The organism is Bradyrhizobium sp. AUGA SZCCT0160, assembly GCF_018130105.1.
Taxonomy (GTDB): domain Bacteria; phylum Pseudomonadota; class Alphaproteobacteria; order Rhizobiales; family Xanthobacteraceae; genus Bradyrhizobium.
In genome coordinates this window covers 168,931-282,518 of sequence record NZ_JAFCMD010000001.1, presented here as the reverse complement: position 1 = coordinate 282,518, position 113,588 = coordinate 168,931, and the positions used below count along the sequence as shown (strand labels likewise).

108 protein-coding genes, 1 tRNA gene and 10 pseudogenes (2 of these 119 only partly in view) are annotated in these 113,588 nt (G+C 60.9%); 63 read left to right on the top strand and 56 right to left on the bottom strand.

Annotated elements, in window-relative coordinates:
* Positions 1–1,075, top strand: the 3' portion of a protein-coding gene (locus tag JQ558_RS01400) for a sulfatase-like hydrolase/transferase (protein WP_312014938.1). It extends 596 nt beyond the left edge of the window; the window shows 1,075 of its 1,671 coding nt (coding positions 597–1,671); the start codon falls outside the window, past its left edge; the stop codon is at positions 1,073–1,075.
* Positions 1,076–1,259: 184 nt separating this feature from the next.
* Here JQ558_RS01400 and JQ558_RS01395 read toward each other — a convergent pair.
* The 5 genes and pseudogenes from JQ558_RS01395 to JQ558_RS01375 all read right to left on the bottom strand — a co-directional run bounded on the left by JQ558_RS01395 (position 1,260) and on the right by JQ558_RS01375 (position 6,776).
* A pseudogene (locus JQ558_RS01395) lies at positions 1,260–2,191 on the bottom strand (DUF1932 domain-containing protein).
* A gap of 17 nt (positions 2,192–2,208) precedes the next feature.
* Positions 2,209–3,096 (bottom strand): dienelactone hydrolase family protein, encoded by an 888-nt coding sequence (locus JQ558_RS01390; RefSeq protein ID WP_212271885.1) that lies wholly within the window; start codon positions 3,094–3,096, stop codon positions 2,209–2,211.
* 42 nt (positions 3,097–3,138) lie between these two features.
* Positions 3,139–4,698, bottom strand: a complete 1,560-nt coding sequence (locus tag JQ558_RS01385; protein WP_212292634.1) for an ABC transporter permease/substrate-binding protein — start codon at positions 4,696–4,698, stop codon at positions 3,139–3,141.
* Positions 4,695–5,495, bottom strand: coding sequence for an ATP-binding cassette domain-containing protein (locus JQ558_RS01380; RefSeq protein WP_212292633.1), 801 nt, complete (start codon positions 5,493–5,495; stop codon positions 4,695–4,697). The genes JQ558_RS01385 and JQ558_RS01380 overlap by 4 nt, the downstream gene beginning before the upstream one ends.
* Positions 5,496–5,636: 141 nt before the next feature.
* Positions 5,637–6,776, bottom strand: a complete 1,140-nt coding sequence (locus JQ558_RS01375) for a hypothetical protein (protein WP_212292632.1) — start codon at positions 6,774–6,776, stop codon at positions 5,637–5,639.
* Between the two features lie 239 nt (positions 6,777–7,015).
* Here JQ558_RS01375 and JQ558_RS01370 point away from each other — a divergent pair, with 239 nt between their 5' ends.
* The 3 genes from JQ558_RS01370 (at position 7,016) to JQ558_RS01360 (ending at position 10,005) form a co-directional block, all read left to right on the top strand.
* Positions 7,016–7,840 (top strand): ABC transporter ATP-binding protein, encoded by an 825-nt coding sequence (locus JQ558_RS01370; protein ID WP_212207006.1) that lies wholly within the window; start codon positions 7,016–7,018, stop codon positions 7,838–7,840.
* On the top strand, positions 7,840–8,625 hold the full coding sequence (locus JQ558_RS01365) for an ABC transporter permease (protein ID WP_212292631.1): 786 nt from the start codon (positions 7,840–7,842) through the stop codon (positions 8,623–8,625). The genes JQ558_RS01370 and JQ558_RS01365 overlap by 1 nt, the downstream gene beginning before the upstream one ends.
* A gap of 78 nt (positions 8,626–8,703) precedes the next feature.
* Positions 8,704–10,005, top strand: coding sequence for an MFS transporter (locus tag JQ558_RS01360; RefSeq protein WP_249142272.1), 1,302 nt, complete (start codon positions 8,704–8,706; stop codon positions 10,003–10,005).
* 160 nt (positions 10,006–10,165) lie between these two features.
* Here the strand turns inward: JQ558_RS01360 and JQ558_RS01355 are convergent, their stop codons facing one another.
* The gene (locus JQ558_RS01355; protein ID WP_192737955.1) at positions 10,166–10,615 is read right to left on the bottom strand and encodes a cupin domain-containing protein; all 450 of its coding nucleotides are present in this window, start codon (positions 10,613–10,615) and stop codon (positions 10,166–10,168) included.
* Positions 10,616–10,825: 210 nt separating this feature from the next.
* Here JQ558_RS01355 and JQ558_RS01350 point away from each other — a divergent pair, with 210 nt between their 5' ends.
* The gene (locus JQ558_RS01350) at positions 10,826–11,854 is read left to right on the top strand and encodes an ABC transporter substrate-binding protein (protein WP_212207012.1); all 1,029 of its coding nucleotides are present in this window, start codon (positions 10,826–10,828) and stop codon (positions 11,852–11,854) included.
* A gap of 43 nt (positions 11,855–11,897) precedes the next feature.
* A complete protein-coding gene (locus tag JQ558_RS01345; RefSeq protein ID WP_212292630.1) occupies positions 11,898–12,608 on the top strand; it encodes an NUDIX hydrolase in 711 nt (236 codons plus the stop codon).
* A gap of 26 nt (positions 12,609–12,634) precedes the next feature.
* Here the strand turns inward: JQ558_RS01345 and JQ558_RS01340 are convergent, their stop codons facing one another.
* Entirely contained in the window at positions 12,635–13,462 is an 828-nt protein-coding gene (locus JQ558_RS01340; RefSeq protein ID WP_212292629.1) for a FadR/GntR family transcriptional regulator, read from the bottom strand.
* Between the two features lie 256 nt (positions 13,463–13,718).
* Here JQ558_RS01340 and JQ558_RS01335 point away from each other — a divergent pair, with 256 nt between their 5' ends.
* Genes JQ558_RS01335 through JQ558_RS01310 form a run of 6 tightly spaced genes read left to right on the top strand, consistent with a single transcriptional unit; the run spans position 13,719 to position 19,344 of the window.
* Positions 13,719–15,029 carry an ABC transporter substrate-binding protein gene (locus JQ558_RS01335; RefSeq protein ID WP_212271879.1) on the top strand — a complete coding sequence of 437 codons (1,311 nt, stop codon included), beginning with the start codon at positions 13,719–13,721 and terminating at the stop codon, positions 15,027–15,029.
* Positions 15,030–15,047: 18 nt separating this feature from the next.
* Entirely contained in the window at positions 15,048–15,815 is a 768-nt protein-coding gene (locus JQ558_RS01330; RefSeq protein WP_212207016.1) for an ABC transporter ATP-binding protein, read from the top strand.
* Positions 15,816–15,817: 2 nt separating this feature from the next.
* Positions 15,818–16,522 carry an ABC transporter ATP-binding protein gene (locus JQ558_RS01325; RefSeq protein WP_212000239.1) on the top strand — a complete coding sequence of 235 codons (705 nt, stop codon included), beginning with the start codon at positions 15,818–15,820 and terminating at the stop codon, positions 16,520–16,522.
* A gap of 13 nt (positions 16,523–16,535) precedes the next feature.
* A complete protein-coding gene (locus JQ558_RS01320) occupies positions 16,536–17,417 on the top strand; it encodes a branched-chain amino acid ABC transporter permease (protein ID WP_192737948.1) in 882 nt (293 codons plus the stop codon).
* On the top strand, positions 17,414–18,415 hold the full coding sequence (locus JQ558_RS01315) for a branched-chain amino acid ABC transporter permease (RefSeq protein WP_312014937.1): 1,002 nt from the start codon (positions 17,414–17,416) through the stop codon (positions 18,413–18,415). The genes JQ558_RS01320 and JQ558_RS01315 overlap by 4 nt, the downstream gene beginning before the upstream one ends.
* A complete protein-coding gene (locus tag JQ558_RS01310) occupies positions 18,412–19,344 on the top strand; it encodes a polyphosphate kinase 2 family protein (protein WP_212292627.1) in 933 nt (310 codons plus the stop codon). The genes JQ558_RS01315 and JQ558_RS01310 overlap by 4 nt, the downstream gene beginning before the upstream one ends.
* A gap of 37 nt (positions 19,345–19,381) precedes the next feature.
* Here JQ558_RS01310 and JQ558_RS01305 read toward each other — a convergent pair whose 3' ends face one another.
* Both JQ558_RS01305 and JQ558_RS01300 read right to left on the bottom strand, forming a co-directional pair.
* Complete coding sequence (locus JQ558_RS01305) at positions 19,382–19,639, bottom strand: hypothetical protein (RefSeq protein WP_192737945.1); 258 nt, start codon at positions 19,637–19,639, stop codon at positions 19,382–19,384.
* Between the two features lie 102 nt (positions 19,640–19,741).
* Positions 19,742–20,191, bottom strand: a complete 450-nt coding sequence (locus JQ558_RS01300) for an MgtC/SapB family protein (RefSeq protein WP_212207021.1) — start codon at positions 20,189–20,191, stop codon at positions 19,742–19,744.
* A gap of 785 nt (positions 20,192–20,976) precedes the next feature.
* Here JQ558_RS01300 and JQ558_RS01295 point away from each other — a divergent pair.
* Together JQ558_RS01295 and JQ558_RS01290 are read left to right on the top strand one after the other, a co-directional pair.
* Entirely contained in the window at positions 20,977–22,539 is a 1,563-nt protein-coding gene (locus tag JQ558_RS01295; protein WP_192737943.1) for a 2-isopropylmalate synthase, read from the top strand.
* Positions 22,540–22,755: 216 nt separating this feature from the next.
* Positions 22,756–22,959 carry a hypothetical protein gene (locus JQ558_RS01290; RefSeq protein WP_212271878.1) on the top strand — a complete coding sequence of 68 codons (204 nt, stop codon included), beginning with the start codon at positions 22,756–22,758 and terminating at the stop codon, positions 22,957–22,959.
* Between the two features lie 96 nt (positions 22,960–23,055).
* On the opposite strand, the gene JQ558_RS01285 is transcribed toward JQ558_RS01290, so the two are convergent.
* Complete coding sequence (locus tag JQ558_RS01285) at positions 23,056–23,199, bottom strand: hypothetical protein (protein ID WP_212292626.1); 144 nt, start codon at positions 23,197–23,199, stop codon at positions 23,056–23,058.
* 232 nt (positions 23,200–23,431) lie between these two features.
* Positions 23,432–24,988, bottom strand: a complete 1,557-nt coding sequence (locus tag JQ558_RS01280; protein WP_212292625.1) for a DHA2 family efflux MFS transporter permease subunit — start codon at positions 24,986–24,988, stop codon at positions 23,432–23,434.
* A 44-nt stretch (positions 24,989–25,032) separates the two neighbouring features.
* On the opposite strand from JQ558_RS01280, the gene JQ558_RS01275 reads away from it, so the two are divergent.
* Together JQ558_RS01275 and JQ558_RS01270 are read left to right on the top strand one after the other, a co-directional pair.
* Complete coding sequence (locus tag JQ558_RS01275) at positions 25,033–25,557, top strand: MarR family winged helix-turn-helix transcriptional regulator (protein WP_212292624.1); 525 nt, start codon at positions 25,033–25,035, stop codon at positions 25,555–25,557.
* A complete protein-coding gene (locus JQ558_RS01270) occupies positions 25,554–26,630 on the top strand; it encodes an HlyD family secretion protein (RefSeq protein WP_212271874.1) in 1,077 nt (358 codons plus the stop codon). The genes JQ558_RS01275 and JQ558_RS01270 overlap by 4 nt, the downstream gene beginning before the upstream one ends.
* Positions 26,631–26,661: 31 nt before the next feature.
* Here JQ558_RS01270 and JQ558_RS01265 read toward each other — a convergent pair whose 3' ends face one another.
* Complete coding sequence (locus JQ558_RS01265; RefSeq protein WP_212207029.1) at positions 26,662–27,648, bottom strand: DUF808 domain-containing protein; 987 nt, start codon at positions 27,646–27,648, stop codon at positions 26,662–26,664.
* Positions 27,649–27,958: 310 nt separating this feature from the next.
* Here JQ558_RS01265 and JQ558_RS01260 point away from each other — a divergent pair, with 310 nt between their 5' ends.
* From JQ558_RS01260 to JQ558_RS01240, 5 genes and pseudogenes are all read left to right on the top strand, one after another.
* Positions 27,959–29,263: a sorbosone dehydrogenase family protein gene (locus tag JQ558_RS01260; protein ID WP_212292623.1), complete on the top strand. Its 1,305-nt coding sequence runs from the start codon at positions 27,959–27,961 to the stop codon at positions 29,261–29,263.
* A 161-nt stretch (positions 29,264–29,424) separates the two neighbouring features.
* Complete coding sequence (locus tag JQ558_RS01255; protein WP_212292622.1) at positions 29,425–30,189, top strand: hypothetical protein; 765 nt, start codon at positions 29,425–29,427, stop codon at positions 30,187–30,189.
* A gap of 122 nt (positions 30,190–30,311) precedes the next feature.
* Positions 30,312–30,500 carry a hypothetical protein gene (locus JQ558_RS01250; RefSeq protein ID WP_212271871.1) on the top strand — a complete coding sequence of 63 codons (189 nt, stop codon included), beginning with the start codon at positions 30,312–30,314 and terminating at the stop codon, positions 30,498–30,500.
* Between the two features lie 246 nt (positions 30,501–30,746).
* A complete protein-coding gene (locus tag JQ558_RS01245; RefSeq protein WP_212271870.1) occupies positions 30,747–32,030 on the top strand; it encodes a cystathionine gamma-synthase family protein in 1,284 nt (427 codons plus the stop codon).
* A 231-nt stretch (positions 32,031–32,261) separates the two neighbouring features.
* Positions 32,262–34,174: pseudogene (locus JQ558_RS01240) on the top strand (diguanylate cyclase).
* A gap of 34 nt (positions 34,175–34,208) precedes the next feature.
* Here the strand turns inward: JQ558_RS01240 and JQ558_RS01235 are convergent.
* Positions 34,209–35,024 (bottom strand): bifunctional 2-polyprenyl-6-hydroxyphenol methylase/3-demethylubiquinol 3-O-methyltransferase UbiG, encoded by an 816-nt coding sequence (locus tag JQ558_RS01235; protein ID WP_212292621.1) that lies wholly within the window; start codon positions 35,022–35,024, stop codon positions 34,209–34,211.
* Positions 35,025–35,072: 48 nt separating this feature from the next.
* On the opposite strand from JQ558_RS01235, the gene JQ558_RS01230 reads away from it, so the two are divergent.
* Positions 35,073–36,791 carry a sulfatase-like hydrolase/transferase gene (locus JQ558_RS01230; protein ID WP_212292620.1) on the top strand — a complete coding sequence of 573 codons (1,719 nt, stop codon included), beginning with the start codon at positions 35,073–35,075 and terminating at the stop codon, positions 36,789–36,791.
* A 58-nt stretch (positions 36,792–36,849) separates the two neighbouring features.
* Here JQ558_RS01230 and JQ558_RS01225 read toward each other — a convergent pair whose 3' ends face one another.
* Positions 36,850–37,116 carry a hypothetical protein gene (locus JQ558_RS01225; protein ID WP_212207040.1) on the bottom strand — a complete coding sequence of 89 codons (267 nt, stop codon included), beginning with the start codon at positions 37,114–37,116 and terminating at the stop codon, positions 36,850–36,852.
* Positions 37,117–37,436: 320 nt separating this feature from the next.
* Between JQ558_RS01225 and JQ558_RS01215 the strand changes: the two genes are divergently transcribed.
* Both JQ558_RS01215 and JQ558_RS01210 read left to right on the top strand, forming a co-directional pair.
* Positions 37,437–38,528: a hypothetical protein gene (locus JQ558_RS01215; RefSeq protein WP_409410487.1), complete on the top strand. Its 1,092-nt coding sequence runs from the start codon at positions 37,437–37,439 to the stop codon at positions 38,526–38,528.
* Positions 38,498–38,731: a hypothetical protein gene (locus tag JQ558_RS01210; protein WP_212207043.1), complete on the top strand. Its 234-nt coding sequence runs from the start codon at positions 38,498–38,500 to the stop codon at positions 38,729–38,731. Before JQ558_RS01215 ends, JQ558_RS01210 begins: the two co-directional genes overlap by 31 nt.
* Positions 38,732–38,958: 227 nt before the next feature.
* Here JQ558_RS01210 and JQ558_RS01205 read toward each other — a convergent pair whose 3' ends face one another.
* Entirely contained in the window at positions 38,959–39,237 is a 279-nt protein-coding gene (locus JQ558_RS01205) for a hypothetical protein (RefSeq protein ID WP_212292617.1), read from the bottom strand.
* Between the two features lie 133 nt (positions 39,238–39,370).
* Positions 39,371–42,724, bottom strand: coding sequence for an AAA family ATPase (locus tag JQ558_RS01200; RefSeq protein WP_212292616.1), 3,354 nt, complete (start codon positions 42,722–42,724; stop codon positions 39,371–39,373).
* Positions 42,725–42,927: 203 nt separating this feature from the next.
* Between JQ558_RS01200 and JQ558_RS01195 the strand changes: the two genes are divergently transcribed.
* From JQ558_RS01195 to glgA, 4 genes are all read left to right on the top strand, one after another.
* Entirely contained in the window at positions 42,928–43,836 is a 909-nt protein-coding gene (locus JQ558_RS01195) for an NAD(P)-dependent oxidoreductase (RefSeq protein ID WP_283814143.1), read from the top strand.
* Positions 43,837–44,347: 511 nt separating this feature from the next.
* Entirely contained in the window at positions 44,348–45,325 is a 978-nt protein-coding gene (locus JQ558_RS01190) for an ABC transporter substrate-binding protein (RefSeq protein ID WP_212292614.1), read from the top strand.
* 265 nt (positions 45,326–45,590) lie between these two features.
* Positions 45,591–46,850, top strand: a complete 1,260-nt coding sequence (glgC, locus tag JQ558_RS01185) for a glucose-1-phosphate adenylyltransferase (RefSeq protein ID WP_212207048.1) — start codon at positions 45,591–45,593, stop codon at positions 46,848–46,850.
* A complete protein-coding gene (glgA, locus tag JQ558_RS01180) occupies positions 46,847–48,298 on the top strand; it encodes a glycogen synthase GlgA (protein ID WP_212292613.1) in 1,452 nt (483 codons plus the stop codon). Before glgC ends, glgA begins: the two co-directional genes overlap by 4 nt.
* Positions 48,299–48,410: 112 nt before the next feature.
* Here the strand turns inward: glgA and JQ558_RS01175 are convergent, their stop codons facing one another.
* Together JQ558_RS01175 and JQ558_RS01170 are read right to left on the bottom strand one after the other, a co-directional pair.
* Complete coding sequence (locus JQ558_RS01175; RefSeq protein ID WP_212292612.1) at positions 48,411–49,388, bottom strand: alpha/beta hydrolase; 978 nt, start codon at positions 49,386–49,388, stop codon at positions 48,411–48,413.
* Positions 49,389–49,514: 126 nt separating this feature from the next.
* Positions 49,515–49,964, bottom strand: coding sequence for an ester cyclase (locus tag JQ558_RS01170; protein ID WP_212292611.1), 450 nt, complete (start codon positions 49,962–49,964; stop codon positions 49,515–49,517).
* Between the two features lie 375 nt (positions 49,965–50,339).
* Between JQ558_RS01170 and JQ558_RS01165 the strand changes: the two genes are divergently transcribed.
* Positions 50,340–51,332, top strand: a complete 993-nt coding sequence (locus tag JQ558_RS01165; protein WP_212292610.1) for an LLM class flavin-dependent oxidoreductase — start codon at positions 50,340–50,342, stop codon at positions 51,330–51,332.
* Between the two features lies 1 nt (position 51,333).
* On the opposite strand, the gene JQ558_RS01160 is transcribed toward JQ558_RS01165, so the two are convergent.
* Together JQ558_RS01160 and JQ558_RS01155 are read right to left on the bottom strand one after the other, a co-directional pair.
* Entirely contained in the window at positions 51,334–51,837 is a 504-nt protein-coding gene (locus JQ558_RS01160) for a hypothetical protein (protein ID WP_212292609.1), read from the bottom strand.
* 160 nt (positions 51,838–51,997) lie between these two features.
* Positions 51,998–52,261 (bottom strand): cyclase, encoded by a 264-nt coding sequence (locus JQ558_RS01155; RefSeq protein WP_212207054.1) that lies wholly within the window; start codon positions 52,259–52,261, stop codon positions 51,998–52,000.
* A 316-nt stretch (positions 52,262–52,577) separates the two neighbouring features.
* Here JQ558_RS01155 and JQ558_RS01150 point away from each other — a divergent pair, with 316 nt between their 5' ends.
* From JQ558_RS01150 to JQ558_RS01140, 3 genes are all read left to right on the top strand, one after another.
* On the top strand, positions 52,578–53,681 hold the full coding sequence (locus tag JQ558_RS01150; protein ID WP_212292608.1) for an alpha/beta fold hydrolase: 1,104 nt from the start codon (positions 52,578–52,580) through the stop codon (positions 53,679–53,681).
* Between the two features lie 261 nt (positions 53,682–53,942).
* A complete protein-coding gene (locus tag JQ558_RS01145) occupies positions 53,943–54,515 on the top strand; it encodes a phasin family protein (protein ID WP_212292607.1) in 573 nt (190 codons plus the stop codon).
* A gap of 112 nt (positions 54,516–54,627) precedes the next feature.
* Positions 54,628–55,716, top strand: a complete 1,089-nt coding sequence (locus tag JQ558_RS01140; RefSeq protein ID WP_212292606.1) for a mandelate racemase/muconate lactonizing enzyme family protein — start codon at positions 54,628–54,630, stop codon at positions 55,714–55,716.
* 182 nt (positions 55,717–55,898) lie between these two features.
* On the opposite strand, the gene JQ558_RS01135 is transcribed toward JQ558_RS01140, so the two are convergent.
* Both JQ558_RS01135 and JQ558_RS01130 read right to left on the bottom strand, forming a co-directional pair.
* Complete coding sequence (locus JQ558_RS01135) at positions 55,899–56,345, bottom strand: hypothetical protein (RefSeq protein WP_212207058.1); 447 nt, start codon at positions 56,343–56,345, stop codon at positions 55,899–55,901.
* Between the two features lie 215 nt (positions 56,346–56,560).
* Positions 56,561–56,752, bottom strand: coding sequence for a hypothetical protein (locus JQ558_RS01130; protein WP_212292605.1), 192 nt, complete (start codon positions 56,750–56,752; stop codon positions 56,561–56,563).
* Between the two features lie 337 nt (positions 56,753–57,089).
* Here JQ558_RS01130 and JQ558_RS01125 point away from each other — a divergent pair, with 337 nt between their 5' ends.
* Both JQ558_RS01125 and JQ558_RS01120 read left to right on the top strand, forming a co-directional pair.
* On the top strand, positions 57,090–57,452 hold the full coding sequence (locus tag JQ558_RS01125; protein ID WP_212207060.1) for a nuclear transport factor 2 family protein: 363 nt from the start codon (positions 57,090–57,092) through the stop codon (positions 57,450–57,452).
* Between the two features lie 181 nt (positions 57,453–57,633).
* The gene (locus tag JQ558_RS01120) at positions 57,634–58,338 is read left to right on the top strand and encodes a hypothetical protein (RefSeq protein ID WP_212292604.1); all 705 of its coding nucleotides are present in this window, start codon (positions 57,634–57,636) and stop codon (positions 58,336–58,338) included.
* Between the two features lie 47 nt (positions 58,339–58,385).
* On the opposite strand, the gene JQ558_RS01115 is transcribed toward JQ558_RS01120, so the two are convergent.
* The 6 genes and pseudogenes from JQ558_RS01115 to JQ558_RS01090 all read right to left on the bottom strand — a co-directional run bounded on the left by JQ558_RS01115 (position 58,386) and on the right by JQ558_RS01090 (position 63,661).
* Positions 58,386–58,724 (bottom strand): hypothetical protein, encoded by a 339-nt coding sequence (locus tag JQ558_RS01115; protein WP_212292603.1) that lies wholly within the window; start codon positions 58,722–58,724, stop codon positions 58,386–58,388.
* A 251-nt stretch (positions 58,725–58,975) separates the two neighbouring features.
* A complete protein-coding gene (locus tag JQ558_RS01110; protein ID WP_212292602.1) occupies positions 58,976–59,380 on the bottom strand; it encodes a host attachment protein in 405 nt (134 codons plus the stop codon).
* Between the two features lie 140 nt (positions 59,381–59,520).
* Positions 59,521–60,203 (bottom strand): annotated as a pseudogene (locus JQ558_RS37045) (sulfite exporter TauE/SafE family protein).
* A gap of 260 nt (positions 60,204–60,463) precedes the next feature.
* On the bottom strand, positions 60,464–61,093 hold the full coding sequence (locus JQ558_RS01100; protein WP_212292601.1) for an FMN-binding negative transcriptional regulator: 630 nt from the start codon (positions 61,091–61,093) through the stop codon (positions 60,464–60,466).
* 84 nt (positions 61,094–61,177) lie between these two features.
* Positions 61,178–62,671: a PLP-dependent aminotransferase family protein gene (locus tag JQ558_RS01095; protein ID WP_212292874.1), complete on the bottom strand. Its 1,494-nt coding sequence runs from the start codon at positions 62,669–62,671 to the stop codon at positions 61,178–61,180.
* 369 nt (positions 62,672–63,040) lie between these two features.
* Complete coding sequence (locus tag JQ558_RS01090; RefSeq protein WP_212292600.1) at positions 63,041–63,661, bottom strand: hypothetical protein; 621 nt, start codon at positions 63,659–63,661, stop codon at positions 63,041–63,043.
* Between the two features lie 996 nt (positions 63,662–64,657).
* Here JQ558_RS01090 and JQ558_RS01085 point away from each other — a divergent pair.
* The 5 genes from JQ558_RS01085 to JQ558_RS01065 all read left to right on the top strand — a co-directional run bounded on the left by JQ558_RS01085 (position 64,658) and on the right by JQ558_RS01065 (position 68,782).
* Positions 64,658–65,659, top strand: a complete 1,002-nt coding sequence (locus JQ558_RS01085; RefSeq protein WP_212292599.1) for a TRAP transporter substrate-binding protein — start codon at positions 64,658–64,660, stop codon at positions 65,657–65,659.
* A gap of 158 nt (positions 65,660–65,817) precedes the next feature.
* Positions 65,818–66,393 carry a TRAP transporter small permease gene (locus JQ558_RS01080; RefSeq protein WP_212271848.1) on the top strand — a complete coding sequence of 192 codons (576 nt, stop codon included), beginning with the start codon at positions 65,818–65,820 and terminating at the stop codon, positions 66,391–66,393.
* Complete coding sequence (locus JQ558_RS01075; RefSeq protein ID WP_212215062.1) at positions 66,390–67,715, top strand: TRAP transporter large permease; 1,326 nt, start codon at positions 66,390–66,392, stop codon at positions 67,713–67,715. The genes JQ558_RS01080 and JQ558_RS01075 overlap by 4 nt, the downstream gene beginning before the upstream one ends.
* A gap of 121 nt (positions 67,716–67,836) precedes the next feature.
* A complete protein-coding gene (locus JQ558_RS01070) occupies positions 67,837–68,430 on the top strand; it encodes a Spy/CpxP family protein refolding chaperone (protein ID WP_212215071.1) in 594 nt (197 codons plus the stop codon).
* 276 nt (positions 68,431–68,706) lie between these two features.
* Positions 68,707–68,782 (top strand) — tRNA-Lys (locus JQ558_RS01065).
* Positions 68,783–69,245: 463 nt separating this feature from the next.
* Here the strand turns inward: JQ558_RS01065 and JQ558_RS37035 are convergent.
* From JQ558_RS37035 to JQ558_RS01050, 4 genes are all read right to left on the bottom strand, one after another.
* Positions 69,246–69,935, bottom strand: coding sequence for a tyrosine-type recombinase/integrase (locus JQ558_RS37035; protein ID WP_312014936.1), 690 nt, complete (start codon positions 69,933–69,935; stop codon positions 69,246–69,248).
* Positions 69,878–70,303, bottom strand: coding sequence for a hypothetical protein (locus tag JQ558_RS37030; RefSeq protein ID WP_249142270.1), 426 nt, complete (start codon positions 70,301–70,303; stop codon positions 69,878–69,880). Before JQ558_RS37030 ends, JQ558_RS37035 begins: the two co-directional genes overlap by 58 nt.
* Positions 70,294–70,539 (bottom strand): AlpA family transcriptional regulator, encoded by a 246-nt coding sequence (locus JQ558_RS01055; protein ID WP_212292598.1) that lies wholly within the window; start codon positions 70,537–70,539, stop codon positions 70,294–70,296. Before JQ558_RS01055 ends, JQ558_RS37030 begins: the two co-directional genes overlap by 10 nt.
* A 128-nt stretch (positions 70,540–70,667) precedes the next feature.
* Positions 70,668–71,327, bottom strand: a complete 660-nt coding sequence (locus JQ558_RS01050) for a hypothetical protein (protein WP_212292597.1) — start codon at positions 71,325–71,327, stop codon at positions 70,668–70,670.
* Between the two features lie 698 nt (positions 71,328–72,025).
* Between JQ558_RS01050 and JQ558_RS01045 the strand changes: the two genes are divergently transcribed.
* Positions 72,026–72,976, top strand: coding sequence for an AAA family ATPase (locus tag JQ558_RS01045; protein WP_212292596.1), 951 nt, complete (start codon positions 72,026–72,028; stop codon positions 72,974–72,976).
* A gap of 306 nt (positions 72,977–73,282) precedes the next feature.
* On the opposite strand, the gene JQ558_RS01040 is transcribed toward JQ558_RS01045, so the two are convergent.
* Positions 73,283–73,903, bottom strand: a complete 621-nt coding sequence (locus JQ558_RS01040; protein WP_212292595.1) for a hypothetical protein — start codon at positions 73,901–73,903, stop codon at positions 73,283–73,285.
* Positions 73,904–73,914: 11 nt separating this feature from the next.
* Positions 73,915–74,232: a hypothetical protein gene (locus JQ558_RS01035; RefSeq protein ID WP_212292594.1), complete on the bottom strand. Its 318-nt coding sequence runs from the start codon at positions 74,230–74,232 to the stop codon at positions 73,915–73,917.
* A 703-nt stretch (positions 74,233–74,935) separates the two neighbouring features.
* Between JQ558_RS01035 and JQ558_RS38280 the strand changes: the two genes are divergently transcribed.
* Positions 74,936–75,250: a DUF2934 domain-containing protein gene (locus JQ558_RS38280; RefSeq protein ID WP_409410478.1), complete on the top strand. Its 315-nt coding sequence runs from the start codon at positions 74,936–74,938 to the stop codon at positions 75,248–75,250.
* Here JQ558_RS38280 and JQ558_RS01025 read toward each other — a convergent pair.
* Positions 75,191–76,075 (bottom strand): NAD(P)H-hydrate dehydratase, encoded by an 885-nt coding sequence (locus JQ558_RS01025; RefSeq protein ID WP_212292593.1) that lies wholly within the window; start codon positions 76,073–76,075, stop codon positions 75,191–75,193. The genes JQ558_RS38280 and JQ558_RS01025 overlap by 60 nt on opposite strands.
* Entirely contained in the window at positions 76,072–76,833 is a 762-nt protein-coding gene (locus JQ558_RS01020) for a histidine phosphatase family protein (protein ID WP_212292592.1), read from the bottom strand. Before JQ558_RS01020 ends, JQ558_RS01025 begins: the two co-directional genes overlap by 4 nt.
* A 564-nt stretch (positions 76,834–77,397) precedes the next feature.
* On the opposite strand from JQ558_RS01020, the gene JQ558_RS01015 reads away from it, so the two are divergent.
* From JQ558_RS01015 to JQ558_RS01005, 3 genes are all read left to right on the top strand, one after another.
* The gene (locus tag JQ558_RS01015) at positions 77,398–79,080 is read left to right on the top strand and encodes a DNA polymerase/3'-5' exonuclease PolX (protein WP_212292591.1); all 1,683 of its coding nucleotides are present in this window, start codon (positions 77,398–77,400) and stop codon (positions 79,078–79,080) included.
* A gap of 38 nt (positions 79,081–79,118) precedes the next feature.
* Positions 79,119–79,511: an MOSC domain-containing protein gene (locus JQ558_RS01010; protein ID WP_249142268.1), complete on the top strand. Its 393-nt coding sequence runs from the start codon at positions 79,119–79,121 to the stop codon at positions 79,509–79,511.
* A 76-nt stretch (positions 79,512–79,587) separates the two neighbouring features.
* Complete coding sequence (locus JQ558_RS01005) at positions 79,588–79,776, top strand: hypothetical protein (protein WP_212292590.1); 189 nt, start codon at positions 79,588–79,590, stop codon at positions 79,774–79,776.
* Positions 79,777–80,044: 268 nt separating this feature from the next.
* Here the strand turns inward: JQ558_RS01005 and JQ558_RS01000 are convergent, their stop codons facing one another.
* Together JQ558_RS01000 and JQ558_RS00995 are read right to left on the bottom strand one after the other, a co-directional pair.
* Positions 80,045–81,088 carry an ATP-dependent DNA ligase gene (locus JQ558_RS01000; RefSeq protein ID WP_283814142.1) on the bottom strand — a complete coding sequence of 348 codons (1,044 nt, stop codon included), beginning with the start codon at positions 81,086–81,088 and terminating at the stop codon, positions 80,045–80,047.
* Positions 81,085–81,926 (bottom strand): annotated as a pseudogene (locus tag JQ558_RS00995) (Ku protein). Before JQ558_RS00995 ends, JQ558_RS01000 begins: the two are co-directional and overlap by 4 nt.
* 70 nt (positions 81,927–81,996) lie before the next feature.
* Here JQ558_RS00995 and ligD (JQ558_RS00990) point away from each other — a divergent pair.
* Positions 81,997–84,681 (top strand): DNA ligase D, encoded by a 2,685-nt coding sequence (ligD, locus tag JQ558_RS00990; RefSeq protein ID WP_212292589.1) that lies wholly within the window; start codon positions 81,997–81,999, stop codon positions 84,679–84,681.
* 99 nt (positions 84,682–84,780) lie between these two features.
* Here the strand turns inward: ligD (JQ558_RS00990) and JQ558_RS00985 are convergent, their stop codons facing one another.
* The 8 genes and pseudogenes from JQ558_RS00985 to JQ558_RS38275 all read right to left on the bottom strand — a co-directional run.
* Positions 84,781–85,602 (bottom strand): ribonuclease HII, encoded by an 822-nt coding sequence (locus JQ558_RS00985; protein ID WP_212292588.1) that lies wholly within the window; start codon positions 85,600–85,602, stop codon positions 84,781–84,783.
* Positions 85,603–86,423: 821 nt separating this feature from the next.
* Positions 86,424–86,657, bottom strand: a complete 234-nt coding sequence (locus JQ558_RS00980; RefSeq protein WP_212292587.1) for a hypothetical protein — start codon at positions 86,655–86,657, stop codon at positions 86,424–86,426.
* A 470-nt stretch (positions 86,658–87,127) separates the two neighbouring features.
* Entirely contained in the window at positions 87,128–87,517 is a 390-nt protein-coding gene (locus JQ558_RS00975; protein ID WP_249142267.1) for a response regulator, read from the bottom strand.
* Positions 87,518–88,581: 1,064 nt separating this feature from the next.
* Positions 88,582–89,184, bottom strand: coding sequence for a cupin (locus tag JQ558_RS00970; protein WP_212292586.1), 603 nt, complete (start codon positions 89,182–89,184; stop codon positions 88,582–88,584).
* Between the two features lie 475 nt (positions 89,185–89,659).
* On the bottom strand, positions 89,660–90,682 hold the full coding sequence (locus JQ558_RS00965) for a HupE/UreJ family protein (protein WP_212292585.1): 1,023 nt from the start codon (positions 90,680–90,682) through the stop codon (positions 89,660–89,662).
* Positions 90,679–91,536 (bottom strand): peptidyl-prolyl cis-trans isomerase, encoded by an 858-nt coding sequence (locus JQ558_RS00960; protein WP_249142266.1) that lies wholly within the window; start codon positions 91,534–91,536, stop codon positions 90,679–90,681. Before JQ558_RS00960 ends, JQ558_RS00965 begins: the two co-directional genes overlap by 4 nt.
* Positions 91,533–93,479, bottom strand: coding sequence for a DUF3604 domain-containing protein (locus JQ558_RS00955; RefSeq protein ID WP_409410486.1), 1,947 nt, complete (start codon positions 93,477–93,479; stop codon positions 91,533–91,535). Before JQ558_RS00955 ends, JQ558_RS00960 begins: the two co-directional genes overlap by 4 nt.
* A 165-nt stretch (positions 93,480–93,644) precedes the next feature.
* A pseudogene (locus tag JQ558_RS38275) lies at positions 93,645–93,749 on the bottom strand (phenol degradation protein meta); the annotation flags it as partial.
* Between the two features lie 221 nt (positions 93,750–93,970).
* On the opposite strand from JQ558_RS38275, the gene JQ558_RS37015 reads away from it, so the two are divergent.
* From JQ558_RS37015 to JQ558_RS00910, 9 genes are all read left to right on the top strand, one after another.
* Entirely contained in the window at positions 93,971–94,228 is a 258-nt protein-coding gene (locus tag JQ558_RS37015; protein WP_249142264.1) for a hypothetical protein, read from the top strand.
* Between the two features lie 167 nt (positions 94,229–94,395).
* A complete protein-coding gene (locus tag JQ558_RS00945) occupies positions 94,396–95,001 on the top strand; it encodes a DUF1254 domain-containing protein (RefSeq protein ID WP_212292584.1) in 606 nt (201 codons plus the stop codon).
* A gap of 89 nt (positions 95,002–95,090) precedes the next feature.
* Positions 95,091–95,870: a DUF1214 domain-containing protein gene (locus tag JQ558_RS00940; protein ID WP_212292583.1), complete on the top strand. Its 780-nt coding sequence runs from the start codon at positions 95,091–95,093 to the stop codon at positions 95,868–95,870.
* A 90-nt stretch (positions 95,871–95,960) separates the two neighbouring features.
* The gene (gene gntH / locus JQ558_RS00935) at positions 95,961–97,385 is read left to right on the top strand and encodes a guanitoxin biosynthesis MBL fold metallo-hydrolase GntH (protein WP_212292582.1); all 1,425 of its coding nucleotides are present in this window, start codon (positions 95,961–95,963) and stop codon (positions 97,383–97,385) included.
* A 453-nt stretch (positions 97,386–97,838) separates the two neighbouring features.
* Entirely contained in the window at positions 97,839–98,201 is a 363-nt protein-coding gene (locus tag JQ558_RS38270) for a YhjD/YihY/BrkB family envelope integrity protein (protein WP_212292581.1), read from the top strand.
* On the top strand, positions 98,095–98,904 hold the full coding sequence (locus JQ558_RS00925; protein ID WP_212292905.1) for a hypothetical protein: 810 nt from the start codon (positions 98,095–98,097) through the stop codon (positions 98,902–98,904). The genes JQ558_RS38270 and JQ558_RS00925 overlap by 107 nt, the downstream gene beginning before the upstream one ends.
* Before the next feature lie 83 nt (positions 98,905–98,987).
* Positions 98,988–99,377, top strand: coding sequence for a response regulator (locus JQ558_RS00920; RefSeq protein WP_312014935.1), 390 nt, complete (start codon positions 98,988–98,990; stop codon positions 99,375–99,377).
* A gap of 550 nt (positions 99,378–99,927) precedes the next feature.
* Positions 99,928–100,329: a hypothetical protein gene (locus JQ558_RS00915; RefSeq protein WP_409410476.1), complete on the top strand. Its 402-nt coding sequence runs from the start codon at positions 99,928–99,930 to the stop codon at positions 100,327–100,329.
* Between the two features lie 102 nt (positions 100,330–100,431).
* Positions 100,432–101,421, top strand: a complete 990-nt coding sequence (locus JQ558_RS00910) for a sensor histidine kinase (protein ID WP_212292578.1) — start codon at positions 100,432–100,434, stop codon at positions 101,419–101,421.
* A gap of 658 nt (positions 101,422–102,079) precedes the next feature.
* On the opposite strand, the gene JQ558_RS00905 is transcribed toward JQ558_RS00910, so the two are convergent.
* Positions 102,080–102,313: a hypothetical protein gene (locus tag JQ558_RS00905; RefSeq protein ID WP_212292577.1), complete on the bottom strand. Its 234-nt coding sequence runs from the start codon at positions 102,311–102,313 to the stop codon at positions 102,080–102,082.
* A gap of 177 nt (positions 102,314–102,490) precedes the next feature.
* Positions 102,491–102,686, bottom strand: a pseudogene (locus JQ558_RS37010) (hypothetical protein).
* Positions 102,687–102,700: 14 nt separating this feature from the next.
* On the opposite strand from JQ558_RS37010, the pseudogene JQ558_RS00900 reads away from it, so the two are divergent.
* Positions 102,701–102,951, top strand: a pseudogene (locus JQ558_RS00900) (Ku protein); the annotation flags it as partial.
* A 239-nt stretch (positions 102,952–103,190) separates the two neighbouring features.
* On the opposite strand, the pseudogene JQ558_RS37005 reads toward JQ558_RS00900, so the two are convergent.
* Positions 103,191–103,459: pseudogene (locus tag JQ558_RS37005) on the bottom strand (hypothetical protein).
* A gap of 811 nt (positions 103,460–104,270) precedes the next feature.
* On the opposite strand from JQ558_RS37005, the gene JQ558_RS00895 reads away from it, so the two are divergent.
* Positions 104,271–104,603 carry a DUF421 domain-containing protein gene (locus JQ558_RS00895; protein WP_212292576.1) on the top strand — a complete coding sequence of 111 codons (333 nt, stop codon included), beginning with the start codon at positions 104,271–104,273 and terminating at the stop codon, positions 104,601–104,603.
* Complete coding sequence (locus JQ558_RS38265; protein WP_409410475.1) at positions 104,581–104,709, top strand: YetF domain-containing protein; 129 nt, start codon at positions 104,581–104,583, stop codon at positions 104,707–104,709. Before JQ558_RS00895 ends, JQ558_RS38265 begins: the two co-directional genes overlap by 23 nt.
* A gap of 319 nt (positions 104,710–105,028) precedes the next feature.
* Here the strand turns inward: JQ558_RS38265 and JQ558_RS37800 are convergent, their stop codons facing one another.
* Positions 105,029–105,160 carry a hypothetical protein gene (locus tag JQ558_RS37800; RefSeq protein WP_283814141.1) on the bottom strand — a complete coding sequence of 44 codons (132 nt, stop codon included), beginning with the start codon at positions 105,158–105,160 and terminating at the stop codon, positions 105,029–105,031.
* 118 nt (positions 105,161–105,278) lie between these two features.
* Here JQ558_RS37800 and JQ558_RS00890 point away from each other — a divergent pair, with 118 nt between their 5' ends.
* Positions 105,279–106,421: an AI-2E family transporter gene (locus tag JQ558_RS00890; protein WP_212292575.1), complete on the top strand. Its 1,143-nt coding sequence runs from the start codon at positions 105,279–105,281 to the stop codon at positions 106,419–106,421.
* 339 nt (positions 106,422–106,760) lie between these two features.
* On the opposite strand, the gene JQ558_RS00885 is transcribed toward JQ558_RS00890, so the two are convergent.
* The 5 genes and pseudogenes from JQ558_RS00885 to JQ558_RS00865 form a co-directional block, all read right to left on the bottom strand.
* On the bottom strand, positions 106,761–107,015 hold the full coding sequence (locus JQ558_RS00885; RefSeq protein WP_212292574.1) for a hypothetical protein: 255 nt from the start codon (positions 107,013–107,015) through the stop codon (positions 106,761–106,763).
* An 832-nt stretch (positions 107,016–107,847) separates the two neighbouring features.
* Complete coding sequence (locus JQ558_RS00880; protein WP_212292573.1) at positions 107,848–108,273, bottom strand: thermonuclease family protein; 426 nt, start codon at positions 108,271–108,273, stop codon at positions 107,848–107,850.
* Between the two features lie 15 nt (positions 108,274–108,288).
* Positions 108,289–109,389, bottom strand: a pseudogene (locus JQ558_RS00875) (ATP-dependent helicase); the annotation flags it as partial.
* A 179-nt stretch (positions 109,390–109,568) separates the two neighbouring features.
* The gene (locus tag JQ558_RS00870) at positions 109,569–110,018 is read right to left on the bottom strand and encodes a hypothetical protein (protein WP_212292572.1); all 450 of its coding nucleotides are present in this window, start codon (positions 110,016–110,018) and stop codon (positions 109,569–109,571) included.
* Between the two features lie 37 nt (positions 110,019–110,055).
* Positions 110,056–110,424: a hypothetical protein gene (locus JQ558_RS00865; protein ID WP_212292571.1), complete on the bottom strand. Its 369-nt coding sequence runs from the start codon at positions 110,422–110,424 to the stop codon at positions 110,056–110,058.
* Positions 110,425–110,592: 168 nt separating this feature from the next.
* On the opposite strand from JQ558_RS00865, the gene JQ558_RS00860 reads away from it, so the two are divergent.
* The 5 genes from JQ558_RS00860 to JQ558_RS00840 all read left to right on the top strand — a co-directional run bounded on the left by JQ558_RS00860 (position 110,593) and on the right by JQ558_RS00840 (position 113,548).
* Positions 110,593–111,516, top strand: a complete 924-nt coding sequence (locus JQ558_RS00860) for a Ku protein (RefSeq protein WP_212292570.1) — start codon at positions 110,593–110,595, stop codon at positions 111,514–111,516.
* 66 nt (positions 111,517–111,582) lie between these two features.
* Positions 111,583–111,858 carry a hypothetical protein gene (locus tag JQ558_RS00855; RefSeq protein WP_249142263.1) on the top strand — a complete coding sequence of 92 codons (276 nt, stop codon included), beginning with the start codon at positions 111,583–111,585 and terminating at the stop codon, positions 111,856–111,858.
* 1 nt (position 111,859) lies between these two features.
* Positions 111,860–112,522 carry an HAD family hydrolase gene (locus JQ558_RS00850; protein WP_249142262.1) on the top strand — a complete coding sequence of 221 codons (663 nt, stop codon included), beginning with the start codon at positions 111,860–111,862 and terminating at the stop codon, positions 112,520–112,522.
* A gap of 61 nt (positions 112,523–112,583) precedes the next feature.
* Entirely contained in the window at positions 112,584–113,087 is a 504-nt protein-coding gene (locus JQ558_RS00845) for an NUDIX domain-containing protein (protein WP_212292567.1), read from the top strand.
* A complete protein-coding gene (locus JQ558_RS00840) occupies positions 113,084–113,548 on the top strand; it encodes a metallophosphoesterase family protein (protein ID WP_212292566.1) in 465 nt (154 codons plus the stop codon). The genes JQ558_RS00845 and JQ558_RS00840 overlap by 4 nt, the downstream gene beginning before the upstream one ends.
* Positions 113,549–113,570: 22 nt before the next feature.
* Here JQ558_RS00840 and ligD (JQ558_RS00835) read toward each other — a convergent pair.
* Positions 113,571–113,588 (bottom strand): annotated as a pseudogene (ligD, locus tag JQ558_RS00835) (non-homologous end-joining DNA ligase); it runs 931 nt beyond the window's last position.

The following is a 113,588-nucleotide window of genomic DNA, read 5'->3' as shown; positions in this document are numbered from 1 at the left end:
CCGGCCGGCGCTGCCGCCAGACGAAAAATGCGATACCACTGCCAAGCGCCCGCACATCATCATGCTGCTCGACGAGTCGAGTTTCGACATCACCGCAGCACCCGGCGTCAAGGTTCCGCCAGGCTATTCCGACTACTTCAAGTCCGCTGACGGCAAGCGACGGACCATGATCGCGGAGGCGACGGGCGGCCCGACCTGGTACACCGAGTTCAATGTGCTGACCGGCATGTCGGCGAAATCGTTCGGCGATCTGAAGTTCTACGTCACGAGGATCACCGCGAACCGCATCGAGCGTGGCCTGCCGCAAGCGCTGCAGCGCTGCGGCTACAGGACCGTCTCGCTCTATCCGACCTATGGCGACTTCCTCAGCGCGCGGGCGTTCCAGAAGGGTGTCGGCGTCGAGCGCTTTATCGACATGGCCGACATGGGCGTCGATGAGGACATGCAGCCCGACAAGTTCTACTTCGATCAGGCCTTGAAGGCGTTTGCTGACGAGCAAGCGTCGCAGTCGCCGGTCTTCATGTTCGTGTATCTCACGGCCAATCATTTTCCCTGGACCAGCGTCTACCGGCCCGATCTGACGCCGGACTGGAAGCCGCCGGGAAATACGCCGGAGATCGACGAGTATATTCGCCGCCAGAGCATGACGGCAAAGGACTACCGCGATTTCACCGAACGGCTGGCGCGCGACTATCCGGACCAGTCGTTCCTGGTGCTGCGCTTCGGCGATCATCAACCGGCAATCTCGCAGAAACTGCTCGAGCCCGGCATCGACCGGAAACTGCTGGGGCAACGTCTGATGAGCGCGGATCCGCGCTACTTCTCGACCTACTATGCGCTGGATGGAATCAACTTCCAGCCGCCGGATCTGTCGTCGGCCCTCGCAACCCTCGATGCCGCCTACATTCCGCTCGTCATCCAGGACGCGGCCGGCGTTCCGCTCGATCCGTCGTTCAGGGAGCAGAAGAGCATCATGGTGCGCTGCAAGGGCGTGTTCTATGCCTGCAAGGACGGCGCCGAAGCCAGGCGGTTCAACCGCCTGCTGATCGACGCCGGGCTGGTGCGGGGGCTGTAATCTGAACGCTCCGTGTCCCGGACGCGGTGCAGCGTTCTTTACGCTGCTCCGCAGAGCCGGGACCCATGGCGATAAGCGCGATTAGAGTCGTGGGCCCCGGCTCTGCAGCGCACCGCAAGCGCTCTGCGCTGCGTCCGGGGCGCGGAGACCCTGGCGAAACTTCTCACGTTCGTGGCAGCGCTGTTCATTTCTTCTTCACGGCGGCAAGTATCCGGTCGGCTTCCACGCGCCAGTCGGGGCTCCGGGCAAACGCGTCCGTACCTTTCGAGCCGAACAGGCCTTCGTCGGCGAGATCGGCGATAAAGGCCTGGCGTTCGGCGGTGCCTTCCGCCGACCATGGCGTGAGCCCGGCCTCGCGCACGGTTTCAGCCACCTCGCGACCTCCTCGCTTCGGCGGCGGCCATGCTCGATCACGCGCTGGAAGAAATAGGCGCCCTGTTTTTCCCAGTCGATGCCGGGAAAGGTCTCTGTGAGCGACGTCAGCACCGCGTCCTCGACGCCATAGGCGCGCGCGGTGGTAAAACTCTCGATCACCATCGCTTCCAGGCCCTTGATCATCACGCTGCGGCACATCTTGACCGCCGACGCGACGCCCAATTCCCGGCTTGCCACCTTGGCGTCGAAGCCGAGTTGCTCCAGCAACGGCGCGAGCGCCTCGGCACCGGAGCCGCCGAGCAGCAAGGGCACCTTGATGCGGTACGGCGGGATCGAGGTCATCACGGCGCCTTCGACATAGCGGCCGCCCTTGCCGTCGATCAGGCCGGCGGCGCGCTGCTTGGCGCCCGGCGATGCCGAATTGAAATCGAGGAACCAGACGTCCCGCCTCACGGCCGGCGCGCAAGCCTGTGCGACCGGGACAGCCTGGCTCGCGGTGACGGCGGAAACGATGAAATCGGCACTCGCGGCGAGATCGGCATGGGACGCCGCAAGCGCGACGCCATGCGCGAAAGCATGATCGCGCAAGGCGGAGCCTGTCTGATCGCTGCGCAGCTTGATATCGTAGGCCGCGACCTTCACGTCCTGTTTGTGCAGGTCCTCGGCGAGAATGCGACCCACCTCGCCATAGCCGACGAGGCCTACGTTCCACTGTCTTGGGTCGGTCGATACAACGGTCATTTGAGACATTCTCCTGACTAAGGCTTCAATACGGCTGCAAAGAACGCAATCGCGCGCGCGATCGCGTCGCGGGTCGCGGACGCATTGGCGGCGTCGCTCTGGCGCGAGGGACTGGGATCGTCGAAACCATGCGCCGCATCGGGATAGAGCTGGAACTGGATGTCGCCGCCGATCGCGCGGCTCTTGGCGACGAAATCGGCGCAGCGCCGCGGCGAGACTTCCTCGTCGGCCGATCCATGCAACACGCGCACCGGCGCGTAGGGTTTGATGCCGTCGGCGAACTGCCCTTTCAGGCCGCAGCCGGGGTAGAATGCCAGGGCGGCCCGGAAGCCGGTTGCGGGCGTCGGCGCTGTGATACCCGGCGCGGATGCTGACATCGTGGCGAGTGTGGCGCTGCCGCCGTTGGACCAGCCCTGCAGCGCGACCCGATCGGCGATCACGTCGTTGCGTGTCCGCAGGTAAGCCAGTGCGCCATAGGCGTCGAGCGGGCGAATGGTGATTTCATTCAATTCATCCGGCCGGGAATCGTAGCTGAAACGGGGAAAACCGGTTGGATAGCCGCGAGGACCAAAACCATCGACCAGGACGGAGAGATAGCCTTGCCGGGCCCAGATGTGTCCCCATTGCTGGTTGCGTTTGGAAAGCGTCGAGGCGTCGTATTTGCCGTTGGCGGCCGAGGAATAGACGCCGGCGCGGCCATGCATCATCACCACCGCCGGCATGCGCGCCGCATGCGACCCTTCCGGCCTGAACACATAACCAACCAGCGTCGTCCGTCCGTCGGCGCTAGCAAAGGTGACGCGCGCGGGTAGGGATGCTGCGGTGGCAACGGTCGTTCCGGATATCAGTACCGACATCGCAGCGATACCCACGGCAGGCAGTACGAGCGAGCGCGAAAAATTCACGGCGCGGTTCCATGTGAGCCGGAACACCTTAGCGCAGGTCACCTATTTCGTCCCGATCTTCTCCCACAGCCACTTCGCCACCGCATCGGGCGATGAAGTCGCGTCGTTGCCCGAGGCGCGCAGATTGGCCTCGCGCATCACGGCGATATCGATCTTGCCGAGCAGCGGCTGCAGCGCTGCCCGCAACGCCGCATCGCCGACGCGCTTGGGGGCGAGCAGCACCATCGCATCATAAGGCGGGATCGCGTGCCTGGGATCGGCGAGCACCACCAGATCGTATTTCGCGATCAGTCCGTCGCTGGTGTAACCCGCGATTACATCGACTTCGCCGGAAGCTGCCGCCGCATACATGAAGTCTGGCTGCATCTGCCGCTGCGCGCGGAACGACAGCCCATAGGCCTTTTTCAGCCCGGCCCATTCCGGCCTTGAAAAGAACTCGTAGTCCGCGGCCATCGACATTCCGGCCGCGTGCGGCGCCAGATCGGCGATGCTGCGGATGCCGAGTTGCTCGGCCCGTTTGCGCGGCATCACCAGCGCATAGGCGTTCTCAAAACCGAGTTCGCCGAGCAGCGTGATGTTCTGCTTGGCGAGCATGGTCTTTAGTTCGTCGAGCACCTCCTGGCGCGGCCTGATATCGCTGCGCTGGAACTGATTGGCCCACAGCGTGCCGGAATAATCGACATAGAGGTCGATATCGTTGGCGGCCAGCGCCCCGAAGATCACGTTCGAGCCGAGGCCTTCGCGCGAACTGGCGGAGAGACCGGCGGCCCTCAGCCGCTGCGCCATCAGCGCCGACAGAACATACTGTTCGGCAAAGGTCTTGGCGCCGATGACATAGTTGGTTTGCGAGCGCGTCATGGTGGGCACCAGCGTCGCCGCGACCAGCACCGCGATGCCGGCGCCGCCAAGCATGGCGCGCACGCGGCTGCGGTTGCGCAAGCCGTTCTCGATCAGCGCCAGCAATTGATCGACGGTCAGCGCGAGCACTGCGGCCGACAGGCAGCCGAACAGCACGAACACCCAGTTCTGGGTCTGCAACCCCGCGAAGATGTAGTTGCCGAGGCTGGTCTGGCCGATCGGCGTCGACAGCGTCGCGGTGCCGATCACCCAGACCGCCGCGGTGCGGATGCCCGCCATCATGACCGGCAATGCCAGCGGCAGTTCCACCGTGAACAGCGACTGCCGCGGCGTCATGCCGACGCCCTGTGCGGCTTCGAGGATCGCGGCATCGACGCCCTGCAGGCCGGTGATGGTGTTGCGCAGCACCGGCAGCATCGAATACAGCGCCAGCGCCAGCACGGCGGGGAGGAAGCCGAAGGCGGAAAATCCAAATCCGAACCACGACAGCGACACCGCCGCGAGCGCCAGCAGCAACGGATAGAACAGCGCCAGCAGCGCCAGCCCCGGTACGGTCTGCACGATGCTGGCAAGCCCGAGCAGCGCGCCGCGCAGTGCTCGACGATTGCGTGCCGCAATCGCGAGGGGCAGGCTGACCGCGAGCCCCAACGCCAGCGCGGTCAAGCTGACGCGGACATGGTTGCCGAGATAATCGGGCAGATGCCCGAGCGCCTCGCTCCAGCGCGGATCGGCGAACAGGTTCATGCCGCGCCATCCCGCGGCAGCAGCGCGCCGAGCCGTTCCGCCTGCCGCCGCGGCGTGCGCAGCAACTCGCCGACGTAAGCGTCGCCGCTATCAGAGAGATCGGCGGGCGTGCCTTGGGCCAGAAGCCGTCCGCCGCGCATGATAGCGATGCGGTCGGCGAGCAGAATGGCCTCGGTCATGTCATGGGTGATCATGACCGTGGTCAGCCCGAGCCTGCGGTGCAATTCGCGATAATCGTCGCCGAGCGCGTCGCGGGTGAGGGGATCGAGCGCGCCGAACGGTTCGTCCATCAGCACGATGCGCGGTTTCGCCGCAAGGGCCCGCGCCACGCCGACGCGCTGGCGCTGGCCGCCGGACAATTCATGCGGCAGCCGGTCGCGATGCTGCGCGCGGTCGAGCCGCACCAGATCGAGCAGTTCATCGACCCGCGCCGCGATTTCGTCCGCAGGCCAGCCGAGCAGCTTTGGTGTGATGCCGATATTGCCGGCTACGGAAAGATGCGGAAACAGCCCTCCGCTCTGGAACACGTAGCCGATCCGCCGCCGCAGCAGAATCGGATCGGCATTGCAGACGTCTTCGCCTTCTACAGTAATGGTGCCGCTGTCGGCCTCGATCAGCCGGTTGGCCAGCCGCAGCAGCGTGGTCTTGCCTGACCCGGAGCCGCCGACAACGGCGAGGAACTCACCCTCGGCGACATCGAGCGAGACGTCGTCGACCGCCACCACGCGGCCCGCGCCCCGGCCACCGTCGAAGGTCTTGCCGACATGGGCGTAGGAGATGAGGGACGCGGCGGGCATTCGGCGTGGGTTCTCTGCAAGGGAAACGGCGCTAGCCGAACAATCGGCCAATCGTGAGCCGGGTGCCAACCTTTTTCTGCCGCCCGCACGCGTAATGCCATTCGATGGCCCGTCGGCCGGCAGGCCCGTGAGGTGACGCGGTCAGTCCTTCGGGATCATCGCCGAGGCCATAAACGCTGCGACGGCAGCGGAATATTCCGCCAGTCCCTCATGACTGAAATGCATATCGTTACCTCCCCAATAGAAGCGCTCGGGGCGCGATCCGGACCGCTTCTTCAGTGCGTCGGTGGCATTGAAGAAAAGAAAGCTGTTGGCGACGCAAATCTTTTGTACCGAAGAGCTGACGAGATTGTTCCACAGGCGGCCCTTGGCGTCGGGTTTGAGGTGCTGGAGATGCGGATGAGAGATGAACAGCACGCGGCTGCCGTCGCTGGTGTAATCCTTCAGCACCTCGGCCAGCTCCTGCAGATTGTTCCTGAAACTTGCAAGCGGCTCTGCATATTTCCGTTCGAGATCGGCGCCCTGGTCCTGGGAATAAGAAAAGAGGGTGAAGTCCGATCGGTTCTTCTCGACCACCGCCGGCATATGGACAAAGGAATGCCAAAGCCTTGCCGCAAAGCGCATCAGGTACAAGGGATGCTTGCGGGCCTCCATCAGGCCGACACTGCATTCGCGTCCAATGGGTGAAGCCTTGACGCCGACATTTTGTCCGCGTTCGTTGCGGACAATCAGTCCGCGGTACCGGGCGAAGTCGTCGTACAGATCGGTTTCGTCCACGTCGACCACGATATAATCGGGACGCAGCACCGGCAGCAGCTTCTTGGCCTGCGGCACGAAGATGGCCGGGGAATACGAGGTATATCCGGCATTGTAGGTCTTCAGGCAGGTACCGCGCTCTGTCTTGAAGTATTTTGCAACGTGATACGGCAGCGTGTTCTTGTCGTCGTAGCCTTCCATAAAGGAATCGCCGAGGAACAGGACCGAAACCGGGTTTTCGCACTCGGCCTGCTGTGCCGTATCGTCGGTGATCCGGATGCCGTTCGCGTCAAACGATCGCTTGTAGCTGAAGCCGGTCGAGTCGCCGTAGATGCACAGATTCTGGTCTTGCGGTGTGGGCTGATGGTTCACCACGTCGGATTGCCAGTTCAAATTGACGCTGGCCATTTCGAGATCGTACAGGGGACCGAAATATTGCTGCAGCCGAAACCCAATCTCAAAGATCACGGCCCACGTGATGACCAGCAGTAGCGCCGATCCGACGAGGTGAAACCCCCGCTTCATTGAACGTCTCCGGTATGAATTCCGAACAGATCAGTAGATACCCAAATTCGTTGCATGGCGATGGGTCTGTCGATTGGTGCTCACCAAAGCAGACCGGTCAAGCCGGCAAAACGGGTCGTGATCGGGGTGGCGGCCCGGCCTCCAGCAATGGCAATAAGCTCCATTACCACGTTGCGGTACCGCGTTGAACTTATCGTTCGTAACCGCTAAGGCATGACCCAAATTGGGGAGGGGACGGAGTGGATACGGTACAGCCTACGGCGGTCGCGCTTGATGAGGCGACGGTGGCATTCCGCCTGGCCGACGCACGGGTCTATACGGCCGTGGAAAAGGCCCGGCTTTCGGTCGCGCATGGCGAGTTCGTCGCCATCGTAGGTCCCACCGGATGTGGGAAATCGACGCTGCTCAACGTCGCTGCCGGCCTGTTGAAGCCGGCCGCGGGCGCGGTGCGGATTTTCGACCAGCCGCTCACCGGGCTCAATCGGGACGCCGGCTATCTGTTTCAGGCCGATGCGCTGTTTCCCTGGAAGACCGCGATCGACAATGTCGCCATTGGCCTCGAGATCAAGGGCGCGCCGCGGGCGATGGCGCTGGAGCGCGCCCAGGGCTGGTTGACGTCGGTCGGGCTCGGCGCGTTCGGCAACCGCTATCCTCATATGCTGTCCGGCGGGCAGCGCAAGCGCGTCGGGCTCGCGCAGGTGCTGATCCGGGATCCCAAGATCCTGCTGATGGACGAGCCGTTCGGGCCGCTCGATGCCCAAACCCGCCAGATCATGGGCAATCTCTTGCTGGAACTATGGACCGCCGACCGCAAGGCGGTGTTGTTCGTGACCCACGATCTCGAAGAGGCGATCGCGCTGGCCGACCGCGTGGTGATCATGTCGGCGGGACCCGGCGCGCGCATCATCGGCGACTGGAAGGTGACCCTGCCGCGCCCGCGCGACATCTCGGAAGTGCGGATGGAGAAACAGTTCCACGAGTTGCACCGGGAAATCTGGAGCGTGCTGAAGGATGAAGTGATGAAGGGTTACGCGCAGTCTTCGCAAGCGGCGGAGGCCTCCTGATGTCCCGCCTGACGCTGCTGTTCTGGCAATTGATGGTCGCCGTGGTCGCGCTCTCGCTGTGGCAGTTCTTTGCCACCGTGCCGGTGTTCGGCCGCATGTTGCTGCCGCCGTTTTTCTTCTCGACCCCGGTCGATGTCGCCAGCCAGATATACAAATGGTTCGCGACCGGCGTGATCTGGAAGCATCTGATGATCACGCTGTGGGAGTCGGTCCTGGCCTTCGTGATCGGTTCGGTCGGCGGCGTGCTGGTCGGATTCTGGTTCGCACGCCAGCCCCGCGTCGCCGCGGTGTTCGATCCCTATGTCAAGATGATGAACGCGTTGCCGCGCGTGGTGCTGGCGCCGATCTTCGCGCTGTGGCTCGGGCTCGGCATCTGGTCCAAGGTCGCGCTCGGCGTGACGCTGGTGTTCTTTATCGTGTTCTTCAACGTCTATCAGGGCGTCAAGGAGGTCAGCACCACCGTGCTCGATAACGGCCGCATGCTCGGCATGAGCGAACGGCAGTTGACGCGGCATGTGTACTGGCCCTCGGCGCTGTCGTGGATGTTTTCCTCGCTGCATACCGCGGTCGGTTTCGCGGTGGTCGGCGCCGTTGTCGGCGAGTATCTGGGATCGGCGGCCGGCCTCGGCTATCTGATCCAGCAGGCCGAGGGCGTGTTCGACGTCGGCGCTGTCTTCGCCGGCATGTTCGTGCTGTCGGCCTTCGTGATCGTGATCGATTTCGGCGTGACGCTGGTCGAGCGACGGCTCCTGGTATGGCGGCCGGCGCCCGTGGTGCGGGATTGATCGACGCCGTTGGAGGCCGCGACCTTGTTACAGACGTCTGCTTAAATTGTTACTCGCCTTCGGCGAGCAAACTGACGCATGATCAAGCCGCGCCGCCCCATGCGCGGCTTGATCGGCGCGACCGCCCGAAAGCAAATGATCCCCGCACAGGACGCAGGCCAATCCGATGAGACCTTGCTGCGCTATGCCGGTTGGCGTGTCGTGCTCGCCTGTTTCCTCATGGCGCTGTTTCTGTTCGGCTTTGGCCTTTACGGTCATGGCGTCCATCTGGCCGAACTGCAGCGTCTGAACGGCTGGCCGGCGGCCCTGATCTCGGGCGCGAGCACGCTGTCGCTCCTGCTTGCCAACATATTCGCGACCTTTACCAACGAACTCGTGTCCCGGCTGGGTGCCAGGCGGCTGGTCTTGCTCGGAATTGCCGCGCTGGCGACGTCGACGACGCTGCTCGCGTTCGCGACCGCGCCGTGGCAGCTCTATATCGCTTTCGCCCTGATGTCGCTTGGATGGATCGGGATGGGGACGATCGTGAGCGCGACCATCGTAAGCCTCTGGTTCGTCCGCCGCCGCGGTCTCGCCATCAGCCTGGCCTTCACGGGCGCCAGTTTTAGCGGCGTCATCGTGACGCCCTCACTGGTATATTTGATCGAACGGTTCGGCTTTGCCGCCGCGATGCTGACCGGAACAGCGGTCATGGTCGCCGTTCTGGTACCTGTCACGCTCGCCTTTATAGGCCCGCCATCGGCCGGAGGTCCGGCTGATCCGCTGCGTGCCGAAATGCCTTCTGTCCCGAGTGATATTTCGCGCGCAACGCTTGTCCGCCGCGTCGCGTTCTGGACCATCTCGATCCCGTTTGCACTGGCGCTCGTGGCCCAGATCGGATTTATCGTGCACCAGATCGCCATGCTCGAGCCGAAGATCGGCCGCGCCAATGCCGGTCTGGCGGTTTCGGTGATGACATTCACGGCGATCGCCGGCCGCTTTGGCCTCGGCATGGTCGTCGACCGGTTCGATCCGCGGCGCGTCACCGCTATCTCGATCGTCAGTCAGGCGGCGGCACTCCTGAGCATCCTGCATTTCGATGCGATTCCGATCGTACTGGCTGCCTGCGCAGTATTCGGCTTTTCGGTCGGCAATCTCATCACACTGCCGCCGCTCATCATGCACCGCGAGTTCAGTGCGGCGAGCTTTGTCGTCGTCATGGGGCTGTCGAATGCGATCAGCGGAACCGTTGGCTCATTGGGGCCCGCCTTTCTCGGCGCCGTTCAGAGCTGGAGCGGTGGGTACGAGACGCCGACTGCGCTCTGCATCGCGCTACAGCTGATCGCGGCGGTGATCGTGCTCCAGCGCGGGTCGAGCAGGTCGGTTGAGGCGCCGGGGTAGGGTCTCTCTCGTCGTCCCGGCCTTGGGCTCAGATGCGCAATTGCGCATCGGGGCCCCATACCGCGTGATCTCTCGATTGAAGGACATCTGGCTGACGCCTTCCGCCAAACGAAAGTCGGTGGCTATGGGTCCGGCGTTCGCCGGGACGACGGTGATACCGTCAGTTCAGAATCTTCGTATCGTCGGGCGCCTGCGGCGGGGTCTTGATCGCGATCGCCTTGATGGTGCGGCCGACAGGCTTGGTGCCGCCATGCGGGGTGCCTTTGGGGATGACGACGAGGTCGCCAGGCTTCACCGTTACTTCCTTGTCGCCAAGCCAGATCGTTCCGGTGCCTTCGAGGATGAACTGAATCTCGTTGGCGTTGGCATGCAGATGCTTCGGCGGGCTGCCATCCTGGATCGCGATGGTCACGCCATCCGCGGAGACCAGCATTTTGTTGCGCATGCCGCCGGCGTTGAGAGGAGACAGCTTGTCCCCTTCGAGATCGCCGGTCGAGATGACCTGCGCAGTGATGTTTTCGGCGGCAAGGGCAGGGCGCAGCAGATGCGTGACGCCGCAGCCGGCGGCAAAGGCGGTGGCGATCGACAAGGTGATGGCGATGCGATTCATGGGTAGTCCTCCCCGGTTGTATTTTCTTGTCAGGCGATGCTACGCCGCGACGGCGGTATTCACCAGCGCGACGAAAAACCACGCATCTGCGATGGAATAAATCGCAGCGAGCGGAACAGCATTGCAATAATGGCCTCGCATTGTTGCCAAAGCCGCCTTCTCAAGGCCTGTGCACTGCATTATCCTGTCGGCAACCCATCGGAGGAAACCATGAAGAAAATTGTTGGCCGGCTGGCCGGGGCGCTGCTGGCGCTGGTCCTGACCTCAGGCTTTGCCGCAGCGCAAAGCAAGGTCACCATCGCGATCGGCGGCGGCTCCTGCCTGTGCTATCTGCCGACGGTGCTGGCCAGGCAGCTCGGTGAATACGAGAAGGCCGGCCTTGCCGTCGAGCTGGTCGATCTCAAGGGCGGCTCGGATGCACTCAAGGCCGTGCTCGGCGGCAGCGCCGACGTGGTGTCCGGCTATTTCGACCATTGCGTCAATCTTGCGGCCAAGAAGCAGGAGCTGGTGTCGTTCGTGGTCTATGACCGCTATCCGGGGCTGGTGCTTGTCGTGTCGCCCTCGCACAACAAGGAGATCAACTCGATCAAGGATCTCGCCGGCAAGAAGGTCGGCGTCAGCGCGCCGGGGTCCTCGACCGACTTCTTCCTGAAATATCTGCTCAAGAAGAACGGCCTCGATCCGACCAGCGCCTCTGTCATCGGCGTCGGCCTTGGTGCCACCGCCGTCGCGGCGATGCAGCAGGGTCAGATCGACGCGGCCGTGATGCTGGATCCGTCGGTCACGGTGCTGCAGGGCAGCTATCCCGACCTCAAGATCCTCAGCGACACCCGTACGCAAAAGGATACGCTCGCAGTGTTCGGCGGCGAATATCCGGGCGGCTCGCTCTACACGACGGCGGCATGGATCAAATCCCACGAGAAGGAAGTGCAGGCTTTGACCACGGCGATCGTCAACACGCTGGCCTGGATTCACTCCCATTCGCCGGAAGAGATCATGGCGAAAATGCCGGAAGAAATCGTCGGCAAGAACAAGGAGCTGTATCTGGCGGCGCTGAAGAACACGATCCCGATGTATTCGTTGAATGGCAAGATGGACCCGAAGGGCGCGGATGCGGTGCTGGCGGTGTTCAGCGAGGGCTCGCCCGAGGTGGCAAAAGCCAACATCGACGTCACCAAGACCTACACCAACAAATATGTCGATCAGGTCAAGAAGACGACGGGATCGAGCACCAAATAACACGTGAAGTCGTGCGTGACGCAATGCTGGAAGTGATCTGGCGATGAATGGCACGACGGCACCGGTCATTCATCGCGTTACCTCGCTCGATCTGCCGGTCGAATCCTGGTCTTGGCCGTTCGCCGCCGCGCGGCGGGCGGAGATCGATGCGCATTTTGCAGAGGCGCAGCGCGACACTCCGCAACTGTGGAACGGGCGTGTGCTGCTCGGGCGCCATCCGGTCCTTGCCGGCAGTCACCTCACGGCCGGCTATTTCGAGACTGATTTCGCGAGCTTCCTGGCCTGGCGTGACTGGGGCTTTCCGGACCGGGACGTGTTCAACGGTTTTGGGATGGGCGCGCTGCGCTGCGCCGACGGCGCGTTCGTGCTCGGCGAGATGGGCCAGCACACCTCCAACGCCGGACGAATCTATTTTCCGTCAGGCACGCCCGACCTCGACGACGTCAGGGATGGCGCGCTCGACATATCCGGCAGCGTGGCGCGCGAGCTCGAGGAAGAAACCGGCCTTGGGCCGGGGGAATACAGGAGCGATCCGGATTGGCATTGCGTCTACACCGGCCCGGCGCTGGCAATGATCCGGCTGTTGCACGTCGATATGTCGGGCGAGGCATTGCGCAGCCGGATCGAGGCCAATCTCGCCTTGCAGCAATCGCCTGAATTGTCGGCCATTCATCTGGTGCGCGGAACGCGCGATCTCACCGACGCGATGCCACGCTTCGTGACGGAGTTCATCGAGGCGCAGTTTACGGCGTAACTGGGATAGGGGTCGAGCGCTTCGTGTTACGACACATGGCGCTTTCGCTTTTTGTTGGCGCCCGCCTTTTTGACGATCGCTGTTTTCGTCGGCGTGCTTGCGCCCGTGCCGGCCAATCGTCGCTCGGCGGCGGTCGCCGCCTTCCGGTTCGACAGTTTGAATTTGGTGTAGCCAAGCACCCGCTCCATCGCGATCCGCGCCTTCTCGGCATCGCCGCTCTCGATCGCGTGGGCGGCGGCGGCATGGTTGGGCAAATTGTCCCGGAACCAGCCGGCGCTGCCCACCGCGACAATGAAAACCGTGCTCAGGATGGTGTCGATGGCGCCGCGGAAGCCTTGCAGCACCGGGTTGTGGGTGGCGTCGAGGATCGCGAGATGAAACGCCTTGTCCGCGGCGATGGTGCTCGCCTGGTCCTGCGCGGTTTCCATCGCGGCCAAGGCCGCATTGATCCGCCAGCGGTCGTTCTTGGTGGCGCGCTCGGCGGCGAGCGCGGCGGCCGCCGGCTCGATGATCGAGCGGACTTCCTGGATTGCCAGCAGAAGATCGCGGCCCGGCTCGTCCTTGCCGACCAGCCAGCTCAAGACGTCGCGGTCGAGCAGGCTCCATTCACTGCGCGGCAGCACGTGGGTGCCATGCCGGGGGCGGACGCTGACCAGTCCTTTTGCGGCGAGCGTCTTGATGGCCTCCCGCACCACGCCGCGCCCGACGCCGAAGCGGGTTTCGAGATCCGGCTCCGGCGGCAGGGCCGCTCCGACCGGAATGCGATCCTGCGCAATTTCGCGGCCGAGTGTCGTCAACACGTTGCGAATGCGCCCCGGCTTGACACGCTTGTCGGCGATCCCCCGCTTGGTCACCTCCTTCTCCTTTTGACTTAGAGGATTTGCGATTTGCTAGCATGGGTGATGTATGCTAGCAATCATCCGATGTTTAACATCCGATGATTGTGGGGTTGCGCGCATCGGTTGCGTTGCAGTTGGTATGAGTGCCGAGGTGCCGCGACAGTGTAACCTCGGTTATTGCCTTGACATCACGCGGCGCTACCCGTGTGATGGCGAAAAAGACAAGACAAAAAACAAAAAGGTGCATCGCACCATATATAGGGAGGATTTGATGCCGGGGCATAAGGTTGCGCGCCTGTTTGTCGGGCTGTCCGCCGCAATCGCGGTGCTGGGAATGGCGGTTGGCGCCGAGGCCCAGGAAAAGAAGATCAAGATCGGCGTGATCTACGACCTGACCGGCCCGCTCGCCGGCGGCGGTTCCGAGCTGCAATACACCGGCGCCAAGATCATGCTGGACCATTTCAGCAAGACCGGCGTCGAAGGCTACAAGATCGAGGCGGTTTACGCCGACGCGCAGAGCAAGCCCGATGTCGCCATCAACGAGGCGATCCGCCTCGTCGAGCAGGAAAAGGTCGACATGCTGCTCGGCTTCTTCTCGTCGGCGCAGTGCGTGCCGGTGGCCGCCCGTGTCGAGCAGCTGAAGAAGTTCATGTGGATCACCACCTGCATTTCCTCGGCGGTGCTTGCCGACAAGAACTTCAAATACGTCTTCCGTCCGCAGGCCAGCGGCGATCAGTTCGGCCTGATGACGATGGATTTCATCGCCCAGAACTCCAAGGAGAAATTCGGCAAGGAGCCGAAAGACCTGCGGGTTGCGATCATCCATGAGGACGGCGCCTATGGCGTCGATGTGTCGAAGGGCAACGAGGCGGGCGCCAAAAAGGCCGGCTTCAACGTCGTCCTGAAGGAGGGCTATGCTGCCACCGCGCCGGATCTTTCCGCGCTCGTCACCAAGCTGAAGCGCGGCCGGCCCGACGTGATCTTCCACACCGGCTACAACCCGGACATCACGCTGCTGCTGCGCCAGGCGCGCGAGCAGGGCCTGAAGTTCGGCGCGCTGGTCGGTCATGGCGCGGGCTATGGCGTCTACGAGAAGCTGAAGGAAGGGCTCGGCGGCGACGTCAATTACGTCTTTAACACCGACCCGATCTCGATCTGGCTTGCCAACCAGAAGTCGATGGATCCGAAGCTGCCGCCGATCATCAAGATGGTGGGCGAGGAGTTCGACAAGGCCAAGCCCGGTGTCGCCATCCGTTCCGCCCATGTCGGCATGGCCGCGTCCAACACCTACGTCTTCATGACCGAGGTGCTGCCGCGCGCGATCAAGAAATATGGCGGCGTCGATCCCGAGGCGTTGCGTAAGGCCTCGCTCGAAGTCGATTTGCCGGAAGGCGGCACCATGCTCGGCTTCGGCGTCAAGTTCTACGGCGAGGGCCAGCAGATGGCGGGCCAGAACGAGCGCTCGTTCCCGGTGGTGATCCAGTATGTCGACGACAAGTCGTATGTGGTGTGGCCGAAGAGCCAGGCGCAACGCGAGGCCGTGTTGCCCCTGCCGAAGGGCACCACGTTCAGCAGCCAGTAGGTTAGCGGAGTATCTGGGGTGCTGACGGTGAATGGGTTGGTGAAGCGCTTCGGCGGCTTCACCGCGGTCAACAACGTGTCGTTCCGGGTCGAGCAGGGCGAGATTCTCGGCCTGATCGGGCCGAACGGTTCCGGCAAGAGCACGATCTTCAACATGCTGTCGGGCACGCTGGTCCCGACCGCCGGCTCGATTCTGTTCGACGGCGCGGAGATCGCGGGCGTCGCGCCGCATCGCATCATCAACCGTGGCATCGGCCGCACCTTCCAGATCCCGCGGCCGTTTCACCGGCTCAGCATCTTCGAAAACGTGGCGCTGGCCGGTTACTACGGCCAGGGCCGCCACAGCCGCGCCAAGGCCAATGAGGCTGCCGAAAAGGCGCTTCATATGGTCGGCCTGACCACCGATCGCCATGCCACTGTCGACGGCCTCGGGGCCGCCGGCCTGAAGAAGCTCGAGCTTGCGAAAGCGCTGGCGACCGGACCGAAACTTCTGCTCGCCGACGAAAGCCTCGGCGGCCTCGACGAGAAAGAGATGGATGCTGCGGCGGACATGCTGCGCAAGATCCGCGACGAACTCGGCATCACCATCATATGGGTCGAGCACATCATGGGCGTGTTGATGCGGGTGGTGGATCGCGTCATGGTGCTCGATCATGGCGAGAAGATTTCCGAAGGCTTGCCGAGTGCGGTGTCGAGCGATCCCCGCGTGATCGAGGTCTATCTCGGCACCGATGCGGATTCGACTCTGGCCGCGGCCGGGGAAGCGCGCCGGCGGGCAGGGGACTAGGCATGCTCGAATTGAAATCGGTCGATGCGGGTTACGGCACTTTCCAGGCGTTGTTCGGCGTCAGCCTCGACGTCAAGGCGGGCGAGGCGGTCGGCGTGATCGGCCCTAACGGCGCCGGCAAGACCACGCTGATGCGGGTGATCTCCGGCCTGATCCGGCCCACCAGAGGTTCGATCTCGATGGAAGGCACCGACGTGCTGGCGACGCCGGCGCATCGCATCGTCAGCCTCGGCATCGCCCATGTGCCGGAAAACCGCCGGCTGTTTCCGCGGCTCACGGTCGACGACAATCTGAAGATGGGCGCCTACATGGAAGGCGCCCGCGCCAAATATGCCGAGCGGCTGGAATTCGTGTTCGACCTGTTTCCGCGCATGAAGGAACGCCGCAGCCAGATGGCGGGTACCATGTCGGGCGGCGAACAGCAGATGTGCGCGATCGGCCGCGCGCTGATGTCGAACCCGAAACTGCTGCTGCTCGACGAGCCGTCGGCGGGTCTGGCGCCGGTCGTGGTTCAGCAGGTGTTCGAACTGGTGAAGCGGATCCGCGCCAGCGGGTTGACGGTGTTGATCGTCGAGCAGAACGTGCAGCAGGTGCTAAAGGTGGTCGACCGCGCCTATCTGCTCGAGGCCGGTAGCATCCGCGCATCCGGCACCTCGGCGGAGATGATGAACAACGACACCATCAAGCAGGCATATCTCGGCGTTTAGGACGGGCAAAGCGATGCAGGGATTTCTTGATATCTTCGACATCTATCTGCTGGAGGCCGTGGTCAACGGCATCCTGCTCGGCGGGGTGCTGGCGCTATTGGCGCTCGGGCTCAATCTGATCTTCGGCGTCATCGACGTGACCTGGATCTGCTATGCCGAGCTGGTCATGATCGGCATGTACGGCATGTACTACCTGGTCCAGTTCTACGGCCTGCCGTACTGGGCGGCGGCGCCGCTGACCATCCTGCTGGTGGCGCTGCTCGGAGCAGCATTGCACTACATCGTGATCGCGCCGCTGCTCACCGCGCCGCCGATCAACCAGCTGCTCGCCACCGGCGGCGTGCTGTTCATCCTGCAGAGCTTTGCCACCGTCGCCTTCGGCATCGACTTCCGCAATCTCGGCATCCGCCTGCCGGTGCTGGCGCTCGGCGAGATGCACTTCAGCTATTCGCGGCTGTTGTCGTTTGCGGCAGCCCTGATCGGCATGGTCAGCGTCTATTTCTTCATGACCCGCACCTATACCGGCACCGCGATCCGCGCCATCTCGCAGGACCGCCAGATCATGTCGCTGATGGGCGTCGACACCAAGCGCATCTACCTCGTCACCTCGGCGCTGGGCGGCGCGCTCGCGGGGCTGGCTGCCTGCCTGTTGGTGCTGCAATACGACGTGCATCCCTTTGTCGGCCTGTCGTTCGGGCCGATCACCTTCCTGATCTGCGTGCTCGGCGGGCTCGGCAACTTTGTGGGCGGCTTCATCGCCGCGTTCGTGTTCGCCGAGATCATTTCGCTCGGCGGCCTGTTCTCCGACCTCGAATGGGGCTATGTGCTCGCCTTCGCCTTCTTCATCGTCATGATGTTCATCCGGCCCGCTGGGCTTTTCGCGAGGCGCTCGTGAACACACGAACCATCACCTGGGCCGTTGGGCTGGCGGCGCTGATCGCGCTGCCCTTCGTCTATCGCGACCCCTATCATCTGCACATCCTGGTGCTGATCCTGATCTGGTCGTTCGCCTACACCTCGTGGTCGATCATGGGCCGCTTCGGCCTGGTGTCGCTCGGCCATGGCGGCTTCATGGGCGTCGGCGCCTATGTCACGGCGCTGCTCTGGAACCATCTCGGCGTCTCGCCGTGGATCGGCATCCCGCTCAGCATGGTCGCGGCTGGCGTGCTCGCGGTCATCGTCGCCTATCCCTGCTTCCGCTTCCGCATCACCGGGCATTATTTCGTGCTGGTGACGCTGGCGCTGTCCGGCATCGTGCTGCAGGTCATCACCGCGACGCGCGACTACACCGGCGGCTCGCTCGGCTACACGCCGAACCGCACCAAGGGCAGCCAGTTGCTGGCGCTGCAGTTTGACGACAAGACGACGTGGTATCTGATCGCGCTGTTCGTCTGGGTGGTCGGACTTTTGATCTGGCAATGGGTCGACCGCAGCATGAGCCGCTACGCCATGGAGGCGATCTCGGACGACGAGGACGCGGCGGCCGCCGCCGGCGTCAACGTCACCTTCGAAAAGCTCAAGATCACCATCATCAGCGCGCTGATGACGGCGCTGGCGGGCGCGCTGTACTGCCAGTACCAGATGTTCGTCTCGCCCGACACGGTCAGCGGCATTGCGGTGTCGCTGCAGATGGTGTTCGCCGTCATCGTCGGCGGCGTCTACGTGTCGTTCGGGCCGACGGTCGGCGCCATCATCACGATCCTGCTTGCCGAATTTCTGCGCATCTGGTTCGGGACCAAGGCGGTGGGCTGGGACAATCTGGTCTACGGCGTGCTGCTGGTGCTGTTCATCATATTCCTTCCCAAGGGCATTCTTGGTAGCGTCATCGATCGTTTCAGGACGCAACCCAGGAAAGTCGTGACGAAACCCGTGGCGAAGCCCGCAGCCTCATGAGCACGAAACCCCAGCAGCCGCTGAGCGATGCCTTAAGGCCTTTCGTTGCCCCGTTCCGCATTGAAGGAACAAACGAGTTTCACCTGAAGTCGCACAAGACCAGAGAGAAGGGCGGTCTCGACAAGGAAAAGGGCGAGAGCATCATCGAAGCCAATCGCAAGCGGCTGAGCGAGTTTCAGGAAAAGCTTTACGCGCAGGACAATTGGTCGCTCCTGCTGGTGTTTCAGGGCATGGACGCCGCCGGCAAGGACTCGGCGATCAAGAGCGTGTTCGACGGCATCAACCCGCAGGGCTGCGAGGTCACGTCGTTCAAGCAGCCATCGACCAAGGAGCTCGACCACGATTTTCTCTGGCGCAGCATGATCGCGCTGCCCGAGCGTGGCCGGATCGGCATCTTCAACCGCTCCTATTACGAGGAATGCCTGGTGGTGCGCGTGCACACCGAGATTCTCGGCAAGCAGAAGATTCCGAAGAAGCTGGTGACCAAGAACATCTGGCGCGAACGGTTCGAGGATATCTCGGCCATGGAGCGTTACCTCGCGCGCAACGGCACGGTGATTCTGAAGTTCTTCCTCAACATCTCCAAGGAAGAGCAGCGCGAGCGCTTTCTCGCCCGGCTCGAGGAGCCTGCCAAGAACTGGAAGTTCTCGGTGGCCGATATTGCCGAGCGCAAGCTATGGGCAAAGTACCAGGCCGCCTACCAGGACATGATCCGTCACACGTCGGCGCGCCACGCGCCATGGCATGTGGTGCCGGCCGACCACAAATGGTTCGCCCGCGTCGTGATCGGCTCGACCATCGTGAGCGCGCTCGACAGGCTGGATTTGCGTTTCCCCGAGGTCGACAAGGCCGACCGCAGCGAGTTCAAGCAGGTGCGTGAGGCGCTGCTGGCGGAAGGCAATGGCGGGGCGAAGGTTGCGAAGAAGTAGGATGGGTTTCGCGCGGCTCTACCCATCCTACTGACCCTCAATCCCGACCGCCCTCCAGGCCATACTCCCGGTAGATCGTCTCCGGGTCGGTTTGTGGGAACAACCGGCACTTCGCCTGCGCCAGATGCAGACCCTCGCTACCGGGGGCGCAGCCGGCAATCAGGAGTTTGCGAAGATCCTCCATATGGGGTCGCGGCTGAATCTTCTCCGGAAGCTGTTCGAGCGCGACCAAGGCCGTGGCGAGTGCCTGGGTCACCACCCACTCGTCATGGCCCGTAACCCCCTTCTTTGGCATGAGACAGCCTCCCGTCGGATCGGTACCCGGCAGCTTACGTCCATAATCCGGCTTTACGCAAAAGTTGAGGCAGCGGCTAACGCAACAAAGCACTGTTAGCTGTTAGGTCCGATCGGGCTTGCCGCCTTCGCCTTCATCGCTCTCGTCCTTGACGAGCGTCAGGAGGCGCAACGTCAGGAAGGTAAAAATGGCAACCGTGACGGCGACGTCATAACTGCCGAGCCCGACGGAAACGCCGATCGCGCCGGTCGCCCACAGGCTTGCCGCGGTCGCGGTGCCGTGAACGGAACTGCCCTGTTTGAGAATCGCGCCGCCACCGATGAAGCCGATGCCGGTAATCAGCCCTTCGATGACTTTCGCCATGCCGTCGGGGGAGTGCACGAGCAGGTTTTCGCTGGCCTGCACGAAGCCGCAACTGGCCAAAGCGACGAGCGGAAAGGTCCTTAAGCCGGCGCTGCGCGCGCGCTTCTCGCGATCCCAGCCGATCGGCGCCGCGAGCGCGAAGGCGGCGGCCAGCGCAAGAAAGTGACTCCCGATCTGAAACCTGTCCAAATGCGCGCCTCTCCATGAACCGATCACCGGTCATACAGTCGGCATCCACGCATCACCATGCGGCTTTAAGCGCTCAGGGATGGTGGAACAAATGTGACATCAGCGTAACGCGTATCCGCTCCGCTCAACCCCGGTGCTGCGCTTGCGTGATCGCGGACGTTTGGATGTGCAGCTGCCGGACCGTTGTGAGCGTTGCAAACAGAACCGCCAGGCCAAAGGCCGCCAACAAGGTCAGCAGGAGAAACCGAGGGCTCATGCGCCGCTCCATTTTACAAATCTCCACCCTGGCAAGAGATGGTTCGCGCGGCCTGGCTTTCAACCCGGCGCGACGACGGGGAAGGGGGGAGCCTACACCTCACGGCTGCGTGTCCGGGGAGGCTGACGGCAGGACGCCGTTTACCCTGCGGTGCTTTTGCCCCGTTAGGTCACCCATCCTGACCATCTTTTGGCATTGCGGCCGGCCATATTTCTCGTCTAGAACGGCCATGGAACGTGGTCCCGGCAACGAACTGTCAATGGTTTTGGCCAAGGATTTCGTCTCCTCAAGGGTCTGGCAATGCTGATTCGCAGCGAAAATGTTGGAGTTCAGGGTGGAGCGGCCTCGGCCGTTCGTGCTCCCGCGATTCCGGCTGCGTCCTTGCCCACCCTCCTTATTGGCGGGCTTCTGCTTCTTATCGGCCCCTGAGGGCCGTCTGGGCGGTTGCGCCTGGGCACTCAGGGGTTGCGTGAGACCAAGGAACCCTTCGGCGCCCAAAAAACGGCGCACCACCCAAAGGAAGTTGCAGATGACCACAGCCAATAAGTCCGAGAAGGACCGCGTAATCGTATTCGACACCACCTTGCGCGACGGCGAGCAGTGCCCCGGCGCCACCATGACATTCGAGGAAAAGATCGAGATCGCCGAGATGCTCGATGACATGGGCGTCGACGTCATCGAGGCCGGTTTTCCGATCACCTCCGAAGGCGATTTCCAGGCCGTCAGCGAGATCGCCCGCCGCTCCAAGAACTCGGTCATCGCCGGTCTGTCGCGCGCCAATCCAAAGGACATCGACCGCTGCGCCGAAGCGGTGAAATTCGCTCGCCGCGGCCGCGTCCATACCGTGATCGCGACCTCGCCGCTGCACATGCGCGTCAAGCTGAACATGACGCCCGAGCAGGTGATGGAGCTCTCGATCGCCAACGTCACCCGCGCCCGCAACCAGATCGACGACGTCGAATGGTCGGCCGAGGACGCCACCCGCAGCGAGATGGACTATCTCTGCCGCATCGTCGAGGCCGTGATCAAGGCCGGCGCCACCACGGTCAATATTCCGGACACCGTCGGCTACACCACGCCTGAGGAATACACCCGCTTCATGCGCACGCTGATCGAGCGAGTGCCGAATTCCGACAAGGCGGTGTTCTCGGTGCACTGCCACAACGACCTCGGCATGGCCGTGGCGAATTCGCTGGCCGGCATCGCCGGCGGCGCGCGCCAGATCGAATGCACCGTCAACGGCATCGGCGAGCGGGCCGGCAACGCCGCGCTGGAAGAAGTCGTGATGGCGATGAACGTCCGCAACGACGTGTTTCCGTGGTGGAACAAGATCGATACCACAATGCTGACGCGGGCCTCGAAACTGGTGTCGGCGGCGACCTCGTTCCCGGTGCAGTACAACAAGGCGATCGTCGGCCGTAACGCGTTCGCCCATGAAAGCGGCATCCATCAGGACGGCGTGCTGAAGGACGCCTCGACCTACGAGATCATGCGCCCCGAGATGATCGGTCTGAAGAAGTCGTCGCTGGTGCTCGGCAAGCATTCCGGACGTCATGCCTTCGTGCACAAGCTGGAAGAGATGGGCTACAAGCTCGGCGCCAACCAGCTGGAAGACGCGTTCGTGCGCATGAAGGCGCTGGCCGACCGCAAGAAGGACATCTACGACGAGGACATCGAGGCGCTGGTCGACCAGGAAATCGCCAACTCGCATGACCGCATCAAGCTGACGTCGCTGACGGTCATCGCGGGCACCCATGGGCCGCAGCGCGCCACCATGAAGCTCGACATCGGCGGCCAGATCAAGATCGAGGAAGCCGAAGGCAACGGTCCGGTCGATGCGGTGTTCAACTGCATTAAGGCGCTGGTGCCGCACGAGGCCAAGCTCGAGCTGTACCAGGTCCACGCCGTCACCGAGGGCACCGACGCGCAAGCCGAGGTTTCCGTTCGGCTCGCCCATGAAGGCCGCTCGATGACCTCGAAGGGGTCAGATCCGGATACGCTGGTGGCTTCGGCAAAAGCCTATCTCGGCGCGCTCAACAAGATCGTCATGAAGCGCGAGCGCGACATGCCGTCGTCGGCCGTGGCGAGTTGATCGCCACGTACCTAACGAACAGGCAATAGCGAAACGCGGCGCCTGTGGTGCCGCGTTTTTGCGTTGGGTGCTCGGGTTGAGCGCAGTGGCGCGTGGCACCGTGATTCCAGTCACAGCGCAAAAATCCGGTTTTGGCCAGCCTCGTCGCCAACCCTCGACGATCTCTCGCCCTTGGATGGGCGTCGGGGGATGGACGGCCTATTGAAGGAGACAATGATGGCCAACACGCAAGCAAGTCTGAACGCCGACGGCCTTGCGCCGTTGTCGGATGCCAAGCTGGACCAGGTCAGCGGCGGCTGGTTTCCCTTCATCGCCTTGGGCGTTGCATTGGGAATCGGCTACTGCATCGTGGATGGAACGCTCGACCCGAAGCCGGGCCCGAAGGGTGACTTCCCGATCGGTCCGAAGAACGTGGGTTGATTGGTTCGTCCGGTTGCCGCGAAGCGACGTCGTACCCAACAGGGTGCGGCGTCGTGCATTTGGGCGTCACGAAAGCGCGACTTGTTGAAGCCCGCTCTACTTCCGGTTGGCGGCAGGCAGCTGGACCGGGACGTGCGGCGAGGTGCTGATCACCCTTGTGCTGCCGTCCGAATAGGTCGGGCTCCGCTCGGCCTCGCTCCGGAGGGTTTCCAACAGGAGAAAGAATTTTTCTGAAAGCATGGCGTGCTCCACTTCATTGAGGATGCCACCGCTAGTCTGGTGAAATTCGCTTCTTCAGTAACGGGCCAGTATACCTGACAATTATTTCAGGAAGTGTTCGTCAGATCACTAAAATGGCTTCATTGATGAGGAGAATTATTTCATCAGGGCCGGTCCGCGAAACACATATCACGGAAACGCGACTGCCGGCGTCCGTAAGAACCCGGTGATGTCGCATCGCATCAGCCGCCTCTCAAACCGTCTTGCGGCCCCGCACCATCAGGACGAACAAAACCGCGAGGCCCGACGTCACCGTGTACATCGTGAACGCGTTCAGATAGCCGATCATCATCGACTGGCGGCCGATCTCTTTTGCCACCCTGGCAAGGCCCGGCACGGTGTCGAAGTTCCAGCCTCCGGTCAGGCCCGGTGTCGTCAACGCCCGGTTATAGGGTGAGATCATCTCGGTCATCCGGCTGTAGTTGGCCCCTGACGTGCGCACGATTTCGGCGATCGACAGCGAGATGAAGAAGCTCGATCCGATATTGCGCAGCAAATGGAAGATGGCGGACGCTTCCGCGTAATGCCTGGCGTCCAGCGTGCCGAACGCCACCGCCGTGATCGGCACCCAGACGACGCCGACGGCAAATCCCTGGATCATGCTGTTGATGACCAGGATCTCCATCGTGACGTTGAGGTCGAAGGTCAGCATCCACAGCCCCGCCACGGTCTGCAGGCCAAAGCCGAAGGCCATCGTGAGACGCGGATCGAGCCGGTTCATCAAGCCGGCCATCATGAAGCCGACCAGCATTCCGAGGCCGCGCGATCCGATCACCTGTCCGACCAGGGCGTCGGGATAACCGGCCTGCTGCTGCAGCAGCGGCGGCAGCAACACCATCGGCGTGAAGTTCAGCATGCCGTAGATCGTCACCAGCGCCAGCCCGATCGCATAATTGCGGTCGGTCAGGAGTTTCAGGTTCACGAACGGATTGCGGGCGCCAAGGCTGTGAATGAGGAAAACATAGAACGCGATGCCCGCAATCAGGCATTCGACCACGATCTCGGTCGAGTCGAACCAGTCCAGCCGTGCGCCGCGCGCGAGCACCAGCTGAATGGCCGCCAGCGCCGTTGCCAGTGCGATGAAACCGGTCCAGTCGAAGCGGACCTTGGTCAACTGGTTGTCTGAAGGCAGCGTCCAGGCCATGCCGACCGTGGCCGCAATCCCGATCGGCACCAGCATGTAGAACGACCAGCGCCAGCTATGGGCCTCGGCGAGATAGCCGCCATACACCGGGCCGAACACCGGCGCGACCGCGACCGCCATGCCGAAGATCGACATCACCATGGAGTGCTGGTGGCGCGGGAAGGTCGCGAACAGGATCGACTGCGACAGCGGTACCAGCGGCGCCCCGGCGCCGCCCTGCAGGATGCGCCACAGCACCAGCCCCTCTAGCGATTGCGCCATGCCGCAGAGCAACGTCGCCAGCGTGAACCATCCGACCGACCACACCATCACGCGCCTGCTGCCGAAGCGGGACACCAGCCAGCCGGTCATCGGCGTCACGACAGCGGTCGCCAGGATGTTGAAGGTCATCACCCAGGCGACCTCGTCCTGGGTCGCCGACAGCGCGCCCTGCATCTGCGGCAGGATGGTCGACGTCGTCAGCAACGCCGTGCCGTACAGCGAAGAGCCGAGCACGACCGTCATCAACGTCAAATATCGCTGCGCCGTGGACAGGGTCCCGGCGGGGTCCTCGGCTTCCATGCTGGTGGAACTCAGGGTGATGTCCCTTGCGGCAGCTGATGTCAAATACTAACCTAGCTTACTAATTTCAGGGCGACTACAACAGCGCCATGCCGAATACCGACGAATATATTGGGGTTGTGATTTCGGACGTTGCCCGCCTGTTGCGGACCGAGTTCGATCGCCGCGTGCGTCGCCTCGGCATCACGCGGGCGCAATGGCTGGTGTTGACCCGCCTGCACCGGCGCCCCGGCGCCTCGCATTCCGAACTGGCCGAGATGATGGAGGTCGAGAAGGCCACCGCCGGCCGCATGATCGACCGGCTGGTGGCCAATGGGTGGGTAGAGCGCCGCACGCAAGCGGACGACCGCCGCGTCAAGCGCGTGTATCTGACCAAGGAGGCCGAGCGGGTCCACAAGCGGATCTGGCGCATCGCCGAGGATACGGTCGATGCCGGGCTCGCCGATCTCGCCGGGCCCGAACGCAAACAGCTGATGGCTTTGTTGCAGCGCATCAAGAAAACCCTGGTGTCGGCGGACAACGGCGAGGGTGAGGGTGAGGGTGAGTTGGCGACCGCCCCGCGAAAGCGAGTTTCATTGACGACCGGCCGGCTCAACGGCAGGGCCGCGCCATGACCAAGCGGATGAAGCGATTGGCACTGGTCGGCGTGCCCCTGTTGGTCCTGGTGGGCGCGTTGGCCTTCTGGCTTCAGGGCGGCCGCCACATCTCGACCGAGAACGCGTTCGTCAAGGCTGACATCGCCCAGATTGCCAGCGAGGTCCAGGGGCGCATAACCGAGTTGCGGATCCGCGATCATTCGGCCGTCGCCGCCGGCGACGTGCTGCTTCGCCTCGATCCGACGCCCTACCAATTGGCGCTCGCCAAGGCCGAAGCGGAAATTGATTCCGCGCGCGCCGCCGTCGAGCAGCTCAAGGCCAGCCTGCGCGAGATCCGGGCCGAGACAAAGGAGGCGGAGAACAAGCTGTCGTATCTCCAGACGCTGGCCAGGCGCCAGCGTGAGCTGTCCGGACGCGGCGTCGCCTCGACCGCGAAGGTCGAGCAGACCAACAGCGAAGAGCAGGAAGGCGAGGACCGCGTCGCGGTGCTGCACCAGCGCATCGCGCGCGTCGAAGCTGCCCTCGGCGGCAAGCCCGACCGGCCGACCGATGCGTTCGCCGCCGTGCGTGAAAAACTGGCGGTGCGCGACCGCGCCGCGCTCGACCTTGCCTATACCGAGATCAAGGCGCCGAAGGCGGGTGTGGTCGTCAATTTCAAGCTGCAGCTCGGCGAGCAGGTCAAGGCGCAGACGCCGCTGTTCGCGCTGGTCACCGACCGCAGGCCGTGGCTGGAGGCCAATTTCAAGGAGACCGATCTGACCTATGTGACAGTGGGGCAGAAGGCCAAGGTCGTGCTGGATATGCACCCTGATGTCACCTGGGACGCGGTAGTGGAAAGCATCAGCCCGGCGACCGGCGCGGAGTTCGCGATCTTGCCGGCGCAGAATGCCTCGGGCAATTGGGTCAAGGTCGTGCAGCGCCTGCCGGTGCGGCTGCAGCTGGTTGCACGATCAGGCGAGCCGCCGCTGCGCGCCGGCATGACCGCCTATGTCAGCATCGACACAAGGCGCGCCCGCAGCCTCGCAAGGCTGCTCGGCGGTGGACCGGCGGTTGCCGCAAACCCCGCGCAGGAGACGGTCAAGACCGATTAGTTTTCGGCCACCAGACCCGAAGCGCGTGCTGTCAGCCCGGCAGAAGCCGCTTCACTTGTTTCCACGCGGGCGCCACGGCATATCCGATGACCGGGATTGACGCCGCGCCGACCACCAGTCCGATCACGCCTGAGATGGCCGCCTCGACGATCCATTTGAGCAAACCGGCGACCGCCGGCAGGGCGTGGGCCGCAGCGTCGGTGGCGGCGTGGACGGCATGACCGATCGAAGGCGGTCCGTACGCCTCGATACCGTGCAAGATGATGCCGCCGCCGACCCAGATCATGGCTGCGGTGCCGACCGCACTGAGAAATATCAGGAAGACGGGCATGCCCCGGACGAGGGCATGTCCCAGACCGCGGCTGATACTGCCAATGGCCGAGGCATTGTCGTTCTGCGCCAGCGCCACACCGGCGTCGTCGGCCTTCACGATCAGCGCTACCACGCCATACACCGCGACGGTGATCCCGATTGCGACAACCGCCAGCACGATGGCCTGCTTCAGGATGCTGCCAGCGGGCAGGGCCGCCAGTGTAATCGCCATGATCTCCGCCGAAAGGATGAAGTCGGTCTTGATGGCGCTCGCGACTTTCTGGTCCTCGAGCGTCTGCGCCTGCAACGCCACCGTGCCGAGCTCGGCCTCATGCTGGTGCGCATGATGGGGCATGACGGCTTCGTACAGTTTTTCAACGCCTTCGTAGCAGAGATAGGCGCCGCCAAACATCAGCAGCGGCGTGATCGCCGAAGGCAGGAAGTAGCTGAGCGCCAGCGCAGCGGGGAGCAGGATCAGGAGCTTGTTGCGAAGCGATCCCGCCGCGATCTTGCCCACGATCGGCAGTTCGCGCTTGGCTGCGAATCCGATAACGTAACCTGGCGTCACCGCGGTATCGTCGATGACGACACCGGCCGCCTTTACCCCCGCCCTGGCGGCCTGGCTGACCACATCGTCGAGGGAAGCCGCTGCCACCTTTGCGATCGCCGCGATATCGTCGAGAAGGGCGATCAGTCCGACGCTCATCGATAAATCCCGTTCATGATTCGCGGGTTCCTCGCCGAGCGTGACCCTCCGCAGATTGAGCTTTGACAGCGGATCGGCTTTTACAGCATCAAGCTGACTTTCACGATCTGCTTTTTCGACGCAATCCAGACTTGCAGTTCAGCGCACGAGGTTTCAACGCGCGGAGACGTCGGCTATAGCGTTTTCGAGCGAGGTGGATACCGGTTCGCGTCGAGAAAACGCGTCAAAACAGGAATTTAGAGCAAGATCGGTTCTGATTTGATCAGAACCGATCTTGTTCTAGTGTGCGCGCGATCCAAAGGGGAATAGCATGAGTTTTTCTGCAATTTTTGCGCGCATCGTCGCGCTGATCGGCGGGGCTGCCTTGTTTTGGCGCAAATTGCAGGGCGACGCACCGAAGCCTGCCTGGGGCAGCGCGCCCGTGGTGCCGGAGGCGAAGCCGCAGGGCGCCATTCCAACGCTCAAGATGCCGTCGGCGAGGGGCTGGGATGACGGGCAGAAGCCGACGGCAGCACCGGGGCTCAAGGTCAATGCATTTGCGACCGGCCTGAAACATCCGCGCTGGATCAACGTGATGCCCAACGGCGACGTCCTGATTGCGGAATCTAACCAGGTCGCAGGTCCGGTCAGAAACGTGTTCGGCTATGCGATGCAGGCGACGATGCGGCGGGCCGCGGCGCTTGGCGAAAGCGCGAACCGCATCACGCTGCTCCGCGACGCGGATGGCGATGGCGTCGCCGAGAAGCGCGGGGTTTTCATGGAAGGGCTGAACCAGCCGTTCGGCATGGCGCTGGTCGGCGACACCTTTTATGTCGGCAACACTGACGGCGTCGTGGCGTTCCCCTATGTGGCGAACGCCGATCGCATTACGGCAACAGGGCGCAAACTCGTCACCTTCAAGCCGGGCGGGCATTGGACGCGGAGCCTGCTGCCGAGCCCGGATGGCAAGAAGCTCTATGCCGGTGTCGGATCACTTACCAACATTGCCGACAACGGCATGGAAGTGGAAGAAGACCGTGCCGCGATCCATGAGCTCGATCTTGCCGGCGGCACCAGCCGCATCTTTGCCGGCGGCCTGCGCAATGCGGTCGGCATGGCCTGGGAACCGCAGACCGGCGTGCTCTGGACTGTCGTCAACGAGCGCGACGGTCTCGGCGACGAGACCCCTCCGGATTATCTGACCTCGGTGCGCGATGGCGGGTTCTACGGCTGGCCCTATTGCTACTGGGGCCAGACGGTGGACGATCGCGTGCCGCAGGATCCGGCCATGGTCGCCAAGGCGATCACGCCGGACTATGCGCTCGGCGGGCACACCGCGTCGCTTGGTCTTTGCTGGGTGCCCGCTGGCACGCTGCCGGGTTTTCCCGATGGCATGGCGATCGGCCAGCACGGCTCCTGGAACCGCAGCACGCTGAGCGGTTACAAGCTCGTTTTTGTGCCGTTCGAGAACGGGCGTCCGTCAGGGCCGGCGCGGGATATTCTCTCCGGCTTCCTCGCACCCGACGAGAAGGAATCCTATGGACGACCGGTCGGGGTGGTGGTCGGTCCCGACGGCCGGTCGCTCCTGATGGCGGACGATGTCGGCGACGTGATCTGGCGCGTCACCGGCGCGTAGCAGAACTGAGCGTGCCCGCGACGGCTGGATCGGCGAACGAAAGCGCCCGGCCGTCACGGATGTGGCGGTAATCTTGTGTTGCGCAGCTTGCCGGAAGTGTTGAGAATTAGCGCTCGTGTTTAGCAATTGAATTTGGCCCTTGTCGCGGAGAAGGCCTGTTAGTGCGCGTTGCCGGGTGGATATTGCTGATTGCCGGGGCTCTGCTTTGCGTCACGCTGGTATGGGCGACGGTTGGGTTCCTGCTGATGGGCGTCGGCCTGCTGTCACTCCTGGTGGCAGAGAACAAGCGACGGCGGGTGAGTGTCGCAACGTTAAGCCGCGCGCCAGCCGATGAGCGAATGGCGCAGCCACCGGTTCCTGAACCGGTCGTCTCTCACGAACCCCCGAAGCCGATAAGCCCACCGGCGGTTTCCTATGACAGGCAGGCATGGCGCCAGCTAGTTGAAAGCGATGCCGATCTCGCGCGGATAACCTCCGTGTTGGCCGACTACGGCCAGCAATATGTGGACGAGTTAGCCAGCGAATACATGGCTGACGTCGACAAGCAGCGCCTTCCCGCCATCGTTGAGGGCATCATCGGAAGAGCGAGCAAGAGTGCTGCGCCGCGTGGCAATGGCAGGCTGGCTGTCGACGACAGGCAGCCCAATCCGGTTGGTGCCTCAACGGCGGCCCGTCGGCCGGATCGGCCGCCGAAGTTATTGCCGGAGGCGACATTAAAGCTTTCCGAAAAATTGCCCGATTCCGCGGCCTCGCCGGTCGAACCGGCCAAACAGGAAGCTATTGGCGTACCCGCCGAGCCGCCAACTGCAGTGGATCCTGCACCGGGCGAGGGAGACCGCAACAAGACGATCATCAGCGCTGATGACGAACTCACCGCCATGCTCGGCAAATTGTCTGCGGATGCGGCCACGCCAACCAAGAGCTGAGCGCTGCCGCGGTTCAGCCATCACATTGCCGCGATAGGCCGGCCAATCTTGCATTAGCCATACTTCGACCACGAGCCGCTGGCTTGATTTGCGCACACCCGAAAACAAAACGGGAGATCGCAATGAAGCGAGACATCGGGGTGATAAGCGGCGCGACGCTCGCAATTGGCGTGATCATGTGGGCGTTCGCAGGCAATCCGGCCAGCACGAAGCGAACCAATGTAGCGCAGCACGTGACTCAGGCGATCGACGCTGCGCCGGAACTCAAGCATGTGACTGAGCGCAGCCCGTATATGCGGTCTGAGCGCTGACCAGGCTGAGATGAACGATACTCCTTGCCTTGCGCCGGTTTTGCCGGCCCAGCTGCGACAGTAGCTCGCACGGGCGCAGTGATCGCCTTGCCTGCGAACGCAGTGAATTCAGCTCCGGATGTTGCTAGGCTGCTCCTCGGATCGGTGACCCGAGTCGTTGGATGCCGTCATATCCAATACTACCGGCGCTTGCCGACGACCCCCCACAAAGGGGAACGTTTCTGAATGCAGCCAGCGAGGCAGGCCATGGTGAAACCGTTTCCATCCAAGACCCACATCGGCAACCACATGCTGCATCCGGAAACCTTGATGCTGAACTACGGCTACGATCCGCAATTGTCGGAAGGCGCCGTCAAGCCGCCGGTGTTCCTGACCTCGACCTTCGTGTTTCGGACCGCCGAAGACGGTCAGGATTTCTTCGATTTCGTGTCGGGCCGGCGCGAGCCGCCCGAGGGGATGGGCGCCGGCCTGGTCTATTCGCGGTTCAATCATCCCAACAGCGAGATCGTCGAGGACAGGCTTGCGGTCTATGAGCGCACCGAGAAATGCGCGCTGTTCTCGTCCGGCATGTCGGCGATCTCGACGGCGATCCTCGCCTTCGTCCGTCCCGGTGACGTCATTTTGCACTCGCAACCGCTCTATGGCGGCACGGAAACCCTGTTCACGAAAACGCTTGCGGGCCTCTCGATCGGCTCGGTGGGGTTTGCCGACGGCATCGACGAAGCCGCGGTGCAGTTGGCGGCGGAGGACGCCATGCGTAAGGGACGGGTTTCTATGATCTTCATCGAGACCCCGGCCAATCCCACCAACGGCCTGGTCGATATCGCGATGGTCCGCCGCGTCGCCGAGAATATCGGCGAGGCGCAGGATCACACGCCGATCGTCGCGTGCGACAATACGCTGCTCGGGCCGGTGTTTCAGCGGCCGATCGAACACGGCGCGGATCTGTCATTGTACTCGCTGACCAAATATATCGGCGGCCATTCCGACCTGATCGCGGGTGCTGCGCTCGGCTCGAAAGCCCTGATGAAGGACATCAAGGCGCTGCGCGGCGCGATCGGCACCCAGCTCGACCCGCATTCCTGCTGGATGCTTTCCAGGTCGCTCGAGACCTTGAGCATCCGCATGGAAAAAGCCGACGCAAACGCACGGCTGGTGGCGGATTTTCTGCGCGACCACGCCAAGGTGGCGCATGTCCATTACCTCGGCCATCACGATGCGAACTCGCCGGCTGGGCGACTATTCGCGGGGCAATGCACCGGCGCGGGCTCGACGTTTTCGTTCGACATCGTCGGCGGCCAGGCCGCCGCCTTCAAATTCCTCAACGCGCTGCAGATCTTCAAGCTGGCGGTCAGTCTCGGCGGCACCGAGTCGCTGGCCAGCCTGCCGGCGAGCATGACCCATTCCGGCGTTCCCGCCGACATCCGCCAGAAAATCGGCGTGCTCGACTCCACGATCCGGTTGTCGATCGGCATTGAGCACCCATCCGATCTGATCGCCGATATCGCGCAGGCCTTGAACGCGGCGTAGCTGTGCGCCTCGCATGATGCCCGCTTGGCGCCGGGGCGGACGCTCCCGCTGGGGCAGCTTTGCTGCGGGCCGTGCCCAAAGCAACCTCCATGGTTAATGAAGTACGATCGCATTTCTTAACATCCGATACAGCACGAGGGCAAAACACTCACCCATTCCGCCGTTGCTGTTGTAGAGGCAACGCGGCGTTAAGCCCTCCATGGAAGTTTGCTCGGATCGGAGCAGTCTCAGATGACCAGCAGCCGCCGGGAACTTGGCAAAACACATCTCCCGTTGTGGGCGGCGGGATTTGTGGCGTTGGCTTGCGTAGCAATTCTTGCGTTAAGCGGCTGGCGCGAATGGGAATCCCGCCAGGTCGACCTGAAGAACGCCGAAGTGGACATGGCCAATCTTGCCCGCTCGCTGACGCAGCATGCCGAAGATAGTTTTGATCTGGCTGACACCATCCTCGCCGGAATGACCGACCGCATGGAGACCGGCGGAACCAGCCCCGCAGCGGTCGAAAAGATCCGGACGTTTCTTCAATCGCGCAAGTACAACCGGCAGCGTATCCGCGGCATCTTCGTCTATGACGAAACCGGTCGCTGGCTCGCAACCACCGAAGACGTCAATCTCGCCGGTCTCAACAACGGCGATCGCGACTATTTCCAACAACATCGTGCCTCCACCGACCGCGGGACGCTGGTTGGCCGGCCGGTCAAGAGCCGTTCGGGAGGGCAGTGGATCATCACCCTGTCCCGCCGCTTTAATCACCCCGATGGCAGTTTTGCCGGCGTGGTGTTGACCAGCATCGACGTGGCCTATTTCACGCAATTCTACCGGCGATTTGACATCGGGCCGAACGGCTCGGTGTCGCTGTTGAATGCCGATGGCATCATGCTGGCGCGCAGCCGTGACGAAGACGGCAGCAATGTCGGACGCGATATGTCCAAGGCGCCGTTGTTCCGGACTCTGAAAGACCGCCCAGTGCCAGCGTCTATTACTTTAAATCGCCGCTGGACGGCCTTGAGCGCTTGAGCTTCTACCAGCTGAGCAGCCGATATCCCATCATGGTTCTGGCGACCAAGGCGCGAGACGATGTGCTGGCGCCATGGCGCGAGCAATCGTTCATACGTCTGGCTGTCGTCGCAGGCCTTACTTTGGTGATCGCGCTGACCGGCTTTGCCTTTGTGCGTTACCTGCTGCAGCGGCAACGCATGGCGGCAGCCCTTGTGGCCAAGGAGGCGGATTTTCGCCTGCTCGCCGAACAGTGCAGCGATGTGGTGATGCGTGTCGGGCTGGATGAGCGGATTCTCTACGTTTCGCCGTCATGCGCCCGCGTTTTCGGCCACGACCCCGCCAAGTTGCTGGGAGCGCCGGCCCTTGCGGCGATCAACGCCGAGGACCGGCCGCGGGTTGAGCAGGCCATCGCGGCATTGAAAAACGGCGAGGCCGAAGAGGCGCGGCTCATCTACCGCGTCCGTCACCGCGAAAAGAATGAGATCTGGGTCGAGACCGCCCTGCGCGTCACTCGCGCGACCGAGACCGACAAGATCGACGGCGTGGTCGCAATCTCGCGCGACATGACCGAGCAACAGGATTTGCAGCACAAGCTAGAGGCGCTTGCCACCTCCGATGGATTGACAGGACTGGCCAATCGCCGCCATTTCGACGAACGCCTGTCGGAGGAATGGGCGCGCGCCAAGCGCGATGGCACGCCGTTATCGCTATTGTTGATCGACGTCGACCATTTCAAGAAATTCAATGATCACTATGGTCACCAGGCCGGAGACGCCTGCCTGCGCGCGCTGGCGCGGATCCTGGACGCACAAATTCGCAGGCCGGCAGATCTGGCAGCCCGCTACGGCGGCGAAGAGTTCGTGCTGCTCCTGCCCAACACCGATTCGGAAGGCTGCATGCAGGTCGGCGAAAGGGTGCGTGAAGCGCTTCTCGAACTCGGCATGCTGCACGCGCTCAACCCGCCTTCCAAACTCATTACGGTCAGTCTCGGCGGTGCGACGAATGTCCCGGCCCAGAGCATGACCGAGCACGCGGCCCTGATTGCCGCAGCGGATCGGGCGCTCTATTCAGCCAAGAATGGAGGGCGCGATCGGCTGGTAATGTCAGGACAAGTCGTCGCCTGGCCTGATGCCAGAAGCGCCTGATACAAGAGCGCCTGAGGCCGCGCGGCCCTAATCTTCACGAACCCTTTTTAGCCCTGACCGAATACGACAACGGCATCCGCGGCACGCCATCGGCAAGCCGCCACAGTCTTTCCGATGCCGGTACCAGGCTTGGCAGACCGCGCCAGGGCAACACTTCGTGCTCCCTGAACATCGTAATCGTCAGTCCGGCATCGATCAGGCCGCCGAGCACGGCCGAGAGCGAGTGGATCCACTCGCGGGTCGATCGATGCGACATGATCGTGGGATCGCCGGTGTAGGTGGTCTCGTTTGCGAACTGCAGCGGCCGGTCGGCAGGCGTTTGAAAATCGTAGGTGGGAACAAGCCTGCCGTCGAATTCTTCCATCACCGTGAAGGTGGGATGCGCGTCCGCGAAATAGAGCTCGCCACCCGGCGCCAGCACGGACGCAATGGTCTCTGCCCATTTCTTCATATCGGGCAGCCAGCAAATGGTGCCCCAGGTGGTGAAGACAAGATCGAATGGGCCCGGCGTCAGGGCAGGGGCCTGATCGACGGTCCCCTCGACGAAGTCCGCCTTCAGCCCGGTCTCATCGGAGAGGCGCCGCGCCACATCCAGTGCGGCTGGAGAAAAATCCAGCCCGGTTACCGTCGCGCCGCGCCGCACCAGGCACAGCGTGTCGCGACCGATATGGCACTGCAGATGCAGGACGCGCTTTCCCCTGATGTCACCGAGTTCCGCCACTTCAATCGCACTCAGCGCGTCCGCGCCCGCCCGAAACCGGTCGAGCATGTATTCACCGTTGGTATCGCGTGCATGAATGGCGGTGCGCTCATCCCAGTTCCGGCGATTGATGGCGAAGGGGTCGGTCATGTCTGCTCCATCTTGATGACCCCTAGCAGATTTCAAGGTCCTTCGCGAATGCACGCTTTCGCCATCGTGGACGTCGATTCATTCCTCTGGCATCTTGTCGAGATGTCGTTGGCCCTGATCATCCTGATCGCTCTCGCCGTTCTTTGGTTTGCGGAACGCAGCCTTGAGCACCTTCCACTGGCTGCGGCCGGGCTGTGTTTGTGCACCGCAATGCTGCTGTTTGTCGTTAGCGATCTGGAACGCGCGATCCTGTTGTCATCCATCGCGGCGGCGGCAATTTTCGGAGCGTCGAGAGTCAAACATGATCACAGCGGGATCAAACTCATTGCAACCGATCTGCCGCTGGCTTTTGCGGGAACAGTTCCATTTTTATTGGTGCAGTATCCACTCGCACTGTCGGCTGCGCTGGCCGGAAGCATCACGCTCATGCTGGCCGCGGTCGCGACCCTGATCTATGTGCGCGGACCGCCAGTAGCGTTTGAACTCCAAATCCTGTTTTTCGGCATGGCTTGTATTGGCCTGGTGGCAGCCTACCAAGCAAGCGGCGGGCCGGTACCTTTCCAGCGCAATGCGGCGCTCCGCCGCTGTTTTCTTTCCAGCTTCATCGCTTCGCTGCTCAACCCGCTTTCCTGGCGGCCGCCCGGCGGGCTCGCGCTGAGCGATATCGCCAAAGACCCGCTGCCGCTGATGGCGGCCGTACCGGCGCGCAGCCTCGACTATCCCGACATCATCGTGATCCAGCACGAGTCGATCTTCGATCCGCGCCTGTTTGGTCTCCCGGTTGAGCCGATTGTCGAATCGTTTCTGTCACCGAAAGACGGACTCCATGGCAGCCTCAACGTGGATATTTTCGGCGGAGGATCGTGGCAATCGGAATTCAGCCTGCTGACGGGCCTTTCAAGCGCGAGCTTCGGTTCGAACGCCTATTTTCTCTTCAAGCGCGGGGCCGGCCGCTTCCACAGCAGTCTTCCAGGGACGCTCTCGGCGCTCGGATACAGAACAATGCTGACTTCGAGCTGCCGCCGCAGCTTTCTCAGCTATGACAGGTTCTACCGTTCAATAGGGATCAACGAGCGTCTCTTCACGGATGATTTTGAACCGCCCTTCGACGTCGATCGTTTCGAAACCACGAATTCCGATGGGCTGTTTCTGGACGCCGCGCTCAATGCGCATATGAACGGCATTGCCGACGATGCCTCACCTCGCTTTCTATACGCGCTGACCAACTTCAATCACGGCCCGCACAACCGAAACCTGGTTGCCCCCGGGCGCTATGAAGGCGAGCGGGCGTTTGCCGCCGCGAGCCTTCCCGATGCACATTATGCCGAGTATTACGCGCGGCTGGTCGAGACCGCCGTGACCTGGAATAAACTCAAGTCCGAGCTTTCCTCCCGTTTTCCCAGGCGTCCGACACTCATTGTGCACTATGGCGATCATCAGCCCGTCATGACCCGACGGATCGAGAAAAAACTCAAGCTCGGCCCGGACGCGAGGCGGCAGTTCCGCACGTTCTACGCGATGGAAACCTTGAATGACTTCCCTGACCGAATTCCGCGTGGACGCGGCCCGGACCTGGATATCGCCTTTCTCGGCACCGTGGCCTTGCAGCATGCCGGTCTGCCGCTGGATGAGATCTTCGCGACGCGCGCGAGCCTGCTTGAACAGTGCGGCGGCGCCTACTTCGCATCATCGTCGGAACGGAAACGACGGTTTCACCGGACCCTGGTGGATCTGGGCGTGATCGACGTGGCACCAGCCGTGCGATAACAGCGCTAGATATTCCCCGCAGGGCAGGGGCGCCACCGTGTAGACTGCAGTCTCGATATCAGTCGTCGCGGTAGCGGTACGGCGGTCGGACACGGATCGAGCGGCTCCGCCGCTCCTCCCAGGCCTCGGTACGCTGCCATCCGCGGCTACGGCCGCGGCCGTCCTCAATCACCAGCGTGTCGACGCGGCTGCAGCGGCCGTTTGAGCAGTTGGATGAGGAATTCGATGACTGACTTCCGGCCATCACCGGAGAGACGGCGAGGCTCGCAGCGGAGGCGAGGCCGAAGAGAACAATACGGAGTTCGCGCTTGCTTCGGTAGGACATGAGAGGTTCTCCCGCACGTTTGATTGACAACTTCGGTTCCCTCCAATGCGTTCCATCAGGCGGTCCAACAATGATGCCTCCTGTGCGGTTTCACAGGCTTGACCACCGTGCCGCATTGCGAGCTTCGCGAATGCCTGTCGCTGTGGGATACGGCCCATGCCTGGTTGCTTCAGCAGGGTTTGTTGCATACCCTCGTGAGGTTCATCGTTAGCTTCCTTTCAGGCGAAATCATAATTTAGGCGATACGGGAGAAGTTGGTGGCTGCGCGATTGCTGTTTACGAGCGCGGGTAACGGTTCGAGCAATAATTTGGTCCGCAGCATGCGGGCCGGCGCCGGCCCTTCCTTTATCGTTGGCTGCAACGACGACCAGTTCGCCCTGAAGAAATCCGACGCCGACAGGAATTACCTCGTCCCGCCCGCCGATCACCCGGAATGGAGCGAGGTGCTGCGCTGGATCATGAAGACCGAACGCCTGCATCTCATTATTCCAACCGTTGATTCCGATGTTGAGAGCCTGTCGCGCGCCCGGAAGACGCTGGGCGAATATCTGTTTCTGCCAAGCGAAGCCGTTTTGGGTGTTTCCCGCGACAAGTACCGTCTCGTTTCACTGTTGCGCCGCAACGGCATCGACGCTCCCGAAACCTATCCGGTGCGGGACCTGAACAACGTCAGCAAAATCTTCCAGCAGCTCAAGGGCGGCAGACCATTATGGTGCCGGGTCCGGAGCGGGGCCGGTGCACTCGGCGCACTGCCGGTCCAGACCGCCGAGCAGGCACGGAGCTGGATCAGGTACTGGAAGGAGATGCGCGGCGTGCCGGTCGCAGCGTTCTTGCTGTCGGAGTTTTTGCCGGGGCGGGATTTCGGCTGCCAAAGCGTCTGGAGGGACGGCGAGCTGGTGCTCATCAAGACCTACGAACGGCTTTCCTATCTTGGCATGGGCAGTCAGCCGTCGCGGGTCTCCTCGGTGGCGGGGCTGGCAAAGACGGTCTTCGAACCGAAAGTCGTGGACACCTGCGTGCGGGCCATCAAGCTGCTTGATGCAAGGGCGTCCGGCGTTTTCAGCGTGGATCTCAAGGAAGATGTGCGCGGCATTCCCTGCATCACGGAAATCGGCGTCGGCCGGTTTACGTCTTCGACCAACATTTTCGATATGGTCGGAAAGCACAACATGGCGAGGACCTTCGTTCAGCTGGCGCGAGGCCTGAAGGTCAAAATCGAAGACAGCTACGAGGCCTCGCCGGACTGGTACATGATGCGAGACCTCGATAGCGCGCCGCGCATCTTCCACGCCTCCCAATTCGCTGATAACGTTCGAAGTACTTGGCAAGGGGCCGCCTCGGATCGGGGCCGCCTGAAAACAACGGGAAGGGGCAAGAGCGGATGGCGTACATTCAAGTCAACAAGAAGATAAGCACCACAGGCCGTACCTATATTCGGGTGGCGGTCACGCCGAAGAGCGCCGAAGGGAAGGCGATGCTTCGTCAGTTCGTCGCGGGAGTGAAGGATTTTGAGAAAAAGTGGAAAGCGACCGCGGCCGCAAAAAAGGACCGTCTTGCAAGGGAAGCAAGAGCCAAGAAGAGAGCTGCCAAGAAAAAGAAAGCCTCCAGGAAGTAAGTCTCCCGAGATCCGGGATCCGGTCGTCACCGCGCTCGCAATCGATCGAGGCCTCGACAGCCATGAGCTCGAGGCCCTTCAACTCGAGCTGCGAGCGCTGGCCAGCGCTTGCGGACTGGAGGTCACCGCCCTGGAAGTTGCAGCCCCGGAAGCCAAGGCTGCGAAGCGCCGGATCGCTACGATGCGGCGCAGGTCAAAATCAGTTTGAACGATGTCAGAGGGCGCCTTTAAGCCACCAGCGCTTGAAGCTTTACCGCCTGTTCCCGGCTATGCACGGCAATAGCGGTGTGACTATAGAGGGCATTTGACTGAAGGGTGGCGAGGCGGTCGAGCAAACTGCTGCCCTTGACGACGTGCAGGCCCATTCCCTCTTCCGAGGGGAAGATACCCAAAACAACATCATAGGCCGCGACCACATCCCTCAATGCGGCGGCTGGGTCTTTTGAGCTTTCAATGAATGTGCGAACGTCCGCTGCGAGATCGCGCAGTTCGTCAAAATTTTCCAAGGCGGCACTCCAACGCAACTAACTGCCCGAATCTTGAATGCAGAAGATTACCGAACCATCAACAAATCCCCCGCAAGGGGGTTTTGCGCTGGATATGGCGTCTGCCTTTTCCGGCTCTTCTGTTCGACCTGGATTAGGACAATGAAGCAAGCTGCGACTGCGTCTGCTCCAGCCAGAATTGCATGCCAAGTTGCTGGAACAGGGCTGCGGCCGCATTGAGGTGCTGCTCGGCGCTTCCGCTCTGGCCGGCCGATCGGTAGCGTTTTCCGAGCCCGAGGTGACATTGAGCCGCCAGGGGTCGCAGATCGAACGCCTCGGCCTTGCGGAGGGCGTCGTGAAAATTGGTTTCGCTCTCGTCGAGGGGGGAGGGGTCACTCAGTCCAAGCTCGGCAAGCAGCCGAAGCGCGTAGGCTTCATAACCGTACTCTCCCTGTTTGCGCGCAATCAGGAGCGCTCGCCGGGCGGTTCGCTCTGCGTCGGCCGTGCGGGCGCCCTGTAGATAGGCTTCGCCCAGGCGAACCAGAATCATGGCGTGGCCGCCGAGGCGATGCATGGTGTTTCCGTCGCGTTCGGTTTCCTCCAGCAGCGCGATCGCCTCGTCCGCGCGATCCGCCAGGCAATAAGCGTGCCCGAGCGCTAGGCCGATGAGCGGTAGCACCAGGGGAAGCGTCCACGAGCGGCCGAGATTGAGGGCCTGCTCGAGCACCGCGATGCTTTGCGCCACGTTGCCCTGCAGCGCCAGAACGGTGCCCTTGCAGTAATAGGAAAAGGCAAGGCTGTAGACCTGGTTCGCGCTTTCGGCGATTTCGACGGCCTCCCTGGCGAAAAACGCCGCGCGCTCAAACTCGCCGAGTTCGGCGAGCGAGCACGCAAGATATCCGCGCATGAATACGCCAAGAACTCCCGTGGTGCCCATCATCTCGGTGGCAATGTCACCGCGAAGGCGCTCAACGGCCGCGTCCAGTATCTCTGCTGCGCGACGGTGATTTCCCCTGGCGGCACACAGGGCCGCAAAATGTCCGCTCACCACCATCCGCAGCGGCAGTTCGTCGAGCTCTTCCGCGATCGCCATGGCGCGTTCGCCGGCCTCGGTGGCGGGATCGAGCTCCCCCATCAGGCGGTAATACTGACACAGGAACGATGAGGCCTGACCAAGCCTTCGCTTGTCGCCGAGCTGTGTGGCCTGCACCTGCACCTTCTGAAGGTGATCCAGGCATCGCTCGAGGTGGCCCAGCGGGTGAAGCGAGTTGCGCAGATCAAACCGGATATCGATGGAAAGTTCGATATTCTCCCTGGTTTCGGGCACTTTCTCGAGGATGGAGAGGGCCTGTTCGAACCAGACCCGTCCGTTCTCGAGCGCCGAACGCGACAGCGCCTTCTGTCCGGCCTGCCGGAGGTATCGAACAGCTTTCTCCAGCAACTCACCACGAACGGCATGCTGCGCCAGACGCTCGATGTGTTCGCCGAGCCGATCCCGATACAAGGTCTCTATCGCATTGACCAGTCGCGCGTGGAGCGAGCTCCGCCGCGCCCGCAGCAATCCATTGTAGGTCACTTCGTGCGTGAGCGCATGGGTGAATGAGTATTCAACGTCTGGGTAGAGTCCGGTCTCAAAGAGAAACTCGGCCGTCTGCAAATGTTCGAGCGCATGCTCGAGTGCTTCTTCGGTAAAATCGGCCATGGGTCGAAGCACCGCCAGCGGAATCTCCCGGCCCACCACGGAAGCGATCTGCAGCAGATTTTTATCGCCGGGGAGAAGCCGATCGATGCGCGCCGCCAGGATGGCCTGTACCGTGGGTGGCACCTGGATATTTCCGATCGGGCGCATCAGCCGATAATGCCCGCGTTCTCCCGACAAGGCCTGTGTTTCCACCAGGGCACGGACAGTCTCCTCGAGAAAAAACGGATTGCCGCCGCGCCCCATGAGAAGCTGCTTGAGCGGATCGAGTTCGGGATCCCGGCCAAGCAGCACCTCCAGCAGATCATGGGTGTCATGGGTCGGCAGCGCGCTTAACCTGACCTGGCGGTAGTTCGGCCTCGAGCCCCAGACATCCTGGTAGCCGGGACGATAGGTGACCAGCAGCAGCAGCCGGGCCGAGCCGAGAGCGCCCGCCAGGGCGTCGAGCAATGCTTGCGTCTCGTTGTCCACCCAATGAAGGTCTTCGAAGATCAGCAGAACCGGCTGCTTGCGGGCTGCCTGCAGTATCAAGCCTCTTACGGCATCAAGATAGCGACGCCGGCGCTGAGCCGGATCGAGCGTGAGCCAGCCGGCGTCATCGACGGGTATGTCGAGCAGCGCCAATAGCGCCGGAAGCGCCGGTTCAAGCCCTTCGTCGAGCGCGATTGTCTTCTCGACCACCTTGCGGCGTATTTCGTGCTGCTCGTCCCGGTCCTGGATCGCAAAATAGCTCTTGAGAAGCGCGACCACGGGCAGGTAGCTCGTTCCCCGTCCGAGCGAGATCGCTGTGGTCTCAAGCACCAGCCAGCCAAGCAGCCGATGCGAGTGAGTGAACTCATGAAGGAGACGCGATTTGCCGACGCCGGCCTCGCCGATAACAGCGACCAATTGGCCCGCCCCGGTGGCCACTGGCTGCTGGGCACGGCGGAGCTGATCCAGTTCGGTCTCGCGGCCAACGAACTGGGTTAGGCCCCGAATGGTTGCCGCCTGCAAACGGGTGCGCGCGGGGCCGGCGCCAACGAGTTCATAGACCTCCTCGGGCTCGGCAAGTCCTTTGATCGGCATCGGACCGAGAGACCGCGCGGTGATGTATCCTTCCGCCAAGCGGATAGTTTGCGTTGTCGTCAGGATCGAGCCGGGCCGGGCCATCTGCTCCATGCGAGCCGCCAGATGCGCGGTCTCGCCAACGACGGTGTATTCCATATCGAGATCTTTACTGATGGCACAGACGACAATTTCCCCCGAGTTGATCCCGACGCGAATTTTGAGCGGCCGTTCGGCACGGTCCGCCAGTTCGGCGGCAGATTCCTGTATCATCAGCGCGGCGTAGCAAGCGCGCACGGCATGATCCTCGTGCGCCAATGGCGCGCCGAAGATCGCCATGATCCCGTCACCCAAGAGCCTGTTGACCGTCCCCTCATAGTAATGGACGGCTTCAATCATCTGCTCGAGCACGGGATTGAGGATCGCCTGCGCACTCTCGGGATCGCGGCCGTATATCAGCTCCAATGACCCCGTGATGTCAGCGAACAGCACGCTGACCTGCTTGCGCTCGCCCTCGACTTCGGCTCTGGCCGTGAGGATTCTTTCGGCGAGGTGGCGCGGGGTCGGCGGTCTCAGTGCCAGGGAGCGCGAAGACAAAAACGTCGGCACGCTCCGGCCCGTGGGGTGACCGCAATGCGAGCAGAACTTGGCCGTGGGCGAAAGCTGGTTGCCGCAGCTCGTACAGACAGGAGCCAGGGCCAAAGCGCATTCCTCGCAGAACTTCGCTTGCGCGCTGTTTTCGTGCTGGCAACCCGGGCAGATCATGTGAGCTTCCAGGATAAAATAGGATAATCGAAAAAATCGAGCAATCGAAGGTAGCGTCCAGCACCAATGGCAACAAGTCAGTATTTCGGGCATCGCTCAACTGGCGAAATCGGCCGTCCGAGGGGAAGTCCGGATTTGCGCCGGACCGCGAAGCAACGCCACTGATATGATTTGCCGCGGTTGGCCGGGAATCGTCGGGCGAGTTGGTTATTCTCAGGAGTCAACAGGCTGGAGGTCACGTGACAGATCGGACAGTGGGTATCATTGGACTTGGCATCATGGGGGGCGCCATCGCCCGCAACCTCGTCGCGCGCGGCTGGGCTGTCGCCGGATTCGACACCGAGCCGGCGCGCAGGAGCGAGCTTGCGCTTGCCGGCGTTGATATCGTCGATGGCACCAGCGCCGTCGCCGCCCGCGCCTCGACGATCATGACGAGCCTGCCCAACGCCGGGGCTGCCCATGCGGTTGCTGCGGAAATCGCCGCGTGTGCGATAGGTGAGCGCATCGTTGTAGAACTCAGTACGTTCACCATCGCCGACAAGGTGCGCTTCAAGCAAATTCTCGAGCCTGCAGGTCATATCGCGCTCGACTGTCCGCTCAGCGGCACCGGCGCCCAGGCCGCGGTCCGGGACCTCGTCGTCTATGCGAGCGGCGATAAAGCCGCGATCGCGCGCTGTGGCGGCCTGTTTGCCGACTTTGCCAAGCAAAGTGCCGATCTCGGGGAATATGGCAATGGCAGCCGGATGAAGTTCGTCGCCAATCATCTGGTCGCCATTCACAACGTCGCCTCGGCGGAAGCGATGCTGCTCGCAGAACGGGCCGGCCTCGATTTGAATCAGGTGATCGAGATGATCGCCCCCGGCGCGGGCGGTTCGCGGATGTTTCAGATGCGGGCCCCGATGATGGCAAGCCGCCTCTATGAACCGGCAACGATGCGAATCTCGACCTGGAAAAAGGACATGGCCATCATCGCGGAGTTCGCCAGCGAGGTCGGCTGCGAAACGCCGCTCTTTGCAATGACGCAACCGGTTTACACACAGGCCATGGCGATGGGATTGAGCGATCAGGATACGGCCGCGGTGTTCGAAGTGTTGAAGGCGGGCGGCCCGTAACGGGTCAGCGCCGGACGGCCGCTCGACGCCGGGAGCGGTTATTCCAGAACCAGCGGCGAGGCGACCCCGCCGGAAATGACGATGTCAGTCCGGTCGCACGATATGTGCCCTAAACCAAGGGATAGCCGGCTCCATCCCAATTGCGTAGCGGCAGGCTACCTCGGGACGGCCGAACCATACCCGTGTGCAATGGTGCCTGCCGACGCGTCGCGCTACCAATCCAGCACGACGGAATGCAAGCAACGGAACCGGACCCCCGAGCCGGCAGTTGCAAGACAAGGTCGGCGGCGTAATGCCCGCCGGCCTTTTTCTTTTTATCGCGCGGCGCCCCGAGCTTCTTAATGGGTTCGAATGCCCGCTGGGCGCGCCAGCAGCTGACGTTCCTCTGGGGCGGTTTTTGACCCACAACGGACGTCGGCTTCCACGAACATTGTTGTTCCGGGTATCTGTCCGTCCGCTCGCGACGTGTTAAGGTCCGCGCATCGGATCGTGCGTGTCCCTCGGAGGCGCCATGCGACGCCGGGAGTTCGTCACCTTGGTTGTGCGTGCGGCTGCTTTGTGGCCGGGCATAGCGCTTGCGCAGCAACCGGCTGGCAAGGTGTGGCGTATCGCATACCTTCATCCGGAAACTTTGGATCATCCCGCTGCCCGTGCGCTATTTGACGCTTTCCGCGCGGAGATGCGGGCGCTTGGCTACATTGAGGACAAGAACCTTGTCATCGATAGTAGGAATGGAGAGGGGAAAGCTGAACGCTTGCCTTCATTGGTAACCGAGCTGGTTACGCGCCGGCCGGATGTTATTGTTGCTGTCGCAACCCCAACCATAGCTGCTGCCCAGCGCGCCACCTCGACCATTCCCATTGTAATGGCCCCTGCCACTGATCCGGTTCGCTCAGGCTTCATCAAGAGCTTGGCTCATCCTGGAGGAAACATTACCGGTATGGCCAACATGTTTGGCGACGCCGTCGGCAAGTCGGTTGAACTCCTCCACAGCATACTGCCGTCCGCCAAGCGTATTGCGGTGCTAATGTCTACCAATCCGACCCACCCGCAGCAATACGAGTTGGTGGAAGCTGCTGCGAAAACGTTTGACCTTACCGTCGTTCGAGTGATGGCACCCACGCCTGACGATCTCGAACAGGCGTTTGACGGGATGCGGCAGGAAAACTGCGACGCTCTGTTTGTCCTTGCCGATCCAACCCGGCCGAAGATTGTTTCGTTAGCCGCCAAAGCAAGACTACCGGCATTTTATCAACTCAGCACTTTTGTTGATTTGGGTGGACTAGCGAGCTACGGCCCCGATTTAAAGCCGGTTTATCGCAAGGTGGCGCATTACGTCGACAAGATCTTCAAAGGAGCCAACCCGGCAGAACTTCCCGTAGAACAGCCTGTTGTCTTTGAATTTGCTCTAAATGTAAAAACGGCCGCGGCGCTTGGCCTAACCATTCCCGACACCATTCTAGCCCGAACGGACAAGGTCATCGAATGAATTGGACAATTTCCATTATCGGCACTTAGCCGACGCCGCCCAATCGTCGAATGCCCGCTTTGCGCCAGCAGCAACCGTTCGGCCCGGTGGAACGGCGAACCTCCGACTGCCGTCGAAGGAACAAACTTCAGAACTCGGCCGTTTTACATACCACTTTCCGATCAACCAATCGTCCCGCTACTATCAGTCCCATGGCCCTCGACCCTGCCTTCCGGACAAGAGAAGGTGTCGGGGGCATGCGTTGTGGTTCACAGGGAGGACAAAAATGGCCATCGTCAACGAACCGCTTTCACGCCATGCGCTCGCCTTCGTTCTTGCGGGCGGTCGTGGAAGCCGGCTCCTGGAGCTGACCGACAAGCGCGCCAAACCCGCGGTCTATTTCGGCGGAAAATCGCGCATCATCGATTTTGCCCTCTCCAACGCGGTGAACTCCGGAATTCGCCGGATCGCGGTTGCAACCCAATACAAGGCCCACAGCCTGATCCGGCACCTGCAGATGGGTTGGAACTTCTTTCGTCCGGAGCGCAACGAGAGTTTCGATATCCTACCGGCGAGCCAGCGCGTCTCGGAGACCAACTGGTACCTCGGAACGGCGGACGCGGTTTATCAGAACATCGACATCATCGAGTCGCACGATGCCAAATTCATCGTGCTGCTCGCCGGAGATCACATCTACAAGATGGACTATGAGCGCATGCTGAAGCAGCATGTCGAGCAACGTGCCGACGTCACCATCGGTTGTCTCGAGATGCCGCGCGCGGAGTCGAGCGGCTTCGGGATCATACACGTGGACGACGAGGGCATCGTGAAATCCTTTCTCGAGAAGCCGGCCGATCCGCCGGCGATGCCCGGCAAGCCTGACACGTCATTGGCCAGCATGGGGATCTATGTATTCGATTCGAAATTCCTGTTCGACGAGTTGCGGCGTGACGCCAACGACCCGAATTCGAGCCACGATTTCGGCAAGGACGTGATTCCCTACCTCGTCAAGCACGGCCGGGCGGTGGCGCACCAATTCTCTACCTCCTGCGTCAGGTCCGGCGATGATCCGCGCGCTTATTGGCGGGATGTCGGGACCGTCGACGCTTACTGGGCCGCCAACATCGATCTCACCGACGTCGTCCCGGAGCTGGATCTTTTCGACCGCGCATGGCCGATCTGGACCCATGCCGAGATCACGCCTCCCGCCAAATTCGTTCACGATGAGGACGACCGGCGCGGACAGGCGGTGACTTCGCTGGTCTCAGGAGGATGCATCATCTCCGGCGCCGCATTGCGCCGCTCGCTGCTGTTCACCGGCGTGCACGTCAATTCCTATGCAAACATGGAAAATGCCGTCGTCATGCCTTACGTGAACGTCGGCCGGCATGCGCGATTGAAGAATGTCGTGATCGATCGAGGCGTTCGCATCCCGGAAGGTCTCGTGGTCGGCGAAGATCCCGAATTCGATGCGAAACGGTTTCGAACCACGGCGCAGGGTATCACGCTGATCACGCAGCCGATGATCGACAGGCTCGATGCATGAGCGAGCTTCGCGTCCTCGCGGTCGCCTCTGAAATCTATCCGATCGTCAAGACAGGAGGTCTTGCCGACGTCGTCGGCGCGCTCCCGGCTGCGCTCCAAGCGCATGGCATCGAAACGCGGACCCTGGTGCCGGGATATCCCGATGTCATCAAGGGGCTGACGGTCGCGGAGGAGTTCCTCCATGTGCCGGAATTTTTTGGCGGACCGGCCCGCCTGCTAGGTCGCGTGCATGGCAACCTCAATTTGCTCGTGCTCGACGCGCCGCATCTCTTTGCACGGCCCGGCAACCCCTACGTCACCCCTGATGGCAAGGACTGGCCTGATAACGGCGTGCGTTTTGCCGCGCTTTCGAAGATGGCCGCCGAAATCGGCCAGGGCGCCATTCCGTCGTTCGTGCCTGATGTGGTGCATGCCCATGACTGGCAGGCCGGCCTCGCGCCTGCCTATTTGCACCTTACCCATCAGCGCCGGCCCGCCACCGTGATGACGGTCCACAATCTGGCCTACCAGGGCAAGTTTCCGCATCACATGCTCGGTGCGTTCGGCTTGCCGCCGGAATCGTTCTCGATGCACGGCGTCGAATATTATGGTGAGATCAGCTTCCTGAAGGCGGGCGTGCAATTCTCCGATCGCATCACGACGGTTTCGCCGACCTATGCGCGCGAGATTCAGACAAATGAGGGAGGTATGGGGCTCGGTGGGTTGCTGCGCGAACGGTCACAGGTTCTGAGCGGCATCCTCAACGGCATCGATATGTCGGTCTGGAATCCGGAAACCGACCCCGACATCGCCGCGCGTTTCAGCGCGACCGAGCTGGATTCCCGTGCGGCGAACAAACTGGCCCTGCAGCGCCGGTTTGCTCTTGATCCATCGCCAAACGCCCTGCTGCTCGGCGTGGTGAGCCGGCTGTCCTGGCAAAAGGGACTGGATATCCTCCTCGAGAACCTGCCGACCATCCTCGGTGAAGGAATGCAACTCGTCCTGCTCGGGAGCGGAGAGGCGGGTCTCCAGCATGCTTATCAGACCGCCGCAACGGCGCACCCGGGCCGGATCGCGGTTCTGATCGGCTACGACGAAGCGCTCGCCCATCTCGTTCAAGCCGGCGCCGACGCCCTCGTCGTGCCGTCACGCTTCGAACCATGCGGCCTGACCCAGCTTTGCGCCTTGCGATATGGCGCTGTCCCGATCGTATCGCAGGTCGGCGGCCTTGCGGATACCGTCATTGACGTAAGTGAGGCCGGTGGCGCTGCAACCGGCTTGAAGTTTGGGCCCGTCACGGCCGAAGCCCTCGCTGGCGCGCTGCAACGAGCCAGTCTCCTCTGGCACGACCAGCAAGCCTGGCGAAGGTTGCAATACAATGGCTTGTCGACGGATGTATCATGGCGCAAGCGGGCGAGCCGCTACGCCGCCCTGTATCGCGATGTCGTCGCGTCCCGCCGGAATCAATAGCACCGCATTTGCTGGGCGGCTGCTTTGCGCCAGCAGCGCGCCGTTCCGGGATGATTGCATCTCAAGAGCCGCCCAAAGGAAGCCTGGTTCGCGGCCATGCAGTTTGCCGACGCTACTTTCGTGCTGTCGCAATATCTTCGCCAACTCGATTGTCACCCGAGGCCAACGTGGGTAGATGGACCCGCGCCAGTTCCGAAGCTGCTTTGGTTGTTCCGCAGAGGCTTCGGCCTAGAAGGTGGCGGTGAAGAAACTCGATCTCGTCCGCGACCACTGCCTCGTGAGCCGGCCCGTCGTAGATGTCGAAGTGATCGACACCTGGATAGATGCGGAGCTCACCCTTCGGGGCTTGGCGCGCGGCCTCAACTGCAGGTCCCGGCTTGGCAACCTGATCGTCCGCAGCGACGCAAACCAGCCAGGGACAGTGCAGCGTGGCGGCATGTCGGATGGGACTATATGGTGGACCGAGCAGCCAGGCCGCGGAGACGCGGTTACGCCATCGCGATTCCTCGCCGATTGCGACAACGCGGCGCCAACCGACCTCAGATCCGGGCGCGCTGATGACTGCCGCCTCATGGGCCTGACCAACGGCAGCCAAATAACGACCTTCGGCCGCTGCAGCCTTCATTGCCTCTACGGCGTGCGGAGGTTTGGTGTAAGTCTGAGAATCCCTGTCGAGATATGGGACCTGGCTGATAACCGCGGCCACCCTGCGGTCCTCCGCTGCCGCGGCGAGCGCGTTGCCGCCGCCCAGCGAGGAGCCAAACGTCGCCACGCGTCCGGCATCGATATCGGGCAGCGAACGAGAAAACGCAATGGCAGCGCGCCAGTCTTCCAACTGAAGGGACGGCTCGAACAGGTCCGGCTCACCCGTGCTGTCGCCAAAGCCTCGATGATCGAAAACGAGTGCCGCGATACCGGCGGCGGCAAACCTTTCGGCGAACGCACCAAGCCGATCTCGGCGTGTGCCGGTCAATCCGTGGGCCATGACGATAACAGGTCTCAACCCTTCATCCGCCGCCGCGGGGTAAAACCACGCAGCGCATGTGTCATGACCGGAGGCGAACGTTAATTCCTTGCGACTCATGCTCATGGAACTTGTCCTGCTTGTTTTTGATCTCACAGCTTCCCAGCAGCGAGCCGAACCGGGGACTGACCCGGTCCAACTCGTTTCCGGATGGCTGCTGCCGACATTGTCGGAGACGGCCATCACGATTGATCAGGCCGCGCGCAAGATATTGAGCTGCTGCAGCGCGGTCACGCCATCGTCCAAGCCGACCTCTTCTGCGATCTTGCCATTCTCGACGCGGAGCACCGTTATTCCGCTGAAGCGCATTTTCCGGCCGGAAGCCGCCGGCAGTGATCCGATGATGAAATCGTCGAAAGTGGACCCCGTGTGTGTTCCGCCGCCTTCCCAACGACCGACGACGTAATCACCTTCCGCGATCAAGTCCGCAGTGCCCCCAAAGCCGAGATCTGGAAACGCATCGCGGAATCCAGTCATGAATTCCTTCACGTCCTTGCGACCCCGACGCGGTTCATGCAGCGAATACTGCAACAGCATGTCAGGCGCAGCGAGTTCGTCGACGATGTCGGGATTCCAGGGGTTGCCCCAGAACTCCTTGAACCAGCGGCCAACAATAGCTTTATTTTCCTCTTCCTTCGACATTCGTAATTCCTTCTCCATTGTGTGCTCACAGGTCGTAAGTGAAACGTACGCCGCGGCCTTCAGAGTCAGAGTCGCGTTCAAACTCTTGCCGCGTGTCATCGTCCTCTGACCTATTGCACGACCGATGTTCCAACCACCCGTTTCCCGACACGGAAGAATTTCGCTGCCACGGCATTTGCGCCATAGCGGTCGTCGGCGCAGCGACGCGCCCGGCGCTATCGGTTGGTCGCCATTCGATTTCAGCAATTGACCCACACGGCGACAGTATCCATATGGGAGCTAAGAATCGGATGAAGCCTGCCGTTTCGGACTAGCAAGCATGCGGCCTCGTAGCTCGGGCGGCGTCATTTCAAGTGGTTTCGTTCGGGAGTTTTCATGACCGCACTGTCTATCCTCGATCTCGTCCGCGTCACCGAAGAGACCGATGCGAGCGGCGCGCTCTACAACGCCCGCGATGTCGCGGTTCATGCCGAGGCCTGGGGCTATCGCCGCATCTGGGTCGCGGAGCACCACAACATGGCCGGCATCGCGAGCGCCGCGACTTCGGTCGTGATCGGTCATATCGCAGCGGGAACGAAGACCATCCGGGTCGGCGCGGGTGGCATCATGCTCCCGAACCATGCGCCTTATGTCATCGCCGAGCAGTTCGGCACGCTGGCGCGGCTGTTTCCCGGCCGCATCGACCTTGGGCTGGGCCGCGCTCCCGGCACCGACCAGCTCACGCTGCGCGCCTTGCGCCGCACGCCTGAAGCCGCCGAAAACTTCCCGCAGGACGTTCTGGAGGTCCAGGCCTTCCTGGCGCCCGCGGGTCCCAATCAACGCATCCGGGCGGTGCCGGCGGCTGGCACGGAAGTGCCGCTGTGGATTCTGGGATCGAGCAATTTCGGCGCGATGCTGGCGGGTGAACTCGGGCTTCCCTATGCCTTCGCCTCGCACTTTGCACCCGAGCTCCTGATCCCGGCGCTGCAGATCTACCGCAGCCGCTTCAAACCGTCCGAGCAACTCGACCGTCCCTACGCGATGGTCGGCGTCAACATCATCGCCGCCGACAGCGATGACGAAGCGCGCCGGCTGGCGACGACGCAGCAGATGTCGTTCACCAACATCTTCCGCGGCGCGCGCGGCCTCAGCCAACCTCCGATCGACGACATCGAGAGCTATTGGTCGCCGGCGGAAAAGAAGCAGGCGATGGGCATGCTCGCACGCTCCATCATCGGCTCGCCCGAGACGGTTCGCGCCGGCATCGATGCGCTGGTTGCGGAAACCGGCGCCGACGAACTCATGATCGTGTCCGATGTCTACGATCACGCCAAGCGGCTGCGATCCTTCGAACTGATCGCCGCCGCCGCGGGGATCGCGGTTCGCTGAACTAGATTTCGCAGCCGGCTGTATTCAAGGCCTTGCGCAAGCCACCAAATGCGCTCAGCCGACAGTGCAGGGGCTCGCTGGCGGCGGCTTTGGAACGCTCGGAATTGGCAGTTCGCCTGATATCGGTAGTTCGCCTGATATCGATGCTCTTTGGCTTCGGCTTGGGAAGGGCAGCGGTAGTGACCTTCTTTGCTTTGGGATCGTGCCGGTGGCGGTTAATCTTCGGGGCCTCCGAAGGCCGTACAATGGTGGCTTCCGCGGGCGGCGAAGGAGGAATGGGTTCGTTGACCAGAGCAGGCTGCGCTGGCATCTCGGTTTTCGCATAGTTAACTTCAAGCTTGTCGGCCTTCGCCAACGCACCATGTGAATCGGAAATGCCGACGGTTGTTTCGGCGGGGGGCTGAACGACCGCTGTTGCAGTGCGCGGCGGAGTTCTGAGTTCCATCGCCGCTAGTGCTCCTATGCCCAATGGGATGAGGAGGCCCAACAACACCATTCTCAACATGATGCTTCTCCGGCCATTATGGTGCCGGTGCAAATTCTCCGATCTAATGGGGCAATCTGGCGGCGGTCCGCGCAGGAACCTCACCCACGCGCACGATGTTTGTCGACAGGGTTAACCGCCCGCCGATGTCGCCTTATCGAGAGTATCAGCCGATCAAGGATCAGTCGATGAAATGAATTGTCGGCGCACCCTCCACACCGGCCTTTTGCATCGCAGCCTTCAAATCATCACTTGCCGTCCAGGCGCGCGCCTTGGCCAGGTCCGATACGTTGCCTACGATGACAAGGTCGTTAGCGTCTTCCGTGTTGCGGTAGACGCGGCAGTTAGTGACTCCAGCCGCGGTTCGGCTCGATTCGTGGGCGTCATAGCCCGGACGCCATGCTGCGTAGTCACGGACTCTGTGATGGATAATCATCGAAGCCATCGGTCCCTCCCGCATGTTGTTTTGCAGCGAACGGCAGCGCCGATCGCCGGTCAAGACCGTAAGCTTTTTTGTACCTGGCGTCTAATGAATGGCCTGCTGCACCGCAATTGCGGGCGTACGATCGCAAGGCAATTTCGGCGTAATGCCCACCGGTCTTTTTCTTTGTTCAAGCGGTGAGATGAACTCCTCGCGATCGTGGCATTCGTGACGCGTTCTTGATGGCTTGCAACGTGAGCCCGGTCGCGCCATTTCCCGGCTCGATGGCCCAGCGAAAAGTGCTAGGTTGTCGCGTGGGGGCGCACGGGACATCTGTCAAATGGATCGGTATCTAGGCGATCAATTCCCTTATGCGGCGTTCTTCTGGCCTGCGATTGTCGCTGCATCGGCCGCTGAAACCGCCTCGTCCGTCGCGGCGCAGCTTCTTGGATTCTCCGCCGATGCTGGCGGCGCCGGTCCTGCGCAGGAGCCGGAAGGAGCCACGCCAAGCACCATCGCGCTGGATCTGCACAGCGTCCGGCTGCGTGACTTTACTGTGGGGGGAAGCGGCGTTCCCGCCCTGCTGTGCCCACCGCTCGCGCTGCATGGAGCCGCGATCGCCGACCTCGCAGCCGGCCACAGTCTCGTTGATGCCCTTCATGGCGCCGGAATTGAACGTCTGTTCATGGCCGATTGGCGCTCTGCCAGCGCTGACATGCGATTTCTCGGGACCGACGAATATCTTGCCGATCTCAATGTCCTTGTCGATCATCTCGGCGGTCTGGTCGATCTCGTGGGGCTTTGCCAGGGCGGCTGGTTATCCCTGGTCTATGCGGGGCGCTTCCCGGCCAAGGTACGCAAGCTTGTGATGGCCGGCGCGCCGATTGATATTGCCGCGCAGCAATCCGGTTTGTCTGTTATCGCCGAGGCGACCCCGCGGTTCGTGTTTGATAGCCTGGTCAAGTCAGGCGATGGTCTCGTTATCGGCCGCAAGGTCGCGCCGTTCTGGGGGAACGAGACTGACCCGAACGATATCAGAAACGCTCTGCAGAGTGTGCACCCGATCGGCTCGCCGGAATTCACCCGATTAGAAGCCATCTTCAAGAACTGGAATTCCTGGACGATCGACGTTCCCGGAAAATACTATCTCGAAGTTGTCGAGAAACTGTACAAATGCAACGCGCTCGCCAGCGGAAACTTCGTCGCCCTGGGAAAGGAGATCGACCTCTCGCGGCTGCTGCTTCCGATGTATCTTCTGGCCGGAAGCGCCGACGACGTGGTCGCCCCGGAACAATTGCTTGCAGTGCAACGACTGGTCGGAACGCCGGCGCAATCTCTGCGCCATGCGATCGCTCCGTGCGGCCATCTAAGTCTGTTCATGGGGAGGCGCACGCTTGAGGAGTATTGGCCCGGGATTGTGCGCTGGATGAAGGAAGCGGAATGAGCCCGGTGACGTCCGCTGATAGAAGCTGCCGGACGTCGAGCTTCCAGCATGCCCGTTTGCGCCAAGAGCGGCCGTCCTCCTCGATGCCTGACAAGGAACCTTGCTCCGCGCAAGCGTCCCGCGTTCCGCGTTCCGTTCAAATTTTCCGCTACCACACCAAAGCCGCCCAAGGGACAAGCCAGAACCGCGATTCCATCGCAAACATGGCGAAGTCTTGATGTCTGGTCTGATTTCGACAGCGGAATTTAGTGGAGTTCAACAATGTCGACGACGCACCAGGGCAAATCCGGCGGTAAGCCCCGCCAGCGCAGCCGGAAGACGGACCAGCAGAGCCGGAAGTCAGGACAACAGCCAAGTCCGAATCTTGATCCGCAGAATGAAGCTCAGATCGGCCCAATGGTGGCGTCACCTGAGGTTTCCATGGCGATGGCGTTACCTGAGGTTTCCACGGAAATGGTGTCACCTGAGGTTTCCACGGACGACACAGCCGCGCCTGCGGCCGTCATCGGCGAAGTTGAACAGGCGGATGTGCCCTCGATTATCGCAGTTCTTCCTGCGAACGAGGACCCAGTCAGTATTCAAGAGAACCCAGTCAGTATTCAAACCATCGCGAATGCGTACCGGGACTACACCAGGATGTCGCTTCAGGAGAGCGGGTTGCTCGTCGAGAAGCTCATCGGCGCGCGGTCGTTCGACAAGGCAATTGAGATTCAGACCGAATTTGCAAGGCAGGCCTATTTGACGTTTGTTGCCGAGACGCAAAAGATTTGCGAGCTCTACCGCGAACTTGCCAGGCAGACATTCACACCTTGGGGGAGCATGCGACCAAGGTGAACCAGGCTGCCGATCACGACCGTTCCTTCCGGAGAGCACCCATCCGATGTAAATTGTTGAAGCAATTGCCCTGCTAACGGCGTCAGCCTAGGATACCCAAAAAGGGCGGACCATGGCGCTTATCAGGACGATCGACACCGGGCTCTATCGGATCCCGCTGACCGTTAGCCTCTCCGACAGCACGCACGGCCAAATCAACGCCTTCGAATTGATCACGTGCCGTGTCCGCGATTCCGACGGGGCCGAAGGTGTCGGCTATACCTACACGGTCGGCCGCAATGGCGGCGCGATTGCCGATACGCTCCGGCGGGAAATTCCCGGACTGATCGAGGGCCGCGAAGCGGACGACACGGAAGCGATCTGGCATCATGTCTGGTGGGCATTGCACTATGGCGGCCGCGGCGGGCCGCCCGTGCTCGCGCTCTCCGCGCTCGATATCGCGCTGTGGGACCTCAAGGCGCGCCGCGCTAACGTGCCGCTGTTTCGTCTGCTCGGCGGCTTCGACGCGCGCGTACCCTGTTACGCCGGCGGCATCGACCTCGATCTTTCCGTGGAGGCGCTGCTGCGGCAAACGGACGACAATCTCGCCAAGGGCTTTCGCGCCATCAAGATGAAGGTCGGCCGGCCCGATCTCGCCTCCGATGTCACGCGCGTGCAGGCGATGCGCAAGCATCTTGGAGACGGCTTTCCGCTGATGGCGGATGCCAACATGAAATGGACGGTCGAGGAGGCGATCCGCGCCGCGCGCGCCCTGCAATCCTGCGACCTGACCTGGCTTGAGGAGCCGATCATTCCCGATGATGTTGCCGGTCACGCCCGCATCATGGCCGCCGGCGGCGTGCCGATCGCGGCGGGCGAAAACCTGCGCTCGCTGTGGGAGTTCAAGAACTATATCGCGGCCGGTGCGGTGTCGTATCCCGAGCCCGATGTCACCAATTGCGGCGGCGTCACAGTCTTTATGAAGATCGCGCGGCTCGCCGAAGCGTTCAATCTTCCGGTGACCAGCCACGGCGCACACGACATTACCGTCCACCTGCTCGCAGCCTGCTCAAACCGCTCCTATCTCGAGGCCCACGGCTTCGGGCTCGACCGCTACATCGAGCAACCGCTCGTCCTCGAACAGGGCATGGCACTGGCGCCGGCGCGGCCAGGCCATGGCATCACCTTCGACTGGAGCGGACTGGCGCACGTCGCGTCATAGGCCAACGACGCTTGCACCAGAGAAAAGACATTTCGCGGCCCAGTTCGCCGGTCCACGCCCAGCAAACGGATGTCCGTTCTGGCCGCCGGAAAGCTGGACTGGCGCCGCAGCGAGCACCTCACGGCAAACGAAGAAGGCCCCGTGGGGACGGGGCCTTCAGACGCACAAAAACCGCTCTGGTTCTACTTCTTCCCTTTGGCCGCGGGCGCGGACGCGATCGGCGCACTGGCGCCTGCGTTGGGCGGAGCGGCGCCTGCTTTGTGCTGGTAATCAGGGCCTGACATGGGAACCGGCTTCTTGGCTTTTGGATCAACCGCGACGGACGCACTGGCGCCCGCGTTGGGCGGAGCGGCGCCTGCTTTGTGCTGGTAATCAGGGCCTGACATAGGAGTCGGTTTCTTGGCTTTTGGATCAACCGCAATGGACGCACTGGCGCCTGCATTGGGCGGAGTCGCGCCGGTCTTGCTGGAGTCTTTTGCGATCATTGGCGGCGCGGTCTGAGCCAACGCCAATGACGATCCAAGGGCAAAGAACGAAATGGCTGCCGCCGTAACGAGTTTCTTCAAGTCCGCCTCCCATTTAAAAGTGACCAAGACGCACAGTCTGTTCCACGGCGGCGCGGCGGTCAAACTTGATTTCGCGGACCAACGGTCGCAGCACGACGTCATTGCGACCGGCACTGACCTAGGCCAGGGCGATGGCAGAATTGACCGTGGCCTGGCCGTTGCCGGACTGTCAGCCCGCCATGCTGCAGCAGCGAAGCCGGGCTCAGGCCGCGGCGAAGACCTCGCCTCCCTGGTCAGGGGAGGCGAGATCAGGCAACTCAGCGCTCGGCTTGCCGAAATCAGCTGCGGGGGATCGGGGGGCTGAAGCCGCCGTTGAACGAAAGCAGCTTCGCGATCTGCTGCGGCGTCAGCAGGTCGTGATTCCGGGGAATGTGCGGATGCGCAATGGTGCTGGTGCCAATCAGGGAAGTGATGCCACCTGAAGCGGTCGCAAGCTCGGCGTCGTTCAGAAGTCCGGTATTGCTGGTCATCGGTTTGCTCCGTCGTGCCCGACCGGGGCGATCATCGCTCCGTTTCATCGGTGAGCCGGACCATGCCCCCGTCTGCCGCCCCGCGCTGTTCCCTGGGGAACAAGCCTTGCGTTGGGCGCAGTCCGCCTTTGGCCGAGCGGCATTGGCCAGTCATCGCTTCTCCTGCATGCGCGCACGCACAAACACGACGACCTTCGCAGCCTGGTGAAGCCTTCGCATGAGGAGTGGGGCGCCACCGTATTTTTACGGGGTGCGAGGCTTGGGCCGTTCAAGGTGCATTCATAATGAACTGCCTATTCAGCGCCGGGGGCGGCAGACTGTTTATGATGGGACCGTTATGTCGCGTGCCCCTGATGATTTCGATCCGCTGGCCGTTGTTATTGACTGGCTCGACGCATGTCGATCACGTGACCTCAACGCGTTGCTCGATCTTTACGAGGAGTGCGCCATTCTTGAATGCGATTGCGAGGGTGTGCGCCTGACCGGGCGAGAGCCGTTGTCGGCTTACTGGTCCGGCAAACTGCAAAACCAGCTCCCGACTGCCTTTACCCTCGACGATCTCACGGTGACGGAAGACGGCATTTGGGTTGATTATCGGAACAACAAAGCCAGTCTGGTGCGGGCGCACTTTCGTTTCAGCCCGTCAGGCAAGATTGAGCGCACCCACTGCGGGCCGTTGGACCGACGGCTGTCGGCATAGCCTACATTCGCGAACCATCGATGATCGCTATCAGGTTCAAAGGCGGACGGCGACTAAGGCGACACTTGAGTATCTTGCCGGGAACAAGTGGTAATCCGGGACGTTAGTGCCGACGGTAACACGCTCGCAGACCTTCGATGGGCCACCAAGGTCCCCGCTTGCCGTCCGTCGACTTCTCTGCGTGAGCCCTGCCGAGCACCCGCTCGGCAGGGCTTTTTATGAATCTCGGCAGCGCCGCCAATCATCGCGACGAAGTTTTCTCGGACACTGCATCAGCATTCTCAAACGAGGCGCAAACCTCAAGCGCGCGCGAGTAGGGATTGCGGCGGCCAGGCAAACGCCGGCTGCCTATTTTTCCCGCCCCGGAACATATCTCGCGATCACGGTGTTGACGTGCATTCTTGGAGACACGGTCATGGCATCGAGCGCGCGCATTTTTTTCGCAGGGGTGGGAACTACTTTTGTCATCCTGGGAGTTGGCTTTGGCAGCGGACTCCTGATGGCTAACTCGGCGCTCAAGGACCACTCCGGCTACCAGGCACGGACGACCGCGGAACTGCCGTCCCCCGTCAGGGTCATTCTGCCTACAACGGCAGAGGCGGCCCAGCCGCCGCAACCGCCGCAACAGACATCGCGACAGGCTGCAGTGGTGGACTCGGCACCCGAGCCGGTGCAGGCAGCGCAACCGGAAAAACGCGTTGAGAAGCCGGACGCGAAGAAGGCCGAAGCCGACGCGCGGGAACGCCGCAAGCGCTACGCCGAACGCAAATTAAAGCGCGAGGCCGCCCGCGCCAAACAGCGGCTGGAGCCGCGAGAGCACGAAGAAGGCCGGGTCATGGCCTTTGGTGGTGACGACACGTCGCGCGTGGCGCTGTTCGGCAACTAGACGGCGCGAACACTTGAACGCGTGAGCGGCCCCTCAAGCTCGTCCGCCTATTTGTCCGTAAAAAACGTCAGTAAGACTTTTCCCTTTTCGCCGATCAGGCAGAGAAAGGTTCGGCGCGTGTCCTGCTTGCCTTTTTCGAGATAGGCGTCTCCAATAACAATTGTTTTGATGGGCGTGTCCTCGACCTTCGTATTGGCCTTTGCAACCGTCATTCCGTCAACGTCGAGAGTCACGTCCTTGATGCCGGGATTGCGCTCTCTCAGTGCAATCAAACCCGTCGACCGGCACGCCTCCAGTTCGGGGTTCGCAACTTGAGCTGATGCATTTCCGACAGAAATGCCGATAAACAATGTCGCGAGAGCGATTGCAGTTTTTCCAACGCGCATTTTGGTCTCCAACATGAAGTTTCAGTACGAACAAGTGCCGGGATGTCGCCGCTGCTGGCCAAGTGAAAGTTGCGGCCGCCAACGCTGTCGCGTTTTCGAGCGAAGCATGCCCTCGGACTTGATCCGGGGTGGATATCGCTTCGCAGAGCAATCAAGTTTACGCAGATTGCGTAAACTTATCTGCGGTAGAAAACGCGTCCGGGATAACGGCCTGGAGCTTCGGTTCTGATTCAATCAGAACCGATAAGACTCTAGGCTGCAGCGATCGTCTTTTCGATATCATGCACCGCATGACCGGTAAGGTCCTTCGAGATCTCGCCGCGAAGAACCTCCGACAGCTTTTTATGATAGCTCTTGCGAAGCTCGCCCAGGGTGCGCGGGGCGGCGATGATGATGAGATCCGAAATTTCGCCTTCCAGAACCCGTTTGTTGAGTAAACCCGCTATTCCGCCGGCGAAGCCGTCTTCTGCGGCCTGGCTTTCGTCAGGATTGGCAGAACTGCTCTGATGGCCCGAGCCGGACCCCTTGTTTACGTTTTCGATCTCCGATTCAGGCATCGCCGTCAGCGTTGGGCTAGCCTCATCGCCGGTATTGCTAAAAAGGTTGAACTTTTCTCCGTCGGCGACGGCCACGATTGTTCCCTTGGGGAGCAACATGAAATCTCCAGAGTGTGAGGAATGCACTGAGATGCAGGCTGTACGTCAATCGATCAGGGCGCGCTTGGTTCCGGAACCGGAATGCGGCGCCCCAAGTAACCTGCTATGTCCACGGGAGATTGAGAGCGCCAGAATCTCCCTCAGTTTTGACTTTGGGAGACAGGCATCAGCCCCGACGCCGAAGCGATCAGTGACACGCCCGCCAGGAGAACCAGTATCAACACCGCCTTGCGAAACGTCTCGTCGTTGATGGTCCCGTAGAGTTTGAAGCCGATCCATATGCCGGCAACCATGAAAGGAAGCCCGATGCCGTACAGTTTGACGGTTTCGACCGTGTACGACCCTGCGACGAGTTGCGCGATCGAGATGATCACAAATGCCGCAAACAGCACCGGTTGAAACACGGAGCGTTGCTTGTCCCTGGACCAGCCGCGCCACTGGCAGGAGAGGGTGGAGATGATGCCGCCGAGACCGGTGAGACCTCCGAGCAAGCCGTTGGAAATGCCGATCGCAACATCGGCCGGCGCCCCGATCTTCATTGGCTTTATGGGTGGCCGTGCAAGGCTGTATGTTGCGTAAAGGACCAGCAACACTCCGACGCCGAAGCGCAAGTAAGTTGGATTGATGTGGTCAACAGCATCACGCCGATCGGGATGCCGATTGCCGTACCGAGCGTCAGCGGCCAAATGTCTTGCCAGCGCAACTCATGACGCAGCTTCGCGATGCCGTATCCTTGCGTGAGTAGCCCATAGCCGGCAATCAGCGCGGCCGTCTGAATCGGCGTGATGATGTGCAGCCATATACCGGATACGACGAGGCCCATCGCGAATCCGGAAAACCCGCTGACGAAGCCGCCAAGAAATGTTGCAAGAATAAAAGGAAGTATGAGGTTTCCATCCATGTTGCTCGCTCCATAGGAAAGCGAGCAGCGCTTGCATGGGGTCACCCACTTCACGGGGAGGCTGCGACGTCCCCAGGCAATATTCTATAGGCTTGGACTTCGGGTTGGCAATGATCTCGACATCAGATGGTCGTCCGACGCATGAGAGGCCGACCGCGGCATTGAAGTCAGGACAAGCGCACTCACGCCGGAACCGGGATCAGAGGCGCAACCTCCCGGTCCTGCGGGTCGTCGCTCGCCGCTAGCCCCGCCGCGACGCCGACGCGATCGGCCTCCGGACGGTTCTGGCTCATCTTGCGCTTGCCCTCGAACCGCACGACCGGAATGCGCACGCCGACGATCCCCCGCAACTGCGCGGCGATGAAATCGGCGGGAGCATCGGCGACGGCCCAGGGTTGTGCGCGCGATCCTTCCTGCTTGTTCGTCAGGCGCGTCACTGCATCGAGCAGACGCTCGGGCTCGTCGAAGAACTCGACCGGACCGTAAGCGTGCACGGCGACGTAATTCCAGGTCGGCACCACCTTTCCGGTCTCCTGTTTGGTCGCGTACCAGGACGGCGTCACGTAGGCCTCCGGACCCGAGAAGATGGCCAGAGCTTCCCCGATCGGGGGCAGACGCCAGTGCGGGTTGGCCCTTGCCAGATGCCCGTAGAGCGTTCCGTGCTCGCCCTCGGTCTCGTCGAGGAAGAACGGCAGGGGCGTCGCCACCGGGCCTTCGGCGGTGGCCGTCACCAGAGTGGCCAGCCGGGCGCCGCGGATGGTCGCCCGAATGCTCTCGAAATCGTCGTCCTTGAAGGCGGGGGGTACATACATCGCGTTTCTCCGTTTCCCGGCCCGGAGATAGTTCGAATCTGGCACACACGAAACTGCCAGTTATCGACATTCTTACTGGTCCAGCTATCGAGGCCTCCCGGCGGCGACTTCGTCGACGGCCTGGGCGAGAAGTGTGCAGCCCCGCTCGATTTGCCGCACTTCCAGCGCTGCGAAGCCCATGACGAGACCGACCACCTCCGGACGGGAGCGGCGCCCCTGCCGGCGCCGGTCGAACAGCGCCGAGACAGGGTAGACGCCGACGCCTTTCGACCGGGTGGCCTCGATCAACGCTGCTTCGAAATCCTGCGCCAGATCGCGGAACCACACCACGACGTGCAGGCCGGCATCCGTGCCGTCGATCTGGATTCTGTCGCCAAACCTGCGGCGCAAGGCGTTGAGGAGAGCCTGCTGGCGTTCAGCGCTGCGCCGGCGAACACGTCTGACGTGACTGTCGTACGCACCGCTCTCCAGCATCGTCGCAAGCGCCTCCTGCTCGATCTGGGGCGTGTGCCGGTCCATGATCTGCTTGGCCGCGCCAAACAGGGAGCGCAAGTCGGCGGGCACGACCAGGTAACCGAGCCTCAACGTCGGCGATAGCGTCTTGGACACGGTGCCGAGATAGACGACGTTCCCGCTGCCTTCCAGCGAATGAAGCGGCGGGACCGGTTTGGTGCCGTATCGATACTCGCTGTCGTAGTCGTCTTCGATCAAATAGGCATCCAGCCGTCGCGACCATGCGAGCAACTGGTGCCGACGTCCTATCGGCAAAACACCACCCAGCGGGTATTGATGCGACGGCGTCACGTAGGCGAGCCGCGCTTCGACCGTCGCAAGCCGCTCCGTCTCCAGGCCGTCGCGATCGACCGGAATTGGTATCGCGACGGCGCCGGTGACCGAGAAGGCGTGTCGCGCCATCAGGTAGCCCGGGTCCTCCATGACGAACTGGTCGCCGGCGTTGAGCAGCAGCCGCGCGCAGATGTCGAGCCCTTGCTGTGATCCGTTCACGACGACGATCTGGTCGACGTCGCAGCGCACGCTCCTCGAACGCCAGAGATAGCCCTGCAGCGCCGTTCGGAGCCGCAGCGATCCGCAGGGATCGTCGTAGGCCAGTCTCTCAGGCCGCCGGTTCAGCGCCGAGACCATGGCCTTCTTCCACGCGAGCGTCGGGAAGTCTGACGGCGAGAGGTCGCCATACCTGAAGTTTGCGACGAGGCCGCGCGGCGGCAAGGTCCAGCCGGGCGGGTCGTGTCGCAATCGCTCGCCGAATTTCGAAAGCCGGACGTTGCGCACCGAGGGCTTTGATGCAGTGCGGGCGCGTCCTTTCTCGACGACGGCGCGGGCAACGCGCGGCCGAGCCCCGTGGCGAACTTCGATAAAACCTTCCGCGGCGAGCTGCTCGTAGGCGACCGTTACGGTCGTGCGCGAGACGCCCAGCTCGCTGGAAAGGGCGCGGGACGATGGCAGCAGGCCGTCAACGCCGTACACCTGCTCCATGATCTGATCCCTGAGCGTTTGGTAGATTTGGCGGGCTCCCATCCGCCCCGCGCGACGCGCCGGAACCGTCTTCATCTGGACCATTCGATATCCGCAAGAAGCGTTAATCTCGTGTGCCAGTGTGCTGCGAAACGGGTCGAAAACCAACCGGCTTTTGCGGAGCGTGGCGACCGCTGGCGTCCGCCAATGCCCTGGCGAACTACGGAATGATGGTGAGTGATTACGGTGACGGTGCTGGACTGCGCCCTTTTGGCCGCTTCTTATGACGGTGAGAGTGCACTCAATTGCTCCGCCGCATTGGGTGAACGAAGTACGACTGATTAAGTGCACGGTCGATTAAGTACACTGTGGAGCAGGTGTTTGTTCTTGGCACTTTAGTTTATTACGGTGACAGTCCAGCACTGTCACCGTAATTGCAGGGGTGAATTACCGTTTATCCAGCGTGACTCGCTCTTATTTTTTAAGCAGAGAACGCCGATGGTTAGAGATTTCTTCCTGCCACTTCATAAATTGCGCAAGGCTAATGGAGACTCCCAACAGGCGACGCTTAGCATCTAGCGAGTCTCGGTAGATGATCGAAACGTAGTCACGGGTGAGTTGCTCCGGCGAAAGAGGATAAGCAAATTCGCGACCAGGCTCGCCGAAATAGATAGCGTATTCCTCTCCAACGGCCGCGTTACCGCGGAGAACCTCCATGACTTTGATCCGAATAAAGAGCCTATCGCGAGGAAGCTTCGCAGGCGCTCCAGATTGATCACGCCCACTGAGCGAACTCGGCGACATTATTGCGCGCACTCTGGCAACCACGACGTCCTTTGCTTCGGCTGGAAGCCCGGCCAAGTTCAAATCTGACGGCAGTTGATCGAGAAAATATGCTACCGGCGCCCGGTCATTGGCCACCATTTGAATCACGTTTCCGCGGCCGTCAAAGTTCTGAGTAACCGCGACGCCTTGAGCACGAAGATGCTCCGGGGGAGGCAATTGAATTGCATAGCGAGGCAAGCCGCTGTCGACTGATGCTCCACTAGCAATCGACATGAGTATCGTTGTGCCGATAGCCGCAACCCAGCCCATAACGAAGCACCCCATTGCAGCAAAGAACCACTTTCGGTCGACCGCGACACATCATTACGCCTCGCTTAACGGTTGCAAATGAAACTTGGCATTACGATGACAGTCCACAGGACTGCCACCGTAATTGTCGTCATTCCGGGGCGCGCGAAGCGCGAACCCGGAATCCATCATGCCGCATGCGCTGTCGCTCGATGGATTCCGGGCTCGATGCTGCGCATCGCCCCGGAATGACGGCGGGGAGAGCTGCGACAAAACAACACGACGGGCAAATCACTTCGATTTTACCGAAATCGTGTCAAGTCAAAAGATTCCGAAAATCGAAAATATTCTTGTTGCCGTCCCACCCAAATCAGTGCGCATCTATCGCCATCCCGTCCCACTCAGAGGGGCGTCGGCCGTCGTCATGACGAGGGGCGGGTTGCGGTGGACGTGACAGTTGCGATTGACGGTCGCGGCTGAAGCGTACGGCGAAAGCGTGTGGTCCTGGCGCCCGTAACGGCGTCAAGCTCCGAAGAAGCTAACGCTTCCGAGGGGTGACGGTGGCAATAGAGGCCGTCTCACCGGGGAGAGCGCGTCATAAGCCGTAAAGCCACTGCGCAGGGAATGTCGGATGTTCTCCGCTGCCCTGTATGCTCATGTGCAGCATTCTTATGCACAATCGCACATGAGACCGCGGGTGCAGCGCGCATCCGGCATTCCCTGCGCCCTCTGATTTCCAGAGGGCATCTCGGTTGCACAACTCGGGCGCTTCGCGCGGCGAGGGTGCGGAGCCATGTCCTGCATTGTGAATTGTGAAACGGCAAACCGCCTCTTTGGTGAACATCGTCGCTGGACAGGATGTCGCATTTTGCGATGCAGCAAACCTTTCAAGATTTGAAAGCCCGGCCCCTGCTAACGGGCAATGGCGTTTTGCCCGGCTTCTCTGTATTGGTTCGGTGGCATACAAGCTTCGGAGCCGGGTGTTCGCGCTCCGCAAAAAATTACGTGGGAGGAAACATGCGCAAATTGATTTTGGCTGCGGCATCGATTGCAGCTTTGGCCCTGGCGGGCCCGGCGTCGGCGCAGTCGCCGATCGTCATCAAGCTCAGCCATGTCGTGGCGCCGAACACGCCGAAGGGGCTGGCGTCGGAGAAATTCAAGGAACTGGCCGAGAAGTACACGGGCGGCAAAGTCAAGGTCGAGGTCTACCCGAATTCGCAGCTCTACAAGGACAAGGAAGAGCTGGAGGCGCTGCAGCTCGGCGCGGTGCAGATGCTGGCGCCGTCAAGCGCCAAGTTCGGGCCGATCGGCGTCAAGGAATTCGAGGTGTTCGATCTGCCGTACATCCTCCCCGACCTGAAGACGCTGCGCAAAGTCACCGACGGTCCGCTCGGCGCAAAGCTGCTGAAGCTGCTCGATGCCAAGGGAATGACCGGTCTCGCTTACTGGGACAACGGCTTCAAGCAGATGAGCGCCAACAAGAAGCTGATCACGCCGGCCGACTACAAGGGCCTGAAATTCCGCATCCAGTCGTCGAAAGTGATCGAGGCGCAGATGCGTGCGCTGGGCGTGATCCCGCAGGTGATGGCGTTCTCCGAAGTGTATCAGGCGCTGCAGACCGGCGTCGTCGACGGCCAGGAAAACTCCTGGTCGAACATCTACACCCAGAAGATGCACGAGGTGCAGAAGCATATCACCGTCACCAATCACGGCTACATCGGCTATATCGTGGTGGTGAACAAGAAGTTCTGGGACGGCCTGCCGGATGATGTTCGTGGCCAGCTCGACAAGGCCATGAAGGAAGCCACCGCTTACGGCAACGGCCAGTCGCAGAAGGAAAACGACGAAGCGCTCGCCGACATCAAGAAGAGCGGCAAGGCGGAGATCGTCACGCTGACGCCGGAGCAGGACGCTGCGATGCGCAAGGCGATGGAGTCGATCTACAAGGATGTCGCCGGCCGCGTCGGCCAAGGGCTGATCGACGAGTTCCTGAAGGAGACCAGGGGCGCGACCAACTAAGACGACGATTTGAGATGCCGGGAGCTTCCAGGCTCCTGGCAGGGGCGAATGGATCGTTCTCCGTCATGGCCGGGCTTGTCCCGGCCATCCACGTCTTTCCTTGCTGACGCGCGCTAGCAAGACGTGGATGCCCGGGGTTCGATAATTGGGGGATATAGATGCTTCTACGCATCCTCGACCGGCTCGAGGAACTGCTGATCACATTCCTGATCGCGGCCGCTACGGTGATCATCTTCATCGCGGTGATGCATCGCTATCTGGTCGGCATTCCTCTTCTCTACCCGTACCTGTTTCCCATCAACCTCGCATGGGCGCAGGAGCTCTGCATCATCATGTTCGTGTGGATGGCGAAGTTCGGTGCCGCCTATGGCGTGCGCACCGGCATCCATGTCGGCGTCGACGTGCTGGTCAACAAGCTCGGTCCGAATAAGCGCAAAGTCACCGTCATATTCAGTCTGCTGTGCGGTGCGCTGTTTACGTTCGTCGTTGGCTCCATGGGTGCGAAATTTGTCTGGGGGCTCTACCACACCGACCAGGTGACGGCCGACATGGAGATTCCGAGCTGGATCACCTATCTCTGCGTTCCGCTCGGCTCCTATTTGATGTGCTTCCGCTTCCTGCAGGTGGCCAATAATTTCTGGCATACCGGGCATCTGCCGCATCACGACGAAACCCAGGTCGAGGGCGTGGAGATCGATGCGCCCGGTGTCGGCGCTGGGGGGATCGCCCGATGATCACGCTGATGATCTTCGGGCTGCTCGTCGCCCTGATGCTGACGGGTATGCCGATCTCGATCGCGCTCGGCCTGACCGTGCTGACGTTCCTGTTCTTCATGACCTCGGTGCCGATCGAGTCCGTGGCGCTGAAGCTTTTCACCGGCATCGAGAAGTTCGAGATCATGGCGATCCCGTTCTTCATCCTGGCCGGCAACTTTCTGACCCATGGCGGCGTCGCCAGACGCATGATCGCTTTTGCCAGAACGATGATCGGCCATTGGCCCGGAGGGCTCGGCATCGCCGCCACCATGGCAGCCGCGCTGTTCTCGGCGGTGTCGGGGTCTTCGCCCGCAACCGTCGTCGCCATCGGCTCGATCATGCTGCCGGCGATGCTGTCGGTCGGCTATCCCAAGCGCTTTGCCGCCGGCGTCATCGTCACCGGCGGCGCGCTCGGCAATCTGATTCCGCCGTCGATCATCATGGTGATCTATGCGGTGGCGACGAGCGGGGCGGTTTACTTTGGCCCGAATGGCGAGAAAGTCGCCTCTGCCTCGGTCGGGCAGTTGTTCATGGCCGGCATGGTGCCGGGCGTGATCCTGGCGATCATGCTGTCGGGGACCACGTGGTATCGCGCGTGGAAGAACAACATTCCGCGGGTCGAGAAGGCTTCGTGGGGCGAGGCGTTCAAGGCGTTCGTGGACTCGTTCTGGGGCGTCTCCCTGATAGTCGTGGTTCTCGGCGGCATCTATCTCGGCTGGTTCACGCCGACCGAAGCCGCGGCGATGAGCGCGGTTTATGCCTTCCTGATCGAGATGTTCATCTACAAGGACCTGAGGTGGAAGGACGTGCCAAAAGTCCTGCTCGTCTCCGCCAACATGAGCGCGATGATCCTCTACATCGTCACCAACGCGGTGCTGTTCTCGTTCCTGATGACGAGCGAGCAGATCCCGCAGGCGATGTCGAACTGGATCACGAACAGTGGCATCACCTGGATCACCTTCCTGCTGGTGGTGAACCTGCTGCTGCTTTTGGCCGGCAACGTGATGGAGCCGTCTTCGATCGTGTTGATCATGGCGCCGATCCTCTATCCGATCGCGGTCAAGCTCGGCATCCATCCGGTGCATTTCGGCATCATGATCGTGGTCAACATGGAAATCGGCATGTGCCATCCGCCGGTGGGTCTCAATCTCTACGTGGCCTCCGGCATCGCCAAGATGGGCATTACCGAATTGTCGATCGCGGTGCTGCCATGGCTGGTCACGCTCCTGGTTTTCCTCGGCCTCATCACCTACATCCCGGAATTGTCGCTCTGGCTGCCGCGGACGCTCGGGATGCTTTAGTTCAGGAAGGTTTGGCGGCGCGACATTACATCTTGGTAAGGGAAGGCACTCTTGCCTATCGTTAAGTTGATTGCCGGCAGTGGCCGGCTCATCTTCATGCAACCTTTCAACGGAGGTCAGCATGAGGAAGTTCACCATCGCCGCGGTCGCGGTGCTCGCCATCGCCGGTTCGACGGCGGTCTATGCCCAGCACCGTCATTGGGGCTACGGGCATATGCGGATGAACCCGGAAGACCGGGCGGCGTTTGCCGACGCGCGGATCGCCGCCGTGCATGCCGGGCTCAAGCTGACCGCCGACCAGGAAAAGCTGTGGCCAGCGGTGGAAACCGCGGTGCGGGAATTCGCCAAACTGCGGATCGACCGCGCCAATGCGCGAATGGATGCGCGGCGGGACGATTCGAGCCCGCAGAAGCCGGATGATCCGGTGGCGCGCCTGCGCGAGCGCGCCGACAACATGGCGACTTCGGCGGCCGCCATGAAGAAAATCGCTGATGCGGCCGATCCACTGTACAAGACGCTGGATGACGGCCAGAAGCGCCGCCTGGCCGTGCTGACCGGAATGGACCGGTTTCATGGCCGTGGCGAGGGCTGGCGGGAACGCCGCATGGAGCGTTTTGAGCGGGATCGCGACGATGGCGGCCGGGATCGCGGCTACAACCGCAACCGCTACGACCGGGATGACGGGCCGGACCGAGGGGGCCCGGAGCGGCTCTGAGCACAGGTTTGCCGAGTTCGGCCCGGCTAGAGCGTTTTCCAGCGAAGTGGACACCGGTTCGCGTCAAGAAAACGCGTCAAAACAAGAATCTAGAGCCCTGTTCCGATTCCATCGGAACGGAAAAGGCTCTAGGGGCGGAAGCCGCTGAAATCCAGCGGCTTTTTGCCTTTCCGGGCCCGCGCCAAAGGCCGGGAAAACTCGCTCCAGTTTGCTGGACATCGGGGAATCGCTTTGCTAAACGACGCCCTCTTGCATGGGCTTTTCCGGACCAAGTCCGGGCGCATAGCTCAGTTGGTAGAGCAGATGACTCTTAATCATCGGGTCCCAGGTTCGAGCCCTGGTGCGCCCACCAAGCCCTTCAAGAACTTAGCCGGCTTCACCGTTTGAAACGCGCCGACTAAAACGGTTTTTCAAACGGTATTTTGCGCGCTGGTGGAACCGTCCGCTCTCTACAATGTGATCGGCGCTGGGGCACAGGGGCTGCCCGCGATCGATCGTTCAGGGAGGCGGGCGGCAAAGTGAAAGTGTCTGCCATCGCCGAACTCGCTTTGCGAGATCATCAAATGGATCGACTTGGCCCTCTCAAGGCTGAAACAGGGGTTCGATTCCCCTAGGGAGCGCCATGTGTTCAAGCCGCAATTGATATTCTTGATCTTTTCGACTTGATTGTCCCACTCCATTCTACCGTGGGACAGTCTTTGTTCTTCATCCGATCTCGTATCGCTCAGATCGCTGTGCTTGTGGAACAGATGCAATGCCCAGGCGCCGAAGCTGCCTGGTCATCCCCGACAAACTAAATCCACCGGCGGCAAGGCTCAGATGATCAGCTTGCGCATGGCGGCATCTGCCGTTTTCTTCCGGCTTGCCGCCCTGGTATAGCGCTCAACCTCTTCCAACGTCTGATGCCCCGTGATCGCCATAATCTCGTGCGGCGTTGCGCTCGCTTCGGCGAGCGCGGTCGAGGTGGCCTTGCGGACACCATGTGCCGAGCAATGTGGAAGGTCGGCTTGACGGCACCAGTCCTTAAATTTGTTGCCAAAACCATTCGCTGTGAAGGGTTTGCCGAATTCGGTTAGCAGGAAGATCATTCTATTGCTGACCTCAGCCGCCGCGATGCTCTCGGCGAGAGCCGGGTGCACCAGTATATCTATGTCGATCGGATTTCGATGTTCGTTCTTCGCTTGGCGGAAACGGACCCGGCCTTCTCGAATGTGCTGGCGGCCGAGCCTGGGCGCATCCTCGCGGCGGCCGGCCGTATAACGAAGTAAGTCCAGAGCAAGCCGAGCTTGCGTGCCGAGGGGATGGCGGTCGTAATATCGCTGGATCTCCTCGTCCGTCCATGTGTGGTGTCCATCCGACCGGTACTTGAGTTTCTTGACACCGATCGTCGGGTTGACCCCCGTTTCGCCGGCCTCGTTGGCCCAGGAAAACATGGCACGAAGCGCTTTTATACGCTGATTGGCTGCGGCCGGTGTTTCAATTTTGGCGTCGCGAATTCGGCGCACGTTGCGCGCCTGCATCGTGGCGACAGGCTTAGCCCCGTGCTCAGCGCAATCTCGTCCAGCGCGCGGCGTTGCCAGTTTTGCGTGCTGCCGTCCAACGCCCTGTAAGCGGCACTCGCATAGTAGCGAATGCAGAGATAACGCAATGAACCTTTTTTTGACTCGTTAGCCTGCCGCATCGGCGCGATAGCTGCCGCGGCGATGGCTGCTTGATATTCCTCTAGGAACTCGGGCGTACCGGGAAGGGCGTGAATGCGTACTTTGCGTTTTCCCGGCAAGCGAACGTAACAACGCACGTTGTCGTGACGATCGACATCCTCGCTAAAATACTTGAGACGCACGCGCATTTGTTTGCCGAGTTTCAATCCCATGAATTTTCTCCGCCATCGTCGAATGCATCAAAAGCGCAGTCAAGCTTCTTGAGGTCAAAAACAACCCGCCCCCTAAGTCTTTCCGGCCCGGGCATCTCGCCGGCTGCGACCATTTTATCGAATGTCGATGGGCTAATACCGACATATTCAGCGGCCTGAGAACGAGATAGGCCGCGCGGCGGCAATGACGGCGGCAACGCGCTACTGCGGCGCGCGGGTGACTTACGGTCGGGCATGATCAAACCTGAAGGATACAGACAGTTTCGTGGCGCCCGGTGCATGCCGTGCTCAATCACTGGGACTGGCTTTCGGTCTTAGTCCGGGACAGGAAGAGCGAGTGGCGAGGGCGGTATATAAGCGACGTTTAGCGGCGTGGTTGGACTGCCGTGTTCCATGGCGAAGCGCGTGAAATCGGCGGCACTGCCACGATATTTTTGAGCTTCCCGCTAAGGCAGCCTGCTAGACGCGTTAGAGCCGAGTGCCAGACCGCGTATCGTGCACGTGCGAGCGCGACTCCTTCGATTGTAGGCTGCGCCCACTCCAACGGACAATGCGCTCCGGTGCTGTAGCGATTTTTCCCGTATCTGGTCCCTGTGACAGCGGGCTTGCCGTTGCCGAGAATAGACGGTCGGACTTTCGGCAATCCGACATTCCAAATCGGAGAAATGCCGGTGCAGGCTTGCTCGATAACTAGCGCAATCTCGTCGAAGACAAGAAACTGCTCACGTGATGCAAGGCCCACCAGGTTGCCGAGAAGAAGTTTTTTCGACTCGCGCCAATCAACAACAGCATTAGAACTAAGCTTTCCGACTTCGCGTGCAACAATGAGCGCGTCACTGTCGGGGAACGCAGAAACGTCACCCAAGCAGTCTCTGCGCGGGCTGGAATCAATACTGCAGCCTAAACGCAAATGCCGCTCGAGCATTGCCCACGAATTTTGATATCCGTATCCCGGCACGGAGCGTCGGGATTTTTGGTCGCAAAACGTCCATTGCAGAAGTCGTTCAATCTCGACCTGCTTCATTGCTCTTCCAACGATGTTTACAATTTGGCGCTTACTCGCCGGTTCGTATCACCATAGAAAAATCCAACCGAGCAGCAAGGGCACCCTGTCAAAAGTAGGGGTAAAAGTGACTTCAAGCAGCTGATTTCATTTAGGTAATTCAATTCTTGAATTTGACCCAAAAAAGCGCAGTTGGGGCTCAAACAGTTGCGCTTTAGGGTCAAGCCCTTGAACAGAATATCATTTCAGGCACGCTCTTTAACGAGTGATTCTGCGCTAGCTTCTTTTGGAATACCGAATGACGCTTACCGGGCCGATACGTCTTTGCCGCGCCCGGATTGGCGATCTGACATCGCCGCTGGCGTGGAAACCCAATTGTCATGCACTGCGGCGTCCGGTTCACACCGTAAGATGGAGAGAAGGATCATGCGTGACTGCATGTAGCTGTGGTTCTCCGACCCTGACGACTCCAGTATGCCGATTGCCTTTGCTATCAACGTATCAAGCGCTGTTTGGGCCTCGGCCAACAGGCCTTGTTGCTCGGCTCGCGCCGCCTGAAGCACAGCCGCTTCTGACGCCACGGGAGCCGGCGCCGATTGAACGAGGCTAGACGCGACCGTCGCGCGCAGAGTCCTTGGCGCCAATGGGCCGCCTCCCTGGCCGCCTTCAAGGGAGACTACAATGCTGCGGTCGCCCGCTCCTCGACGCATGCCGAGAGGATGACGCAGCTGCAGCAGATAGAGGAGCAATTGACGCGCCACATCCGCGAGACCGCTCGCCTTCGCGAGGAACTGCGTGCGCTTGAAAGCGCCGACGCCGTTTATGAAACCGAGCGGCGAGCATGGCGGGCCTTGCGGCGAGAGCGTGATGAATTCATGCGAGCCCAATGCGCATCCCTCACGGCTAGTTCAGATGGGATGATACGTGCGCATGTTAAGCCGTATGCGGATCCCTCTGAATTCGTGAACAGCCTGCGTCAGTTCTTGAGCGGATCACGTGTTTCTGGCGGCAAGATCGAAGCTTTGGGGGAGAGCATTGCATCTGCCGCCGATGGCGCGATCCAATGGGACGCAGTGATGACCGATCTTGAAAAACTCGCCGAAGTCGACCCAGAGAACGAGGGCAACGCACTACGTCCAGAAGCGCCATCGCTTTCTGCGGCTGGTCTGACCGCAGGCGAAATCGATAGGCTGGCACGCAGCCTCAAACCCGACCAGTGGTTGGCGCTGACGCTTATTCCGATTCCGAGCGTACCTGTGTTCGAGTACAGGGCGCGCGAAAACGAATACATCCCGTTTGTAAACGCGTCCGCCGGACAACAGGCAACCGCGCTGCTGAAGACGCTGCTCAATCAAGCGGGCCCGCCCCTGATCATCGATCAGCCTGAAGAGGATCTCGACAATCCCGTGATGCTGGAGATCGTGGAGCAGCTTTGGAAGGCCAAGCAGAAACGGCAGATCATCTTCGCGAGCCACAACGCCAACCTTGTCGTCAATGGGGACGCTGAGCTTGTCGCCTGGTGCGACTACAGGACGTCCGGCGATCAATCGCGCGGCGTCGTTGCCGGCGAAGGCGCTATCGATGTTGCCAACGTACGGGAAGCCATTGAACGGATCATGGAAGGCGGCAAAGCGGCCTTCAATCTTCGCCGAGAAAAGTATGGCTTCTAGTCTGCACGTGGATGGCTGGGCGGTGAGCCGGCGGTGTCAAAATAATCGCCAAGCTGCATACATGGCCAAACCGGTCGCAGGTTAGCGATAAGCTCTGCCCGGCGGGCGCGATCCGCGGGCAATACGCACCGCTTTGAGATTCCGTAATGGAGGAGCGAGTGGTAGGAAGTCTCCCTCCGAATTAATGTTCCATAACATTCGATTTGCGAACGGCTGCTTCTCTAAGCGGCCGTCCAGCCGGATGCCTGTGTCAACTGGGCAGCCAAAAAGAACGGCCCGCTTCAGGGCGGGCCGTTCCGGTAGGGATTAACGCAGGCCGGTCCCGTAGAGCGCCCGTTCTCTCTGGACCTCATCCGCTCCGTAAGGCTTGCTTGCGGGATCGAATGATTTCCACCCGGACTTTTCCCAAGCGGCGCGACGGGTACGCATATCGACCGCGGACTCATTTAGGAGCGACTCTAAACGAGTGCGATCCGCATCGGCCACCCTGGCAGATACCAGTGTGCCGCCTCGTCGTACGCCCTCCGCGTAAGTGTGAGCATCTTCTTCCGATACTCCAGCCTGGGTGAGCGCTCCTACAATGCCACCACTTGCGGCACCTGCAGCCGCGCCGACTGCCGTTGCCGCCAACCAGCCCGCTGCGACAACAGGGCCCAGTCCGGGAATTGCGAGCAGGCCGAGGCCCGCCAGCAGCCCAGCCGTGCCGCCAAGCCCGGCGCCTATCGCTGCACCCGCGCCTGCGCCTTCCGCCCGATCGTCGACGCCGTCGCGGTCGCGATCCACCTTCTTGTCAGTGGTGAACCAGCTGTCAGAATTGTTGGCGACAATGCTGATGTCTGAATGTGGTACGCCGGCTGCTTCCAGCCGCCCAACGGCCGCTTGGGCATGGGTATGACTATCGTAAAGACGCGATATCGTGACGGTCATTTTGGTTATCCCTATTTCGCAGTATTGACGTTGCCCTGAAAATCGACACTTACAGCAGTCGCGGTGCCGGCTTTGCTGGCCTTGCCGCGCCAGACACCATTGTCGTCCTTTTTCAGCTCAGTCACGTTGGTAAAGCCCGCATCCTCAATCTTCGACTTGGCTTGCCCTTCCGTGAAACTGTTGGCGCCGGCGACTGGAGCAGCCGCATTGTTTTGACCGGCGGAGTTGACGGCGTTGTTGCCTGGTCCTGACTGAGCCGGCGGGTTTTGAGCATATGCCGTGGTGATCGCCAACACTCCGATGCCGGCGGCGAGAATTGAACGTTTCATACTGTCCTCCAGTGGTTAGAGGGTTTGAAACCGTTCATCTCGTCTTAAGTTCCTGGCACGCGACAATCACCCGTTGCTAATAGTGCAACCGCGGTTGGCAACCACCACATGGGATAGGGCGACCTGAGAAGCCCAATGCAAAGTGTCAACTGCGGATCGCGGGAATGTTCTATAGCACAGGGAACGACGACAAGCTCCAACCTATGCCATGTGTCGGCTTTGGAGGATGGGTAGTGCGCGGATGGTGATCATGCAGATAGATCGCGAGTTGATGACGAAGCGTCTCGTCGCCGCCTACGGCGTCCTCGAACAATTGCTCCTGCAGGTTTCGGGGAAGTTTAGACCATAGCTTGAGCGCTGCCCGGCCGATTTTGTGTTCAAAACTTAACACGAGCTCACTCATAGCAATCCTCTAGCTAGGCAACATTTGCGCTCCATTGCAGAAACACTGACAAGGTTCAGAGAAGCGAACGGTGCCGCGCATTTTCGACTAAATTATATCTTTAGAAAGGTGCCCCGCGCTCTCGCACCTTCCCGTTGGGTCGCTGGCCGGCCGCGAAGAAGCGAGTGAACGGGCGCAGACGAACGGCTCTCCGAGCGCTCGCAGCGGGCGAGGGTCTCCCGATGCGTAGTTCGCATTCGCTCTTTGGAAGCCGAAGTCCACTAATCAAGACGCCTAAGGAAACGAGGGCTGAGTCCTCCATTGCCGACGTGGAATACCGCGCCATCACGCGGGAAGGGATTCCTGCGGCAAACCTCGTTGAAGAGCCACTCTAGAGGAACTCCCGGGTCCCCTTGGCTTAACTGCCCGGGGAGAATATGCAGATGGCCGATCCAATGGAGCAAGATCGTCGCGCGGGCTTATCAGCTTTGGAAGGAAGCCGGCCAGCCTCAAGGGCGCGATGAGGACTTCTGGCAGCACTCACTTAGAATCAATCCGTACCATACATTGTGGCTATTATTGACTGAGTTCCTGCATAATGGCGGGGATCTCTGCGGGAATTTCGCGCGCCAGTAACCCAAATTTGCCGTGTCTTGCCGCCAGTTTCCAGCCGGCTTGACCATGCATGTAAACCGCCCACGCGGTCGCCAGACCGGCCTCGGCGCCTCTAGCGAGGAGGCCTGCGAGAATGCCTGCCAAAGTGTCTCCCGATCCCGACGTGGCCAGGCCGATGCAGCCATTTCGAGAAAGCCAAGCTTGTCCATTTTCAGCAACGACATAGGTTTCGGCCCCCTTCATCGCCACGATTGCCGACAAGGCGGCAGCAGCACGTCGAGCGGCATGCAGGGGGTCATTGTCGACCTCGTCGCGATCGGTCTTCAGAAATTTTGCCATCTCGCCCGAATGCGGCGTGACTATCAATCTGCCGGACCGGACGCCTTGCGGTATTGCATCAGCCTGGAGCGTCGAAAACGCCAGCGCGTCGAGGACCAGTGCCGGACGCTCAAGATGCTTCAACATCGCCCACGTCAGCTCCGCGACCGCAATGGAGTCTGTCATGCCAGGCCCGATTAGCACAGCATCGCAGTCCGCACCGAGTTCGATCAACCGCTCAGCGCTCGCCGGATCTATGCCACCCGCCTTTGTCTCGTTGCATCCAATAACCATAGCCTCGGGCATGGCCATCCCCAATTGAGCAACATGCGAACGGCAGGTGGCGATCTGCAGAATTCCCGCGCCAGCCCTGAGCGATCCAAGTCCGGCCAGGAATGCCGCGCCCGGAATCTCCAAGCTTCCGGCAATGACGAGGACACAACCTCTCGCCCTCTTGTCGCCCTCTCTCTCCGGTTCCGGCAACGGATGAGCCAGCAGGAATTCCCGGGTGATCTCGGTGACGCTCATCGCGCGGCGACGTTGGCATCTGGCGTGGTGGTCACCGGGGCCCCCTCTCTTTCGAGCGGCGCGACGAAATTGTATTTTGTCAGGACGAGCGATCCTCCCTCTTTCTCCTCATCAAAAACATATTCAGTCACCGCACAATTGGCTACGTCGGCCTCGGCATCGATAGCAAGAATAGTTTTCTCGTCCATTTTTTCGAGAAGATAGCGCATGCATAACACCACGACCTGATGCGCCACGATCAGCACATGCTTACCGCCGTAGTGTAGGCTGATCGTATCGAGGACACTCCGTAACCGCAAAATCACGTCACACCAGCTTTCGCCCGCCGGGGGCCGATAATAGAATTTTCCGACTAGCTGACGCGAGGCAGCCAGTTCGGGGTGCCGCTGCTCAATCCCGAGTCTTGTCAGGCGATCCAGAATTCCAAATTCCTTTTCGCGCAATCGCTCATCGATGACTGGATTGCAACAGCCGGCAGAGAAGCCCGAGGCTTTGCCGATGGCTGCCGCAGTCGATTGAGCGCGTAGATAGGGCGATGTCAGAACAATCTCCGGCCTTCCCTCCGACGGCAGCGCCGCGAACCAATGGCCCAACGCTTCGGACTGCCGTTGACCAAGAGCGCTTAGTGGCACGTCCACATCCCGGGCCGAAATATCGATGTCTGGAAGCCCAGCGGCATGAGCGGCGTCACGTGCGACGTTACCTGCGCTCTCACCGTGCCGGACAATCCAAAGCTTGGATGGCCATCGCTTGCTCAAAACGTTCTCCCGCTCTGCACCGCGGACGAGAGGTCAGCACGCGGGCAGCCGCTACTCATGTCTAAGGCATCCCGAACTAACAAATGTGCCGGCTTGGCGTTCCCAACGGACACAGCGGGAGTGTTGGAATAGCGGTAAGATCTTCCTGCGCATTGACGGTGAAAGACTAAGACCGTGGCACCCGCTGTTCTTCGGACGAAGACCTTTGGCCGCGCGCGGCCACGTTTTCCCGCAGGGCACCCGTACGAACGAACTATAGGCGAGAGTGGGCGTTACCGAGTCATGTCAGACGCATTCGATTACTTCCGCGCCTACGCTGTCCGGGCTCTTTGCAGGGCCAGATCGATGCCGCGGGGAAGGATGAAGCATCTGCAGCTTTTGGCCGGCCGCATCTATAATCTCCTGAAGAAAGAAGCCGCTTATAGTCCGAACACGCAGTACCTTGAGGACTTCCGGATGGCGCAGAAGCTCGAGAGATCTCTCGACAGTCAGGCGGAAGACGGTCCTGTCCAAAGCCGCAACTATCCGCCGAGGCGGCAGAGCGCGGGACGGGAGGATCGTTAAGTGGCCTCCCTCGGCGCTCGCACTGTCGCAAGTCTCCTGCGGGAATACGCGCGGCGCACCGCATTTCGTGGCGGCAATCCCTATCGAGCAAAAGCCTATTCCCGGGCGGCCGACAGCCTGGCGGCCCTGGCCGTCCCTCTGGACATGCTCCTTGCCGAAGACCGGCTCGAGGAGATCCCCGGCGTCGGCAAGGCGATCGCCGACATCATAACCAAGCTACACAAGACGGGTACTCATCCAAGCCTCGAAAAGCTGCGGAAGGAGATTCCCGCTGGTGTGCTCGAGATGCTTTCCGTGCCCGGTCTCCGCCCCGAGAAGGTGCTGCGGCTCTATAAGGAACTCGGCATCAGCTCGCTCGCCGAGTTGGAGGCCGCCGCCAAGGACAACCGCATCAAGAAGGCCAAAGGTCTCGGCGCTGCACTGCAAGCCAAGATCCTGCAGAACCTCGCCATCGCGAAAAGCGGAGAAGGCCGCCTCCACCTGCACCGAGCTGCCATCCTGCTCGCGCACGCCAAGGACTCGCTCCGCAAGGCCCGTCCGGAGCTCAAGCGCGTGACTATCGCCGGCGACTTCCGCCGCGGCTGCGAACTCGTCGATGAACTCACGATCGTCGCAGAAGCGCCCAGGGTCGCCAAAACATCGAAGGCGTCCGCGGCGGATGGATTGCAGGTTTGCTTGTCAAACCGCAAGCACTTCGGCGCTGCCCTTCTTTTCGCCACCGGTTCCGCCGCTCACCTTGAGCAGCTGCAGGCGTTGGCCACCGAGAAGGGAATGCGGTTGGAGAGCGACGGCTTGCAGAAGGGCCGCACCCTGATCGCCGGCGACGAGGCCGAGATCTATTGCGCTCTCGGCCTGCCTTTCATTGATCCCGAACTTCGGGAGGGGCGCGGTGAGCTGGAGCTGGCTCTGAGGGGCAAGTTGCCGAAGCTCGTCAGCGACCAGGACCTACGCGGTATCCTTCACTGCCACACGGACGCCTCCGACGGTACCGAGACCTTAGAAGCGATGGCAAAGGCCACTCGCCAGCGTGGTTACGAATATTTCGGGGTCGCCGACCATTCCAAGTCCGCGCATTATGCGGGCGGCCTCTCCGTCGAGGAGATCGCGCAGCAGCACCGGGAAGCCGACCTCTTGAACAAACGTTTCGGCAAGGATTTCCGGATCCTTAAAGGCATCGAATCCGATATTTTGGCCGACGGCTCACTCGACTATCCGGATGAGGTGCTCGAGCGGTTCGATTTCGTGGTCGCGAGCATTCATGGCCGGTTCAAATTGGACCGAAAGGCGCAGACGCAGCGCCTGCTTCGGGCTATCTCCAATCCTCACACCACTATCATCGGCCACATGACCGGGCGGCAGCTCCAGCGGCGGCCAGGCTACGAAATTGATGTTGACAAGGTACTGCGCGCCAGCGCTAAGCACGACGTCGTGGTCGAGATCAATGCCCACCCGTGGCGCCTTGACCTGGATTGGCGCTGGCACCAGGCGGCGGTCGAGTTCGGCTGCATGATGAGCATCAATCCGGACGCGCACTCGATCCCCGAACTCGATCACATGCACTGGGGCGTCGAGATGGCCCGGAAGGGAGGTGTCCCGGCCGACCGGGTCCTGAACGCGATGACACTGCCGGAGATCACGCGCTACCTCCGCCAGAAGCGGCGCTTGCTCACTCGCGCTGCGTGATGCCTCAGGCGCACGATTTCTCGATGGAGGGAAGGGTGGTGGCGGTCGCTGCCGATCGCGGGCACCACTTCAGCAAACCGATCCGTGACCGCATAGTCCTGGTAGAAGGCCACGGCGTGGAAGGCGACGCCCACGCAGGCGCGTTCGTTAGGCACCGCTATCTCGCCCGACGTCAGCCCCGAATGGACAATCTCCGACAAGTCCACCTGATCCCGTCCGAGCTCTTCGCTTCACTGCTCAAAGCTGGCTTCCGGGTCGGTGCGGGCGACCTTGGCGAGAACATCACCACTGCCGGCCTGAACCTCGAGCGGTTGCCGCTCGGGACGCTCGTCGAGCTCGGACCCGCGACGATAGAGCTAACCGGCCTCCGGACACCCTGCGTCCTTATCGACCGCTTCCGGACTGGAACAATGTCCCAGCGATCTGATTGAAGTTCGTTACCGCTTAGCCGGGATAGACACCGGATATTCCTGGAGAAGCGTGTTATTATCAGGGAAGGTACATCACATGGATGACGAACCAAAATCATCAAAAGCTGGGGAACGGGCAGCAGAAGGCTTGCGCGAGGCGACTGCTAAGGAAGAAGCGAAAATCGAGAGCAAGATAGGACACGATCTCGCTAAGGGAGCTGATCGCTTCGAAGAACGCGCTAAAAGCTCCGATGGAAGAAGCGCAAAAGAGAAACAAAAAGGGTGAATGTATACAGCGGACCCGGTGCTGCGTTTTGATTGTGGCACCCATGCAGGCCAATCGGGACCGATAGTTGACCGAGATGACCAACCGTTGGCCCAGCTGGCTTCGGGCAAGGCTCTGACGATAGGGCAGAGCATGTTCGCTCGGCCCCAGAAGATCAGACGGCGAGGGCAAACCGACGCCGATCTAACTTAGAGTCCACCGAGGGCTTTCCCGCCCGCCCCGAACATTCCTTTGCCGATTTAGTTCTCTCTCAGCCGTTTCGAGATCCTCAGCGACGCAAGATATTCCGAACCAGTGCTCGTGATATCTTTTGCTCCAACTGGTCCATAGTGCATTGGTCGGGCCGCTTGTCCGTTCGCCATCTGACAACTGACGTGCCGTGTCGGAATCGCCCTCCTGTAAAATGATCGTAGGAGACTTCGACGACATTTTTCGGCTTCACCGCCACCCATGCGGACGACCGCTTTGTGGACCATCGGCTCGGGCCACCGGGTGCGTTGCCCGTGAAGCTTCTTTTCTGCACGATGCTCTCGAGCTTGTCCGTAAGCACCGGTTTGTCCTTCGCCTTAATGGCTGATGAAAAGCCGACGTGATGCAACAGGCCATCGTTGTCGAAAAGGCCCAACAACAAGGATCCTACGACCTTGCGGCCAACCTGTTTCTGCTCGGCGTAGCGGAAGCCGCCGATTACGCAATCCGCGGTACGGTATCGCTTGATCTTCTGCATGCCTTCCCGCGTGCCAGCCTGATAGGCGAGATCCAGACGCTTCGCAATTACGCCGTCGCTACCCCCTCCCGCGGCCTTTAGCCAGTGTTCGGCATCACTGAGCTTGAGGCTGGCGGGTGAAAGTCGGAAGACCTCTGATCTTGGAAATTGTCGTCCTGCGAAATTGGTCAGAAGTCGGCGCCGATCCGACAGCCGCTTGGTCGCAACCTCCGTCCTTCCATCCTTCAAGAGGTCGAAAGCCAGGTATAACGCGGGTGTTTTCTCCGCCAGCTTTTTGATGCGACTCGCTGCGGGATGGATGCGCTGCAGAAGGTCGTCGAAAGAAAACTGGGTTTCGACGGGCACGACGATTTCACCGTCAAGGACAAAACTCTGCGCTCTCAAACTTAGTGCGCCTGCTACGATCTCCGGGAAGTATCGCTGCAAATCCTGGCCGCTCTTGGAAGTCAGCGCTACTTTTCCGCCATCGCGCGCGAGAATGCAACGGAAGCCGTCCCACTTGGGCTCGTACTGCCATTGCGGTCCCTCCGGAATTTCATCGACGGAACGGGCTTCCATAGCTGCAATGGCATAACTCGTCTTCATGCTGCCTTGCGCTTTCGGCCTCGCGCCTGTGATCTCTTGGCTCGTTTTGCTGCCTTGGCTGGCTTCCTCCGGCCGAGACTTTGCTTCAAGGCATCCATGAGATCGATGACGTTGCTTTCTTCGGGCACTTCTTCCGGTAGCTCGATCGTCTTGCCAGCCACTTTCCGCTTCACCAACGCCTTCAGAGCGCTCCCGTACTTGTCTTTGAACTTGTCGGGATTGAATTTCGACGCCTTGGTGTCGAGAAGATGCGCCGCCAGGTCCACCATGTCCTTCGAAACTTTCGGGCTCGGAATATCGTCGAAGTAGTCGTCTTCATCCCTGAGCTCATACGGGTATCGCAGCGTGGTGCCGAGGAGGCCTTTTCCGATAGGCTTAAGGGCGATGACGTGCTCTCTGTTCGAGAGCACCACTCGCGCGAGCGCCACTTTTTCCTTTCTTTTCATGGCATCGCGTATGACCACGAACGCGTCGGCACCCGCTTTGCCGTTGGGAACGATGTAGTAGGGCTTTTCGAGATATCTCCGATTTGTTCGGCAGGCACGAAATCGTCGATTTCGATCGTATGCGTACTCTCGAGCTTGACGGCGTCCAGCTCCTCTTCCTCGATCTGAACATAGCAGCCCTTCGAGAGCTTGTAGCCTCGCCCCTTATGGTCTTTGTCCACGACGCGTCCCGTCTGTTCGTCCACCATCTGCTGCTTCAGCCGATGTCCCGTCTTCGTGTTGATCTGGTGGAAATGCGTCTTCTCAGCCTGCGTCGAAGCCGGATAAAGCGCGATGGGACAAGTGACCAGCGAAAGCTTGCGTGACCCTTTCCAATAGGCACGTGGCGCCATTCCCGATCTCCAGCAAAAGGAACTTTAACGGTTACAGGAACTTTCAGTTCCAGTGACTGTGAGGTGTCAAATGGTCAAGAAACTGCTCGCAAAATACCGCGCCAAGAGAGACTTCACGAAGACCGAAGAGCCTAGCGGCGATTCCAAAGTCAAAGCCGCAAAGGGCCTTCGTTTCGTCATCCAAAAGCATGCGGCGTCTCACCTGCACTACGACCTGCGGCTTGAGCTTGATGGGGTTTTCAAGTCTTGGGCCGTGACGAAAGGTCCCTCTCTCGACCCTCACGACAAGCGGCTGGCGGTGGAGGTCGAGGACCATCCTCTGGACTACGGCGACTTCGAGGGAACGATTCCGAAGGGCCAGTACGGCGGGGGCACGGTGATGGTTTGGGATCGTGGCTTCTGGAATTGCGACGACCCGCAAAAGGCCTATCGCAAAGGGAAGCTGGATTTCACGTTGGAGGGCGAGAAGCTCCACGGGGGCTGGATCCTGACGCGGATGCGCAATCGGGAGGGCGAGAAGCGCACCAACTGGCTGTTGATCAAGCATCGCGACGCGTTCGCGTACGAGGGAAAGAAGAACGACGTCTTGAACAAGGATGCCTCCGTGGCCTCCGGTCGCTCGATGGACGAAATCGCGGCCGGCAAGGGCCAGGGTCCGAAATCGTTCATCACGGGAAAGAAATCGCGCGCATCTGCAAAGGCCGAATGGACCTCCCATCGTGCCGCGTCGAACTCATCGGCTGCGAAGAAGCGATCTCGACCGCTCGCGGCGCGGTCTAAGCGGGCCTCGACCAAAAAGACGGCCAGAAAGAAGCGCGCTTCCGACGGAGACATGCCGGCCTTCGTGCCGCCGCAACTTTGCACATCGGTCGAACGCCCCCCCGCTGGAGGCGACTGGGTTCACGAAATCAAGTTCGATGGCTATCGCGTCCAGATGCGTGTCGAGAGCGGAACCGTCACGCTGAAGACCCGGAAAGGCCTCGATTGGACCGCCAAATTCGGCTCCGCCATTCCGAAAGCGGCGAGGGGACTACCCGATTGCTTGATCGACGGTGAGATCGTCGCCCTCGATCATCGCGGCTCTCCGGATTTCGCAGGTCTGCAGGCCGCGCTGTCCGAAGGCAAGACCGACGACCTGATCTTCTTCGCCTTTGACCTGCTCTTTCTCGAAACCGAGGACCTGCGGAGCCGGTCTCTTGCGGACCGCAAGAGCGTTCTCGAGAAACTCCTCACGAGGGTCTACGGCAAGCATCAGGCGGAGATCCGATATGTCGATCACTTCGAGAGCGGAGGCGACGCGGTCCTCAAGTCGGCGTGCCGAATGTCCCTGGAAGGTATCGTCTCGAAGCAGGCGGACGCGCCCTACGCTTCGGGACGCACCGATAGCTGGACAAAGGCCAAATGCCGCGCCGGACATGAGGTCGTCATCGGAGCCTGGAACAGCAATGGAAGCCAGTTCAGGTCGCTGATGGCCGGCGTTTACCGCGGCGATCACCTGGTCTATGTCGGCAACATCGGTACGGGTTTCGCCGCCGACAAGGTCTCGCGCTTGATGCCGGCGCTCAAAGCAGCCGCTTCGGACAAGAACCCTTTCGGGGGTAAGAATGCACCGCGAAAGAAGTCCGGCGTACATTGGCTCGAGCCGAAGCTCGTGGCCGAGATCGAGTTTGCGGGTTTCACCGGCGCCGGCATGATCCGTCAAGCCGCGTTCAAGGGGCTGCGGCAAGATAAGCCGGCGAAGGAAGTCGAAGCCGAAACTCCCGCGCCCTCCGACAAAACCGAAGTCGCAGCACCCGTCTTGCCGAAAAGCCATACCCGAAGCAACACTGCGTCCGGGGAGGGCGTCGTAATGGGAGTGCCCCTGAGTCGTCCGGACAAGGTTCTCTGGCCCGACGAGGGCGAGGGCGCCGTCACCAAGCTCGACCTGGCGCGATACTTCGAGGACGTCGGCACCTGGATGATGGAGCACCTCAGGGGCCGTCCCTGCTCAATCATCAGAGCGCCTGATGGGATCGGCGGACAACGCTTCTTCCAGCGACATTCGATGAAAGGCGGGTCCAACCTTTTGGAAGAAGTCTCCGTGTCCGGCGACCGCAAGCCCTATGTGCAGATCGACCGGATTGAAGGACTCGTCGCCGTCGCGCAGAGCGCCGGCGTGGAACTGCATCCGTGGAACAACCAGCCCGGTGATCCCGTCCTCCCTGGCCGTCTCGTGTTCGATCTCGATCCCGCGCCAGACGTCGCTTTCGACGTCGTCATCGACGCCGCTAAGGAAATGCGCGACCGTCTGTCGAGCCTTGGCCTCGTCTCCTTCTGCAAGACCACGGGCGGCAAAGGTCTGCATGTCGTTACTCCGTTGGCGCGCCCGAAAAAAGGACACCGGCTGACCTGGGCCGAGGCAAAGCAATTCGCCCGGGACGTCTGCAGTACGATGGCGGCCGACAGTCCGGACCGCTATCTCATCAACATGAGCAAGGCGAAGCGGACAGGCAAGATCTTCCTCGACTACCTCCGAAACGACCAATTTTCGACGGCCGTGGCGCCTTTATCGCCCCGCGCCCGGCCAAACGCGCCAGTCTCGATGCCCATAACATGGCCGCAGGTGAAGCACGGGCTGGACCCCACGGCATATACTATCCGCACGGTTCCTCCGCTCCTGAGGAGATCAAAGGCTTGGACCGATTACTGTGAAGCCGAACGCTCTCCGCTGGTGGCGATGGCGCGACTTTACGGGTCGGGCAGACGCGCAGCCTGATAGGAAGGTGCAAGAATGGAGCCCACAGCCTCGGCGATTCATGGGGGTCCAAGGCCTTGAGCGAGCGGCACTACCATATGGATATGCCAGTGATTGGGCTCAGACGGCGCGTTCCGATGCGGACGGCCAAGGGGGCAACGGCGGCAAGCCGAGCACCTCGCGAACGGGGCCAAACGAGCGTCTGTGGGCTGCGCAAGCGCCGAGACGCGAAAGCGCCGCATAATGGGCGCGCACGGGATAGCCCTTGTGGTCTGCAAAGCCGTAACCAGGATAAATTTTTTCAAGCGTTCTCATCAGCTCATCGCGTGACACCTTCGCCAGAATGGAAGCCGCCGCGATGCTGGCCGACTTGGCATCACCCTTGATGATTGACTGTTGGGGGATGTCTACATCCTTCAAACGTTTTGCGTCGATCAAAAGATGCTGCGGGAGCGATTGCAACCCTTCGACCGCTCGTCGCATCGCAAGCAGGCCCGCCCAGTAGATATTTATCGTATCGATTTCCTCGACGTCGACAAAAGCTACGCACCAGGCTGCCGCCTTTTCCTTGACCTCTTCCGCGAGAGCTTCGCGTGCAGACGAATCGAGCTTCTTTGAATCGTCGATACCAGTAATGCGCGTTCCGGGTTTTAGGATGACCGCGGCAGCCGAGACGGGTCCAGCGAGCGGGCTCATGCCGGCTTCGTCGACACCGGCGACGGCATGGTATCCCGTTTTCCAAAGATCTGTTTCGAAGCGAAGCATCTTGCGAAGCCGCTGTCCTTCGGACCGATTTTCGAATCGCCGCCTTTCGATCGTAGCGAGAATGGCGCGTGCTCCAGGGCGGATGTCTGCTCGCAGGATTTCCTCGAGGCTCGTTTCGAGTGGTCGGCGCTCGATGACATATCTCTGATGGATTTCACGGAGTGATTGTAGAGCCATGCTCAAAGCCCGAAGAGGAAGGACCGCAGATTTGGCCGAATTTGTATGGCAGAATTCTGGATTGGCCGGCACGGAACTTCGAGCGCGGTCCGCTTCCCGCCCGACTAATAGCGAGCGTCGACCGCTCTCTATCCGTTTTCAGCATTCGAGCAGACCCTATGAGCAACCAGACACCTCCAGTCGGAAAAACTGAAGACGATCTTCAGGGCGAACAGCTTGGGCCAAGGGGCATACCCGGCACGCCCGATCCAGCGAAAATGACGCCTCAGCGCGATAAGAAAACGCCGAACAACGACGATCCTGGTCACACTGCCTGACCAAAGCCAGGAACGGTTTCGATCATTCGGCGTTCCTCAGGAATGCAAGTTCTTGAGTTCACACATGCCGTATCCTTGGCCCCTCGAAAAGCCGGACGCTCCAAGATGCGCTGGATATTGCGCTCGATTACCTGGAATTCACGGGGCAGGCATATCCGTTTTCGGAAACCGAACGGCTTTGCGCCCCTACCATCATGAGTGCCTGGCGCGCCGGGACGACACCCCGGATCAGGCTCGCCAATGATGCGGTCATCGAGAAGCGGCAGGCTGCTTTGATGCAGCGTAAACTTCCGCAGGGCTGCGTGTTGGCGGGTTCGCGGTTTATCAGGCACGGGCGTGGTTTCGAACGATCATCGACCAACCGGGTCGCAGGTTCTCAAGCCGGTTCCCTGACCGCCGATTTTGTGCGTTTGAGGGCTGCTGCAAGCGAAATGTGAGATCGGCCCGCCGCGTGCAATTCGAGCAACCGGCGATCTTCCTCTCTTGTCCAGGCCTGGTGTTGTCTCATCGCGCGTCTTCATTGTTTCGTTCGATAACGGCCGGGGACGGGTTGTTTTCGGCCTGGATTTCTGTCGCGCTTGGTGGCGGCAGTCCCAGTTTTGCTGCACGCTCGGCGGCAAGTTTTCGGTACGCTTGTGCCTGTCCGATAAGATCAGCCTTGAGCTTTGGGTTGGTCTCTCCGGCGGCGAGACTCTCGAATTTCAGCGCGTGATCGAGGTACTGGGAAAGCAATTTCATTGGGCACCTGTGATGCAGGCCAAACGATCGGAAATCGAAATACCCTATGCTGTGTAGATTGGCAGGGGTGAGCCGGAGGACGGGGAGAACGGGTTTTCTACCCGCGCGGTCACCTCCATTTTTTTCCGGGGTCCAAGGTCGCACGTTACGCACTGCAACTTACTTCCCTGCAAGGAGGGGACCCGGACCGTCCTTTTTCCGCAACGCAAACAACGTGTCACCCGCTCCATCCTCGCCTCACGCTAGTAGTGTCCACATAATACCGGCCCGGAACTTTGGTTCCACGTTGGCGTTCCGTTTCAGGAACAGGACAGGAGTTGACCATCGAGGCAGCGATCGAGCGCGTGATGACGCCTTACCGCATGATAGTCCATCTCACCGACGAAGAAGAGCAGGAAGCCCGAGAGCGCGTTGGGAGACCTCTCCAGGACCAAGGTACAGATGAGCGCACATGCTGGCGGTCGAGGGCCTCAAATATCTGAGAGGGCGTCCCCACCAAACAGCGTCGCGTGGTCGGTCAGTTCAAAACCGCTTTGAGTAACTCGTCGGGCAAATAAGGCTTCATGAGGAAGCGGGTTGTCCGGGATGCGGGGCGAACCCCGGCCAGATACCATCACGACATTCAAGTCGGGAAACTTGCGTTTGGCGAACTGAGCAAGTTCAACACCGGACCTGTCGCCAGCAAGGTTGACATCGGTTACCAACGCACGAAGTTCGTTCCCGGTGGAAACCAGGACCAGTTCGGCCGCCTCCGCGCTTGCGCATTCGACAACCTGAAGACCTTCGTCTTTTAGAAGATCAGCGACGAACGTCCGCTGGAGCGGGTCGTCCTCCACTACAAGTGCAACGAACTTCGACATGTTTGCCTCTGGATACTCAATTCAAAATGGGCTGATTTGTTCATCGGCTGCCGCCATAGATGGCGGAGCGAGAAAAGTGACGGCCGCGGGCCGGCGGCGCCGAGGCCGTCGGGGGCCTTGAAGCCGTGCTGAGAACGAGCACGACGATGCAACAATGGGTGCGCTCGCAGATAGTTCCTATCGGAAGATCAAAACCACTCGCCGGGGATGTACCGATCGAGGATCAAAACCGAGAGCGAAAAAGCAAGCCGGCGCCGTAGTAGATCGCAATAGAAATGAGCGTGTCGAGGTCCGCGACCACGGTGCGTGGCAGTAGCCGAGCAATAGCTGCATTCATATTCCTCTCCATTATTGTTGGTCCCAGCGGCAGGGGAGATCAAAGCAACCTTTCGTTTTAGGTTTATTTCGCCGAGGCGGGAAACAGGCTTCTTCGGAACCTTCCCGTTCTTCCCGACCTGCAGAGTCGCAAAATGCAGAGGTTGAAGTGGGCAGGCGTTGGACCGACCGAGACATCGACGAACTCAGGCTCTTGGCGAAACGATACCCGGCGCCGACGATCGCCGAATTGACCAATCGAACTGTTGGCGGGGTGACGTTCAAGGCGCATCAATTGAAATTGTCGCTGAGGTCGAGGGGAAAACGAACGTCCGACGTTGAGGACGCTTTGTAGGCAGCGCGCGCGGCGCATCGGCCACTCTTCATTGCCGAGAGGCCGTTGATCCAACCGCGCCAGATCATCAGAGATTTGAACGGGTCTTCGATAGTTGGCGCTTTTCTAACTTTTGGAGTCGGACAGCCTCCGCAGCGAGATCATATAATAAAATCACCCTCACATGGGTACTCTGCCAAGGCTGAATAACGACAGAGAATGGGGCCGGCGCCGGATCTAGCCTTGACGGCCAAGTGGCCGCAGAACCCAGCCAACGGCGGCGGCCGTAATGACATGCAGGCGCGCGGATCGTTACCGAAAGGCCTGAGACAAACGTTCCGCATCTTGACGGGAACGGCTTGGCTCGGTATTCGTCAAGCGAATAGAGCCCGGTCGGCCATGCCGGACAAATGAATTATGCCTTCCTGCGCCACGCCTTCGTGAGCGGACCGCCCTTTCCGAATATCGGATCTTTGTTGGGCTTTCGCACTTTCGCGATGCGTTTAGCGGCGTATCGCCGTTCGCGCATGTCGGTGCATTCGTCGTACGTCCCGCTTTCGGGATAGGCTCCCACGACGAGAAAATCCCGGCTGGCATCGATCAGCCTGTGGCCTGTGCCTGCGGGCAATACCAGAACATCGCCGGGCTTCACGCTCACTATGCGGCCTTTGATCCCGCCGCATTCAATCTTGGCGCGACCCTTGGCAACGCCCACCACCTCGTGGATCTGCGAGTGGTAATGGACGAAATCATAGACGGTGTCCCGCCATGATCGTCCCCAGCCATTCGATTCAAATAAGGTGTCGATAACGGTGCCCGGGTTGAAGTTCTTCGGGAGGGCGACGGCACCGCGATAATGCAAGACCGGGAGTTGCGAATTATTCGGTATAATTCCGTCATCCGCGAATCTCAGCATCAGCGGCTTACGGCTCCTAACCATCTTTCGAAGCGCCGCCGTATCCGGCCTGTCTTCGACAAGCTTCCTGGCGTAGTTTTTGATCTGGTCCTTGAGTGGCATGGCGTATGCGTTCTTGGGATCTCCTCCAACGGGCCAGCGCGGGATAAGTTTCCAATGGCGCGGGAGCTCTTTATTTCCGGCGAAGCCGCGACCGTCACGATGGCCATGATCAAGGCAGCCACGAGGATGACAGCGCTCGCCGCCAACGTCGCCTGATATCCAATCGCGTCATACAGTACGCTGCCTAGAGCCACCCCGGGATGTAATCGCGAGTTGGACGACAGCCAGACCGGGCGGCATCGATCGTGCCACCTCCAATGCTTTCTCGGCCAGGGCGTCCAATTCGCGTTTGGACAGGTCATCGCCCAGCATCGAGCTTCAGGGTGTTGATAATGCACCGCCCGTTCCACGACTGGCGCAAAGCTGTCGGTCGGAGGAATGTCTTGCTCCTGGGGTAGAAATATGCCGCACTGGCGGATTGAGGTCTCAGTTTGACCCACAGCGGACATCGGTCTCTTGCACCGCTTTAGCCCCGCTACACAAAAAAGGCCGTCGTACGTTCGACCAGCCAGTAGGCCGCCATGATGCCTATGGCGTAGGCGACGGTCATATCGAGCCGGTCGAGTGATGGCTGTATACGCGGAGGCTCCAATAGCTTTGCCATCACAACGCGTAACAGGGACATCAACGACAAGACCGCGGCAACAAAGATGAGCTGCCCAATCTCCACCCCAATATTGAAAAACAGCAGCGCAACGGCGATCGAATGTTGGGGTAATCCCACCTCAGCCAGCGCGCCAGCAAATCCAAAGCCATGCAGGAGGCCGAAGGAGAAGGCGACGAGCCATGGCAGGCGCGCGGTCAAACTCGGCTTCCCACGGCGGGCGTTCAGTATCTCGACCGCAACCAGCATGATGCTCAGCGCTATGGTTGCCTCCAGGGGCGGTCCCGGCACATTCACAAAGCCCAGCGCCGCCGCTGCGAGGGTAATGCTGTGCGCGATCGTGAATGCCGTAACCGTAATGGTCACGCGGCCCCAGCCTCGCACGAGAATCACCAGCGCCAGCACAAACAGCAAATGGTCGAAGCCGAAAAGAATGTGTTCGACACCCAGGTGCAGATAGGTCGCTGCAATTTCCCAAGCGCCAGGCACGGCTTGAATGATGAATGCCGTCTTCGTTGGAGAAAGCCGTTCGGTCTGTACTGCGCCGGCAAGGCTTTCGACCCGAACCAGTACATCAGTCGATGTGGCCGATAGTCCGCTGATGGACACCGGCTGCCCTATAAATCCTCCATCCCGCCGAATGGTACGGCGTTCAACGTAGACTCCGTCGCTGAACGATCCACGGGGCGGCCCTACATCCTGAGTGCCCTCGGGCAGTTTGACGTAGATCGCTAGCCGCAGGTCCTCCCCGCGCGCAGGGATTCTGAAAAGCAAATGATACTCGCCGGAGCTGGTCTGGCGCATTTCCAGATAGCCAGGCCGAAGTTCATCCGAGATCGCGGGTTGCGCCAGCAGCACCGCCATAACAGCAATGAACAAACGAAAACGGGTCATCGACCAACGTCGGCTGACGCCGCCTTGGAAGGAGGCGCTTCCACCACGATTTCGTAGCGCTCCCGTAGCGAGGCATACAGCTTCTGTTCTGCCTCAAGGCGCCGCGCGTTCGCCCACTCTCGGCGGACGGCCGGCCGGACATCGTCGAGCGACGGTAAGCTGCCGGAAACTCGCTCGCTGATAAAGACGAAATGCTGTCCAAAGCTCGAAGAAATTGGCCCCTGCCAGCGACCGTTTTCCATCGCGAGTACCCGTTTGGCGAACCTTTCACCAAACTGGTTAGTTACCTTTGTTGCCGAGAAGCCACGAAACTCCTCGCCGAGCAGAAAGGGATCGCCGAGTGCCGTCGTATCTACCGCGGCGTCGGCGCCGGCCAGGACGCTCGCAACCTGTTTGCTGTCGCTCTCGATGGTATTGGGACGCCGCGTGGCGCTCAGGAAGACCTGACGGAATGTGATTTGATCGTCGGATTTGAAGCGCTCCGGATTGGACGCGAGGTAAGCGGCAAGCTGCTCGTCGCTCGGTTCCGGCATGTCCGCGGCGAGAAATTCCATCTTCTGCCGTACGCGGCGACGAATGATAACGTCGTCTCGGTCGAGCCCGGCCGCTTTACCCTCGCGGTAGAAGACTTCGTCGCGGATGTAGTCTTCGATCAGCCCCTGCAGTTCCTGCTCGCTTGGTGGCCGCCGCCACGTTCGCACAAATCCGTCGCCGAGATTGGCTATCCGCGAGGCGGAAACGACGATTTTCTCGGGCGCCTCATTTCGCTTGCCAACGAGACCGTAAAGCGCGAACAGCGCCGCACCAATCGCAAGAAACTGGAATAACGGTTCTCTTAGCAGCCGAGCGATCAAGGCGTGTACCAGATCGGCGAGGTGTAGGCGCGTTCGGTGGTCGTCATCCTGACTTCCGCCGGCATTTTGATACTGAAGTATTTTGCGTCATAGGCCGTCCAGCGCGGCGTCGGAATTTCGATCACCCGCACATAGTAGAACGCGCGCAATGCGGGGTCGAAATCGGGATCTTTCCATACCGTGATCATCTCGCCCGCGCCGATCGTGTTGGTCCATGTCGCGTTTGCGACATCGACCGTGCTGCCGACGGATGTTCTGCTGCGGCCGTCGGCGTCGATCGTGCGGCCTCCGGACACTGCGACGTCGTAAATTCGCTCCTGCGTCTGGCCGTCTTTTCCGACCCAACCCTTGATGACCTGGATGCGATCAAGATTTGCGCCGATCGGATCCTTCAGTGCGGCGATAAGGAAGGTGGGAGACTTTCCGTTTGGCGTATCGCTCAAATCGCCACCCATCGGCACGCCCTTGGTGTAGCCAATTCGCGCCGGCGTGCGGTTATTGGCATCGGCAGCCTCGAAGTCCCAGCCGCCGAAGAAGCGAACCGCCATGCGCGACCCGGTGGTGGCGTAGGTCTCGCGGCGTTTCATGGCATCGAAAATCGCCTCACGGGTATTTTCAGTGGCCCATACCGCAGCGTAGCCGGAGGCCGTCGTCTCCCAACCCATGATGACGGCAATATTGGTCTTGACAAAGGGATGCGTCGCCCGGCCGGCGCTCGGTTCGGCAGAGGTTGTCTTGCCGAAGAAATTGTCCTCCTCGACCGCCGCGAGCCCGGTATGCGCATCGGTACTGCCGACCAGGCCGAACTTGTAAGGATTCACGCCAAGTTCGGCCTCCATTTTGAGCCCGTTCTTGAGTGCCGAACGGACATACTCGAATTCTAGCATCTCCGGCTTCTTCACTTCGGTCAGATCGAGGTTGCCCTTGTCCCAACGTTCGAAGTTTGCAAATTCATCGTTGGGCGAAAGAAACGGGTGGGTCTCGCCATCGCCTTTCATTTGGGTGGCTTCGTAGAGCGGCTCCCAGCGGGTGCGGCTCTCCGCATATTCGCGGTCGATTCGTTTGCCATTGAAGGACTCGATGATTGGAAACATCCGGCCGTTACTCAGGTTGCCGTTGTGGGCCAGCGCAAGAAGTTCTGCGCCGGTTTTTTCCTCAACCATCGCCATCCACTTCCATAGATCACGGGGGTTTGCACTGCCGAGCGGCGGTTGCGTGGTGAAGGGTTCGACAAGGCTCGCCTTGGCTCCGTTGTCGCGCCAGATGACGTTGCGATGAAGGTTGTTGCCGCCCTCGCCAGAGGTCCATTCATAACCGATGAAAGCACTGAATCGTCCGGGCTCATTGGCTTCGTCGGCCGCCTTGATCGTTTCGCGCCAGGCACTGCGATAGGCTGGCGTCCCCGGCGTGGGGAAGCCCTTGGGCAACTGTCCCCTGCCGAAGCTGGTGATGATATCGACGGCAGCCTGCGCACCTTTGCCGGTGCTGATCTCGTCGTACCATTTCCGACCCTGCGGCGTTGCCAGCAGGACTGGGTCGCCTCCCATCAATTGCGGGAAAAAGCCCATTCCGTCCGAATGGTCCGCGACCACCATGAAATCGAGCGGACGCGAAAGTTTGGCGCGTTGACCGCTTGACGCAATTACTTCCTCGCCCTTGGCGAAGCGGTAAGCGTCCTTTGGACCCAGGCGGGCGCCGAACGCGCCCGCGTCCATCGAGTACGAGGTGTGCGTGTGGGTGTCGCCGAAGTAGGGCCGCGACGGAAAATTGCGCCCGGCATAGGGTGAATAAGGCGGCTTCGTTGGAAACACCTTATCGGCGGTCTCTTTGCTGAACGTGCCGATGTCCGTCGTCACATCCTCCGCGGCGACGGTGGTTGCAAACATGTATGCGGCACAAACGCCAGCAAGTGCGGCTGCGGAAATAGAAGGCCAACGGATCATCATCGGTGCCCCTATGAATCGGCTTTAATAAATTGCTATCGCGATGTTAGGCCTTCCCGAAACCGGTTGGAAGCCCGCAGCGCAAACTCTGATTGGGCAGGCATACTACCGTTTCCGGACGTTGCCGTGACCGGGGCCTCGGTCCGAGAACGCCATATGATCGCATTACTTGGTGGCGATCCGGCGGGTGGGTGCCACAGTGCTGGTGGGCGCCATCGGCGAGATCGAGAATGTCAGCCAGGTATTCCAGCCGGATGGTCGGTTGGCGGCTTCTCTTCGCGCGGGCTTATCGATCTTGCGAGGCCAATGTACGCGGATCGCGACAGTTATATCGATCATCTAAAGCCAACCTGCGCTCAGTTAGCAAACACGTTTCCGAAAAGCTTTCGAAGTCTTCAGGGCTTGCGAGCCGAGAATGACATAAGAAGAAGCGACATAAAGAAGAAGCAATGACTTCGGCTAAATCAATCGGCGAAACAGAGGAGGCTAGAATGAAGATTCCGTTCGCGTTATCGGCGCTGCTGATCACTGGGTTCTTGGCCGCGGGCAGCGAACCGGCCAGTGCCGTAGTATACTGCCAATACGTTTCGTATCCGGCGGGATGCGTCGTAAGACCCGGCGTCGTGCTGCGGCCGCGGCCAGTCGCGCGAGCCGTGGTGACCCCCGGCGTCGGTGCGGCTGGAGTTGGCGTACGGCCAGGGACAACGATGAATCGTGGCGGTCCCGTAAATCGAGTTGGCAGGCGCTGATATTCCGAAGTCCCGGTGCATGTTCGTCGTTGGCAGAAGCTGACTGTCGCAATGGTCCGCCTTTGTCCATGTTGCGTAAGCGAACGATCAGCGCCGTCGTTCGACCTACCGCGGGCGAGCAACCGCATAAAACGGGTCTGAGTCTGACAGGGATTGCGGAAGGGAACATGATTGCAACTGTAAGACGAGTGGCTCTGTTGCTGACAACGACCTTGGTTGTAACGCTTTTCGGTTCCTTGGCGTTGGCGCAAACCGCACCGGCCGGAGCACAGGCAACGGGCGTGCAAGCGTCTGGCAAGACCGATTGGCGGGAGCAGTACGCCTACACGCTGGGCGTACAGGCCTACATCTTCGGCTTTCCTTACGTATATCTACCAAGCCTGCGGGCGGATTGGGTCACCCGGCCCAAGTCCTCTAACGAGTTACCGCTGTATGCGCCGATCAATCATTTCAGCCATGTGAGAGCGCTGGCAGATGCGTCCTATCGGGGCGGCGGTTCGCCCAATCAGGACACGCTTTATTCGACAGCCTGGCTCGACGTCGGAAAGGAGCCGGTGATCCTTTCGCATCCGGACATGAGCGACCGCTACTTCGCATTTGAATTGGCGGGCGTGGACTCGGACAATTTTGCCTACGTTGGCAAACGCACCACCGGCGGGAGGGCTGGAAGCTTCGCCATCGTCGGCCCCGGCTGGAAGGGCGAACTGCCGGAGGGGGTTAAAGCATTGGCTCCGTCTCTGACACCGACCGTGCTGATCTTCGCCCGGCGCTGATCGACGGCCCGGCCGATGCGAAGACGGTCAATGCGCTGCAGGATCAGTACTCGCTGATTCCGCTCAGCCTGTGGGGAAAGAAGGATGCCGTGCTGCCGGCGAGCCGCGAAGTCTGGCAACCCTTCGATCCGAAAACCGATCCGCTCGCCGAGTGGCGGACCATGAACCGGGCGATGACCGAGAATCCGCCCGAGGCGCGCCTGGACAAGTTGGTCGGACTGTTCGCAAGGATTGGCGTCGGTTCCGGGCAGGACATCGATCAAATGGACGACGCGACCAAGCGCGGACTCGCGCGCGCCGCAGTCGATGGCCGACAGTTAATCAAAGCCGTCATCGATTCGGGCCAACTCGGCAGGCAGGTCAATAACTGGAACATTCCGCCGCGCACTTTAGGGCGCGCCGGGCTCGTGGACGATTTTCTGCTGCGTGCCTCGATACAGGCCATGGGCGGCATCCTCTCCAATGAGCTGGAGGAGACCGTTTACTACAACACGACAAAGGACAGCGCAGGACAGACCTTCGATAGCGGGAAGAACTACACGATTCGGTTCGCCCCCGGCCAACTGCCGATGGTCAACGCCTTCTGGTCGCTCACGATGTATGACCAGACCTTCAACTTCACGGACAACCCCCTCAATCGCTATTCGATTGGCGACCGCACCAAAGGCTTGAAGCAGGACGCCGACGGCGGCTTGACCGTCTACATCCAGCGCGCCTCACCGGGAAAGGACAAGGAGTCCAACTGGCTGCCGAGCACGCAGAGCGGCGGATTTTTTCTGATCCTGCGGACCTACATGCCTGGCGCCGAGATCATCGAGCAGAAGTGGGCGCCTCCTCCTGTCGTTGCGACGGCGCGGGAGACGAAGTAGTTTTCGATGGGAAGCGGTCGACTTAGTCGCAGCACTCTCCGTGGCTTCGTCCGTTTTCTTACTGAGTGCCATCACGAAGGGAGAGAATAAATGAAAATCCCGGCGCGGATAATTCTGATTGTCGTGGCGATGATCAGTCTACAATCAGAATCTCCCGCACAGGTGCCCAGCCTCTCGATCACGCCAGAGCAGTTGCAGGAGCTTGAGAGGAAGGGGTTTCAGGCAGACCCGAAGATCTTGCAGGATATCGCCACGGCCGGCCGACCACTTGGACGTTGGAAGGAAGGGCTCATGTTTGACGGCATCGCACCGATGCCGTGGCTGAAGAGCGCAGCCAACTGGACCCCGGGCACGGAAGAGGTGCAGCCGGAAGAAATCCGCGTGACCTTCATGGGGAGTTCGCCCTTGCCACGACCGGGCCAAATGGGCACGTCGATCTATGTCGAGCTTGGCAACGGCGACCGCTTCATCTTCGATTTCGGCCCCGGCTCCATCGCCAACTATTTGGCCTCCCGCGTACCGCTGAACCAGATCAACGACATCTTCATCACCCACCTGCATTGGGATCATTTCGCCTCAGTGCCCTATGCCTTCGTGTTTGGCGCCTGGGGTGGCCGCTGGCACGAAACCTTTCGGATTAATGGCCCCTCCGGACGGACTCCGAAACACGGCATCAGTCATATGGTGTATCATATGAAGGAGATGTTGTTTTGGCACATGGAGAACTTCAGTGCCGGTAGCCCGATTGGCAAAGGCTATGACATCGAAGTCAACGAGTTTGACTACAAAGATGACGGCGGCGTGGCCTACGAAAAGAACGGTGTTAGGATCACCCACTGGCAACAATCCCATGGCAGCGATGGCGCCTCGGCATATCGTCTTGATTGGAACGGCATGTGCGTCGCGTTCACCGGAGACGGTCGTCCCAATTCGCTGACAATAACGTACGCCAAGGGTTGCGACCTGCTGATCACCGAGATTCAGCCGGAGACGGTGGCCATCAGTTCGTCAGTGTCGGGGACCATGCCCCTGACTTCCCGCACCACCATTGATGGCTGGCACAATCCCGCCTACGCCGCGGGCTACCTCTACAATGAAGTCAAGCCGCGTCTCGCCATGGCAACTCACGTGTCCTACGACGAGTACGTGATGCCCGAACTGGTGGCAGAAGTGCGCCACCATTGGAAGGGACCATTTCAGTTCGGCGCGCCGGACATGGTCGTCGTGAACATGACCAAGGACAAAATCTGGGTGCGGGATGGCGTAGTGCCTAAATATCCGAACATGGCGCCGCCGCAGTTTGACGTCTCGACATCAGGCGGATTGATCATGCCATTGCCGCCAACAACTCGCCGCGACGTACAGTCACAATTCATTCGGGACGCGGAAATCTCTCCGCAGAAATACTATCCGGAGGGCTATCATCCCCAGCTGATGCCATGGTGGCCATCTGACAAGCCGATCTTCCTTCCCGAGACACTTGTGCCGGAGCAGATGAAGAAAAAGCCGAAGTAGGCATGCAAATAATCAGTGGCGATCCTCTCTTCCCAGGGGAATCTCGTCCTTGAGCGGCATTCGTGGTGGGAGAAGCGGTGTAACCGACACCGCATTCGTCAGCGCGCGGGGTCGCGGCAAACCTCCTCCAGCTTCGAGCAGCCGCCATTGCCATTGCCGAAATCGGCGGCGCGACCTCCCTAGGGCGCCCGGCGGCGTTTCGCTTGCAGCCTAGTCGGTCTTTTCGGCGAGCTTGCCACTGTATTGAAGACTCACCGCGCTGTAGGGCGTTAAGCCCCAGCTCTTAAGCTGCGGCGGCCGAACCATGCTGGACAGCGCTGGCTTAGGGAAGCTTGCGTTGCTTTAGCTTTTGAACGGTTATGCGCCATACAGCTCGCCTATGGGGCACAACGCTGGTGCACGCGGCCTCATCGGGCTTGCAAGAAATGCCCGATTTATTGGCTTATGTGTTAGGTGCGGTATCTAGGGGTTTTCGCCGGAAAGATCCTGCTGGCCGTCCTCAGCACCGTCGTCTCGCTTGCCATCTTCACGCTGCTGTTCACCGCGATCTACAAGGTGCTTCCGGACACGGCGATACCTTGGCGCGAGCTTGTGCTGGGCGCGTTCGTCACGGCCGTGCTGTTCGCGGGTGGAAAGTCGCTGATCGGAATCTATCTCGGCCGCGGCGCCCAGTTCGCCCTACGGCGCCGCCGGCGCGCTGATCGTCCTCATGTTCTGGATCTATTATTCGGCGCAGATCTTCCGCGTCGACGCCGAGCTCACCAAGCGAGCGCGCCCGCCGATCGTCGTCCTCGAGACGCACTTAACAGAGCATGAGATACTCCGTTTTGGAGGCGTTCAAAATGCCGCCGTTGTAACAAAACAGCACACTGCGAATTGCTTCGGTGGGACAGAGCATCGAAGCAAGATGACGCCATGCCGAGGAGTAAGGAATTTTTGTTTGGAGCAGATCGCCCGCGCGAAGCGCTTCGCCGCGGCCATGAATACTGAGGCAGACAAGGAGCGCTTCGAGCAGATGGCGGCCGACTACCAAAGCGAACTGGACGCCGCCGAAGCGGCTCCGGCTCAACCGTCCGCTCTCGTGGCGGCATCGGAAGAAGCGGCGGAAGATGCCGCTGTGGCAGAGCGGCAGACTGGCGGCTCTGATGCGACTTCGCAGGCAACAGCCGGTTCGGAGGATGAGCAGAAGCCGACTACGGATTGGTCCGCCGGACAGCCCAACGGACCCGGTCACATGAAGGCGATGACGAGGCCCATTCCGACGAGCGTATACAGGCCGGTCACTGTTATGCCGAGGCGGACTTCCGCTATCACGCCGTCAGAGGGACGTTTGATGGTCCGGGCGGGCATTCCACTTCTCCGTTCGCTTGTCCTGCCCGAATTGATCACTCCGTGCGCGGGATTTCGTTCCGATCCAAATCGCCGAGTGCTCAAGATGGGAACCAAGGGCGTGCACCGTAGAAGGCTGCCTGCCGACGAGAGCAGCATCGCCGTGCGGAGCCCGTCGCTGTTTGCATGACACTGGGCTTTTCCTTAAGCTCACTTTTAGTACACAAGCCGCGAGCGACCAATTGCTCGGCTCGATCTAGCCACGGGGGACACGTGTCGGATGTACCTCTCGTCCTCGTCGTGGAGGACGAATACTCGTTGCAGGGCCTGGTCGAGGAAGCGCTGCGGGACGGCGGCTTCGAGACCGCCATCCTTTCGTCGGGAGAGGAGGCGCTGACCCTGTTCAGGGGCAGGGTTGCGCCCTATCGCGCCCTCGTCACCGACGTGAACTTGAAGGGTTCGTTGAGCGGCTGGGAAGTCGCGAGGCAGATCAGGGAGATGGCGGCGGGCTTTCCGGTCATCTACATAACCGGCGCAAGCGCCGACCAGTGGACGTCGCACGGGGTTCCCGACAGCATCCTGCTGCAAAAACCGTTTGCGAGCGCGCAGCTGGTCACGGCGGTCTCCCAGCTTCTCAACGCCGCAGGGGCGGCGGCGACGTAGCACCGGGCCGCCGGCGGGTGATAAGGTCGGAACATTATCGCGGCAAACGTCTTTTACTCGTTGGACCACCGCCCGCCGTTTGAGTACGGCGCCTGTAGCGGATAGCCAAAGGCTCAACGCCCGCTGTTCAAAGACACGCGCTCGCGCGGATAGCCAAAGGCGGTGGTCCCGTTCCGCGCGGTGAAAGAACCAGCTTGAAAAAGCCGTCGAAAACCCGTGAAGAACTAGAGTCCGCCATCAGACATCAGCGGCTGGCCGACGGACCTGGCTATCTCGGTCGTGCCGCACGAAGACTCCTGGAAAGTCGAGATCATGAGGGATGGACCGCAGCGCGACGCGGATCGTTGCGACATGATCGAAGCCATTGCCGATCAGCTGCGCGGACAGTTCGACTTGAAAGCTTGACCGCCGAATCGAGCCGTACCGCTCGGCAAATCGCGACTTTCGCACCAGCAGGCCTTGCGCTCCCCCGGGAAAATTCGGCAAGCTTGGGCGGGAAGGGGCCGGTTCGGCCCCGCGTAGTTGCGTGGGCTGGGCAGTGAATTTCCAGGTGACCATCCTCAAGGTGCTGGCGAGCTACCCCGGCGGATTTGCGAGTCTGGCGGACGTCAAGCGCGACGTGGCCATTTTGGTAACCAGCGGACGGGAGTGGTCGGAACGCACCACGAAGCTGGCGGCGCGCTTGCCCGGTTTGGAAATCTTCGCGCAAGGTTTGGTCGAGCGGCGAGACGGCGGCTGGCGCATCACCGATGCGGGCCGAGCCGCCCTCGATGTGATGGAGAAGCCCGCCGCTCCCGAGGTGTCGCCGGCGCAGGTCGCCGCGCCGGAACCGTCGCCGGCGATCCCTCATCCGGCAAGCCTTGTCGTTGCCGGACCGGATCGGCGCCGCATGGAGCGACGACGGCGTCGCCGGAGGCCGACCAGACAACGGCGGACGGCGAACGCCTTCTAGGTAAGACTGGTCAGGAGCCTGCGTAAGGAACTTCAAGGAAGAAGAACGTTCGTCGCCGGCAGACCAACGCGGAGCGCCACTCCCCAGTGGGATTTTGATGACATGGAAAAATTACTGGAATTCATTCCCGGTCCCAAATTGCCGCTTCCGCTTCGCTACGGCCTGACGGTGGTCATCGTCATGATCTGCGCGCTGTTGCAAATCGGATTGCAGGCGCACTCGCGCTTCCCCGGATTCTTCCTGATGCTGCCGGGAATATTCTTGTGCGGTCTGCTGTTCGATCGAGGGTCAGGCTTTCTCGCCGCACTCCTCTCGGTGCTTTTCGCCATCTTCGGAATCTCGCCGGAACTCCATTCCTCCGAAGACATCCTGCCTTACACCTTGTTTGGCGTGACGGCCGCGGGGACAGCCCTTGTGGCGGAAGTCCTGCGCACCGTCATGATCAGGCTCGTCGAGTCGGAGCGCTCGAAGACGCTGCTGCTGCAGGAACTGGCGCACCGGACGAAGAACAATCTCGCTATTCTGGGCGCCCTGGTTCGTCTGCAGTCGAAGGATAAGGAGCCTGCCGTCGCCGAAGCGCTCGAGAACACGTCGCGTCGGATCATCGTCCTGGCGGAGGTGTACGATCACCTGATGCTGCGCGAGGACACGAAGGTGGTGGACGCGCGCCAATATCTCCAAGAGGTTTTCGAAAAGATCCAGAGCGCCCTCAACCCGGCAACGCCGATCGCCATCACCACGGAGTCCGACGAGTATTACATGCCGAGCACGCAGGCGGTGCCGCTCGCCATCATCGCCAACGAACTGGTCACCAACGCCTACAAGTATGCCTTCAGCGACGGCCGCCCGGGTCACATCCACGTCGCCCTGAAAGTGCAGGACGCGATCGAGCTGAGCGTGACGGACAACGGAATAGGATTTAAGGATTCGCAGACGCCGGAGGGGCTCGGATCGCGCATCATCTCACTGCTTACGCAGCAGCTCGGTGGCTCTCTGCACTATGAGCGCTTGGAAGCGGGCTGCCGCGTGGTGTTGCGCATACCCCTAAGCCCCTCGGTGAGTCCTGCGATAGCCGCGCCGGTCAGGATCTAACTTGGGACATCCTGTAACAGTTGCTGCAACGGCAGGCGGCGAGTGCCTCCTGCGCAGTATGTAGCAGCGGCGGCGCCCTAGCGCAGCTAAGCTCAAAATCATTCTCCGCGCACGCAGAAGGCGGAGCAACCGTTCCCGCGGTGCTCGTTGTTGCCGCACCGAGCCATGGCCAAGCCAACGCTTCGACTGGTTGTAGACAACACGCGCGCCTCGCGTGCGGTCTCGGTCCGGACGATACCCGCCGGTCTGCGTGATTGCCATTGAGGGGAGGCGGTGGCGCTGATTCAATCGCACTAGCCAGGCTAACGATCTTGAGGTGGCGGGCGTTCAGCGCTCGGACCTCATGAAAGGACTACGCTCGCTGACGAGCCTAATGTCCGTCCCTTCCCTCACGTCTGCTTTTGTTGACCAGGCCGTGGTGGAGTTGCGTATGTCACGAGTTGCGCGATGCTCCATGTAGAGTTGGCCGGTCAGCAGAAGCACGCCGGCCAACGCTATTGCCAGCATTGCCGATGGTAGTTCTGGATGTTCGTTCATCAGCTTCCTATTCCTCGAAACGAGATGGCTAATCCGTCACGTCCGCGCGACATCGTGCCACCATCCGAGGGGCCGCGCGAAAGCACTCCATCGCTAGAGGATGGCTCCGGGCGATCTCCGGTCAGTTGGACGAACAGACCTTGACCGTCTTCATGCCGGTCTCAGCTTCCGTGCGCGTCTTGTAGACGGTGCCCGAAGGGCTGACGACGGTCATCGACGCATCGGTGGGCTTCTTGTCGACGATCGTGCACTTCTTCGTTTTCACGTCCTGAGCGATGTAGAATTCGTCGGCGGCCAAAGCGGGAGCGACGAACGCGGCAACGAGACCCGCGGCGGCAATCAATCTAAATTTCATGAGTTTTTCCTCCACGAAACCCGGCTTTTTCGCCCGGCGCGGAATAACGGGAAAATTCGGCAATCGTTCCTTCTCAGGAACCTTGCGGCCGTGGCCGGATGTCCGCCGGGCGAATGGTTCCGACCGCGGTGTCCGTGCGGTTGTGACGGAGCGCGCTCCGGCGAGACCAGGTGCAGCTTAAGGCGTGCTCAGATCGTCTGGGACGTCGCCGAACTTCCGGATTACGGCAGCGTCGCCGAGAATCGCCGGTGGCGGGATCCCCGCTGAGGCTGAAGGCGACCGCGCCGACGATGCCGGGCTTTCGCGAAAGCGCCTCGGCCTTCATCACCGCCGCGTTCGGGTCGAAGCACTCGACCGCGTCGCCGGTGACGATGCCGTCATCGGGGCCATCAGAAGCGCGCTGGCAAGCCGATCACGCCGAAGGAAGGCCTGCTGCCGGCAACGTCGTCGACTTGAAGGGGGCGCTGCGCCGGAGCGTGGGCGGCGTCGCCGCGCCGGCGAAGCAAGGCAAGCCCGCCAAGAAGCCGCGCAAGGCGACGGCCGGGCAGAAGGAGATGCTGATGTCGCTCGAGGGAAAGAAGCCAAAGGAAGCGGCCGCCGCCAAGAACCGCAGCGGAAGTCGGCCTAAGCGGGAGGCCGGGGCCATCAGCCGGCGCCCCGGAATCATACGGAGCGCCCTTCAGTTGATCGTTTACGATCTCCGACTACGTTCTGGTTCGATGGACGACTACGATCCCCAACGCGAGGCCGAAGCGGCCATGAAGCTCGCGATCTCCACCGACGGAGTAGATCGGCAGGAGCTGATCCGGCTTGCCATGGCCTGGCGGGAACTCGCCCGCGCGCGGTCGGGGCCGGAAAGGCGCGTCGGCCGAGCGGCCTAGCCGCAATCTGGCGGGCACGCGGCGCAGCTATCGCCGATCGAATCCAAGACGTCCCGGATTCCGCAACCGCCTGGTCTGGAGAGATGCCGGCCGGCGGATCCTGGCGTGCGACGTCGCAGGCGCGCTCGCGGACCTGCGGGTCGGCGCGATCCTGCATCCAGCCGTGCTCCTCGCATTCGGGTATTGCATTGACTTCCTGCAGGACATTGATCGCCCAGCCGCGCAGCGTCCGGATCGACGGCTGCCTTTCCTTCGTCATCATCAGCATAGAAACCGCTTCTGCCGGGACGAATCTTTGCGGCCCGTTGACGTTCCGGGTTGCTAACACAAGGCTGGGATTCCGATTTGCGTGGGCTCGCGTTTTTCCTCGTGTTCCGCCAGCCGGTGTAAAAACGGCAGTCGGTCCCTGCTGCGCGGGAGCCAAGCGCAGCCAACTCAGTCGGCTCCTGAGCGATTTGGGCTCCCAATTGCTCTGGCGAGGCCCTCCTGCCGACGAAGAGCACATCACTCGCAGTTGGGCGGCGCCGAGGCTTTACGCCCGGGAAAGTTCAGGCATTTCGGGATCGAGTTCTTCCTGCGCTGTAGGCGGTCGGCAGGGAAGCCGCCAAGATGGGCGGGGTCATTGAAGCTGCGGCTTTCCCGGGATGAGCAGCTGCAGGATGCCAGCCAGACGTTTCTGATCCGAAATTGGATGGTTTGAAGTTCGCTCAAGCCTCTGCCGAAGCCGCTTTTAAAGGTTGTTAGGCTGCGAGAACACCGTGCATTGGGTGTGACGACCAATCGGCGGCATTGATTACCGATGCCTATGCAACGGTGGCCGTCGCATACCGCCGTGCCTCCGCGACCTATGCGGATGATCACGAGATGCAGAAATTAGGGACTGCAGCTGTGAATTGCTCACTATCGCGATGTCATATGTAACGGCAGAGAGCGTTGCCTAGGGGTAACGATGGTCGGCCTATGCCGATCGGTGAAAACAGATCGTGACGGCACATTGGACAAGTTACTAGCTGTAGAATGGGCCGAAGTGCTGATTCCAACCCATTCGGTCGCGGAGATGATACCTGCGGGGCACGGTGACGTTCCTGTCGCTTTTCATCATCTTACGATTTGTGATGGTGCGTCAGACATCAACGATCGGAATCGCCGACATTCTTGTTATCGTTGTAATCGCCGAGCCGGACAGAATGCATTTTACCGAAGGATTAGTTCTAGTTCTCACCATCGTGTTTTGGAATTCGTTCCTGAACTGGATCAGCTACCGGTTCAAAGTGTTCGAGTGGCTCCTATCTCCCCCGCCGATCCCGCTAATAAAAAACGGAAAGATGAACCGCCGCGGCATGCGTCAGGAGTTTATTACGGAGGAAGAGTTAAAGGGGCAGTTGCGTGGGAATTTCCGAACTTGCTGAAGTCAAAGAGGCTTGTCTAGAAGCTAACGGCGAATTGAGTGTCATCAAAACAGACTCCGCAACGGAAAATTCGAAACCTCCGAAGTCGAAGGCGAAGCCCGCCTAAGTAATTTTGTGCCGCCGCTTTCGCTCAGCAGCATGCGTGAGGAAGGGATGGCAATTTGTCCTTTTACAAGGAACGTCACCCAATCACTGTCCCCCGGCCTTAGAGAGCTTGATGGATAGGAAGGTGGTGGTTCACGGCTCTGCTGGTCGCATGTTTCGCGTTGGCTGCAATCTTCCGCGCGATTGTCAAAGCAGACCTTGCCCGAGAAGGATCCTTCCTGAAGGCCGCAGGTTGCCGTCCGGGACTGTCTTGATGTTCGGCTCATCATGGAGTGGACCGCGCACATGAGGTCGGAGCGCTAATCACGAAGGCGGCTATTTCAGATATCCGGTTTGAATCCGCCCAATTTGGGTGATCTCAAAATCGACGTCATGAACGTGGCCAACGTCGCAGCGGCAGCTTTGGCTTCTTCAAGCCGCGCCAGATCAAGTCCGTTGTCGTCCTTGGCCATGAAATGACTTCTGATTTCCAATCGCGCGCCCGTCTTTCGTGGGATTGCAAGGTTTTCCCAGCGGGAACCGAACGACCGTCCTGCAGTTCTGTCATGACAATAAGGGCGCTGAAAGTGCATGGCAGGAAAAATGGGTTCAGCCGCGTCCAAAAAGCGGTCCTCCGAGCGGGTCGAGGAAGCGGCTGCCAGGACGGAGAGAAGGCCTCTTCCTTTAGGTGCCGGCGCGCGCATGAATGGACGGGTCGTGCTTGCCCTGGCCCTATTTGGTCTTGCTGTGTGGACCGCCGCGAGTTTTCTGCCTGCGCTGATCTGGGCCACGATTCTCGCGATTGCCCTGTGGCCGCTTTACCTCAAATTTACGGCACGCTTTTCCTCAGGTTCCTCGAGCTTGGCTGCGTTCATCTTCACTGCAATAGTTGCTCTGGTCTTGTTCGCCCCGATGTCGCTTGCCCTTTACCAGATCGCGCAGCAAGGGGACTTGCTAGTGAGTTGGCTCAAGCAGGTCCGGGAGAGCGGGGTTGAAGTCCCGGATTGGGTTGCTCGTCTGCCGATTGCCGCGGAAAGTCTACAATCATGGTGGCGCGCCAACCTCTCGGACCCGAAAGCTGCCACCGCCTTGCTTCAAGCTGTCAACGCGGACAATGCGTCGGAGTTTTTCAAAACGTTTGGTGGACAGCTGCTCCATCGGCTGTTTCTGTTGTTATTCTCGCTCCTGACGTTGTTCTTTCTGCTCCGTAACGGCCGCGCCGTCGCGAGCCGCGTTCTTGAGACGTGTGAACGCCTTACTGGCGATGCCGGGGAGGGGCTAGTCGAGAAAATGGTCGATGCCACGCGCGGCACGGTGAACGGCACTGTTCTGGTCGCCGTGGGCGAGGGATTATTGATCGGCGTTGGCTACTTCGTCGCGGGCGTTCCGAATCCGGTGATGTTTACAATTCTGACAACGGCATTCGCGATGCTGCCATTCGGCGCATGGCTCGCCTTCACCACGGCGGCGGTGGCCCTGGTTTCTGGCGGCGGTAGTGGTTTTGCGGCAGTGGCGGTATTTTGCTGGGGCGCGATCATCATGCTTGCCGGCGATCATTTCGTCTGGCCAACTCTGGTCGGCGACTCGGCTCGGCTCCCGTTTCTTCTCGCCTTTGTCGGAATCTTCGGAGGCCTCGCTGCCTTTGGGTTGTTCGGATTGTTTCTGGGCCCTGTGATCATGGCGGCCTTGCTGACCGTGTGGCGCGAGTGGATATTCCGACCGGTTCCACAATAGGATTCTCCTGCGGCACCTCTGATCAAGCTTTGCTGTCGTGAGCGCCGACTTTCGGTCTTGGCAGGCACTTTTCGGACATGGCTCCTGTGGTGGGAGATGTTCCATCTGAGTAAGAAACAGACATCGTTATTATTTGATTGCGAAGGGCGGGTTCCTGCGCAAAGCGGCCGTTGGTTTCGGCTCACCGCGCGGGTCCATCCCGGAACTCTCCCTCACGGATGACGAGGTTGGGTGTCAACCTGTCAACCGTGTCAACTCAGATTTTGGGATCTGCGGCTGCCGACTTTTTGGGGCGCGCTTGGGCCGTATGGGCTGGGGGGCCGGGAAGGACCCGCTATTTTACAGCGCGCCGGCCCTGATCCGCTGTGCAATGGACCGGCCCGCATCCGTCGCTCCCCACGATAGGCGACCCTCAATCCCAGGCTGCGCATAGTATCTGGCAAGCTGGGTACGGATCAGTTCTTTCAATTCAACGTCGGCCATCTCACTAGCGCTTATGTAACAATCGTACATCGAGAGCGAATTCAGCACGCCGCGCTGCTTGATGGTCATCGACTTTGCGAATTCGATTTGGTCGTTGGTCAGTTTGGTCATTCTCTTACTCTCTAGGCATGTCCAAGCAGTCCAAGCACCGCCATGGCGCTTGGACTGCGAGAAACCGTTGCAAATTGCGGGTTGGTCTAGGGTGTCCTAGTGTCCAAGGATTTTAGAAGGATCAGAACAAAACAACCGGCATCGATACGGATGCCGGTTTCATTTTGCCTAACCGCATTGAAACTGTTGCAGCCGCACTCGCATGATGCCCATCCACTACTGAGGCTCATATTTTCCGGCAAATTCAACGTCCCGCTCTAGCCAGAGAGCATGAACGGCTCATTGCTATCGGCGCTATCGGCGCGATGACGCCAGTTGAGACGAAAACCGTCTCCGGGCATCTCCGGGCGCCGAGCCGGGGGATAAACAGTTGCAGACAATATAGCCCGGGAGGCGTGTCCCGACCCGGACCGGAAAGGTCTGTTTTAGCGGCGCAGTGACGGTTCTGCCGATCGAGTTGGCCCGGGTGGTGGGGGACACCGATGCTTGTGCGCGAATAAAAATCGTCAGGGGGAGGCGGCGAGTTTTCGCGAAACTACGCGAACCGATCGCTTCGCACCACCTCCACGTCGCTGATTGAAACGATGCCGATCTGACGGGAAATCAGCTTCGTGACACGCAGCAGGACATCATCGAGCCGTGATTCATCGAGAATGCACCAGACGACGTACATACCTTCAGCTGGCCCAATATGGTCGAGAGCCAGGCCCCGTCGCGACCGCTGGCGGAGTAGCCCGAGACCTGGGCCTCGTCCAATAGCGTCGTCAGGCGCTTGAGAAGGGCAGCCTCGATGAAAATCTCGACACGCTTTTTTCTATGGGTCTGCATCCTTCTATTTGCGCGAGCAGGTAGTGTCGCTGATCTTGTACCTGCCGCCGGAAAATTTGGGCCAGTCGCACGCGGTGCCGGACCTAATCATCTGTTCTGCGATGTCGACCTTGTCGAGGAAGCACTGTGCCACGATGCGGTCCCGGCTGGTAGGTCGGGACCGTCCATCGCAGACTGTGCCTTCACCCACTTGCAGGCAATGGACCGTCTTGCCCTCGATTATGCGCGACAGCACGCCGGCGGCCTGTCCGTAACCAGCTTGCCCGCGTTCGGGTGCGTCGATTCCGCAGATCCTCACGCGTACCTTGGAGCCATCGGCTTCCATAGTGAAGGTGTCTCCGTCCGACACGGCTAGAACCTTTCCCAGGTAGTCAGCCGCTATCGCTGGCGAACAAACAAATGCGGCGACCATTGCGGCGAGTAATCGCATTTCGGTATCTCCTGGCTACCGCCACATTCCCCGCATGCGAGCGCCTATATCCACCTTCGGCCCTTGGCCGGGTGCGCGCGCCGCAGTACCTGCAGGCGCAATCGGCCAGGAAGTCCGCTCGAACAGACCCAGCAGCTTTTCGGGAATGAAGCGCGTTCTGGAGGCAAAGAGATGGCGATCGCCCTGCGCATGCTGGCCATGGACGAAGAACCGCTGCGGAACCCCCAGATGAAGGTCGTCCTTTGCGCGGGTCATGGCAACGTAGAGCAGTCGACGTTCCTCTTCGATCTCGGCCGATGTGCCGGTACCGAGGTCGGAAGGCATGCAGCCGTCGACGACGTTGAGAAGATAGACCGATTTCCACTCTTGTCCCTTGGCGGAGTGGATTGTGGACAGGATCAGGTAGTCCTCGTCGAGTAGCGGAACGCCGGCCTGATCGCTGGTGGCGTCAGGCGGATCCAGCGTAAGTTCGGTCAGGAAGCCTTCGCGCGAAGGATAGCCGGACGCGATCTGCTCGAGTTGGAGCAAATCAGCCCGCCGCGTTTCAGCATCTTCATGGATGCGAGCGAGATGTGGTTCGTACCACAGGCGAGCACGCTCCAGATCGACGGGCCATTCCGAATATCGGAGATTGCCCAAGGTCTCGACGAAGCCCTTCCAGTCGTCGCCGGCGCGCGGCGGCGTCGCTATGCCCGCGAGCGCCGTGATCGGGTCGGCGTCTTCCGCCATGCGCTCTAGCACGCGCTGCGCTGTCGCTGATCCGACGCCGGGCAGCAGATGCAACAGACGAAAGCCTGCGACACGGTCGCGCGGATTTTCGACGAACCGCAGCAACGCCAACATGTCCTTGATGTGGGCGGCGTCGAGAAACTTCAGCCCACCAAATTTTACGAACGGGATGTTCCGGCGCGTTAGCTCAATTTCAAGCGGACCGCTGTGACTGGATGTCCGGAACAGCACGGCCTGTTCCTTGAGGAGCGTGCCGGACTCGCGATTCTCCAGGATGCGTTCGACGATGAAGCGGGCCTGGTCGGCCTCGTCGCGGACGGTGACGAGTTGCGGCTTGGCGCCGGACGTCCGATCGGTCCAGAGATTCTTGGTGTAGCGTTCCTTGGCTCCCCGCACCTGCAATCACCAGCAGCGGCGCCGCGCCAATCCCCCTGCTGCCCCGTGCTCGACCGCACGCCGTTGATCGGGATTGAGGGCTTCGAGGATAGGCGGTTGCCGTCTGCACCTTGGGCGTCCGTTCATGGTTGGAATAAACGACGGTCAATGATTCCAGCTTCGATCGCAACCTAGTCCTCCCCTCGAGGGTGACGCGGCTGCCAGCCGAGTTGGAGCAAGGTCGCGGAGGGGCGCCGCCCGGCCTTGGCGCATTTGCGGCAGCGCAGACGGCTTGCAAGATCGTGCACGAAGGTGGTCGGCGGATGCTTGAGGGCTGCCAGGTCGACATCGTTCGGGGTCTTGCACCGCGAACACTGGATTTCCAGCCAGGGAAAGCCACTGTTGATAGCCTGGTCAATTGTCGGCGAGGGGTCGATCGGCTCGCCATCGCTCCACATCCGCTCGTTCCAGCTTTCGCAGAGCAGCCTATCGGCCTGCTGGATCAGCGCAGCGCCCTTGGCTCGCATCTCTGCCGATTGCGCAGCCAGAATGCCGGTCATCGCACGTGCTTTCCCCAATTCCTTCGCCAGAGCCTTTCGGTCTCCGCCTGACAGCGGCGTGGGGTGGTGTTTTGGCGCCATCCGGACATCCAAGCGCAGACCAAACTCGGGGTGCAGGCTAGCTCATGTCAAATCCCGGCCAGCACCCGTCTTCTTCGTGTCTCCCGGTGCGCTGCTGGCAGGTGTTGTCGAGCAGCCGCTGTGCCACGTCTTTCCAGACCGCGTTGCCGCCATACAATCGGACGGCATCAGCGGTCTGGATTTCCACGGTCCGCTCGCAGCGGCGGCAGGAGATGCGCAGCACGTAACGCTGAATCTCGGAAAGACGCCGTTGCCGCATCTCGGCCCCGGTCGCATCGGCGCGAGGGTCTTTGAGGACCGAGTCCCAGTATTCCGCGGGGAGGGGCGCATCCGGAGCCGCAGTGGACGGGGTCGGTCTGCGGGCGGCTTCAGCCGCCAGTTTTGCCATCTGTTTTGGGGTCGGCATGCGCCAGCTAGCGGGTGGTCGGTCATTCCGAATTAGAACATAACAGGAACAAATGTCGAGTCTGATCAAGCCTATGTCGAAAAAATCATGCTGTGGGGAGGGGCGGCCTGTCGGAACCAAGCTTGGCCGTTCGTCTTGAATCCGGCACCAGTATTGGAGTTCCCCGTCATGGCCCCCCGCGCTAATTGGAAAGGCTTCCTGCGCCTTTCGCTCGTCACCTGTCCGGTCGCGCTCTATCCGGCCACGTCGGAATCCGAAAAAGTCACCTTCAACCAGCTCAACCGGAAGACCGGCCATCGGATCAAATACGCCAAGGTGGATGCGGACACGGGCGAGGAAGTCGCCAACGAGGACATCGTCAAGGGCTACAAGGTTGACACCGACACCTTCATCGAGGTGACGAAGGAGGAGCTCGAGAACGTCGCGCTGGAATCGACGCGAACCATCGAGATCGATGAATTCGTCGACCGCAGCGAGATCGATCCGAGGTATCTGATCCGTCCCTATTATCTGGTGCCGGACGGAAAGGTCGGTCACGACGCCTTCGCCGTCATCCGCGAAACCATCCGCGAGATGAACACGATCGCCATCGGTCGGGTGGTGCTGACCAACCGCGAGCACATCATCGCGCTCGATCCGCTGGACAAGGGTCTGATGGGAACGCTGCTGCGATACCCTTACGAAGTCCGCTCCGAGAAGGAGTATTTCGACGATATCCAGGACGTCAAGGTCACCAAGGACATGCTCGACCTCGCCAGGCATATCGTCAACCAGAAGGCGGGCCACTTCGACCCGGAAAAGTTCGAAGACCAGTATGAGACCGCCCTCGTCGATCTCATTAACCAGAAGCGCGCGGGCAAACCCATCGCCGCGAAAGAGCGACCGCGTGGCGAGAACGTCGTCGATCTGATGGACGCGCTGCGCAAGAGCATCGGCAACGAAGCGGCGGCAAGAGATTCCAAGCCGGCCAAGAAGCCGCGCAAGGCCGCCAGCGGTCAGAAGGAAATGCTGATGCCGATCTCCGGCAAGAAGCCAGCGAAGGAAGCCGCAGCGAAGAAGCCGGCCGCCAAGCCGCAGCGGAAGTCGGCCTAGCGGATCGTGAAGCACCCGGTGACGCCGGACGGTCGCTACTTCGTCGTCCGCGGTAGGCTCTGGCGGATGGCGAATCCCGGTCTCGACGACGCCGAGAGAGCCGATCTGGTTGGCCGGCTGATGGCGGCCCGGCGGGCGGTGCGCGATGCCAAGAAGAAAGCCGACCACGAAGCTGAAGGCGCCGCGCATAAGGCCGTGGACGAAGTCAAGCGGGCGCTCGGTGAGCGTGGCCCGGTATGGTGGGACGACGGCTCGCCGGATCTTAACCGGCACATGGCGAAGAACACGCTTTATGCCGACTGGTACGCAAAACTAGCTCGCTCCAACCGTGGAGGACTGTAAGTTGCCAAAAGCCGCTATTTTTGATCTGGACGGCACGCTTCTGGACTCGGTGGATCTTCACGCGCTGGCATGGCAAGAAGCTCTGCTCAAGTTCGGCCACGACGTGAACTTCGAGCAGGTGAGAGGCCAGATAGGCAAGGGGGGAGACAAGCTCATTCCGGTCTTCCTATCGGCTGACGAACAACGGGACTACGGCAAAGAACTGGAAGAATGGCGCGGCAATCGTTTCAAGACCGAGTATCTGCCGCTTGTGCGTACCTTCTCGGCGGTTCCGGACCTGCTACGACGCGTGCGCGACGCCGGACTTCAGATCGCCGCTGCGTCCTCGGCGAAGAAGGATGAAGTCGACCAGTATCTCGACATCGCAGGCATCACCGACCTGGTGGACCTGAAAACGTCTTCGGACGATGTAGAAGAATCCAAACCCGCACCGGACATCTTCGAGATCGTGCTCAAGAAGCTCAAGATCGAAGGCGCCGACGCCGTCGCGATCGGTGATACGCCCTACGATGCGGAGGCAGCGGGGAAGGCTGGCATTGCGACCATCGGCGTGCTTTGCGGCGGGTTTGCTGAGAGTTCGCTGAGGCAAGCCGGATGCGTCGAGGTGTATCAGGGGCCTGCTGCGCTACTAGCTCTTTTCGAACGTTCGTTGCTGCGCAAGTAGCGTCGTCGTGCCTCAGATCCTGCACCCTTGCTCAGCCCTCGATTTGCGAATTAGAAGCGATATGGCAGCGCTGACAAAGACTTCCAAGCGATCGACGTTGAGCGCCGGCATTCTGGCCTACCGGCAAGGCGCTCACGGGCTCGAGGTTCTGCTCGTTCACCCCGGCGGCCCGTTCTGGCGCAAGAAGGACGACGGCGCCTGGTCCATCCCGAAGGGTGAAATCGATGCCGCGGAAGATCCAGAGCAGGCCGCGCGACGTGAGTTTGCCGAGGAGCTCGGCAGCAGCGCCTCGATTGGCCGGCTGCAGGCCTTAGGGGAGGTTCGCCAGCGAGGAGGGAAACGCGTCATCGCATTCACCGGTGAGGGCCATTTTGACCCCGCGGCACTGGCGAGCAATACGTTCGATATCGAATGGCCGCCCCGAAGCGGACGGCGAGAGAAATTTCCTGAAGTCGACCGCGCAGAATGGTTTGATATTGAGTTCGCACGAACGAAGATGCTCTCCGGGCAAGTGGAGCTTCTCGATCGTCTTTTGGCGATCGCGGGCAAGAGCGCCGGGAAATGACGTTCAAGATTGGAATCATTTCGGACACGCATGGCCTGTTGAGACCCGAGGCGGAACAGCGCCTGGCGGGCGTCGACCACATCGTTCACGCCGGCGACATCGGGCGTCCCGAGATCGTCGACGCGCTTCGCCGCATCGCGCCCGTTACTGCCATCCGTGGAAACGTGGACAACGGCGAGTGGGCCCACGAATACCCCGATACGAAACTCGTGCGCCTGGCGGGAAAGTCGATCTACGTTCTCCACGACCTGAAGACGCTGCAGGTCGACCCCGGCGCCGGCATCGATGTGATCGTCTCCGGGCATTCCCATGTACCGAAGATCGATACGGTGGGCGGCGTTCTCTACCTCAATCCCGGCAGCGCGGGACCGCGGCGTTTCAAGCTGCCGATCACGCTCGCGACGCTCGAAGTCACGACCGAGGGCCTACGACCGGAAATTCACGACCTTGGCGGCAACTGAACGCACCGCCGCGAAGGGATCGCTATTTGCGCGAACGTTC

Bases quoted from the DNA above. Each gene is read 5' to 3' on its own strand.
- JQ558_RS01385 (WP_212292634.1), bottom strand. From the start codon at position 4,698: ATGAACCTGTTCGCCGATCCGCGCTGGAGCGAGGCGCTCGGGCATCTG.
- JQ558_RS01380 (WP_212292633.1), bottom strand. From the start codon at position 5,495: ATGCCCGCCGCGTCCCTCATCTCCTACGCCCATGTCGGCAAGACCTTC.
- JQ558_RS01375 (WP_212292632.1), bottom strand. From the start codon at position 6,776: ATGAAGCGGGGGTTTCACCTCGTCGGATCGGCGCTACTGCTGGTCATC.
- JQ558_RS01365 (WP_212292631.1), top strand. From the start codon at position 7,840: ATGTCCCGCCTGACGCTGCTGTTCTGGCAATTGATGGTCGCCGTGGTC.
- JQ558_RS01360 (WP_249142272.1), top strand. From the start codon at position 8,704: ATGATCAAGCCGCGCCGCCCCATGCGCGGCTTGATCGGCGCGACCGCC.
- JQ558_RS01355 (WP_192737955.1), bottom strand. From the start codon at position 10,615: ATGAATCGCATCGCCATCACCTTGTCGATCGCCACCGCCTTTGCCGCC.
- JQ558_RS01350 (WP_212207012.1), top strand. From the start codon at position 10,826: ATGAAGAAAATTGTTGGCCGGCTGGCCGGGGCGCTGCTGGCGCTGGTC.
- JQ558_RS01345 (WP_212292630.1), top strand. From the start codon at position 11,898: ATGAATGGCACGACGGCACCGGTCATTCATCGCGTTACCTCGCTCGAT.
- JQ558_RS01335 (WP_212271879.1), top strand. From the start codon at position 13,719: ATGCCGGGGCATAAGGTTGCGCGCCTGTTTGTCGGGCTGTCCGCCGCA.
- JQ558_RS01325 (WP_212000239.1), top strand. From the start codon at position 15,818: ATGCTCGAATTGAAATCGGTCGATGCGGGTTACGGCACTTTCCAGGCG.
- JQ558_RS01320 (WP_192737948.1), top strand. From the start codon at position 16,536: ATGCAGGGATTTCTTGATATCTTCGACATCTATCTGCTGGAGGCCGTG.
- JQ558_RS01310 (WP_212292627.1), top strand. From the start codon at position 18,412: ATGAGCACGAAACCCCAGCAGCCGCTGAGCGATGCCTTAAGGCCTTTC.
- JQ558_RS01305 (WP_192737945.1), bottom strand. From the start codon at position 19,639: ATGCCAAAGAAGGGGGTTACGGGCCATGACGAGTGGGTGGTGACCCAG.
- JQ558_RS01295 (WP_192737943.1), top strand. From the start codon at position 20,977: ATGACCACAGCCAATAAGTCCGAGAAGGACCGCGTAATCGTATTCGAC.
- JQ558_RS01290 (WP_212271878.1), top strand. From the start codon at position 22,756: ATGGCCAACACGCAAGCAAGTCTGAACGCCGACGGCCTTGCGCCGTTG.
- JQ558_RS01285 (WP_212292626.1), bottom strand. From the start codon at position 23,199: ATGCTTTCAGAAAAATTCTTTCTCCTGTTGGAAACCCTCCGGAGCGAG.
- JQ558_RS01275 (WP_212292624.1), top strand. From the start codon at position 25,033: ATGCCGAATACCGACGAATATATTGGGGTTGTGATTTCGGACGTTGCC.
- JQ558_RS01270 (WP_212271874.1), top strand. From the start codon at position 25,554: ATGACCAAGCGGATGAAGCGATTGGCACTGGTCGGCGTGCCCCTGTTG.
- JQ558_RS01265 (WP_212207029.1), bottom strand. From the start codon at position 27,648: ATGAGCGTCGGACTGATCGCCCTTCTCGACGATATCGCGGCGATCGCA.
- JQ558_RS01260 (WP_212292623.1), top strand. From the start codon at position 27,959: ATGAGTTTTTCTGCAATTTTTGCGCGCATCGTCGCGCTGATCGGCGGG.
- JQ558_RS01250 (WP_212271871.1), top strand. From the start codon at position 30,312: ATGAAGCGAGACATCGGGGTGATAAGCGGCGCGACGCTCGCAATTGGC.
- JQ558_RS01245 (WP_212271870.1), top strand. From the start codon at position 30,747: ATGGTGAAACCGTTTCCATCCAAGACCCACATCGGCAACCACATGCTG.
- JQ558_RS01235 (WP_212292621.1), bottom strand. From the start codon at position 35,024: ATGACCGACCCCTTCGCCATCAATCGCCGGAACTGGGATGAGCGCACC.
- JQ558_RS01230 (WP_212292620.1), top strand. From the start codon at position 35,073: ATGCACGCTTTCGCCATCGTGGACGTCGATTCATTCCTCTGGCATCTT.
- JQ558_RS01225 (WP_212207040.1), bottom strand. From the start codon at position 37,116: ATGTCCTACCGAAGCAAGCGCGAACTCCGTATTGTTCTCTTCGGCCTC.
- JQ558_RS01215 (WP_409410487.1), top strand. From the start codon at position 37,437: ATGCGGGCCGGCGCCGGCCCTTCCTTTATCGTTGGCTGCAACGACGAC.
- JQ558_RS01210 (WP_212207043.1), top strand. From the start codon at position 38,498: ATGGCGTACATTCAAGTCAACAAGAAGATAAGCACCACAGGCCGTACC.
- JQ558_RS01200 (WP_212292616.1), bottom strand. From the start codon at position 42,724: ATGATCTGCCCGGGTTGCCAGCACGAAAACAGCGCGCAAGCGAAGTTC.
- JQ558_RS01190 (WP_212292614.1), top strand. From the start codon at position 44,348: ATGCGACGCCGGGAGTTCGTCACCTTGGTTGTGCGTGCGGCTGCTTTG.
- glgC (WP_212207048.1), top strand. From the start codon at position 45,591: ATGGCCATCGTCAACGAACCGCTTTCACGCCATGCGCTCGCCTTCGTT.
- glgA (WP_212292613.1), top strand. From the start codon at position 46,847: ATGAGCGAGCTTCGCGTCCTCGCGGTCGCCTCTGAAATCTATCCGATC.
- JQ558_RS01175 (WP_212292612.1), bottom strand. From the start codon at position 49,388: ATGAGCATGAGTCGCAAGGAATTAACGTTCGCCTCCGGTCATGACACA.
- JQ558_RS01170 (WP_212292611.1), bottom strand. From the start codon at position 49,964: ATGTCGAAGGAAGAGGAAAATAAAGCTATTGTTGGCCGCTGGTTCAAG.
- JQ558_RS01165 (WP_212292610.1), top strand. From the start codon at position 50,340: ATGACCGCACTGTCTATCCTCGATCTCGTCCGCGTCACCGAAGAGACC.
- JQ558_RS01160 (WP_212292609.1), bottom strand. From the start codon at position 51,837: ATGTTGAGAATGGTGTTGTTGGGCCTCCTCATCCCATTGGGCATAGGA.
- JQ558_RS01155 (WP_212207054.1), bottom strand. From the start codon at position 52,261: ATGGCTTCGATGATTATCCATCACAGAGTCCGTGACTACGCAGCATGG.
- JQ558_RS01150 (WP_212292608.1), top strand. From the start codon at position 52,578: ATGGATCGGTATCTAGGCGATCAATTCCCTTATGCGGCGTTCTTCTGG.
- JQ558_RS01145 (WP_212292607.1), top strand. From the start codon at position 53,943: ATGTCGACGACGCACCAGGGCAAATCCGGCGGTAAGCCCCGCCAGCGC.
- JQ558_RS01140 (WP_212292606.1), top strand. From the start codon at position 54,628: ATGGCGCTTATCAGGACGATCGACACCGGGCTCTATCGGATCCCGCTG.
- JQ558_RS01130 (WP_212292605.1), bottom strand. From the start codon at position 56,752: ATGACCAGCAATACCGGACTTCTGAACGACGCCGAGCTTGCGACCGCT.
- JQ558_RS01125 (WP_212207060.1), top strand. From the start codon at position 57,090: ATGTCGCGTGCCCCTGATGATTTCGATCCGCTGGCCGTTGTTATTGAC.
- JQ558_RS01115 (WP_212292603.1), bottom strand. From the start codon at position 58,724: ATGCGCGTTGGAAAAACTGCAATCGCTCTCGCGACATTGTTTATCGGC.
- JQ558_RS01110 (WP_212292602.1), bottom strand. From the start codon at position 59,380: ATGTTGCTCCCCAAGGGAACAATCGTGGCCGTCGCCGACGGAGAAAAG.
- JQ558_RS01100 (WP_212292601.1), bottom strand. From the start codon at position 61,093: ATGTATGTACCCCCCGCCTTCAAGGACGACGATTTCGAGAGCATTCGG.
- JQ558_RS01095 (WP_212292874.1), bottom strand. From the start codon at position 62,671: ATGGTCCAGATGAAGACGGTTCCGGCGCGTCGCGCGGGGCGGATGGGA.
- JQ558_RS01090 (WP_212292600.1), bottom strand. From the start codon at position 63,661: ATGGGCTGGGTTGCGGCTATCGGCACAACGATACTCATGTCGATTGCT.
- JQ558_RS01085 (WP_212292599.1), top strand. From the start codon at position 64,658: ATGCGCAAATTGATTTTGGCTGCGGCATCGATTGCAGCTTTGGCCCTG.
- JQ558_RS01080 (WP_212271848.1), top strand. From the start codon at position 65,818: ATGCTTCTACGCATCCTCGACCGGCTCGAGGAACTGCTGATCACATTC.
- JQ558_RS01075 (WP_212215062.1), top strand. From the start codon at position 66,390: ATGATCACGCTGATGATCTTCGGGCTGCTCGTCGCCCTGATGCTGACG.
- JQ558_RS01070 (WP_212215071.1), top strand. From the start codon at position 67,837: ATGAGGAAGTTCACCATCGCCGCGGTCGCGGTGCTCGCCATCGCCGGT.
- JQ558_RS37030 (WP_249142270.1), bottom strand. From the start codon at position 70,303: ATGGGATTGAAACTCGGCAAACAAATGCGCGTGCGTCTCAAGTATTTT.
- JQ558_RS01055 (WP_212292598.1), bottom strand. From the start codon at position 70,539: ATGCCCGACCGTAAGTCACCCGCGCGCCGCAGTAGCGCGTTGCCGCCG.
- JQ558_RS01050 (WP_212292597.1), bottom strand. From the start codon at position 71,327: ATGAAGCAGGTCGAGATTGAACGACTTCTGCAATGGACGTTTTGCGAC.
- JQ558_RS01045 (WP_212292596.1), top strand. From the start codon at position 72,026: ATGACGCAGCTGCAGCAGATAGAGGAGCAATTGACGCGCCACATCCGC.
- JQ558_RS01040 (WP_212292595.1), bottom strand. From the start codon at position 73,903: ATGACCGTCACGATATCGCGTCTTTACGATAGTCATACCCATGCCCAA.
- JQ558_RS01035 (WP_212292594.1), bottom strand. From the start codon at position 74,232: ATGAAACGTTCAATTCTCGCCGCCGGCATCGGAGTGTTGGCGATCACC.
- JQ558_RS01025 (WP_212292593.1), bottom strand. From the start codon at position 76,075: ATGAGCGTCACCGAGATCACCCGGGAATTCCTGCTGGCTCATCCGTTG.
- JQ558_RS01005 (WP_212292590.1), top strand. From the start codon at position 79,588: ATGGATGACGAACCAAAATCATCAAAAGCTGGGGAACGGGCAGCAGAA.
- JQ558_RS01000 (WP_283814142.1), bottom strand. From the start codon at position 81,088: ATGAAGACGAGTTATGCCATTGCAGCTATGGAAGCCCGTTCCGTCGAT.
- ligD (WP_212292589.1), top strand. From the start codon at position 81,997: ATGGTCAAGAAACTGCTCGCAAAATACCGCGCCAAGAGAGACTTCACG.
- JQ558_RS00985 (WP_212292588.1), bottom strand. From the start codon at position 85,602: ATGGCTCTACAATCACTCCGTGAAATCCATCAGAGATATGTCATCGAG.
- JQ558_RS00980 (WP_212292587.1), bottom strand. From the start codon at position 86,657: ATGAAATTGCTTTCCCAGTACCTCGATCACGCGCTGAAATTCGAGAGT.
- JQ558_RS00975 (WP_249142267.1), bottom strand. From the start codon at position 87,517: ATGTCGAAGTTCGTTGCACTTGTAGTGGAGGACGACCCGCTCCAGCGG.
- JQ558_RS00970 (WP_212292586.1), bottom strand. From the start codon at position 89,184: ATGCCACTCAAGGACCAGATCAAAAACTACGCCAGGAAGCTTGTCGAA.
- JQ558_RS00965 (WP_212292585.1), bottom strand. From the start codon at position 90,682: ATGACCCGTTTTCGTTTGTTCATTGCTGTTATGGCGGTGCTGCTGGCG.
- JQ558_RS00955 (WP_409410486.1), bottom strand. From the start codon at position 93,479: ATGATCCGTTGGCCTTCTATTTCCGCAGCCGCACTTGCTGGCGTTTGT.
- JQ558_RS37015 (WP_249142264.1), top strand. From the start codon at position 93,971: ATGAAGATTCCGTTCGCGTTATCGGCGCTGCTGATCACTGGGTTCTTG.
- JQ558_RS00945 (WP_212292584.1), top strand. From the start codon at position 94,396: ATGATTGCAACTGTAAGACGAGTGGCTCTGTTGCTGACAACGACCTTG.
- gntH (WP_212292582.1), top strand. From the start codon at position 95,961: ATGAAAATCCCGGCGCGGATAATTCTGATTGTCGTGGCGATGATCAGT.
- JQ558_RS00925 (WP_212292905.1), top strand. From the start codon at position 98,095: ATGTTCTGGATCTATTATTCGGCGCAGATCTTCCGCGTCGACGCCGAG.
- JQ558_RS00910 (WP_212292578.1), top strand. From the start codon at position 100,432: ATGGAAAAATTACTGGAATTCATTCCCGGTCCCAAATTGCCGCTTCCG.
- JQ558_RS00905 (WP_212292577.1), bottom strand. From the start codon at position 102,313: ATGAAATTTAGATTGATTGCCGCCGCGGGTCTCGTTGCCGCGTTCGTC.
- JQ558_RS37800 (WP_283814141.1), bottom strand. From the start codon at position 105,160: ATGGCCAAGGACGACAACGGACTTGATCTGGCGCGGCTTGAAGAAGCC.
- JQ558_RS00890 (WP_212292575.1), top strand. From the start codon at position 105,279: ATGGCAGGAAAAATGGGTTCAGCCGCGTCCAAAAAGCGGTCCTCCGAG.
- JQ558_RS00885 (WP_212292574.1), bottom strand. From the start codon at position 107,015: ATGACCAAACTGACCAACGACCAAATCGAATTCGCAAAGTCGATGACC.
- JQ558_RS00880 (WP_212292573.1), bottom strand. From the start codon at position 108,273: ATGCGATTACTCGCCGCAATGGTCGCCGCATTTGTTTGTTCGCCAGCG.
- JQ558_RS00870 (WP_212292572.1), bottom strand. From the start codon at position 110,018: ATGGCGCCAAAACACCACCCCACGCCGCTGTCAGGCGGAGACCGAAAG.
- JQ558_RS00865 (WP_212292571.1), bottom strand. From the start codon at position 110,424: ATGCCGACCCCAAAACAGATGGCAAAACTGGCGGCTGAAGCCGCCCGC.
- JQ558_RS00860 (WP_212292570.1), top strand. From the start codon at position 110,593: ATGGCCCCCCGCGCTAATTGGAAAGGCTTCCTGCGCCTTTCGCTCGTC.
- JQ558_RS00855 (WP_249142263.1), top strand. From the start codon at position 111,583: ATGGCGAATCCCGGTCTCGACGACGCCGAGAGAGCCGATCTGGTTGGC.
- JQ558_RS00845 (WP_212292567.1), top strand. From the start codon at position 112,584: ATGGCAGCGCTGACAAAGACTTCCAAGCGATCGACGTTGAGCGCCGGC.
- JQ558_RS00840 (WP_212292566.1), top strand. From the start codon at position 113,084: ATGACGTTCAAGATTGGAATCATTTCGGACACGCATGGCCTGTTGAGA.